Origin of the sequence: Aliihoeflea sp. 2WW, from assembly GCF_000497755.1 — a bacterium.
Taxonomy (GTDB): domain Bacteria; phylum Pseudomonadota; class Alphaproteobacteria; order Rhizobiales; family Rhizobiaceae; genus Aliihoeflea.
The window spans coordinates 112,155-226,170 of record NZ_AYOD01000015.1 but is presented as its reverse complement, the minus strand read 5'-3'; the positions used below and the strand labels follow the sequence as shown (position 1 = coordinate 226,170).

Genomic DNA, 114,016 nt, shown 5'->3' with positions numbered 1-114,016 from the left:
GGCCCAACAAGGCGGGCGCCTGTGGGCGTCCGCCGGTCGGGTGCTTCTGAAACGGTTCGACCTGCGATTGCGTTCGAGAAGCGAAGGCTATCTACACGTTAGCTGTTATTCAGGAACTTTTTGTTACCAGACTCATTCTTGCAAGAATGTCATGGCCGCGTCATCCCGTTCGGCGATGAAGGCGCGTGACGGAGTGCATAGAATGAATCTTCGGCAGGCGCCGTTAAGTCTCACCTCGATCATCAGCTACCTGATGCCTTCGGCCAAGCCGCGCGACCATGTGGTCGACCAGCTCATCGCCGAACGTGCGACGCATCTGTCTCGCAACCCGGCCTGGCCGGCGCTGCGGCCCTTGATCTACCGCTATTTCGACTATGATCTGGCCGTCTCGATGGCCAACGACATGGCGCCGCTGCCGGGCATCGCGGCCTTCGACTATCTGTCGAAGCTGCTGGCGCTGGACGTGACGGTGACCGGGCTTGACAACATTCCGAAGACCGGCGGCTTCGTGCTCGCGCCGAGCCATCCGACGGGCATCGCCGACGGCATCGCCGTCTACGACCTGATGAAGCCGGTGCGCGACGACCTGTCGATCTTCGCCAATCGCGACGCGCTTCGCGTCTCGGCAGGTCTGCGCGACCTGATCATCCCCGTCGAGTGGCGGCAGGGCGAGAAGAGCCATTCGAAGAGCCGCGACACGCTGGAAATGACGGCCAAGGCCTTCGCCAACGACCGCGCCGTGGTGCTGTTTCCGTCCGGCCGCATCGCGTACTGGAACCAGAACAAGCTGACGGAGCGGCCCTGGCAGCCTTCCTTCGTGGCGCTCGCGCGGCGTTACAACGTGCCGGTCTTGCCGGCGCACATCACCGCGCGCAATTCTGGGCTGTTCTACTTCTTGTCGAAATATTCGACCGAGATGCGCGACATGACCGTGTTCCACGAACTGTTGAATAAGAAGAATCGACCTTTCGAGATCACCGTCGGCAAACCGATCGCACCGGATCTCCTGCAGGGGGACGCGGCCGAGGTGGCAGCGATGCTGCAGAAGCACACGGTCGAGGATCTGGCGCGGGATCCCGGCGCCGAGTTCCACAGGTAAGAAAAACCCCGCTCGAAGCGGGGTTTTTTGTGCTAGGGATTTGACCGATCAACCGATCTTCTGGCCGGTCTTGGCCCAGTCGGCGAGGAAGGCTTCGAGGCCCTTGTCGGTGAGGGGGTGCTTGACGAGCGCCTTGAGGGTTGCCGGCGGCACGGTCACGACGTCGGCGCCGATGAGGGCGGCGAGCTTGACGTGGTTTACCGTGCGGATCGAGGCGGCGAGGATTTCGGTGTTGAAGTCGTAATTGTCGTAGATGGTGCGGATTTCGGAAATCAGCTCCATCCCGTCCGTGCCCATGTCGTCGATGCGGCCGATGAAGGGCGAGATGAAGCTCGCGCCCGCCTTGGCGGCGAGCAGCGCCTGATTGGCCGAGAAGCAGAGCGTGACGTTGACGAGGCGGCCGTCGACGGTGATCGCCTTGCAGGCCTTGAGGCCATCGAGCGTCAGCGGCAGCTTGATGCAGATATTGTCGGCGATCTTCGACAGAACGTCGGCCTCGCGCATCATCTCGGCGTAGTCCGTGGCGGCAACTTCGGCCGACACCGGGCCGTCGACGATGTCGCAGATTTCCTTGGTGACTTCCTTGATGTCGCGGCCCGACTTCAGGATCAGCGACGGATTGGTCGTCACGCCGTCGAGCAGGCCGTATTCATTGAGTTCGCGGATGTCGGCGACGTCAGCCGTATCGACGAAGAATTTCATGTGCGTCTCCTTCAGGCTTCTGGGCGGGCGGCGGATGGGAAGTCCGCCAGCCGGCGGTTGGGACTTGCACTAGCGCAAGATCGGGGCAAGGTCACGTCCGATGAGCCAAGATTCGCCTTCCCTCTTCCCGCCAAGCAAGGTCGTGCCCGTTCTCGTGCCGATGCCGGCCGAGCGGGCCTATTCCTATGCGGTTCCGGACGGCATGCACGTCTTGCCGGGCTCGATCGTGCGCGTGCCGCTCGGGCCGCGGCTGGTTGCGGGGGTGGTGTGGGACGGCGACGGGGGATCGGTCGATCCGAAGAAATTGCGGCCGATCGACCATGTGTTCGACTGTCCGGCGATAAGCGCGGAGCTGCGCCGTTTCGTCGACTGGGTTGCGAGCTATACGCTCTCGCCGCCGGGCATGGTGGCGCGGATGCTGCTGCGAGCGCCGGCGGCGTTCGATCCCGAGCCGATGATCGACGGGCTGGTGCTTTCGGGCGCCGAGCCCGACCGGATGACGGATGCGCGCCGGCGCGTGCTCGAAATGGCGTCTGATGGGTTCGCCTGGACGCGCTCGGGGCTGGCGCGCGCGGCCGGAACGTCGCTGACGGTGATCGACGGGCTGAAGGCGCAGGGCGTTTTCGACGAGGCGCAGATCGCGCCGCGGCCGGTCGTCGCCGCACCCGATCCTGAGTACGCGCAGGCTGAGCTGATGCCGGAGCAGGCCGAGGCGGCGCAAAATTTGCGTGAGAAGGTCATCGATGGCGGGTTTTCGACGACGCTGATCGACGGTGTGACGGGGTCTGGCAAGACCGAGGTCTATTTCGAGGCGATCGCGGAGGCGGTGCGGGCGGGCCGGCAGGTGCTCGTGCTGGTGCCCGAGATCGCGCTGACGGCAGCGTTTCTGGAGCGCTTCCAGGACAGGTTCGGCGCCAAGCCGGCCGAATGGCATTCCGACCTTGCGCCGCGGACGCGCGAGCGGGTCTGGCGGCAGATGGCGGAGGGGCGCGTGCAGGTGGTGGCCGGCGCGCGCTCGGCGCTGTTCCTGCCGTTCAAGGAGCTCGGGTTGATCGTCGTCGACGAGGAGCACGATCCCGCCTACAAGCAGGAGGATCGCGTCTTCTACAATGCGCGCGACATGGCGGTGGTGCGCGGCCATATCGGTCAGTTTCCGGTGGTGCTTGCGTCTGCGACGCCATCGGTTGAAAGCCGCGTCAATGCGGGGCAGGGGCGCTATGCGCGGGAGGTGCTGTCAGGCCGGTATGCGGAGGCGGCGCTGCCCGATATCCGCGCGATCGACATGCGAAAACATCCGCCAGTGCGCGGCGGGTTCATCTCGCCGGTGCTCGTTTCGGCGGCGCGGGCGACGGTGGAGCGCGGCGAACAGGCGCTGTTCTTCCTCAACCGGCGCGGCTATGCGCCGCTGACGCTGTGCCGCGTCTGTGGGCACCGCTTCCAGTGCCCGTCCTGTTCGAGCTGGCTGGTCGAGCATCGCTTTCGCGGCCAGTTGATGTGCCACCATTGTGGGCATTCCGAAGCCCGTCCCGAAGCCTGCCCGTCGTGCGGGACACTCGACCATCTGGTGCCGTGCGGGCCGGGCGTCGAGCGGATCGCCGAGGAGATCGTCTCCCACTTTCCCGACAGCCGCGTGATCGTTCTCTCCTCCGACATGCTGGGCGGGGTGAAGCGGCTGCGGCTCGAGCTCGAGGCCATCGCCAAGGGCGAGGCCGACATCGTCATCGGCACGCAACTCGTCGCCAAGGGGCACAATTTTCCGAACATGACGCTGGTCGGCGTGGTCGATGCCGATCTGGGGCTTGCGAACGGCGATCCGCGCGCGGCTGAGCGGACGTTCCAGCTCCTGAGCCAGGTGACGGGCCGCGCCGGGCGCACCGGCAAGAAGAGCGTCGGGCTGCTCCAGACCTACCAGCCGGATCATCCGGTCATGCGCGCGCTCGTCTCCGGCGACGCGGAAGCGTTCTACGACCGCGAGGTCAGCGAGCGCGAGCGCGGCCGCCTGCCTCCCTTCGGCCGCCTCGCCGGCGTCATCGTCAGCGCCGCGACGCGGGCCGAGGCCGAGGGCCATGCGCGCGGGCTGCGGCAGGCTGCATTGCGCTCGAACGAGATCATGGTGCTCGGCCCGGCCGAAGCGCCGCTTTCGCTCGTCGCCGGCCGGCATCGATTTCGCTTGCTGGTGCACGCCGAGCGGAAGGCGGACATCCAGGGGTATATCCGCGCGATGCTCGGCGCCGGGCCGAAGGAACGCGGGTCGGTGCGGGTGAGCGTGGACATCGACCCGCAGAGCTTTTTGTAGACAGGTCGATGGGTGCCCGCGTATGCGGATGTCCAGATTTCGAGGGGATTTGACAGATGGAACTCGCATTTCCGTGGCCGTATACGCAGGGCGAGTGGCTGGCGTGGTCGTCGGCGGCGATCACGGTGCTGTTCGGACTGGTGACGCTGTTTGCGCCGCGGCTTTCGCTGAAGGCGCTGCGGCTGCAGACCGCGCCGAACCATCCCGAGGCGGTGGCCGAATCGCGGGCGACGATGTCGGGTTTTTATCTCGGCGCCGGGCTCTGCTGCATTCTGCTCGCCCAGCCGCTCCTCTACCTGACGCTGGGAGCGTCGTGGGCGCTGACGGCGTTCGGACGGGTCGTTTCGATGCTGTCTGACCGGGGCAACACGGCCTATAACTGGATCGTCCTGACGATCGAGATCGTGCTTGCCGGACTGCCGCTCGCCTTCGCGCTGGGCTTCGTCGGCTGATCCTTTCGAACTGCGACAAAACGGCCAAAAACCGCCCGGCAAGGCGTGTTGCGAGTCCTGAAAGCCTGTGCTAGACGGCAATCGACTTTTGACCGGGACGGCGGCTGGATCGCTTGTCCGGGGGAAATTTTCAACGAGGTCAGGGATTTAGCCGGTCATTTGCCCCGGTGCTCGAATTCGCTGCCTTCCAGATGAAGAGAAAACACACTTCGTGGCACAGTCTGGCTCGATGATCTCAGGTGTTTCGCAGCGCTACGCGCGCTCGCTGTTCGAACTGGCGCGGGATGAGAATTCCATCGCCGAAACCGAGAAAGAGCTCGGCCGCTTCGCCGCCATGCTCGAGGAGAGCGCCGATCTTCAGCGCCTCGTCACCAGCCCGGTCTTCTCGGCCGAGGACCAGTTCCGCGCGATCTCGGCGATTCTCGACAAGGCGGGCATCAAGGGTCTCGTCGGCAATTTCCTGCGCGTCGTCGCGCAGAACCGCCGGCTCTTCGCCGTGCCCGGCATCATCGCCTCGTTCCGCCAGATCGCGGCGGAAGCGCGTGGTGAGGTTTCGGCCGATGTGATCTCCGCCCATGCGCTCGATGCGGCGCAGGAGAAGGAACTCAAGGCGGCGCTGAAAAGCGTTGCCGGCAAGGACGTGACGGTCAATCTTTCCGTCGACCCCTCATTGCTCGGCGGTCTCGTCGTCAAGATGGGCTCGCGCCAGATCGACACGTCGCTCAAGACTAAACTCAATTCGCTCAAGCTTGCACTGAAAGAGGTCGGCTGATGGACATCCGCGCCGCGGAAATTTCCGCAATTCTCAAGGACCAGATCAAGAATTTCGGCCGTGAGGCCGAGGTCTCCGAGGTCGGTCAGGTTCTCTCCGTCGGCGACGGCATTGCACGCGTCTACGGCCTCGACAATGTCCAGGCCGGCGAGATGGTCGAGTTCCCTGGCGGCATCCGCGGCATGGCGCTCAACCTCGAAGCCGACAATGTCGGCGTCGTCATCTTCGGCGCCGACCGCGACATCAAGGAAGGCGACACCGTCAAGCGCACCGGCGCGATCGTGGACGTGCCCGTTGGTCCCGGCCTGCTCGGCCGCGTCGTCGACGCGCTCGGCAACCCGATCGACGGCAAGGGCCCGATCGAGGGCATCGAGCGCAAGCGCGTCGATGTCAAGGCGCCCGGCATCATCCCGCGCAAGTCGGTGCATGAGCCGATGTCGACCGGCCTCAAGGCCATCGACGCGCTGATCCCGGTCGGCCGCGGCCAGCGCGAGCTGATCATCGGCGATCGCCAGACCGGCAAGACCGCCATCATTCTCGACACGATCCTGAACCAGAAGTCGCTGAACCAGGGCGACGACGAGAGCCAGAAGCTCTATTGCGTCTATGTCGCCATCGGCCAGAAGCGCTCGACCGTCGCGCAGCTCGTCAAGGTCCTCGAAGAGCGCGGCGCGCTCGAATATTCGATCATCATCGCCGCGACCGCTTCCGACCCGGCCCCGATGCAGTATCTGGCACCGTTCGCCGGCTGCACGATGGCCGAATATTTCCGCGACAATGGCAAGCATGCGCTGATCGCCTATGACGATCTGTCGAAGCAGGCCGTCGCCTATCGCCAGATGTCGCTGCTGCTGCGCCGTCCGCCCGGCCGCGAAGCCTATCCTGGCGACGTCTTCTACCTGCACTCGCGTCTTCTCGAGCGCGCCGCGAAGATGAACGACGAACTGGGCTCGGGCTCGCTGACAGCGCTGCCGGTCATCGAGACGCAGGCCAACGACGTCTCGGCCTACATCCCGACCAACGTGATCTCGATCACCGACGGCCAGATCTTCCTCGAGACCAACCTCTTCTTCCAGGGCATCCGCCCGGCCGTGAACGTCGGCCTGTCGGTGTCGCGCGTCGGCTCGGCCGCGCAGATCAAGGCGATGAAGCAGGTTGCCGGCTCGATCAAGGGCGAACTCGCCCAGTATCGCGAGATGGCCGCCTTCGCGCAGTTCGGCTCCGACCTCGACGCTTCGACGCAGCGCCTGCTCAATCGCGGCGCTCGCCTGACCGAACTCCTGAAGCAGCCGCAGTTCTCGCCGCTGAAGACGGAAGAGCAGGTCGCGGTGATCTTCGCCGGCGTGCAGGGCTATCTCGACAAGATCGCGCTCGGCGATGTCGGCAAGTTCGAGCAGGGCCTGCTGTCGCACATGCGCACGGAAGGCAAGGACGTGCTCGACCAGATCCGCAAGGAGAAGGCGCTGTCCGACGACCTGCGCGGCAAGCTCAAGGCGGAAATCGACAAGTTCGCCAAGTCGTTCGCCTGAGGCCTTTGACGAGAAAGCAGAGATTGCCGCATGGCTTCACTGAAAGACCTTCGTAACCGCATCGCCTCGGTCAAGGCGACGCAGAAGATCACCAAGGCGATGCAGATGGTCGCCGCGGCGAAGCTGCGTCGTGCGCAGGAAGCCGCCGAAGCCGCGCGCCCCTATTCGGAGCGCATGGCGACGGTTCTGGCAAACATCTCGGCCGCGGTCGACGGTGCGGATGCCCCGCCGCTGATGACCGGAACCGGCAAGGACGACGTGCACCTGCTCGTCGTCTCCACCGCCGAGCGCGGACTTTGCGGCGGCTTCAACTCGCAGATCGCCCGCCTCGCACGCGAACACACCCGCCGGCTTCTGGCCGAGGGCAAGACGGTGAAGATCATCACCGTCGGCAAGAAGGGCTACGACATCCTTCGCCGCGACTACGCGCACCTGATCATCGAGCGCATCGAACTGCGCGACGTGAAGCAGGTCGGTTTCGCCAATGCCGACCAGATCGCCCGCAAGGTGATTTCGCTGTTCAACCAGTGCGAGTTCGACGTCGCGACGCTGTTCTATTCGCAGTTCAAGTCGGTGATCAGCCAGATTCCGACCGCGCAGCAGATCATCCCCGCCTCGGCGCCGACCGCGCCCGACGCGTCGGCCGAACTTGCAGGCGGCAATGCCGTCTACGAATACGAGCCCGACGCGAGCGAGATTCTCGGCGACCTCATTCCGCGCAACATTTCGGTGCAGATCTTCCGGGCGCTGCTCGAGAATGCTGCCGGCGAAATGGGCGCCAAGATGACGGCGATGGACAACGCCACGCGCAATGCCGGCGACATGATCAACAAGCTTTCGATCACCTACAACCGTCAGCGCCAGGCGCAGATCACCAAGGAACTGATCGAAATCATTTCCGGCGCGGAAGCGCTGTAATCGACCGGGCGTCTTTTCAGGCGCCGTGAAGAAAGAGGCTCACAACGATGGCTAAAGCAGCTACCAACACCCCGGCGGCCACGCCTGCCGCATCCGGCTCGACCGGCACGGTCCGCCAGGTCATCGGCGCCGTCGTCGACGTTGCCTTCGACGATCACCTGCCGGCGATCCTGAACGCACTCGAGACCGACAATAACGGCCAGCGCCTGGTTCTCGAAGTCGCCCAGCATCTCGGCGAGAACACCGTCCGCACGATCGCGATGGACTCGACCGAAGGTCTCGTCCGCGGCCAGCCGGTCAAGGACACCGGCGCGCCGATTTCGGTGCCGGTCGGCCCCGAAATGCTCGGACGCATCATCAACGTCATCGGCGAGGCGATCGACGAGGAAGGCCCGCTTGGCGCGACCACGACCCGCGCGATCCACCAGCCGGCTCCCGAATATATCGAGCAGTCGACCGAGTCCGAGATCCTGGTCACCGGCATCAAGGTCATCGACCTTCTGGCGCCCTACGCCAAGGGCGGCAAGATCGGCCTGTTCGGCGGCGCCGGCGTCGGCAAGACCGTTCTGATCCAGGAACTGATCAACAACGTCGCCAAGGCCCATGGCGGCTACTCGGTGTTCGCCGGCGTCGGCGAGCGCACCCGCGAAGGCAACGATCTCTATCACGAGTTCATCGAATCGGGCGTCAACAAGAAGGGTGGCGGCGAAGGCTCCAAGGCCGCGCTTGTCTACGGCCAGATGAACGAGCCGCCCGGTGCCCGCGCCCGCGTCGGCCTGACGGGCCTGACCGTCGCCGAATATTTCCGCGACCAGGGCCAGGACGTTCTGTTCTTCGTCGACAACATCTTCCGCTTCACGCAGGCGGGTTCGGAAGTGTCGGCGCTGCTCGGCCGCATTCCTTCGGCCGTGGGCTACCAGCCGACGCTCGCGACCGACATGGGCGCGCTGCAGGAACGCATCACCACGACGACCAAGGGCTCGATTACTTCGGTTCAGGCGATTTACGTCCCCGCCGACGATTTGACCGATCCGGCTCCGGCGACCTCGTTCGCGCATCTTGACGCGACGACGACGCTGAACCGCTCGATCGCCGAAAAGGGCATCTACCCGGCCGTCGATCCGCTGGACTCGACCTCGCGCATGCTCGACCCGCAGATCGTCGGCGAAGAGCACTATTCGGTGGCCCGTTCGGTGCAGCAGACGCTGCAACGCTACAAGTCGCTGCAGGATATCATCGCGATCCTGGGCATGGACGAGCTGTCCGAAGAGGACAAGCTGACCGTCGCCCGCGCCCGCAAGATCGAGCGCTTCCTGTCGCAGCCCTTCTTCGTCGCCGAAGTGTTCACGGGCGCGCCTGGCAAGCTGGTCGACCTCGCCGACACCATCAAGAGCTTCAAGGGCCTCGTCGCCGGCGAATACGACTACCTGCCGGAAGCGGCCTTCTACATGGTCGGCTCCATCGAGGAAGCCGTCGAGAAGGGCAAGAAGCTCGCCGCCGAAGCTGCCTGATCGCAGTGAATGGTGAATAGTGAATGGAGCGTAGGGGATAGTGAGTGTCGGAATAGTCGAATGGCGATGACCATTCACCATTCACCATTCACTATTCACTCGGTTTGACATGGCACAAACTTTCAAGTTCGAACTCGTCTCGCCGGAGCGCCTGCTCGTCTCCGAAGAGGTCGAGGCTGTCGTCATCCCCGGCACCGAGGGTGAGCTGACCGTCATGGCCAACCACGCGCCGTTGATGACGACGATCAAGCCGGGTGTGGTGCGCGTCCAGTTCGGCGGCGGCCGCGAGGATCGCTATGTCGTGTTCGGCGGCTTCGCCGACGTGGTGCCGGAAGGCTGCACGCTGCTCGCCGAATCCGCGATCGCCGTGGCGGATGTCGACAAGGACGACATCTCCCGACGCATCCAGGAGGCGCGCGAGGATCTCGACGACGCCAAGGACGACGACCAGCGCTCCAAAGCCGAGCAGCTCATCGCGCAGCTTGCTACCCTGCAGGACGCCGTCTAGAGCGTCACGGCTTCAGGTCTGACCGGGCTGATCCGTACTTTGCTTAACGCGAAATTGACCACGGCGGGCGAAAGCCCGCCGTTTTCGCATCCGCCATCGGTAATTCAGCGTTCCTTAAAGCATCGCTGGCTTGCTCTGTTCGATGCCTGCTCACAAAGAAGCAGCACGACAGCTTCATTCCGGCCGGGGCGCCGGACCGGAGAACCGATATGGCACTGGCTACCGTCGACCTCGACCAGGGGTCTGGCACGGCACGACCGCGGCGGCTGAACGCCGCCTATGCGATGCTTGCGGTGCTGGCGCTCGTCAACCTCATGAACTTCATGGACCGGGTCCTGTTCTCGGTCATGCTGGAGGCGATCAAGGTCGATCTGGCCCTGTCTGACACCCAGATGGGGATCGTCAGCGGCGTCGCCTTCGCGGTTCTCTATGGCGTGTTCGGGCTGGTGATGGGGCGGCTTGCCGACACGCGCAACCGGGTGCGATTGCTCTCGGGCGCACTTGCGTTCTGGAGTACGGCGTCGGCGCTTTGCGGCGCGGCGGGCGGGTTCGGGCAGATGTTCGCGGCCCGCGCGATGGTCGGCGTCGGCGTCTCGGGATGCGCGCCCTGCGGCCAGTCGATCATCGCCGACTACTTTCCGCCGGAGCGGCGCGCGCTCGCCCTGTCGATCTTCGCCGGGGTCGGGACGCTCGGGACCTTCATCGGGCTGGTCGCAGGCGGACACCTTGCCGAAGCCTTCGGGTGGCGGACGACCTTCATTCTCTTCGCCATTCCCGGCCTGATCGTCGCGCCGCTGGTGTTCGCATTCGGACGCGAGCCGACGCGCGGCGCTTTCGACAAGCTCGTTTCGAAGCAGGTTCCGTGGTCGCGTGCGATCCGGCACCTGCTCGGCCTGCGAACCGCCCGCAATCTTCTCGTCGGGACACCTTTGGTGCTGGTCACGGTCGGCGTCGCCAACTGGGTGCCCGCCTTCCTTCAGCGCGCGCATGGCGCGACCGCAGCGGAAGTGGGGACCTATGGCGGCGCCAGCCTCGGCGTCGGGCTGGTGATCGGCACGCTCGCCGGTGGGCTGATCGTCAACGCATTGCGCAAGCGCAACCGGCTCTGGGAGTTCTGGTGGCCGGCGCTTGCGACCGCGCTTTCGGTGCCGCTGCTCGCCGCCTTCTACCTCGCCGGCAGCGCGTCGGCCGCCTACACGATCCTGTTCTTCGCCTTCCTGATCGCCGGCACCAGCCTTGGACCGTCGCTCGCCTGCATCATGGTCGTCGCCGACGCCTCGCTGCGCGGAACGATGGTCGCGCTGGCAGTGCTGGCTTCGTCACTCGTCGCCTACGGCCTGGCGCCGGCGCTTGTGGGGATCATCAGCGATGCGCTGATCGGGCAGGGCTTCGGAGAAGCAGACGGCGAATCGCTGCGCTACGCGCTGATGACGGCGCTCGTCTTCCCGCTGTTCGGTGCATATTTCTTCCATCGCGCGGCATCGAGCGTCGCCGCCGACGCGGTCGACTGACCGGCGTCAGCCAAGGCTCGATGCGGGCGGCGTGGTGTGGGGCGAATCGGGCGGCACCTGCGTCGCCACCGGTTCGGTGAATTCCAGTTCACGCACCCATTCGCGCCAGATGGCGACCAGCAGGGCCATCAGGACGGGGCCGATGAAGAGGCCGACAAATCCCATCGTCTTCACGCCGCCGATGAGGCCGAAGAAGGTCGGCAGGAAGGGCAGCTTGATCGGACCGCCGACGAGCTTGGGACGCAGCGTCTTGTCGACGATGAAGAGCTCAACGGAACCCCACACCCACAGCGCGACGCCGGCAAAGGGCGAGCCGCTCGCGATCAGGTAGATCGAGACCAGGCTGAAGGACAGCGGTGCGCCGCCGGGGATGAGCGCCATCACGCCGGTGATGACGCCGAGCGTGACGGGCGAGGGCGCGCCGGCGATCCAGTAGGCGATGCCGAGCACGATGCCCTCACCGATGGCGATCAGCGTCATGCCGGTGACGGTTGAGGAGATGGTGGCCGGGACGACGCGGGAGATGCGGCTCCAACGCGTCGGCAGGATGCGCTCGCCGATGCGGTCGACCTGCCCGACGAAACGCTCGCCGTCCTTGTAGATGAAGAACAGCGCGATCAGCATGAAGAGCAGGTTCAGGAACAGCTCGAACAGGCCGCCGCCGGCCGCCAGGACCGCGCGGTAGATGTTGCCGATATTCGCGCCCGAGACGAGCTGCACGAGTTCGCCGATCGCGCCGGGATGGCCGATATAGCGCACCCATTGCTCGTCGATCCAGGAGCCGACGGCCGGCAGAGCGGCCATCCAGTCCGGTGTCGGGCTGCCGGTCCGGTTGGTCTCGACGGCCCAGAAGAACCATTCGCGCATCTCGTTGGCCGCATAGCTGACGGCCATGATGATGGGCACGACGAGGAAGGTAACGATCAGGACGATCGCGAGCGTTGCCGACAGGATGTTGGAGCCGCCCATGCGGTCGCGCAGGCGGCTGTAGAGCGGCCAGCTCGCAAAGCCGATGACAAGCGCCGCCAGGACGGGAACGAGGAAGCCGTGGAAGAAGTAGATGCCGGCGGCAACGACAAGGACCAGGAGCCAGCGTGCGGCCGACAGCGGCGGCACGAGCGCAATCCTGCCCGAACTGGTCGGGCCGAGCCAGCGTGGTTCGTTTGAGGGGCGCTGCGGTTGATGTTCGTTCACTGGGTTTCCGTCGATCTGCCTGCAATCGAACCGTCGCTGCCATTGTCGGCGTCAGCAAGGCACTGTTTTGGCGAGGCGGTCAAGGCTGGCTTGCGGCCTTGTCGCAGGGCGACAGCCTGACGACATTGCCGGCGGTCGCCACGATCTGCGAAAGCTGCCGGCAGCGGCCGTCGCCGTCGCAAAGGGTCCAGTCGGCGCCTCGGCCGGCATCCGACAGGACGAGTTCGGGCAGGGGCGGCAGGTCCGGGCGATAATGCCAGGCTCCGTTCTTCAGGACCGCGCCTTGCGGGATCTCCATGCCGGCTCCGGTTCCCCTGACGACGGCTTCCTCCAGGACGAGGCCCTGCGGGCTCAGACGCCAGCGTTCGGACCATTCGATCTTCTCGACCGAATGATCCCAGGACAGCGTGAAGGTCTGGATCGCCAGGGCGACGAGCGTTCCCGCCGCCTCGACGCACAGGTTCATTCGGCCGGCGCCGCATTGCGGGCGGCGCGCGTGCGCCACCAGTGGAACGCGATCAGGGCGAAGCCGAGCGCGAAACCGACTTCGTCGGTGATAGGCAGGGCTAGCACCATGGTGAAGGCGGCGACCATCGCCCAGATACGCTCGAACCAGTTGAGCGGCGCGAGCAGGAAGCCGATCGCGGCCGCGCCCCACAAGGTGATGGAGAAGACGGTCTTCAAGGTGATGTAGGCGACCGCCGGCCAGAAGCCGATGGTGGCTTCCAGCGGCCCGCCGGACTGCATCATCAGCGCCGGCGAATAGACCGCCATGAACGGGATAACGAAGCCGGCCAGCGCGATCTTCACCGCCTGCATGCCGATCTTCATACCCGATTCCTTGGCGATCGGCGCGGCGGCGAAGGCAGCGAGCGCCACCGGCGGCGTCAGGTCGGCGAGGATGCCGAAATAGAACACGAACATGTGGCTGACGAGCAGCGGCACGCCGAGTTCGAGGAGGGCCGGCCCGGCGATCGATGAGGTGATGATGTAGTTCGGGATCGTCGGGATGCCCATGCCGAGGACGAGGCAGGTGAGCATGGTCAGGACGAGCGAGGCGAAGAGGCTCTGCTCGCCGATGCGCACGATGAAGGAGGCGAAGGTGGAGGCCGAGCCGGTCAGGCTGAGGACGCCGATGATGACGCCGACCATGGCGCAAGCGATGGCCACTGGGAGCGCATTCTTCGCGCCGTCGGCAAGGGCGTTGCGCGAGACGATGAGCGTTTCGCGCCCGCCCTTGACGAAGAAGTTGACGAGGATGAGCGCCGCGATCGTCCAGATAATGACGTTGACGCCATAGCGGAAGAAGGATGCGCAGACGAGGCCGAGCAGCACCCAGTAGAGATAGCGGATCGTCTGGTTCGGCAGGCCGCGCGCGATGGCGCCGCCGAGAATCAGGACCGCGGTCAGCGCAAGGCCCATCGTGCCGGCGAAGAGCGGGGTAAAGCCGGTGAAGAGCAGGTAGACGAGGACGCCGAGCGGGATGAGGAGATACCAACCGGCCTTGAGCGCTCCGAGCGCGCTCGGGGTCTGGTCCTTGCGCATTCCCAGAAGGTTGCGCTTGCCGGCCTCGAGATGGACCATCCAGAAGGCGGAGAAGAAATAGAGGCAGGCCGGGATGATCGCCGCGATGACGACCTGCGAATAGGGAATGTTCAGCGTCTCGGCCATGATGAAGGCGACGGCGCCCATGACGGGCGGCATGATCTGCCCGCCCATCGACGACACCGCCTCGACGCCGCCGGCGAAGGCGGGCTTGTAGCCAAAGCGCTTCATCAGCGGGATGGTGAACTGGCCGGTCGTCACGACATTCGCGACGCCGGAGCCGGAGATCGTGCCCATGAAGGCGGACGAGACGACCGCGACCTTGGCCGGGCCGCCCTTGGTGTGACCGACCATGCCGAGCGAGACGTCGGTGAAGAGCTTGATCATGCCCGCACGTTCCAGGAACGAGCCGAACAGGATGAACAGGAAGATGTAGCTCGACGACACGTAGACGGGCGTTCCGTAGATGCCCTCGGTGCCGAAGCCGAGCTGTCCGATCACCTGATCCCAGTCATAGCCGCGATGGGCGAGGACGCCCGGTGCGTATTCGCCGAACAGGCCGTAGAGCAGGAAGATGCCGGCGATGATCGGCAGGGCCGGGCCCATCAGGCGGCGCGTCGCCTCGAAGACGAGCACGATCAAGAGACCGCCGACGATCAGGTCCTGCGTCAGAAGGAAGCCGCCCTCGCGAAGGATCAGGTCGTTGTAGAACACCCAGTAATAGGCGCCGATGCCGAAGCCGACGATACCCATGGCCCAAAGGGTCGCCTTCTTGACGATGCCGCCGCCGGTGAGATTGGCGATCAGCGTGAAGCCGAGCAGCAGGACGAAGCCGACATGCATCGAGCGCACGACCTGGCTGGGGATGGCGTGGAAGGCCGCAACCCAGAGCTGGAAGACGGAAAAGGCGATCGCGATGCCGAAGACGATCGTGCCGGCACGACCGATGCCGAAGCCTGCGGGGAGGCCGTGCTCGGGATCGACGGGCGCGGCGGCCGTCGTCTCTGCGGCGGCGGCCATCGGCGCGTCGCCAAGCCTCTTTTCGGCCTCGCTGCCTGCCAGTTCGGTGTTCTTTGTCATCTTGGGTGACCTCTCCCCGTTGCAGGCAGCATGCCTGCTCCATCGAAAAATCCGCCGGCGGGCCGGTGCCCGCCAACGGATGTATCAAGTCCGGTTGTTATCGCGAGAGCGCGATCCTTACTGGATCAGGCCCTGCTCGCGGTAATAACGCTCGGCGCCCGGGTGCAGCGGCACCGGATTCTCGTCGACCGCGTTTTCCAGCGCGATGGCCGATGCGGCCGAGTGCGAGGAGACCATGCGGTCGAGGTTTTCGTAGAGAAGCTTCGTCATCTGGTAGGCGGTCTCTTCGGAGACGTCCTCGTGGGTCACGAGGTAGTTGATGACGGTCGCCGTCTGCACGTCTTCTTCCTGGCCGTTATAGGTGCCCGCCGGGATGATGCCGGGCGCATAGGGAGCGCCGATCGACTCGACCAGCTCTGCCGGGATTTCCACCACCGTCGTCGGGTTGGTCGTCGCAAGATCCTGGATCGAGGCGACGCCGAGGCCGGCGGACTGCAGCGTGGCGTTGAGCTGGCGATTCTTCATCAGCTCGACCGATTCGGCGAAGGGCAGGTACTGGACCTGGCCGAGATCCTCGTAGGTCATGTCGGCGGCTTCGAGAATGGCGCGGGTGTTGAGCTCGGTGCCGGATGCCGGGGCGCCGACCGAGAGCGTCTTGCCGCGCAGATCCTCGAGCGTGGTGATGCCGCTATCGGCGGTCGCGACGAGCTGGATGTAGTTGGGATAGATCGCGGCGATGCGGCGCAGCTTGGTCAGCGGCTCGCGGAAGCCGGCTTCCTCGTCGCCTTCCCAGCCCATGACGAGCGAGTCGCCCAGCGAGAAGCCGATCTCGCCGCGGCCCTGCTGCAGGAGGTTCAGGTTCTCGACCGACGCCTTGGTCGCCTGGACCTGCGTGCGCGAGCCTTCGATGCCCTCGCCATAGATCTCGGACAGCGCGACGCCGAGCGGATAATAGACGCCGGACGTGCCGCCGGTGAGGACGTTGATGAATTCCTGCGCCTTGGCGCCGGTCATGGCAACGCCGATGACGAGCGAAGCACCGACGAGGCGTGCGAGGGTCTTGGACGGACGATTGAGCATGGGCATTCCTCCCTGGAAAGTGTCTGTTCTTGTCGAAGTGTTATCTCAAGTGACGAGACCTGTTCGATAACCCCCCGGTGCGACAAGTCAAGCCGCAAGGGCGCCGATCTCGCCTATCGGCTGCCAGAGCAGGGCATTTTACAACCCGCGCGCGCAAGTCTCGCCCTTGCCAAAACCGGCTTCGGCTGGAAGGAAAGACAGCGATGACTGATGCCGCCCCGACTACCCGTCGCCCCCGCGCCCCGCTGCTCGCTCCGTTCTGCGGCGAGGCACCGCCCGCGCCGGAATGGTTCGTCGACGCGCTGGCGCAGGCGCCCGAACGTCGCGTCGTCACGGTCGACGGGGCGGCGATCGAGAACTTGGTCTGGGGCGTGCGGGGCCGTCGCGGGCTCGTCTTCCTTCATGGCAATGGCGCGCATGCCGACTGGTGGGATTTCGTCGCGCCGTTCTTTGCCGACCGCTTCCGCGTCGCTGCGCCTTCCTGGTCCGGAATGGGCCGGTCGGACTGGCGCGACGACTATTCCATCGACCAGCATGTCGACGAGGCGATGGCCGCGGCCGAGGATGCGGGCGTGTTCGAGCCTGCGGAAAAGCCCTTCATCGTCGCGCATTCCTTCGGCTCCCTGCCGGCGCTGCGCCTGGACGACCGGATGCCGGAACACTTTGCAGGCATGATCATCGTCGACCCGCCGCTTTTTTCCGAGGCGACGCGGGCGGCGCGCAAGCCCGCCGATCCAGATGCCTATCGCATCCACCGGGTCTATCCCCGCCTTGCCGAAGCTCTGGCGCGCTTTCGCTTCGCGCCCGAGCAGGCTTGCGAAAATCTCTTCATCGCCGATCACATCGCCCGGCATGGGCTCAAACAGGTCGAGGGCGGCTGGACGTGGCGCTTCGATCCGCGCCACTGGCGCCGTGGCCATCGCAAGCATGATTTCGACGCGATGTTCGCCGGTTCGCGGGTGCCGCTGGCATTGGTGCTCGGCGCCAATTCGGTGCTCTACAATTCTGACGATCTGGCACATCTCGACGCGCTGTGCGCGGCGACGTCGGGGCCGAAGACCGTGATCGCGAATGCCGCGCATCATGTGATGGTCGATCAGCCGCTGGCCTTCGTCGATGTGATGCGGGAGCAACTCGAAGCATTCGCCGCTGCGCCATAGTGCCGCCCGCCCTTTCGCGTGGCGCGCACATCGCGTATCAGCCGCGCTTGCACGCGCGCGAGGTTGCCCCCGGAATGATACGTCTCGAAAATATCAGCAAGCAGAACGGCAAGCAGATCGTCTTCATCGAGGCGTCGGCTGCGCTGCAGAAGGGTGAGAAGATCGGCCTCGTCGGCCCGAACGGGGCGGGCAAGACGACGCTCTTTCGCATGATCACCGGAGAGGAACAGGCCGATGAAGGCCAGGTCGCGATCGATCGCGGCGTCACGATCGGCTATTTCAGTCAGGATGTCGGCGACATGGCCGGCAAGAGCGCGGTGGCGGAGGTGATCGACGGCGTCGGACCGGTGAGCGCGCTCGCCGCCGAGATGGCCGAACTCGAAGCCGCGATGGGCGACCCCGACCGGGCCGACGAGATGGATGAGATCATCACCCGCTATGGCGAGGTGCAGGGAAGGTTCGACGAGTTGGATGGTTACGCGCTCGATGGGCGCGCGCGCGAAGTGCTGGGTGGGCTCGGCTTTTCGTCGGAGATGATGGACGGCGACGTCGGCAAGCTTTCGGGCGGCTGGAAGATGCGCGTCGCGCTCGCGAAAATTCTTCTCATGCGGCCCGACGTGATGCTGCTCGACGAACCGAGCAACCATCTCGACCTCGAAAGCCTGATCTGGCTCGAAGCCTTCCTGCAGGGCTTCGACGGCGCGCTGTTGATGACGTCGCACGACCGCGAGTTCATGAACCGCATCGTCAACAAGATCGTCGAGATCGATGCCGGCTCGCTGACTTCCTATTCCGGCGACTACGCGTTCTACCAGGAGCAGCGCGCGCTGACAGACTTGCAGCAGCAGGCGCAGTTCGAGCGGCAGCAGGCGATGCTGGCGAAGGAGATCGCCTTCATCGAGCGCTTCAAGGCGCGCGCCAGCCATGCCGCGCAGGTGCAGAGCCGGGTCAAGAAGCTCGACAAGATCGACAAGGTCGAGCCGCCGAAGCGCCGCCAGACGGTGCGCTTCGAATTCCAGCCGGCGCCGCGCTCGGGCGAGGACGTCGCGACGCTGAAGAACGTTTCCAAGAGCTATGGCAGCCGGACAATCTATGACGGGCTCGACTTCCAGGTGCGCCGGCGTGAGCGCTGGTGCGTGATGGGCATAAACGGGGCGGGAAAGTCCACGCTCCTGAAGCTCGTCACCGGCACGGCCGATCCGGACAATGGTTCGGTGGCGCGCGGACCGAGCGTGAAGATGGGCTATTTCGCGCAGCACGCGATGGAAGTGCTCGACGGCGAGCGCACCGTGCTGCAATCGCTGGAGGATTCGTTCCCGCAGGCGGGGCAGGCGCCGCTGCGCGCGCTTGCCGGCTGTTTCGGTTTTTCCGGCGACGAGATCGAGAAGAAGTGCCGCGTGCTTTCGGGCGGCGAGAAGGCGCGGCTGGTGATGGCGAAGATGCTCTTCGATCCGCCGAATTTCCTCGTTCTCGACGAGCCGACCAACCATCTCGACATCGCGACCAAGGAGATGCTGATCGCCGCGCTCCAGCAGTACGAAGGCACGATGCTGTTCGTCAGCCACGATCGGCATTTCCTCGCGGCGCTGTCGAACCGGGTTCTGGAACTGACCGAGGATGGCATCCGCACCTATGGCGGTGGCTACACCGAATACGTCGCCAGCACCGGGCAGGAAGCGCCCGGCTTGCGCAGCTAAAGCGACTTTGCGGCGACGCGTAGGGCGTCGAGGAGTTCGGCCTGCAAAGTGGTCGGCTTCCAGCCCTGCCGGGTGGCAATGCCGATCGGGCGCGCGGTGGCTGGCAAAGCGAGTTGCAGCGGCACCAGAAGGCCGGAGTTCTCCTCGTAGGCGATCTGGCGGCGCGACATCAGCGTCAGCCGGTCGGAATTGACGAGGAGACCGCGCAGCGCGACCAGCGAGCCGGTCTCGACCAAGCCGCTGCCGCATTGCGCGAGGCCGTGCCGCGCCGACAATTCGTCGAAGATCGCGCGGGTGGGCGTGCCCTTGCGCGGCAATATCCATGGATAGGCGCGAAGGTCTTCGAATTTGAGTTCGGGCCGCGTGGCGAGCGGGTGACCGGCGCGGACCACGACCGACAGCGGATCGTCGAAGAGCGCCTCCTGCGCGATGCCCTTTGCTTCGGAAGCCGGGCGCAGGGCGCCGACCAGCATGTCGATCTCGCCGATGGCGAGCGCATGGGCGAGCGTGTCGTAGGAACCATCGACGATTTCGATGGACGCGGCGGGGCGGCGGTTGGTCCATGCGACGATCGCCTCCGGCACGATGCGCGTGCGGGCGAAGGGCAGGGTGCCGATGACGACGCGGCCGGTGAAGCGGCCGTCGAGTTCGCGGGCGTCTTCCAATGCGTTTTCGAGTTCGCGCAGCACGAGGCTGGCCGCGCGTGCGAGCATGGTGCCGGTGGCAGTCAGGCGGATCGAGTTCTGCCGACCTTCGAAGAGCGGGACCGTGCCGATGCGTTCCAGCTCGCGCGCGGCGCGCTGGACCGAGGGCTCGGCCTGTTCCAGGCGGCGGGCGGCGGCGGTGAAGCTGCTGGTCGAGGCGAAGGCGGCGACGGCACGCAGATGTGCGATGGTTGCGTGGGTTTCCAGGAGGTCGATCGCCAAGGCGCGGCCGATGGAGGCGTGGCGCGCAAGGCGCTCGTTGGCTTCGCGCAACAGCGACAGGGCGCGCGCGGCGCGCTCGGTCAGAAGCCGGCCGCGCTCGGTGACGAACACGCCGGAGCCTCGCCGCTCGAAAAGCGCACCGCCGAACTGGCCTTCGAGCTTGGCGATGGCCTGCGAGGCGGCGGGTTGCGACACGCGAACGGCTTCGGCCGCGCGGGTCAGCGAGTTGGTTTCGGCGGCGAACTGGAAAAGCCGGACATGGCGCAGGTTTGGGTAGGACGACATGGCGCGGATTTAGGCAGGTGCCGTGCCGTTTGGGAAGTGGCTCAGTCGTAGACCAATCCGTCGAAGAGCTTGCGCGCGGTTCGAAGGACGCCCGCTTCGGCCAGATTGCCGTCGTCGTCGAGGCTCGCCGTGACGGTGAATTCGCCGGTTGGGTGCTCGATGGAAATGAGCATGTCGCGCGCGCGCTGGAGCTTCGCGATCCTCGCCGCCGGGCCGGCTTCGAGCAGGCAGGCGGTGGCGACGCTGACGGCACCCAGGACGCCGATCGCCTGATGGCAGACATGGGGGATGAAGGTGCGGGTGGAGACGGCGCCGCCGGCCTGCGCGGCGCTGACGAGCGTCATCTTTGGCACGGATTTTTCCGTGACGTCGTCGAGATTCATCAATGGCCCGGCCTTCAGCCGGATCGCTTCGATGCGCGCCTTCAGTTCGGCATCGGCGTTGAGATCGGCCGGTGTTTCCGTGCCGGTGAGGCCGAAATCGGCGGCCGCCATGACGACGCAGGGCATGCCGTTGTCGATCAAGGTGACGTCAACGCCGTCGATCGTGTCGACATCGTTGCCGGTCGGCAGGAGCGCGCCACAGGATGAACCGGCGGTGTCCTTGAAGACGATGGGAATGGGCGCCGCCGTGCCGGGGACGCCGTCGATGCGGGCGTCGCCGGCATAAGTGACGTGGCCATCCGGCGTCCAGACGGTCGCGACGGCGATCTGGCCGGTGTTTTCCATGAAGATGCGCACCCGCGTCTCGCCGTCTCCGGCCGCGACGAGGCCGCGCTCGATGGCGAAGGGGCCGATGCCGGCGAGGATGTTGCCGCAGTTCTGCGCGTCGGTGACGATGGGTTTGTCGACAAAAACCTGCAGGAAGAGATAGTCGACATCGACATCCGGCCGATCGGATTTCGAGACGATTGCGACCTTGGAGGTGAGCGGGTCGGCACCGCCGAGACCGTCGATCTGGCGCGGGTCGGGCGAGCCCATGACGCGCAGGAGAAACGCATCGCGTGCGGCTGCGTCAGGAGGCAGGTCGTCCTTGAGGAAATAGCCGCCCTTCGACGTGCCGCCGCGCATCCACATGGCGCGAATACCGTTCGTCATCACAACGCGTCCACGGTACGCGGGAAGATCGACTGGAAGCCTTCGGCATATTTCGCCTCGCGTCCGCCGGCCTGGCCGCCGGAGTTGCGCCGGAACTGGTTGGCGCGGTTTTCGGCGACGTTTGTGTAGTAGTCCCAAAGGTGCTGCTGGCCTTCCATGCACTCGATGGCGGCCTTCTTCTTTTCCCAGACCGGCGTGATGTCGAGGATCGTGTCGGGCTTCCAGGCGCATTGCTCGGTCTGGTGCGGCTCGAACAGATAAAGCTGCGGCGCGCCGAGCACCTTCTCGCCGGGATTATGGCCCCAGGCCTGCGCGATCATCCGGCATTCGAGCGCGACGCGCGTCGCGTAGGGATGGTCGGTGTTGTAGGGATCGTCCATCGAGTGCGACAGCATGAAGTCCGGCTGGACCTTGCGGATGACGTCCACGAGGCGGAATTTCGCATCGCGGTCGAGTTCGAGCGGATAGTCGCCGCAATCGAAGAACTGGATGTCGGCTGCGCCGAGCGCGCCGGCGGCGGCTTCGGCCTCCTTGCGCCGGGCGGCCTTGACGCCTTCGAGCGTGGCACCGGCGTTCTTCCAGAGTTTCGCACTTTCGCCGCGCTCGCCATAGGAGAGGCAGACGATGGTGACGTCGATGCCCTTTTCGGCGTGGAGCGCGATCGCGCCGCCGCAGCGCCAGACGAAATCGGCCGAGTGGGCGCTGATGACGAGGGCGGTGCTCATGGGTTCGTGCCTCCTTTGGCGACGGGCGGCGTGCCGTGGGTGTGGAAGGATTCGATCGTCTTCAGGCCCCAGGCCTGGCCCTTCTTCCGCTCGGCCTCGGTCCACACGATCGTCTGCCAGTCGGGGTCGAGGACGAGCCGGGCTCCGGCATTGGCGATCTCGATGCGGTTGCCGGCCGGCTCGTAGACATAGAGGAAATAGGTGCCCTGGATGGCGTGGCGGTGCGGGCCGGTCTCGATGAAGACGCCGTTTTCGAGGAAGATGTCGGCGGCCCGCAAGATGTCGTCGCGGTGGTCGGCGGCATAGGTCAGGTGGTGGAAGCGGCCGCGCGTGCCGGAATGATCTTCCGTGCAGGCCATGTCGTAGCCCTTGTTGTTGACCGTGAACCAGCAGCCGCCAATGCGGCCATTGTCGAGCTGGATCATCTCGGTCACGCGGCTGCCGAGCGCCTCGACCATGAAGTCGCGGATCTTCGACACGTCGGTCGCCAGAAGATTGAAATGGTCGATGCGGCGCGGCGCGGCGCCGCGGCCATGGAAGCGTTGCGCGACGTTCTTGAGGGCGGGACGTTCGGCTTCAGGCGCCTGGTATTTGTGCGTGTCCCAGTAGAGTTCGAAGACGTGTCCGTCGGGACTGTTGAAGCGGTAGGAGCGGCCGTGGCCGAGGTCGCCGTCGGTCCAGCCGATGCCGAGGCCCATCTTCTCGATGACGGCGACCCGTCGCTCGAGCGCGGCCTGTGACGAGGTGCGGTAGGCGCAGTGGGCCATACCGGTGGTGTTCGACGCCGTCAGCTTGAGGGAATGGAACTCGTAGTCGTCCCAAGCGCGCAGATAGACGGAGTCGCCTTCGCGGCCGGCTTCCGTCAGGCCGTAGACATTGACGAAGAAATCGAGGCTTTCCTCGAATTTGTCGGTCAGGAGTTCGACATGGCCGAGATGGGCGACGTCGAAGCAGGGTTCACTCATGTTCATGCCTTTCGGGATGCCGCGTCGTCGACATCGAGATTCATGCCGACATAGCGGTCGAGCGTCGCGCGGTCGGCGAGGAGCGCCTGCGACTTCGCGCGATGGGCGACCGTGCCGCGTTCGATGACGAGGGCGTCCTCCGTCAGCGCGAGCGCGACGTCGGCGTGCTGTTCGACGAGGACGAGCGCCATGCCCTCATTCTGCGCCATGGCGCGGATGGCGGCGGTGAGTTCCTCGACGATGATCGGCGCGAGGCCCTCCAGTGGTTCGTCGAGCAGGAGAACGGCGGGGTTTGTCATCAGTGTGCGGCCGATGGTGAGCATCTGCTGCTCGCCGCCGGAGAGCTGGTTGCCCATGTTGGCGCGCCGTTCCTTGAGGCGGGGGAAGAGTTCCCAGATGGCGTCGAGCGTCCAGCGGCCGGAGCGGGCGGCGACGGTCAGGTTCTCCTCGACGGAGAGCGAGGGGAAGATGTCACGCTCCTGCGGCACCCAGCCGAGACCGAGCCGGGCGCGCTTGTGCGAGGGCAGGCGCGAGACGTCCTGGCCGCGGAAATGGATGCTGCCGCGGGCAAGCGGCAGGAAACCCATTGCGGTCAGGATCATCGTCGTCTTGCCGACGCCGTTGCGCCCGAGAAGCGCAAGGCTGCCGCCCTCCGGCACCGCGAAGGAGACATGGTCGAGCACGATGCCGGACCCATAGCCGGCACTGACGTCCCGGAATTCGAGAATCGGCTCAGCCATGGGCGCCGTGCCCCAGATAGACGTCGCGCACGCGCGCATCGGTGCGGATGTTCGCCGTCGTGTTGTCGACGAGCACGCCGCCGCTGACCAGGACGATGATGCGGGTGGCGAAGCGGAAGACGATATTCATGTCGTGCTCGATGAAGAGCACCGAAATGTCCTCCGGCAGGCCGGCGATGACCGAAAAGAGCATCGCGCTCTCGTCCTTCGGGACGCCGGCGGCAGGCTCGTCGAGGAGCAGGACCTTGGGGCGCGTGGCGAGCGCGAGCGCGATTTCCAGCAGGCGCTGCTGGCCATAGGCCAGGGTGCGCGTCGGCTGGGTCGCGACGTCGGCGAGGCGAAGGCGCGTCAGGATTTCGAACGCCTCGTCGATCGCCTCGGTCTGTGTCGACAGGCGGCGCCAGAACTGGCCCGCGACGGCCTCGCGTTCGCTGACAGCGAGCGTGACTGCCTCGATCGGCGTCAGCTCGGGAAAGAGGGTGTTGATCTGGAAGGTGCGGGCGAGGCCCTTGCGCACCCGGGCTGCGGCGGGCGTGGCCGTGACGTCGTCGCCGGCAAGCTCGATGGTGCCCGCATCCGGCTTGAGGCGGCCGGTGATGAGATTGATCAGCGTCGTCTTGCCGGCACCGTTGGGGCCGATCAACGCATAGCGGCAGCCGCGCGGCAGCGTCAGCGAGACGTCGCGTGCGACCTGCAATGCGCCGAAATTCTTACGCAGCGCATTTGTCCGCAGCATGATCGGCTGTTGGTCCGCCATCAGTCGCGCCTTCCCGTCAGCTTCGCCAGGAAGCCCAAAATGCCCTTCGGCATGAAGAGCACGACGACCATCAAGAGGAGGCCGATCCAGAAGTACCAGTATTGCGGATTGACGCCGGCAAGCTGGTCGCGGGCGACGAGGAAGATGATCGCACCGAGAATGGCGCCGTAGAGCCGGCCGGTGCCGCCGAGAATAAGCATGACCACCACGTCGGCCGAGCGCTGGAAGCTCAGGACGTCGAGGCCGACCGTGTTGGTCGTCTGCGTCAGCAGCCCGCCGGCGACGCCCGCCAGCGCGGCCGAGATCGTGTAGATCTTGCGCAGGTGCCAGGAATGATCCGAGCCGATCGCCGGCATGCGGGTGACGTTCTCGCGGATGCCGCGCAGCGCGAGGCCGAAGGAGGAGTTGACGATGGTGCGGCTGACGAGGAAGCCGAGGAAGAGCACGATCAGCGAGTAGGTATAGGCGGTGTAGCCCCAAAGATCGAATCGGAAAGTGCCGACGATCTGCCACATGCTGACACCGCGCAGGCCGTCCGTCCCGCCGGTCAACCATGTCATCGCGTTTGCCAGTTCGTAGGCGAGGAAGCCGAGGCCGAGCGTGACCATGATCAGGGCGAGGTGCTGGACACGTACGATCAGGTAACTCGCCACGAAGCCGACGAGGCCCGCGACCGCGCCGGCCAACAGCAGGCCGGAGATCGGCTCACCCCAGCCGAGCCGGGCGCTGAGAAGCCCGACCGTATAGGCGCCGAGACCGAAGAACAGCGCATGGCCGAGCGTCACGATGCCGGCATAGCCGAGGATCAGGTCGACGGAGATCGCGAACAGGGCGGCGATGGCGACCTGGCTCGCCAGGGTCAGGTAGGTGGGGAACAGGAAGAAGGGCAGGAGCGTCGCCAGCCAGAAGACGACTTCGAACCAGGACCAGCGGCTCTGGCGGGCGAGCCAGGCATGCGGGGCGGCGGTAGGGGCGAGGGGCGTCATGGGTGGCTGCCTGTGGGAGAAGGAAGCCGGCAGCGTCGAGCCTTACGAGTACCCCCACCCCATACCCCTCCCCACAAGTGGGAGGGGGGCGTCATCGTCTCAGAATCCCCCTCCCCCTTGTGGGGAGGGGTATGGGGTGGGGATATGAAGCGCGCTGACGATGCCATCTCCCTCACCGCCTCCCGAACAGGCCAAGTGGCCGCCACAAGAGGACGGCGACGAGGATCAGGTAGATCAGGAAGGAGCCGATCTCGGGGACGAAATACTTGCCGGCGACGTCGCCGATGCCGAGCAATGCGGCGCCGACGAAGGAGCCGGTGATGGAGCCGAGGCCGCCGACCGAGACCACGATCAGGACGTAGACGAGGTAGTGGAAGGCGAAGGACGGGTCGAGGCCGACGATCTCGATCGCCAGCGCGCCCCCGAGGCCGGCGAGGCCGCTGCCGAGCGCGAAGGTGATGCCGAAGATCTGCTCGACATTGAGGCCGAGGCCCTGCGCCACGCGCTGGTTGTCGACGGCGGCGCGGATCTGTGCGCCGAGGCGCGTGCGCTCGATGCCGAAGACGAGGAGCGCGGTGATGGCGAGCGCGATTGCGATGAGGAAGAGACGATAGGTGCCGAAGCGGATGCCGCCGATCTCGACCGTGCCGCGCAGCCAGGCGGGCAGGCGGATCGGCTGCTGCACCGTGCCGAAGAAATAGGTCGCGACCGCCGTCGCCACGAAGACGATGCCGATGGTGAACAGGACCTGGTTGAGTTCGCCGGCCCGGTAGAGCCGGCGAAAAAGCGTGCGTTCGATGACGATGCTCAACGCCGCGGCCGCCAGAAAGGCTGCGGGGAGAGCGACGATGAAGGGAAGGCCGAGTTGGCGCATGACGAGCACGGTGACGTAGCCGCCGAGCATGCCGAACGCGCCGTGCGCCAGGTTGATGAAATTCATCATGCCCAGCGTCACCGACAGGCCCACCGACAGGACGAACAAAAGCATCCCGAAGGCGAACCCGTCGAAGAGGACGATGACGAGGTTGCTCATCTACGCGCCGGCCCGGTCCGTGATCGCTTTACTGCGTGCCGTGCAGCGGGTCCTTCACGTCCGGGATTTCGTGGATGATCACGTTCTGCAATTCGCCATCGACCTCCTGCACTTCGCGAATATAGACCGTCTGAACGACGTCGCGCGTCTCGGGATCGATCGACATGGGCCCGCGCGGGCTGTCCCACGCCATGCCCTTCGCGGCCTCGATCAGCGCATCGCCGGAGGTGTCGCCTTCGGTCTTCTTCAGCGCCTCGTAGATCAGGTGCATGCCATCATAGCCGCCGATCGAGAACAGGTCGGGCGAGCGACCGCCATTGGCTTCACGATAGGCCTCGCGGAACTCGTTGTTCAGCGGATCGTCGCGCTCGAGCGAGTAGTGGTAGGTCGTGATGATGCCCTTGGCGGTGTCGCCCATGCTTTCGAGCGCCTCGGGGTGGGTGAGTTCGCCCTGCGCGAAGATCTTGGTGTCCGGCGGAGCAAGACCACGGTCCGACAGAGCCTTGCCGATTGCGGCCGGCTGCGCGCCGCCCGGAACGAAGATGTAGACGGCTTCGGGATTGGCGTCACGCACGCGCTGGACGAACGCCGAAAAGTCGGGATTCGCGACCGGGGTGCGGTCGGCGCCGACGATCGTGCCGCCCGCTTCCGTGAAGCCTGCGGCGAAGGCCTTTTCGGCATCATGGCCCGGGCCGTAATCGGCGACGAGCGTATAGGCTTCCTTGACGCCGGATTCGAACGCCCACTGGCCGAACGCGGTGTTCAACTGCGGGATCGTCACGCCGGTGCGCACGATGTAGTCCGACTGTTCGACGACGATCGAGGTGGCCGCGTTCATGACGACCATCAGCTTCTGCGCTTCGGTCGCGATCGGGGCGGCGCCGAGGGCCTCCGGCGTCAGCGCGAAGCCGGCGATGATGTCGACGCCGTCACGCACGACCAGTTCCTGTGCCAGGCGCTGGGCGACATCCGGGGCCGGGCCGCCGGTGTCCTTCTTGACCAGTTCGATGGTCTTTCCGGCGACCTCGCTGCCGTGCTTGGCGATGTAGAGGTCGATGCCGGCCTGCAACTGGTTGGCGGCGTCCGCGAACGGGCCCGAATAGGGCAGGATGACGCCGATCTTGACGGTTTCCTGCGCTCCGGCGTGCACCGACCACGACAGGCCGGCGGCCAGAATCGTGGCGAACATCATCTTCGTCTTCATTCTTTTTTCCTCCCTTGGGCCGGCCGCGAGGCGCGGCCACCGGACCCCAGTTTCGGCGTATCGGGGAAGGTCTGCAACCGCCAATCGAAAGGCAGGCCGGCGGCATAAGCTTTGCCTACAGGACGTTGTGTGCCCGCGATCAGCTCGCCCGCGTGCGCCAGCTATCGACGTAGTTTTCGCGCGCCTCGCGGGCATAGGGGACGGGCGAGACGCGGACACGGATTTCAGCCTGTTTATGGCGCTCCGTCGAGGTCTTGCCGGTGCCGCCATCGGGCTCGCCCCAGACGAGCGTCAGCACGTCGCCGACATTCACGCTCTGGTCGACCATGCCGAGCGAAAGCATGGCGCGCTCATTGAAGGAATAGCCGTTGAACATGGACAGGCCGACGAGCTTGCCGTCCTTTTCAACCCTGTCGAAGGAGGAGGAGGCGTAGTTCGGCTGCGGCAGGTCGATCCACTTGTAGTTCTCCTCGCCGTTGCGGAAGCTCGAATGGATGATCTTCATCACATCCTCATCGTTCCACTCGAAGGTGACCTTCTTGCGCTGCGCCTTGGCGTCCATCTTCTCCAGCGCCGCGCGACCGACGAAGTCGTGGTCGAACTTCACGTAGAAGCCGTAACCGAGCTCGTATGGCGTGGTGTAGTAGTCTTCGATATCGTCAGAGACGTAGGAGCCGCCGATCGATCCGGTCGCCTCGTAGCCATTGGCGGGCAGCCATTCGCGATAGGCGCGCATCTCGTCGCCGGAATAGATGGCGGGCAGGGGCGAGGGAATCCAGCCGGATTCGAGCGTGTTGGTCGAATAGGCGCGGCTGCCGACCTGGTAGAGGTCATGGCCCTTGCCGGCCTCGATGATGGCGGCCTGGATCTCGTCCTTCTCTTCGTACGGCCCCCAGATTTCCAGCCCCGGCGCGCCGGCCATGCCGTGGCGCAGCGCACGCACCTTGCGGCCGGCGATGGTGATGCGGTCCATGTTGAAGAACTTGATCTCGGGGATCGGCCCTCCATTCAGCTTTTCGAGGATCGCGGTGGCGTTCGGGCCCTGGATCTGGAAACGGTAGTGGCGCCGGTCGACTTTCTTGCCATCGGGGCGCGAGGGCGAGCGGTCGTCGCGGGTGACCGTGACGTCGTGCTTGCCGAGCGAGGCATTGTACTCGACCCAGTTGACGGTCGGCGCGCGGCCGACGAGCAGATACTGATTCTCGTCGAGGTGGAAGAGGATGACGTCGCCGATGACGTGACCGGACGGACCGACCGGCACGTAGTGCTTCGCCTTGTCGACGGAGAAGCCCTTGAAGGAGTTGATCGACAGGCTTTCGAGGAAGGCGCCGGCATCCGGGCCTTCCACCATCAGCTCGGCCATGTGGTGCGACTGGTCGAAGAGCACCGCGCTGTCGCGCCAGGCGCGCTGTTCGTCGCGCCAGTTGGTGAACTCGGCGGCGACGACCGGATAGACATACATGCCGATCTTCGAATTGCGCAGAAGGCCGACCGTGTCGCCGCTCTGCCGCAGCACGTCTTCGAGATTGCGCGCGCCCATTGGTCTTTCCTCCCTAACCAAAACGTCGGAGAGGTATCCCTTGCGAAGGGTGTGGCTGTCACATTCGAAACGGGCCTGCCGGCATAACGCGCTAGACGAGCGCGCCCTGTTCGGCGAGGCGCGCCTGGACGCTGCGGGCATCGTTGCGGTGATCGCCATCGACATGGTCGGCCGCCGCGACGCCGGCCGCCTGGCCGGTGGCGAAGGCCGTGCCCATGACGCGGATCGAGCCATAGGCATGCGGGTCGGCGCCGATGACGCGGCCGCCATACCAAAGGTTGTCGAGGCCCTTGGCGCGGATCGAATCGTAGGGGACGTGGCAATAACCCTTGCCGCCGATCGACGTGTAGCTCGGCTTGCCCGCTTCGCCGTGAAGTTCGATCGGCCAGGCCGCGCGGGCGATGCCGTCCTCGCGCAGGCGACCGGAGACCACGTCTTCGCCGGTCATTTCGTAGCGCGCGGCGGGATGGCGCGTTTCGCGCACGCCGATCTGGGGGCCGGTGGCGACGAGATAAGCGCGCTCGAAGCCTGGCATGTCGCGCTTCAGCATTGCGACATAGTCGTTGGCGCGGGCGCGCGCTTCCATCTCGGCCCTGGTGAAGCTTTCGGAGGAGAGGTCCGGCAGGGCGACGTCTACGGTCATCCACCACATGTCGTGCGACAGCGGCAGGCGGATGATGATGCCGCCGTCCGTTCGCTGGATGGGATGCGCGCCATCCTGATTGTAGCGCGCGATGGTCGCCTGCAGCGCCTTGCGGTCGATGTCGAGATCGGGCGCGATGCCGCCGACGCGGATCGGCATGGTGAGCGCCTGCAGCTTGCCTTCGGCGTCGCCGGTGCGGAACGGAATGCCGGCGAGCATGGCGAGATTGGCGTCGCCCGAAGCGTCGACGAAGGCCTCGGCGACGACGCGGCTGCGCCCGCCCATGCCGGCGAGCGTAACGGCCTCGAGCCGGTCCGCCGTGCGGGCGACCGAGGCGACACGCGTGTGGAGCCTGACGTCGATGCCGTATCGGCGGACGAGATTGTCGAGCGCGAATTTGAGGACTTCGCCGTCGAGGAGGACGATCCAATTTCCGGTCGTCTCCGAGCGGAAGGCTTCGCCGTCGAGCCCGTGCCTGCGCAACTCGTCGACGACTTCCTCGCCAACACCGCCGACGGCTTTCACCGGCTCGCGGCCCTGCTGGAAGAGGCCGCAATAGGCGTAGACCTGCGAGGTCGTCGCCGCGCCGCCCAGAAAGCCGTATTTCTCGACGAGGCACACCTTCGCGCCCGCCTTCGCCGCGCCGATGGCGGCGGCAACGCCCGCCGCCCCGCCGCCGCACACGACGACGTCGTAATCGGCTTCCACTCGCTTGGTCATGTCAGGTCCGTCAGGTGCGCCAGTTGAGAAAATACTGCTCGGCCTTGCCGATCAGCCAGCCGATGGTGAGGCCGAGGATAGAAAGCATCGCGACGCCGGCGATGAGCTGGTCGGTCGCGAAGATCGCGCCGGCCATCAGGATGTAGGCGCCGATGCCGTATTGCGCGCCGATCATCTCGGCCGCGACGAGCAGCACGATCGCGATCGAGGCGGAGATGCGGAAGCCCGACAGGATCGCCGGCAGCGCGCCGGGGATGATGATCTTGCGCACGATCGACAACCAGGACAGGCCGAAGGACTGGCCCATGCGGATCAAATTGCGGTCGACATTGTCGACGCCGCCATAGGTGGCGATGACCGTCGGGAAGAAGGTGCCGAACAGGATGGTCGCGACCTTGGAGCCTTCGCCGATGCCGAACCAGACGATGAAGAGCGGCAGGAGCGCGATCTTCGGAATCGGGAAGAGCGCCGAGACGATGGGCGAGAGGCCGGCGCGGGCGACCGAGAAGAGGCCGATCGCAAGCCCAACCGTCACGCCCAGCATCGAGCCGAAGAACCAGCCGACCGACAAGCGGTAGAGGCTCGCCTGGAGATGGGTCCAGATCTGGCCGGTGCGGAACAGGTCCTGGATGGCGCCGAAGGCCTCCGACGGGGCGGGCAGCGCGATCGGGCTGATGATGCCGGACTGCGAGCCGAACTCCCAGATCGCGATGATGACGATGAAGACCAGCGGTCCGACATAGCCGAACTTGCGGGTCTTGAAGCCGCCGCCGCGGAACGGGACGGGCTTGGCGCCTTCCGGCGCGATGACCTTCTTCTGCGGGACTTCGGCAGGGTGGATCGTGTCTATGGTGTCAAGCGACATCGGCCAACTCCATGTCGGCGGCGCGCGCTTCGTCGCGCATCAGGTTCCACAGGTGACGCTGGGTCTCTTCCAGCTCGGCGAGGCGCCCCGCCCTTTCGGCGAGCGGCATGTCGATCTCGACGACCTGTCGGATGCGGCCGGGACGGCGCGACAGGACGATGATCTTGTGGCCGAGCCGGACGGCCTCGGCGAGGTTGTGGGTGACGTAGCAGGCGGAGAATTTTTCGCGCGACCACAGCTCGACGAGGTCGTCGAGGAGGAGTTCGCGGGTCTGGCTGTCGAGCGCGGAAAGCGGCTCGTCCATCAGCATGACGGCCGGGTTGACCGAGAGCGCGCGGGCGATGGCCACGCGCTGCTTCATGCCGCCCGAAAGCTGGCGCGGCAACGCCTTGCGGAAATCCGACAGCTTGGTACGGCGAAGCACGTCTTCGATGATGGCTTCGGCCTTGCCGCCGCGAATGCCGTGATCCTCGAGCACGAGGCTGACATTGCCTTCGACCGTGCGCCAGGGAAGGAGCGCGAAATCCTGGAAGATGTAAGTCAGCGGATTGAGTGAGCCGGCCGGTGGCTCGCCGGCGATCAGGACACGGCCGGAGGTCGGCCGCTCCAGCCCGCCGATGAAGCGCAGGAGCGTGGACTTGCCGCAGCCCGACGGGCCGATGATGCAGACGATCTCACCGCTCTTGAGCTCGAAATTGATGTTTTCGAGCACGTCGGTCTGGCCGTAGCGATGCGTGATGTTGTCGATCACAAGATCCATGATCGGCTCCTCGGGTTGGGCAGAACGCCTCCTCGGGTCGAGCCGGCTCCGGGCACGGACGCCCGGAGCCGGCAGCCTTGGGAGGTCAGAAGGTCTCGACGAAGCTCGTGTCGACCAGGTTTTCGATCGAAGCATCCTGCGGAACGAGGTTCTCGGACTTGAACCATTCGAGCTGGTCCTCGATGCTGGCGAGGTTCAGCTTGGCGCCCTCGTTCATGCGCATCGCGCCGGCGCGGATCGCCGCGTCCGCGTCCTCGAGCGGACGGTCCGTGTAGACCCACTCGTGGATCATCGCGACCATCTCGCCGCTCTCGTCTTCGGACATGGTCTTGTCGACGAAGGCTGCATTGTAGTCCGCGACGCCCTTCGAGAAGGCGGCGACGAAGCTCTCGACGAGCTCGCGATTGTTGGCGATGAGCTCGTTCGAGGTGAACAGGGTCGTGACCTGATAGGTATCGACATAGTCGTCGATGCGGCCGACCTCGAAGACGTCGCCGCTGGCGATGAGGCCGTCTGCGATGTTCGGCTGGATCGACCAGGCGTCGATCTGGCCCGAACGCAGCGAGGCGATGACCGCGGGCACGCCGTTGAGCGGCACCATCTCCATCGACGAACGCTCGAAGCCTTCGCCGTCGGCGATCTTGTGCGCCATGTAGTGGAAGGACGAACCGGCCGTGGTGATGCCGAAGCGCTTGCCTTCGAGGCCGGCAGGGGTTGTCACGCCGGCTTCATGGGCGGCCTTGGAGACGAGGATCTTGTGGCCCTCGACGCCCTCGGCCTCGGCCATGGCGCCGCCGATGATCTTGACCGCACCGCGCTCGGCGAGGCTGACGAGGCCGGCGGTCATGGCGGTGAGGCCGAAATCGACGTCACCCGACGCAATCGCCACGGCCATGGGCTGGGCGGCCTGGAACGGCACGAACTCGACCTCGAGGCCTGCTTCCTCGTAATAGCCCTTGCCCTCGGCGATGATCGACGGCGAATGCGAGGTCAAGGACAGGATGCCGATCTTGACCGGCTCGGCGCTGGCGGCGCCGGCGCCCATCAGCATGGTGGCGGCGGCAAGTGCGCCGAAGGTCCTGCGGGTTATCGAAAGCATGTTATTCCTCCCTGAGACAGTTGCTTTCTTCGAATGGCCGAGACGGCCGGATTTCAGCGCCCGAGGACGCCGAGAATGTGTTGCGAGAGTGCCTCGCGGGCCCCGTCTGCATTGCGGGCGATGGCCGCTTCGACCACATTGCGCAGGGCGTGCGTTTCGGCCGAAAGGTCGATCCGGCCCTCGATGAGCGCGGCGTAGCGGAAGCGGCGGCTTTGTGTATGGAGGCGGTCCTGGAACTCGATCAGGCGCGGCGAGCGGCAGGCGGAAACGAGCGACGCATGAAACTGGCGGCCGGCCTCGTCCCATTCAATGGCGAGCGCGGAACGGTCTGTATCGGCCTGAGCGCAGAGGCGGGCATAGGTATGGAAGGCGGCGAGCACCTCGCCTTCCCAGCGCAGGTCGCCATGCCGGATGGCCCAGCCGAGTCCGAGCGTCTCGATCTCGGCGCGCAGGCGGGTGATGTCCTCGAGATCGGTCTGCGTGGCGGAGGCGACGCGAAAACCGCGCTGTGCGCTGGCCTCGACGAGACCTTCGCTGGTGAGCTGGGTCAGCGCTTCGCGGAAGGAATGGGCCGAGCCGCCATAGCGCTGGCGCAGTTCGTCGATCTTGAGCTTGGCGTCGGGAGCGAGCACGCCGATCGAGATGTCGCGGCGCACCTGCGCGGCGAGCAGTCGAACGACCGTATCGGAATCCGAGTTTTTCCTCCCGAACACGCAAACTCCTCCAACGCGTCGAAAAATCTTCAATATTTTGCCTGTTATGGATTATGGCTGGCGCCGTCAAGTCGGGAGAGGAGAATTCATTCATGAGCCAACGCATCGTCACGGCCGCCACGCGGGTCGTCTTCATGATCGGAACGCCGATCGCGCAGGTGCGCTCACCGTTGCTGTTCAACACCTATTTCGCCGAACATGGCATTGACCGCGTGATGGTGCCGCTCGAGGTCAGCGTCGCCGCGCTCGATGGTTTCGTGGCGATGGTGCGGGAGGCGGAAAACTGCGACGGCTTCGTCGCCACGCTGCCGCACAAACGCGCCTTGCTCAAGCTGGTCGACGAAGCCGGGCCGACCGCGCGTGCGCTCGAAAGCGTCAACGCGGTGCGCCGCAACCCGGACGGGCGCCTATTCGGTGACATGGCGGACGGCGCGGGTTTCTGGAATGGCGCGCGGGGTGCGGGATTCGAGCCGTTCGGCAAGGCGGCGGTGCTGGCGGGCGCGGGCGCGGCGGGGACGGCGATCGCGTTCGAATTCGCACAACGCGGTGGGCGCAAGCTCGCGATCTGGTCGCGCTCGGGCGACGAGGTTGATGCGCTGGTGAGCCGTCTGGCGGGAACCGGGATCGAGGTGAGCAGCGGCATGCCCGACGATCTGGGCGGCTACGACATGGCGATCAACGCAACGCCGCTCGGCATGGACTATGCGCCGGGCACGGCATTCTCACCTGAACAGGTCGCTTCGCTGCCCGCCGGCGCAATCGCGGCCGACGCCATTACCGAGCCGGCGGAGACGATATTTCTGGGCGCTGCCCGTGCGCGCGGCCTGCGGACCATCGACGGGCGGGCGATGGCGCGGGGCCAGTTCGAGTTGCTGCGGGCGTTCGTGGCGCCTGACGAATAGGTCAGGCCAGTTGGCGGCGAATGAGGTCGGCGAAGGCGCGTCCCGCCTCCTCGAGACGGCCGCCATTGTCGATGACGATCGTGCCAGGAAAGGGCGCGGCCGCGACCTTGCGGGCGAGGCGGTGCGCGATTTCCGCCTCGCTCTCGCGTCCGCGCGCGGCGATGCGGCGGGCGAGGATTTCCGGGGCGGCGGTGATCTCGACGACGAGCGGGCGTCGGTATCGGCGCGGAAGTTCGGCGAGCACCGTGCGGGAGAGGTTGGCGATCACGACATGGCCTTGCGCCACCATCGCGTCGGCCTCGACGGGGATGCCATAGCTGTTGCCGTGCGCCTGCCATTGGAGCGCAAAGCGTCCATCGTCGCGCATCGCGTCGAAGGTTGCGTCGTCGGCGGGCTGATGGTCCTCGCCGATCTCGTCATGCGGGCGCGTGATGACGCGGCGGATGAAATGGACGCGCAGGTCATCCGCCAGCGAATCGCGCGCGAAGCGCATGACGGAATCCTTGCCGGCGCCGCTGGGGCCGACGACGGCGATGAAAGAGCCGCCCCCGATCGGGTCTGCGGGCGTCATGCGACGCGCCTGCCCTCGCGCCAGACGGAGCGGACGACCGGCAGCCCAGCCATGTTGTCGACGCGGATCAGGTCGGCGCGGCGGCCGGTCTCGATCTGGCCGCGATCGTCCATGCCGACGGTGCGGGCGGGCGTGGCTGAAACGAGCGCGACGGCCTGTGGCAGCGAAATCGCCTCGACCTCCTCGGCCAGACGGAACGCGGCCTGCAAAAGGCTCGACGGCACGTAGTCCGACGACAGAACGTCCAGGATACCGGCCTCGGCGAGATCGCGCGCGGCGATGTTGCCGGAATGCGAGCCGCCGCGCACCACGTTGGGCGCGCCCATCAGGACGCTCATGCCGGCCTCGTGCGAGGCGCGGGCCGCTTCGACGGAGGTCGGGAACTCGGCCAGCCGCACGCCGTCCTCCACGGCCTCGTCGACATGGGCGAGCGTGGCGTCGTCATGGCTGGCGAGCGTGACGCCGGCGGCGCGGCAATGCTCGCCGATCGCGCGGCGGTGCGGCGCCGAATAGCGTGCGGACTGCTCTTGCCTCTGCGCCACGAAACGCTCGAACTGGTCGTCGGTGAGGCCGCGTTTGGTCTTGTAGTAGAGCGTGTACTGACCCATCGTCTGGAACTGGCGCTGGCCGGGTGCGTGGTCCATCAGCGAGGCGAGGCGCACGCGCGTGTCGGCGCGGAAGCCCTCGAACGCGGCGAGCACGTCGGGCGAGGAAACCTCGCAGCGCAGATGCAGGAAATGGTCGGCGCGCAGGCGCCCGTCGGCCTGCGCGGTCTCGATCGCGTCGGCCAGGAGCCGCATCTCGCCGGGCGCGAAGCCGCCATCCTCGTCGGAGCCCATGCGCAGGCAGTCGAAGACGGTGGTGATGCCCGAGGTCGCGATCTGCGCGTCATGCGCCTGGACGGCGGCGACGGCGTTCCAGCGCACGCCGGGCCGCGGGGCGAAGTGGCCTTCGAGATGATCGGTGTGGAGCTCGACGAGGCCCGGCAGCAGATAGTCGCCGCCGAAATCCTCGCCGATCCGGCTGGCGCCCGTGTCGATGTCGGCGATGCGGCCGTCGACGATGCGCACCGAGCCTTCGACGATGCGGTCGGCAAGGACAATGCGGGCATTGGAGAATATGGTTTCGGTCGGCATGTCAGGCGGTCTTTCGTGCAAGGTTTCGGCCGAGCAGGCGGAAGGCCCGGACCGTGAAGGGAGCGCCCGGCTCGGGCTCGACGAAGAGCGCGAGCGAGGCGAAGGCGACGGGCGCATCGAGAAGTGCGCCGAAATGGGCTTCGAGCCGGCGGCGAAGCTGCGCGGCCTCCTCGCCTCCGACGCGGCCGGTCAGCGTCATGTGGAAGCGGAAATCCTCCATCACATAGGGATAGCCCCATTCGTGCAGATGGCGGACCTGGCGGGTGGTCAGGCTTTCAGGGTTGCGACGCGCGATCTCGGCCTCGCCGGCAGGTGCGCGGAAGGCGTCGAAATCGATGGTCAAATCGCGCGCGAGAGTGTCGAGATCGGCACTGCGGCTTTCCGGCACAAGGGCGAAGAAACCGTCGATCTGGCCGATGACGAGGCGCGGACCGACAAAGGGCGCGCGGGCCGCGGTCCAGCGGTCGAAGGCATCGACGAGTTCGGCTTCGCTGCGGCCCTCAGTGAGGCGGAAGGGCGCCTTCAGCGTCGCGTGGAAGCCATAGCGGCGCGCCGAGGCGGTGTGGAAAGCGAGGTCGGCGTCGAGCGGCGCGGGCACCGCATCGGAAAATGCGCTCCGGCCGATCCAGCGCTCGGCCGCACGCGTCAGCGGGTCGGCCTCGCCGGGTGTGAAGTAAATGGCGTAGCGCATCCAAAAGCTCCGAAAGTGCATCGCCTAGACGATTCGCATGACAAGAATGCGAAGCGTCCGCGACAATCTCAATGCGCCGTCCCGCCTATGAAGCGCTCGCGGATTTTCCGCGACACCCAGTCGATGACGAAGATGCACACGAGCACGTTGAGCACGACGAACGCAACCTGGTCGAAGAGGTTCGCACGAAACCGCTCGATGATGATCATGCCGATGCCGCCCGCGCCGACGATGCCGAGCACGGTTGCGCTGCGGGTCGAGGATTCGAAGAAATAGAGCGATTGCGAGATGAAGACCGGGAGCACCTGCGGCAGGTAGCCGTAGCGCACGACCTTGAGCGGCGAGGCGCCGGTTGCGCGCACGCCTTCCACCTGCTTGCGGTCGATGTTCTCGATCGCCTCGGAATAGAGCTTCGACAAGGTGCCCATGTCGGAAACGAAGATGGCGAGGACGCCGGCGAGCGGACCGAGGCCGACGGCGCGCACGAAGACGAGGCCCCAGACGAGTTGGTCGACGCCGCGCAGGACATCGAGGAAGCGGCGCACGAGTTGCCGGAAGAAGGTCACCCGCATCGTGTTGCGGGCGGCAAGGAAGCCGATGCCGAGGGCTGCGACGGAACCGAGCAGCGTGCCGAGGAACGCCATGGCCAGCGTCTGCGCGATGCCGGTATAGATGTTGGCGAACTGCCAGGTGGAAAAGTCCTTCCAGACGAACAGCGCGCGGATGAGGCGCAGGGCCCGGTCGGACGCGTAGCCGAGTTTCCAGACCTCGAAATACCAGAGCGAGCCGGCGACATAGGCGAGGATCACGAGCGTGATGGTCCAGCCAATGGCACGACGGGCGGGCGAACCGAAGGCGCCGGGATGAGCCGCGCGGGCCTCGGCGACGAGACGCGCGTCGAAGGCGGACAGCGTGTGCGCGCTCATGCGAGATTCTCCCTGCCGATGAAGTGTGTGCGAAGGCGTTCCGAGAAGAGATCGATCAGCGTCACGGTCATCACGACAAGCAGCAGCACGGCGACGACCCGGTCGTCGGAATAAAGGCTGATGACGCGGTTGAGTTCGGAGCCAATGCCGCCGGCGCCGACGAAGCCGACAATGGAGGAGGCGCGTACGTTGATCTCGAAGCGCAGCAATGCGTAGGAAATGAAGTTCGGCAGAACTTGCGGCAGGACACCGTAGCGCATCTCCTCGAACCAGTTGCCGCCGACGCCGCGAATGCCCTCGACGGGCCGCATCGAGGCGTTCTCGTTGACCTCGGAAAAGAGCTTCCCCAGTGCGCCGGCCGTGTGGATCGCGATGGCGATGACGCCGGCGAGCGGGCCGACGCCAACGGCGAAGACCAGGATCAGCGCGATCAGGATTTCGGGGATGCCGCGGCAGATTTCGAGGAAGCGGCGGGCTGCCCAGAAGACCGTGCGCGTCGGCGCGAGGCTGCGGGCCGCGGGAAAGCTGAGGACCAGGGCCGCGGTCGCGCCGATGATCGTCGCGGTCAATGCCATGAGGATCGTCTCGCCGATCAGGCGGACATAAAGCCAGAAGTCCGAATACCAGTAGGTGATGGAGCCGGGCACTGCACGCCCGTCGCCGCCGCGCGGGAGGAAGAGCTTGTCGAGTTCGAGGTTCGGCATGATCGTGCCGAAATAGTCGAAGATGCGCGGCAGGCCCGAGGCGAGGCGTTCGGGGTAGAAGCGCGAGATGTAGATGGAGGCTGCGAGCACGGCGAGGAAGCCGGCAATGAAGACGAAGTTCATCGTGCGGCGCTGGCGGATGAGGTCGGCGCGATGGCGCTCGAAGGTGGCGACGGCGGAGGTCATTGGGTGGGGTCCTTCGCTTGGAGAGGACCGTTCTCCGTCACACCCCCCTCTGCCCTGCCGGGCATCTCCCCCTCAAGGGGGGAGATCACGCGCGCAATCGGCTGCGCCAATACATTTGTATGTCGAGTGGGACGATGACGAGACTGATCTCCCCCCTTGAGGGGGAGATGGCCGGCAGGCCAGAGGGGGGTGACCGGCGAATACGTCCAACGATCGATGCGGATCATCATCTCACCCCGCCATCGCGCGGGCATTTGCCTGCGATTTCTTCAAGTCCGCTTCGGACAACCTCGCCTTGGCCGGCTCGCCGCCGAGGGTGGTGGAGGTCATGCCTTCGTGGAAGGCTTCCTCGGCTTCGGCGCCGTAGATCTCGCGGGCCATGCGCTGGGTGAGTTGTCCTGGATTGCCGTCGAAGACGACCCTGCCTTCGGCCAGACCGATGATGCGGTCGCAGTAGTTGCGGGCGGTGTCGAGGGTGTGGAGGTTGCAGATGACGGTGATGCCGTCCTCGCGGTTGATGGTGCGCAGCGCGTCCATCACCACCTTGGCGTTGAGCGGGTCGAGCGAGGCGATGGGTTCGTCGGCCAGCACGATCTTCGGCTCCTGCACGAGCGCGCGGGCGATCGCCACGCGCTGCATCTGGCCGCCGGACAAAGTGTCGGCCTGCTGGAGCGCGGTATGCGCCATGCCGAGGCGGTCGAGCGCGCGGATCGCGAAGGCGCGCTCGGCGGCGGTGAAGTGCTGGAGGAGGCTCGCCACGAGGCCATGGTGATAGAGGCGGCCCGTGAGGACGTTGGTGATGACGTCGAGACGGCCGACGAGGTTGAACTGCTGGAACACCATGGCGCAGGTCGCGCGCCAGCGGAGAAGTTCGCGGCCCTTGAGTGCCGTGATCTCGCGGCCGTCGAACTCGATGCGGCCCTCGCTCGGCTCGGCGAGGCGGTTGACCATGCGCAGGAGCGTCGACTTGCCAGCGCCCGAGCGGCCGATGATGCCGACCATCTGCCCGTCGGGAATGGCGAGCGAGATGCCGTCGACCGCCTTGCGATCCTTGAAGGCTTTGGTGAGGCTGTCGATCTTCAGCATGGGTTGCTCCTGCCGGCGCGGTGGGCGCGCTTTCGTTTCAAGCGAAAGAGGCCCGCACCTTGCGATGCGGACCTCTGCGATCGGGAGGATTAGCGGGAGCCTTCGAGCTCGCGCTGGCGCATGGCGACGACGCCTTCGAAGAAGGAATGGTCGACGCGCTTGAAGCCCTGGCCTTCGCCCTGGGAAACGTTGACGTAGCACTCGTAGTCGGTCTCGTGCAGCGTCTCCATCCAGTCGATGGCGATCTGCTTCGGCTCGTCGGCCAGCGATTTGCGCACGACCCACGGGCCGTTCGGGATGAGGTTCGATTTCCAGATGATCTTGAGGTCCGCCATGTCGAGGAGGTCCTTGTCGACCATGGAGCGCAGCGCCCCGCGCGAGAAGCCATCGGCTTCCTCGCCGACGCCCGATGTCCAGGTGACGCCGGCGTCATACTGGCCGTTGAGGACCGCAACCACCGCCTGCTCGTGGCCGCCGCCGAAACCGGTCGAGGAGAAGTAGCTGTCGATGTCGATCTCGGCCGCTTCCATCTCGGCCTTAGGCACGAGGTAGCCCGAGGTCGAGTTCGGGTCGGCGAAGGCGAGCGACCTGCCTTCCATCTGCTCGATGTTCTCGATGCCGGAATCCGACTTCGTGTACATCATGGCGTAGTAGCCGTCCGAGCCGTCGTTCTCGAGCGCGACGAAGACCGGCTCGACCGCCTCGGGGTCCTGCAGGTAGATGCCGGCATAGCCCGACGCGCCGAGCGAGGCGGCGTCGAGCTGGCCCGAGACGAGGCCCTGCATGACGCCTGCATAGTCGGAAGCGGGGTAGAGCTCGACCGGCACGCCGAGCTTTTCTCCGAGCTGTTCGACCATGCACTCGTTCTTGCGCAGGCGGTCGGCTTCGTTCTCGCCGCCGAGAAGGCCGATGCGGAAGGCCGGCAGGTCGGACTTCCAGTCCTGAGCGAGAGCGGGGGGCGTCAGGGCGGCAACGGCGATCGCCGCAGCGCAGGTGGTACGGGTCAAAAGAGCGAACATGCCAAAGCTCCCAGGCTTGAGGTTCGAAGTGAATTCTGGACCGCGCGGACGGGACGTCCCCGATCGGTCGAGGGGAGGTTTAGGCAGGCAAAGCAACAGCGCGATTACGCTTTTCTGACGGTTCGATGACGTTGCAAAGGTGCGGTCGCTAGGCGGCCTGCCGCGGCGCGAATGACGTCACGTCGATCAGCCGGTCGGCGACGGCGTCGCGCACGTCCGTATCGTGGAAGATGCCGAGCATCGCGACGCCCTGCCGCTTCTTCTGCGCGATCATGTCGATGACCACGGTGCGGTTGGCGGCGTCGAGCGAGGCGGTCGGCTCGTCGAGCAGGAGCACCGGATGGTCGGTGATGAAGCCGCGCGCGATGTTGACGCGCTGCTGCTCGCCACCGGAGAAGGTCGCAGGCGGGAGGTGCCAGAGGCGCTCGGGCAGGTTGAGCCGGGCGAGGAGCGCGGCGGCCTTTTCGCGCGCTTCGTCGTTTGACACGCCGCGCGCGGTCAGCGGCTCGGCGACGACGTCGAGCGCCGCGACGCGCGGCACGACCCGCAGGAACTGGCTGACATAGCCGAGCGTGTCGCGCCGGACGGCGAGAATTTCACGCGGAGTGGCCGTGGCGAGGTCGATCGTGGCGCCCTGATGGGCGAGGCGGATGGAGCCGGCGTCGACGGCGTAGTTGCCGTAGAGCATCTTCAGGATCGAGCTCTTGCCGACGCCCGACGGCCCGGCGAGAACGGCGCATTCGCCGGATTCGAGGGTGAAGGAGACGTTTTCGACGACGGGCAGGCCAGAGGGGGGTGAGGCGACAGCAGAGGGGAGTCGAGAAAATCCATCATCACACCTGCAAAATCGAGGAGACGAGGAGCTGCGTGTAGGGCGCGCGGGGGTCGTCGAGGACGCGGTCGGTGAGGCCGTGCTCGATGACGCGGCCGTCCTTCATCACCATCATGCGGTGCGACAGGAGGCGCGCGACGGCGAGGTCGTGGGTGACGACGATGGCGGCGAGGCCCATGTCGGAAACGAGGCCGCGCAACAGGTCGAGCAGCCGCGCCTGGACCGAGACGTCGAGGCCGCCGGTCGGCTCGTCCATGAAGATCAGGCGCGGGCGCGTGACGAGGTTGCGCGCGATCTGGAGGCGCTGGCGCATGCCGCCGGAAAAGGCGCGCGGCTGGTCGTCGATGCGGTCCTCCGCAATCTCGACGCGGCCGAGCCAGTCGATGGCGGAGGCGCGGATGTTGCCATAGTGCCGATCGCCGACGGCCATCAGGCGCTCGCCGACATTGGCGCCGGCGGAGACCGACATGCGCAGCCCGTCGGCCGGGTTCTGGTGGACGAAGCCCCAGTCCGTGCGCATCAGGAAGCGGCGCTCGGCCTCGCTCATGGCGAACACGTCGCGCCACGCGCCGTCGCGCATGCGGTAGGAGACGGTGCCGGCGGTCGGTTCGAGCCGGGTCGAGACGGCGTTGAGCATCGTGGTCTTGCCGGAGCCGGATTCGCCGACGACCGCCAGAACCTCGCCGGGCCACAGATCGAAGGAGACGTCGGCGCAGCCAACGCGGGGGCCGTAGGATTTGGAGAGGTGGGCGACGCGGAGGAGGGGTTCATCCATGGCGGGGTGCTCCCGAATGGGAGCCGAAGCGCCCTACGTTGCCCCCCTCTGTCCTGCCGGACATCTCCCCCGCAAGGGGGGAGATCAGTCTCGTCATTGCCGCGCGTGATCTCCCCCCTTGCGGGGGAGATGGGCGGCAGCCCAGAGGGGGGCGCGAAGGTATGCAATCGTTCATCGAAATGTCCCTTCCTGCTGGCCGCGATGGCCGTCGCCCTGTCGGCTCTCGCAATGATCCGTATCCGAGCAGACGAACATGTGTCCGCCGCGGTCATCCAGAATAACCTCGTCGAGATAGACGCCTTCCGCGCCGCAAAGCGCGCAGGGCTTGTCGAAGGTCTGGACCGTGAAGGGATGGTCGTCGAAGTCGAGGCTTTCGACCCGGGTGAAGGGCGGGAGGGCGTAGATGCGCTTTTCGCGGCCGGCGCCGAAAAGCTGGAGCGCGGGCGACATGTGCATCTTGGGATTGTCGAATTTCGGCGTCGGCGAGGGGTCCATCACGTAGCGGCCTTCGACCTTGACCGGATAGGCGTAGGTCGTGGCAATGCGGCCGTGGGTGGCAATGTCCTCGTAGAGCTTGACGTGCATCAAGCCGTATTCCTCCAGCGCGTGCATCTTGCGCGTTTCGGTCTCGCGCGGCTCAAGAAAGCGCAGCGGCTCGGGGATCGGCACCTGGTAGACGAGGGTCTGGCCGGCCTTGAGTGGCTGTTCGGGAATGCGATGGCGGGTCTGGATGATCGTCGCCTCGTCCGTGCGCGTCGTCACGGCGACATTGGCGACCTTCTGGAAGAAGGCGCGGATCGAGACGGCGTTGGTGGTGTCGTCGGCGCCCTGGTCGATGACCTTGAGCACATCGTGCGGACCGATGATCGCCGCCGTCACCTGCACACCTCCGGTGCCCCAGCCATAGGGCATCGGCATCTCGCGGCTGGCGAACGGCACCTGATAGCCGGGGATGGCGATGGCTTTCAGGATCGCGCGGCGGATCATGCGCTTGGTCTGTTCATCGAGGTAGGCGAAGTTGTAGCTCGCAATCGAGCCCGTCGGCGCGTTCATTCGGCCGCCTCCTTGATGTCGGTCGCTTCCTGCTGTTCGGCACGCATGCGACGCACGAGGTCGAGTTCGGCCTGGAAGTCGACATAGTGCGGCAGCTTCAGATGCTCGACGAAGCCGGTCGCCTGGACGTTGTCGGAATGCGAGATGACGAACTCCTCGTCCTGCGCGGGGGCGACGATATCCTCGCCGAATTCGCCCGCGCGCAGGGCGCGGTCGCAGAGCGCCATCGCCATCGCCTTGCGCTCCGACTGGCCGAAGACGAGACCGTAGCCGCGGGTGAACTGCGGGGGCGCCTTGGCCGAGCCCTTGAACTGGTTGACCATCTGGCACTCGGTCAGCCGAACCCGGCCGAGCGGGGCGGGGAAGGGCAGTTCGGGAACGTCGAGCTCGATCTCGACCTCGCCGATGCGGATTTCGCCGACAAAGGGGTGGGAACGGGCGTAGCCGCGCTGGGTCGAATAGGCGAGGGCGAGGAGGAAGCCTTCGTCGCCGCGCGCGAGCGCTTGAAGCCGGCCGTCGCGCGGCAGGGGAAACTCCATCGGCGTGCGGGTGATGTCGGTGACCTCACCATCGCCGTTCCCGTCCGGCTCGATCAGGCCGTCATGGCCGAGGAGATCGGTGACGCGCGGCGAGGCTTCGGCCGCGACCTCTCGTCGCTCGGGCGCGGGCGGTTCGCCGCCTTCGGCGAGTTCGGGTTCGAGCAGGCGGTGGGTGTAGTCGAAGGTCGGGCCGAGCACCTGGCCACCGGGAAGGTCCTTGAAGGTCGCGGAGATGCGGCGCTCGATCTGCATCGCCCCGGTGTCGACGGGAAGCGAATAGCCGAAGCGCGGCAGGGTCGTGCGGTAGGCGCGCACTAGGAAGATGGCCTCGATCATGTCGCCGCGCGCCTGCATCAGCGCCAGGCCGGCGAGGTCGCGGTCGTAGAGCGCTCCCTCGGCCATGACGCGGTCGACGCCGAGCGCAAGCTGCTCGACGATCTGCGACGGATGGAGCGCAGGGACGGCAGGATCGCCGCGGCGCCGGTCGGCGAGCAGGCGATGGGCGTTGCGGATGGCGGCCTCACCGCCCTTGACGGCAACATACATGGCTCACGCCTCCGCCGGTTCGAGGATGCGCGTGGTGCGCGGCAGGCAGGCAATTTCGTGCCGCGCGGCGAAGACGAGGTCGACGCCGCGCGGGAAACGGACGCCGTTATCGCGCCACTGCGACCGGAAATCACCCGGCAAGGCGGTCGGCGCGAGGCTCGAACGCCGCTCGATGCCGGGACCTTCGAGGAGAAGCGGCTCGCCGCTATCGAGCGCGTCGACGATCAGGACGAGGGTCGTCGAGCGGTCCGGATAGTCCTGGCTGCCCTCGGCGAACGCGTCGAGGCGCGGCATGGACGATGCGTCGGCGACGAAGGCGAACTGGGCTTGCGCTGGGTTGTCGACGATGGTCGCGCCGGTCTGGTAGCGCAGCCAGGCGATGACGGCTTCGGAGGTAAGCGACGCTTCGAGCCAGATGCACGTGTCCTGGTCGCACAGTGTCAGCGCGAGCGCGCCGGCGGTCGGCGAGAGGGGTGCGGGCGGTGTCGCCGTTGCGTGGACGGGCTGGCGGGTTCCGAGCTCGGCCATTGCGTTCATCACGGCGCGGAACGTCGCCTGTGCGTCGAAGACCGGATCGGGAAAGCCGCCTTCGAGGGCGACCATCTGGGCATTCATCAGTCTTCTCCCCGGACCATGGTGAAAAAGTCGACCTTGGTGGCAGCGGTCTCTTCTGTCTTGCGCCGCTCGCCCTCCGCCTCTGCCTGCAAGAGCGGCTCGAAGACTGCGGCGATGACGCTGTCGTGGAGTGACGGGTTCTGGAAGGCGGCGTCGATCAGAGCTGCGAGTCTTGCCTTGGTGGCGTCGCGGCCGAGCGCATAGGCATGGCCGACTTCGCCTGTCTCGAGCCGGACTGATGCGCGAGTGACCGTCGCCTCGCCCATGTTGAAGGCGTCGCCGCCGCCGCCGATCCTGCCGCGCAGGGTGACGAGGCCGGTCTCGGGCTTGCGCATCTCCCGGTGTGGGGGGAGCGGACCGAAGGTGGCGAGCACGGTTTCGATCGCCGCGCGTGGCGCGCGGGCCAGAACGCCCATCAGGCGCTGCCGTTCGCTCGAATCGGGTGAGGCTGGTGGCAAGATCATCTCCACTTGTCCGGTTTTCTAGACAACCGTATGATGAGGTCAATTACGGGCGTTTCGTGACGGCCCGATGACAGGAGACGCATTCGATGGACGGCACGATCCGGCGGGCGGGCGGTGTGGCCCTGTGGCGGCAAGCGGCCGACCGGCTGCGCGACATGATCGACGGCGGGGAGTTTGCGCAGACGCAGCGGCTGCCGTCCGAGGCCGAACTCGCGCTGCGCTTCGGGATCAACCGCCACACGCTGCGCGCGGCGATCGCCGGCCTGGTGCGCGAGGGGCTGTTGCGCAGCGAGCAGGGGCGGGGAACCTTCGTCGCCGCGCAGGACCGGCTGTCCTATCCGATCGGGCAGCGCACGCGCTTTTCAGAAGGGCTGGACGGGCAGGCGAGCGACCTAAAGACGCTCGTTCTCGACGAGACGCGCGAAGCGGCCGGGCAGAAACTGGCTGGTTCGCTTGACGTCGAGCAAGGGGTCGAACTCGTGCGGCTCGACACGATCGGCTTCGCCGACCAGGTTCCGGTATCGGTCGCCACGCACTGGTTCGAGGCTGCACGCGTTCCCGATATCGGCGCGCTGTTGCGCGCGACGGGGTCGATCTCGAAGTCGCTGACGGCGGTCGGGATGGGCGACTATGTCCGCGCGTCGACGCGGATCACCGCGCGCCGGGCGTCGTCGCGCGATGCCGAGGCGCTGCGGCTCGCGGAAGGCGCGCCAGTGCTGATGGTCGAGGCGGTGAACGCGCATGTCGGGCGCCCGATCCAGGTTTCACGCAGCCGTTTCGCCGCCGACCGGATCGAACTGACCGTTGGAAGATAGAAGTCGCTTATGCGGATCGGCCGATTATTTCATTGAGCGCGTGTGCCCTGCGGCGCATCTCTAGGCCCGGATCGAACGGGACGGGTGTGATGGGCGTCGTCGTACAGAATATCGAGCGGGCGCAAGCTGGCGTCATCGAGCGGCTGGCCGCCTGCGGCGTCGCCACGGTGCACGAGGCGCAGGGGCGGACGGGACTTCTCGCCAGCCACATGCGGCCGATCTATCGCGGCGCGCGGATCGCGGGAAGCGCGGTGACGATTTCGGCGCCGCCCGGGGACAACTGGATGATCCACGTGGCGATCGAGCAGTTGCACGCTGGCGACATTTTGCTCCTGGCCCCGACGAGCCCCTGCGAGGACGGATATTTCGGTGATCTTCTCGCCACCTCGGCGATGGCGCGGGGCTGCAAGGGGCTCGTGATCGATGCCGGCGTGCGCGACGTGGCCGACCTGACGCAAATGCAGTTCCCGGTCTGGTCGAAGGCGATCTTCGCGCAAGGGACGGTCAAGGAAACGCTCGGCTCGGTCAACGTGCCTGTCGTCTGCGCCGGTGCGCTGGTCCATGCGGGCGACGTGATCGTCGCGGATGATGACGGGGTCTGCGTCGTCAGGCGCGAGACGGCCGCCGAGATCGCCGACAAGGCGGAGGCGCGCGTTGCAGCGGAGGACGAGAAGCGCACGCGCATGGCCGCCGGCGAACTTGGCCTCGACATCTACAAGATGCGCGAGCGGCTGGCAGCCAAGGGTCTCAAATACATCTGACATCCCGCGCGCGCCGCTGCCGCATGCCTTCGATGACGCGGCGGCAAATATTTTGCATAGGGCCGGCCTATTTGTGGTGATCAACGATCGGGCGTACTCATTCGCTGCCTAATTGATGAGCGAGGAACCCCATCATGAACATGCCCTTCAAGGCCAACAAGATTCTCGGCAGCGCAATTGCAGCCGCTCTCCTTTCCACCGCAACCGTCCACGCCGCAGACGTCGAGATCCGCCTCGGCCACGTGCTTGCCGAAAGCCATAGCTGGCACCAGGCCGCGCTCGGCTTTGCCGAACAGGTCGCCGCAGAGACCGACGGCCGCGTCGAAGTGCGCGTCTTCCCGTCCGGCCAGCTCGGCACCGAAACCGAAGTGATCGAAGGCTTGCAGTTCGGCTCGGTCCAGGCCGCGATCATCGGTAGCGGATCGTTCCAGTCGATCGAGCCCAAGCTCGGCATCATCGAGATGCCCTATGCCTGGTCCTCGCGCGAAGTCGCGTTCGAAGCGCTCGACGGCGAATTCGGCGACCAGCTTGCCGCGCTTCTCGCCGACAAGGGCATCGTCAACCTCGCCTGGTGGGAAAACGGCTACCGCAACATCACCAACAATCGCGGCCCGATCGAAACGCCGGGAGACCTCGCCGGTCTCAAGATCCGCGTGACGCCCGATCCGATCCGCCTCGCGACGTTCCAGAGCTTCGGCGCCGAGCCCGCGCCGCTTGCCTTCGGCGAGCTTTACTCCGCGCTCCAGCAGGGCGTGTTCGATGCCCAGGAGAACCCGGTCTCGATCATTCTCGGCTCGTCCTTCTACGAAGTGCAGGACTATCTGTCCTTGTCCGAGCATGTGTGGGGCGCAGCTTCGCTCGTCATCTCGCAGTCCGTCTGGGACAAGATTTCAACGGAAGACCAGCCGATCGTGAAGGCGGCCGCCGAAGCCTGGCGCGACAAGCAGCGCGAGATGGTCGGCTCGGCCAACGCCGAAGTCATCGCCGAGCTCGAGGAAAAGGGCATGGAAGTCAACGAGGTCGACAAGGCAGCCTTCATCGAAGCCGCGCAGCCGATCTGGGACGCGCAGGCCGAGACGTTCGGTCCCGAGCTGATGTCGGCCATCCAGGCCTACCGCCAGTGAGCGAGCTCGTCTGCGAGGTCATCGAACTGGACGGGATCGAACCCGTCCAGCTCTTCGATTTCCAGCAAAAGGTGCTGTTCTCGCCTAAAGAACGCGGCGAAGGCTTCATCAAGTTCGCGGTCACGACAGGAAAGCGCGGCGCAAAAAGCGTTGCGCATTCCCATCCCCGCGACGAGGTCACGCTGACGCTGAAAGGCGAGGCGATCCTCAGGGCGAACGGCAAGGAATATCACCTGCGCGAAGGCTCGGCCGTGCGGCTGCCGCCGGGCCTCGACCACACGGTCGAGGTGGTCTCGGACGAGTGGGTCGTGGTCGCCGCCTATTGCGACGAGTGCTCGCTTTGCCGCGCCGACATCAAGATACCTCCAACCGCCAGGACGGAACGCGAGGATGGTGGAAAAGTCTGAAACCAAATCGGGGGTCTCGCGCGCAGTCGGGATGCTCGACAGCGCGGCGCTCATCGCAGGATCGGTGGGCGTCGTCGCATTCACCACGATCGTCACCTATGTCGTCGGCGCGCGCTACGTGCTAGGACAGACGCCGTTCTGGGCCGAGGAACTGCCAAGGCTGCTTCTGATCTGGGTGACGTTCATCGGCGCGATCGCCGCCTTTGCGCGTGGCACGCATTTCGAGGCGGGCATCCTGCCGTTGATCGTGAAAAGCGAGAGCGTGCAGCGCGTCGCACGGCTGGTCGCGGCGCTCGCTTCGGTCGTCTTCCTCGTCATCCTCGCCAAGACCGGCTTCGACATCACCAAGCACACCTGGGGCAACATGACGACGGCGCTGCGCTGGCCGGTGGGGCTGACCTATCTCGCGCTGCCGATCTGCTGCTCGCTTTCCGCACTCGCCGTTCTCGGCCGCATCCTGGCCAGGGATTGACGACATGACATTCGAACTCGTTCTCCTTCTCGGCGTCTTCGTAGCGCTCGTCCTGATCGACGCGCCCATCGCGGTCGCGCTCGGGCTCGCCTCGGTCGTCTACATCCTCGTGGCCGACCTCGCGCCGATGATCGTCGTCGCGCAGCGCGCCGTGGCGGGCATCGACTCGTTCACGCTGCTTGCGATCCCACTCTTCCTTCTCGCCGGGCTCCTGATGGTCCATGGCGGTCTGGCGCCGCGCATCGTGCGGCTATGTTCGGCCATCGTCGGGCGCACGACCGGCGGCCTTGCCATCGTCATGGTGGCGGCGTGCATGCTGTTCGGCTCGCTGTCGGGGTCGGGCGTCGCGGATGTCGTCGCCATCGGCACGATGATGCTGCCGGCAATGAAAGCGCGCGGCTATGACGAGGGCTTTTCCGCGTCGCTGCTCGGCACCGCCGGCTCGCTCGGCACGGTCATCCCGCCTTCGATCGTTCTGATCGTTTACGGCACGGCGACCAATTCATCGATCGGCCAGCTCTTCATCGCCTCGATCATTCCGGGCATCCTGCTCGGCGCCGGCCTGATGGTCGTCGCCTATTTCATCTCGCGCAAAAATGGCTGGAAGGGCGGCGACGCCTTTTCGTGGCCGGAGTTCTGGAGCGCGCTGCGTGGCTCCGTCCTGGCATTGCTGGCGCCGATCATCATCGTCGGCGGCATTCGCGGCGGTTTCTTCACCCCGACCGAGGCGGCGGGTATCGGCGTCCTTTATGCCATCATCGTCGGCGGCCTGATCTATCGCGAGCTGACCTTCCCGCTGATCGGAAACCTCCTTCGCCAGACGACGGAAATGACCGGGGCGATCCTGATCGTCATCGCCAGTGCCTCGATCTTCGGCTGGATTCTCGCGGCCGAACAGGTGCCGCAGATCGCCGTCGACGCGATCTCGGGCTTCACCAACAGCGCGACGATCGCGCTGTTGCTGATGATGGCGGTGGTGCTGGTGCTCGGCACCTTCATGGAATCGATCGCCATCATCCTCGTGCTGGCGCCGGTTTTCCTGCCGATCCTGCGGCTCTACGGCATCGACCCCGTCTATTTCGGCATCCTCCTGACGATCAACCTCGCCATCGGCGCCAACACGCCGCCGCTGGGCATCGATCTGATGGCGGCCTGTCGGGTTGGCGGCATCCCGATGTCGCGCGCCTTCGGATATTTGATGCCGTTCCTCGGCGTGATGACCGCGGTGCTGGTCTTCCTGGTGTTCGTGCCGTGGATCGTGACGGACCTGCCGCATTTGATCTTCTGACGGCCAAGCCGTTTCCAAACCCAAGCTTTTCAAGAGGATGAAGATGACCTTCACGCCTGATGCCCGCATGTCGCTCGAACGCTTCTGGACCACCATCGAACGCTCCGCCGAAATCGGCGTCGGCCGCCCTGGCGGACTGGCGCGGCTGACATTGTCGGATGCCGACCGCCAGATGCGCGACCAGTTCGTCGCCTGGTGCGAGAAGGCGGGGCTCAACGTCACGATTGACGAGGTCGGCTCGATTTTCGCGCGGCGCGAGGGGACGGACCCGACGGCGGACCCGATCCTCATCGGCAGCCATCTCGACACGCAGATCAATGGCGGGCGCTATGACGGCATCGCCGGCGTGCTCGCCGGGCTCGAACTTTGCCGCACGCTCGACGATCTTGGTCATGTGACGCGCCGGCCGATCGAGATCGTCAATTGGACGAACGAGGAAGGCTGCCGCTATTCGCCGCCTATGGTGGCCTCGGGATGCTTCGTCGGTGCCTATGCGCCCGACTGGGTTCGCGACCGGATCGGCGATGATGGCTCGCGCTTCGGCGACGAACTTGAGAAGATCGGTTATCGCGGCGCCGCTACCTGCGGCCCGCGCCCGGTCGACGCCTATTTCGAACTGCATATCGAGCAGGGGCCTATCCTTGACGCCGAGGGCTATGAGGTCGGCGTCGTCACGAACGGGTTTCCGAGCCATGGCATGCTCGCGCGCTTTTCAGGCGAGACGGCCCATACGGGCCCCTGGCCGATGGAGCTTCGCCGCAATGCGCTCGCAGCGGGCGCGCGCTGGCTGGTCGCGATCGACGATCTCGGCATGGAGTTCGCCGGGACCGGGGGCAAGGCGACGGCGGCGCGGCTCGCCGCTTGGCCGAACAAGCCGGGCATCCTGTCCGATACGGCCGACGCCGTCTGCGATGTGCGCCATGAGAACTCGGCGACGGCGAAGGTGATGGCCGAGCGTATGCGGCGCTCGCTTCACGAAGCCGCGGCGCGCAATGGCTGCGGCGTCGAGGTGCTCGACGAATGGCTGTGGGGTGGCGACATCTTCGATGCCGGTCTTGTCGGCTCCGTGCGGGACCATGCCGATCGGCTCGGCTATCGCTGGCGCGACATCGCCAGCCAGGCCGGGCACGATGCCTATTTCATGGCCCGCCACTGCCCGACCGCGATGGTGTTCACGCCCTGCCGGGGCGGCATCACCCACAACAATGGCGAGCACTGCGAGCCGTCCGATTTCCGCGCTGGGCTTGACGTGCTTCTCCATGCCGTCGTTCAACGGGCGGACAGGAACTGAGGGAGACTGGCATGCAGATGATCGGCGAACACGAGCTTGCGGAACGGCTCGGCTGGCCCGAACTGATCGGCGCGATCGAAACCGAGCTCAAGGCGGGACGCGTGACGTCGCCGGAGCGCTCGAACATCGCGATCCCGATGCCGGGCGGGGGTACGTCGAACCTTCTCGTCATGCCGGCCTGGGTCGAAGGCGAATCGCTCGGTGTAAAACTCGTCACGTTCTTTCCCGAGAACGGGGAGAAGGGCCTGTCGACGATCAATGCGAGCTACGCTCTGTTCTCCGGGGCGGACGGCCGCCTGCAGGCCGTCATCGAGGGCGACGAGCTGACGGCGCGTCGCACGGCCGCCGCTTCGGCGCTCGCCGCGCGATTCCTTGCGAGGAAGGATGCCAGGCGGCTTCTGGTCGTCGGCACCGGGCAGCTTTCCGCCAAGGTCGCTGCTGCGCATGCGAGCGTGCGCTCCTATGAGCGGATCGAAATCTACGGGCGCAGTTCGGAGAAGGCAGAAGCAGTCGTCGCGGCGCTCGCCGGCGAAGGCGTTACGGCACATGTCGCGCGCGACCTGGATGCGGCCGTGGCGGCGGCGGATGTGATCTCGTCGGTGACGAGTTCGACCGCGCCCCTGATCCGCGGAGCGCTTGTGAAGCCGGGAACCCATGTCGACCTGATTGGCGCATTCAAGGACGACATGCGCGAGAGCGATGACGCGCTGGTGACGAAGGCCAGCCTGTTCGTCGATTTCCGGCCCGGTGCGATGAAAGCCGGCGACCTCGCGCAGCCGCTGGCGGCGGGGCTGATTTCGGAAGCCGACATCAGGGCCGACCTTGGAGAACTTGCGACCGGAAAGCATTCCGGCCGGGCGTCGGACGAGGAGATCACCTTCTTCAAGTCGGCCGGTTTTTCCCTGCTCGATCTCGCCGCGGCGCGGCTCGCCGTCGGTCAGGGCTGAGCGAGCGCCAGCAATTCGTCGACGATGCCGAGATAGACGCGCTCGACCGGGCGCAGTTCGACATTGGGATTGGTGACCATGTAGACGTCGGCGCCGATCATCCCCTCCAGCGTCGGGAGGGCGTGGATCGTGCCGGCGGCGACGTCCTGCTCGACGGCGGCGACCGGCAGGACGCCGATACCGAGGCCCGACATGATCATGCGGCGCACCTCCTCGAGGTTCGAGCTGGAGCCGACGACGCGCTGGCCAAGGCCCGAGCCGCTGCGCAGCATCGCCATAGGCTCGAAGCCGCCGCCATCGGTCGCGCAGGTAAAGGCGACGAAGGGTTCCTGCTGAAGGGAGGCGACCGAGACGTCGCCGGCACCGAAGAGCGGGTGTTCGCGACCGCAGAAGATGGCGAATTCCTCGCGGCACAGGAGCCTGCAGTCGAGGCCGACGACCGGTTTCATCAGCAGGCAAACGCCGATCGGCAGCACTTCCTGCGCGACCTGCCGGACGATGTCGCTGCTGTTGGCGACGTCGATGCGCCAGGTCACCGAGGGATGCCGCTCATGGGCGAGACGGATGGATTCGTCGACGAGAGCCGACTGGAGGTGGCTGACGATCGAAAGCCTCAGAAGGCCGATCGTCACGTCCTCGTCAGCGGCGATCTGGTCGCTCAGCCGCGTGACGCTCTGGAAGATTTCGGCGCAATGCTTGGCGACGAGTTCGCCATTCGTGGTCAAGAGGAAATTGCGGCTGTTGCGCTCGACGAGCTGAACGCCCAGGGTTTCCTCCAGCCGCTGCAGCGATTGGGAGACGGATGGCTGGCGAAGGGCGAGGCGCTGCGCGGCCCGCGTGATGCTCTTTTCCTCGGCGATGACGTGAAACGTCCGCAGAAGGTTCCAGTTCATGCTGGCGACCAGCGTGGGGAGTTCGTTCATGCCTGCCTCCGGAATGGAGGCCCATTAGCATGAATACCGCCGTATGCGACAGCAAGGCGCACGAAACGGGAAAGCCACCAGGCGGTGCTCGACGGCCGGGTGGCTTTCGGATTGCGATGGACCTGGAATTCAGGCCCTGAGGCTTGTGCCGGCCGATCCCGTCTGCGGCCGACCGCCGGTCATCGGCGGCGCACCGGCTGCGATTTCGCACAGCTCGACATGCCGCGTGAGGGCTTCGGTGGAGAGCATGGCGCTGACCGTGGTGATGTCGCGCTTCGTATGCGGCGGCATCTGTTGCAGCGTCTTCAGCCGTTCGAGGAGTTGCAGTCGGGTCATGCTCTTCTCTCCTGTCCTTCGAGGCGTGGTATTCGGTCAACGGCCGTCAGGCCGCCTTCTTCTTCTTTTTCACCGCGTCGAACGGGATCTCGACATCGACGGCGAGCGTGGACATCTGCAGACCGCGTTCCATGGTGACGTTCACCTTGTCGCTGTCGATCTGCATGTGCTTGGCGATGACGGCGAGGATTTCGTCGCGGAGCACGGTGACGAGTTCCGAATCGCCCGCCGAAGCACGTTCATGGGCGAGCAGGACCTGGAGCCGCTCGCGGGCGGCGGGTGCGGAAGTAGGCTTGGAAAAGAAACGGAAAATGCTCATGCCGCCTTCCTTCCGAAGAACTTGCCGAAAAAGCCGCGCTTTTCGCCCGGAACGGTGACGGGGATGGTCTCGCCGTTCAGCCGGCGCGCGGCATCGAAATAGGCGAGCGCCGGGGCGCTGCGATCGTCCGAGAGCGTGACCGGCGCACCGACATTCGAGGCGCGCAGCACGTCCATGCTCTCGGGGATGATGCCGAGCAGCGGGATCGACAGAATCTCGAGCACGTCGTCGACCTTGAGCATGTCGCCGCGCTCGGCGCGTGCCGGATCGTAGCGGGTCAGAAGCAAGTGCTTTTCCATCTGCTCGCCGCGCTCGGCCTTGACCGTCTTGGAATCGAGCAGGCCGATGATGCGGTCCGAATCGCGCACCGACGACACTTCGGGATTTGTGACGACGATGGCGATGTCGGCATGGCGCATGGCGAGGGTCGCGCCGCGCTCGATGCCGGCCGGGCTGTCGCAGATGACCCAATCAAAATTCTTGCGCAACGCGGTGATGACCTTCTCGACGCCCTCGGGCGTCAGATTGTCCTTGTCGCGCGTCTGCGAGGCGGGAAGCAGATAGAGCGTCTGCAGCCGCTTGTCGCGGATCAGCGCCTGCGTCAGCTTCGCGTCGCCCTGGATGACGTTGACCAGATCGTAGACGACGCGCCGTTCGGCACCCATCACCAGATCCAGATTGCGCAGGCCGACGTCGAAATCGACGACCACCACCTTGGCGCCGCCCTGTGCCAGCGCCGCGCCGAGAGCTGCGGTCGACGTGGTCTTGCCGACGCCTCCCTTGCCCGATGTCACCACGATTACCTTGCCCATTGACCTCTCCTGTTCCATCGCCTCAGCCCAGTGTTCCCGCCACGATCTTGTCCCCTTCAAGCCAGATCTGCACGGCTCGTCCGCGCAGGCCCGGCTCCATGTCTTCCGCCGTCTTGTAGAAACCGTCGATAGCGATCAGCTCGGCTTCGAGCTTGCGGCAGAAGATGCGCGCCGTCGCATTGCCCATCGTCCCGGCCATCGCCCTGCCGCGCAGTGTGCCGTAGACGTGGATCGATCCACCGGCGACGATTTCCGCCCCCGATGCGACCGAGCCGACGATCGTCACGTCGCCTTCCGGAAAGATGACCGATTGGCCCGAGCGCACCGGCTGGGTGACCATCAGCGATGGCGCGCCCCTGACCTCATGCGCAGTCTGATCGACTGCCGGCGCGTCCGCTTCGTCCTCGGCCGGCGTCTCGTCGGCCTTTGCCGCCGGCGCCTCGATATCGGCGGCCGCACGTCCATCGGTGAGAGCGGGCGGCAGGGCCGAATCAAGCCAGGACGGGCGGGCGCCCTCGATGCCCATGATCCGCACGTTGCGTGTCGCCAGCATCTCGACCATTTCGCGCAATTGCGCGCGGTCGATCGCAAGGCCGTTGACGTCGAGGACGATGGGGCGGCGAAGGAAGAAACCCGCCGAGCGCGCGGCCAGATCGTCGAGACGAACCACCCAATCCTCGAAGGGAAGTTCGGGGGTCAGTACCAGCGCAAGAAAGGAGCGACCCTTGAGGCGGATCGGCCGGGCTTGGGTTAACACGTTGGTCATCTTGGTTAATTTTCGGTTGTTTCGGTGTAGGCAAGAATGGTTAACAACTGGTTAATTTCATGGCCGCGCGGGGCGCGGACCTCAGTGTTCCAGACCATTCTTCGCTTCGAAGCTGGTGCGAGGCATGCGTGCCGGAGCGCGGTGCCGCAAGCACGTCCACGCGCCGAAGCGGGGCTCTTCGGTCGAACCAATTGGGTGTGAACGTCAGGAAGCGACGACGGCCAGCTCGCCCTGTGCGTGAACCATGGATCGGCGACGCGCGAAAACGGCGCCGACGCCGATGATGACCGGGCTGGCGAGATCCGTCTGCCGCATCGTCGTCGCCAGGTGTTCGAGGCTCGTCAGGCGCAGGGTTTGTTCCGGCCGGGAGATGCAGGTGGCGATTGCGACGGGCGTCGAGAGCGGCAGTCCCCCGTCCATCAGGCGCGAGGCGATCTGGCCTGCCGTGCGGCCACCCATGTAGAAGATGGTGGTCGCGGCCGGGTCGGCGACCGCCTTCCAGTCGATGTCCTCGGGAAGCGCACCGCTACGCGAATGGCCGGTGACGAAGCGCACCGAGCGCGCGCAGTCGCGATGCGTGAGCGAGACGCCGAGGGCCGACGCCATGGCGAGCGCCGATGTGATGCCCGGCACGATGTCGACGCGAATTCCCTCCGCGTCCAGCCGTTCGATCTCCTCGCCGGCGCGGCCGAAGATCATCGGGTCGCCCGATTTCAGACGCACCACATGCTTGCCTGCCTTCGCCAGCTTCACCATCAGATCGTTGATGTCCTCCTGGCGGCAGCTTTCGCGCCCGCCGCGCTTGCCGACCAGCATGCGCTTCGCCTCGCGCCGAGCCAGCTCCAGAACGTCGTCGGAGACGAGGTCGTCGAACAGGATCACGTCTGCCGCCTGAAGCGCGCGCACGGCCTTGAGGGTCAGGAGTTCGGCATCGCCGGGGCCGGCGCCGACGAGCGTCACGCGGCCAGTCGCATTCGTGCCTTTCGCGACGCGATCGATGCTGGATGCGAGTTCATGAGCGTCGCTCGATGTCGGGGCAGGGCCGAAGGCGCGGTCGACGAAGCGCTCCCAGAAGCGGCGCCGTTCGGCGCCTGGCCCAAGCTTTGTCATCACGGTTTGGCGCATGCCGTCGGCCAGCGCCGCCCATGCACCGAGCGAGGCCGGAAGCAGCGTCTCGATGCGGCGACGGACGGCCTGCCCGAGGATCGGCGCTGCCCCCGCGGTGGAAATGCCGACGACGACGGGCGAGCGGTTGACGATGGTGCCGAACTGGAACTGGCAGAATTCGGGCTGGTCGATGACGTTTGCCGGCACGCCGGCTGCCCGCGCGGCACAGACGAATGCCTGCGCTTCGCTTCGATGCGCAGTGTCGAGGACGGCGAGTGCTGCACCCTGAATCACGTTTATCGACCAGTGTCGGTCGTGATGCAGGATCGACCCTTGTGCGATCAGGTCGCGGCAGAGATCGGAGAGCTCTTCCGCCGGTGCATAGAGATGGACGCTTGCACCGGCAGCGGCCAGAAGCTCGGCCTTCCATGCGGCGGGTTCAGACCCGCCGGCGACGAGTGCGTGCTCGCCGTGCAGCGACAGGAAGACCGGCAGGACGGACAGCGCTCCGATCCGTGCGGGCTTGCGTTCACTCGGCCGCCTGGAGACGTCCTGCATCGAGAATTCCCCTGATTTCGGAGCGGCACGAGCCGCAGTTCGTTCCGGCCTTGATGGTCTGCCCGATCGCGTCGACGCTGGCGCAGCCCGAGGCCGCTGCATCGACGATCTGGTTGAAGCCGACATTGAAGCAGGAGCAGACGATGCGCCCGACGCTGGGCATCGCGACGGCGGAACGACCCGACAGGAGCGCGCGCCGTGCATCGGCAGGCAGTGGCGTGTCGTCGGCGAAGAGCGCCAGCAGCCAGTCGCGTTGCGGGGAGGCGCCGACGAAAAGCAGGTCGGTGAGGATGCCTGCCGCATCGAGCGCGGCGGCCCGATATTGCGCGCTCTTGCGGTCGCGATAGTCGGTGATGGCATTGTGCGGGACGGAATCGAGCAGGCGCTGGCAGAGCAGGATGCCCTGATCGGCGGGCTCCGGACCGGTCAGTTCGTAGAGCCAGCCACCGGCAACAGAACGCCGGCTCCAGTGGACGAAGCCGGTCGGCCGGAGGTCACGCCGCGTGATCAGAAAGCCTGCCCAGCCCATCGCCTCGCGCGTGACGGCAATCGGCACATGCTTGAGCTCGGGCTGGCCTGAAAAGGCGTCCGTCCTGGGGTTCGATACCGGGCCGGCAGCGGCATTGGCGGCGAAATGGCCGCTCCAGTGCATTGGCAGAAAGGCCTCGCCGGGACGCTGGTCGGGCGTGATCCGGGCGCGGGCACGCGCGTTGCCGAACGGGCTGTCGAGGCGCACCATGTCGCCATCGGCGATGCCGGACGCCTGCGCATCCTGCGGGTGGATATCGACCATGGGCTCGGGCGCATGCGCCATGAGGCGTGGCACCGCGCCGGTGCGGGTCATGGTGTGCCACTGGTCGCGCAGGCGGCCGGTGTTGAGCACCAGCGGATGCGCAGCGGAAACAGGCAGTGCCGGGCTTTCCTGCCGCACGGCGACGAAGCGCGCGCGGCCGTCTTGCGTCGGAAAATGTCCGTCGCCAAGCAGGCGCCCGTCGCTCGGCTTGTCGCCGGCGCGCACCGGCCATGTCACCGGCTGCATGGAATCGTAGTTTTCATCCGACATGTCGGCCATGCCGCCGAGATCGAACAGCCGCGCGCCCTCGTTCTCGAAGGCCGACAGCGTGGCGTGCTCGCGAAAGATCGCAGCCGGCGTTTCATAGGCGAAGGCCTCACTGAGGCCCATGCGACGCGCCACCTGCGAGACGATCCACCAGTCTGGCCTACTGGCGCCGGGCAAAGGCATGAAGCTGCGTTGGCGCGAGATGCGGCGTTCCGAATTGGTGACCGTACCGTCCTTTTCGCCCCAGGCCGCGGCCGGCAACAGAACGTCGGCAAGTCGCGTCGTGTCGGTGCGCGTAACGTCGGAAACGACGACGAAGTCGCAGGCTTTCAGGCCGGCCCGCACGCGTGCGGCATCGGGCATCGAGACCACCGGATTGGTGCCCATGATCCAGATCGCCTTGATCTTCCCCGCCGCGACGGCGTCGAACATGTCGACCGCCTTGAGGCCCTGTCTGGTCGCCATCCGCGCGGCGTTCCAGAACCGCGCGACGTGGTCGACCGCGCCAGCATCTTCGAACGCCATATGGGCGGCGAGCTGGTTGGCGAGCCCGCCGACCTCGCGCCCGCCCATCGCATTGGGCTGGCCCGTTACCGAGAACGGCCCCGCGCCTCGCTTGCCGATGCGGCCCGTCCCGAGATGGCAGTTCAGGATCGCATTGACCTTGTCTGTGCCATGCGCGGACTGGTTGACGCCCTGGCTGTAGACGGTGACCGTGCGTTCGGTCGCCGCGAAAAGGTCGAAAAATGTGCGCAGATCGCCTTCATCCACATCGCAGCCGAGGGCGACCTTGGCGATGCTCGATGCATCCGCTTGGGCGAGTGCCAAAGCAGCATCGAAGCCGTTTGTGTGGGCGGCGATATAGGCGCCGTCGAGCGCATTCGCGCGCGCGAGATGTGCCAACACACCGTTGAAGAGCAGCACGTCCGTGCCAGGCTTCACCGCCAGATGCAGGTCGGCATCGGCGGCCGTCGCGGTGCGTCGCGGATCGATTACCACGATCTTCGTACCGCGCTCGCGGCGGGCAGCGAGCAGGCGCTGGAACAGGATCGGGTGGCACCATGCCGTGTTGGAGCCGACCAGAACGACGAGGTCTGCCTCCTCGAAATCCGCATAGATCCCCGGAACGATGTCCTCGCCGAAAGCGCGACGGTGGCCGGCGACGGATGCCGCCATGCAGAGCCGCGAATTGGTGTCGATATTGCCCGAGCCGATGAAGCCCTTCATCAGCTTGTTGGCGACGTAGTAATCCTCGGTCAGCAACTGGCCGGAGACGTAGAACGCGACGGAATCGGGGCCATGCTTGGCGATGGTGTCGGTAAAGCGCTGCGCAACATGGTCGAGTGCCGCGTCCCAGCCGACCGGGCGGCCGTTCATCTCCGGCTCGAGAACCCGGGCATCGAGGCCGAGCGTCTCGCCGAGCGCCGAGCCCTTGGAACAGAGCCTGCCGAAATTCGCCGGATGCTCGGGGTCACCCCTTACGCTCGTCGTGCCGTCGAGAGCCGTTTCGGCGACCACGCCGCAGCCCACCCCGCAATAGGGACAGGTCGTTTTCACCGTCGTCATTCGGCGGCCTGGAGCTGCGCGTCGAGCGCGATCAGAAGCGCGCCGTTTTCGACCCGAATAGGGATCGTGCGGACCGAACCCTCGTCCGCACCGAGCGCCTTGCCGGTTTCGAGCGAGATGACCCAATTGTGCAGCGGACAGGTAACCGCCGCGCCATGCACGATGCCCTGGCTCAACGGCCCGCCCTTGTGCGGGCAGTGGTCGTCGATGGCATAGAATTGATCGTCCGCAGTGCGGAATACCGCGATCTTGCCCTGCGGCGTCGCCACGCAGCGCGCTCCACGGCGGGGAATGTCGTCGGTCGAGCCGATTGTCGTCCAGATCATCATGTCACTCCGCCGCCTGCGCATAACCGACCGTCGCCATCGGACGGAATTCGTGCTTGTCCTTGCCCGAGACGCGCTCCTCCCACGGATCGACCTGCGCGAATTTCTGGGAGAAGACGAAGCGCTCGTAATAGGCTTGCCGCTTGTCGGCATCGTCCATGATCTGGCGACGGATCTCGGCCACCCCGATGCGCTTCGCCCATTTGTAGATGCGTTCGAGATAGCGCCCCTGCTCGCGATACATCTGCGTCAGGGCGACGATGTGGACGAGCGCGTCGTCCTCGGTCTTCACCTGGCCGAGGATTTCGGTGCCTTTGATGTCGAGCCCGGCGGCGCCTGCGAAATGGATTTCGAAGCCGGAATCGACGCAGATCACGCCGATGTCCTTGCATGTCGCCTCGGCGCAGTTTCGCGGGCAGCCGGATACGCCCATCTTGAGCTTCGCCGGCGTCCACGATCCCCACATGAACTTTTCGATGCGGATGCCAAGGCCGGTCGAATCCTGCGTTCCGAAGCGGCACCAGTCGGTGCCGACGCAGGTCTTCACCGTGCGCAGACCCTTGGCATAGGCATGGCCCGAGACGAAGCCGGCCTGACCCAGATCGGCCCAGACGGCGGGCAAATCTTCCTTGGCGATGCCCAGCATGTCGATGCGCTGCCCGCCGGTCACCTTCACCGCCGGGATACTGAACTTGTCGACCACGTCGGCGATGGCGCGCAGTTCTTTCGACGACGTCATCCCGCCCCACATGCGGGGCACGACGGAATAGGTGCCGTCCTTCTGGATGTTGGCGTGGGCACGCTCGTTGATGAAGCGCGACTGGTAGTCGTCGGCGTAGTCGGCCGGCCAGTCGCAGACGAGGTAGTAGTTCAGCGCCGGCCGGCATTTCGCGCAGCCGCACGAGGTCTTCCACTCCAGTTCCTGCATGACGGCCGGAATGGTCTTCAGCCCCTTGGCGACGATCAGGCGGCGCACATCGTCATGGCCGAGATCGGTGCAGCCGCACATCGGCGTGACGGCGGCGGGGTTGTAGGCGTCGCCCAGCGTCAGCACCATCAGCTTTTCGACGAGCCCGGTGCAGGTGCCGCACGAGGCGGATGCCTTGGTGTGCGCACGCACTCCATCGAGCGTGGTCAGCGATTTCGACGTGATCGTGCTGGTGATCTGGCCCTTGCAAATGCCGTTGCAGCCGCAAATCTCGGCATCATCCGAGAGCGCCGCAACGGCTGCCAGAGGGTCCGCGGAGGGGCCTCCCTGGAAGGATTGCCCGAAGATCAGCGTGTCGCGCATCTGCGAGATGTCGGTCTGCTTCTTCTGCAGGTCGGCGAACCAGCCGCCATCCGCCGTGTCGCCGAAAAGGACGGTGCCGATGATGCGGTCGTCGCGCAGGATGACGCGCTTGTAGACGCCCGCCGATGCGTCGCGAAGCACGATCTCCTCGCGGTCCTTGCCATCGGCGAAATCGCCGACCGAATAGAGATCGATGCCCGTCACCTTCAACTTCGTCGGCGTTTCGGAATGGACGAACCGGTCTTGGCCTGTGCCGGCAAGACCGACCGCGGCTATCCGCGCCATCTGATAGAGCGGCGCGACGAGGCCGTAGACATTGCCGCCGACCTCGGCGCATTCGCCAAGCGCGAAAATGTCCGGGTCCGACGTCAGCATCTTGTCATCGGTGACGATGCCTCGCCCGACTTCCAGTCCGGCATCCTTCGCGAGCGCCGTGTTCGGACGGATGCCGACCGCCATGACGACGAGCGTCGCCGGAATGATCGTGCCGTCGGCCAGTTCCACACCTTCGACCTTGCCGTCCCCGATGATGGCCTTGGTGTTCGCCCTGGTCAGCACTTCGATGCCGCGCGCTTCCAGCGCCTTCTGCAGGAGATACCCGGCCGCCGGATCGAGCTGGCGTTCCATCAGCGTCGGCATGACATGGAGCACGGTCACGTCCATGCCGCGCGCCTTGAGGCCGGCGGCGGCTTCGAGGCCGAGCAGGCCGCCGCCGATGACGACGGCCTTGTCGCGCGACTGCGCGGCAAGCATCATCGCATGGACGTCGTCGAGGTCGCGATAGGTGAGGACGCCGGGCAGGTCCTTGCCGGGCACCGGGATGATGAAGGGCACCGAGCCGGTGGCGATGACGAGCTTGTCGTAGTTCTCGGTTACACCCTTGTCGGAGGTCACGGTCTTGGCCGCACGGTCGATCGCGACGATGCGGTGGCCCTTGTAGAGCGTCACGCCATTGTCGATGTACCAGCCGTCGCCATGGATGACGATGTCGTCATAGCTCTTCTCGCCGGAAAGGACCGGGGAAAGCATGATGCGGTCGTAATTGACGCGCGGCTCGGCATTGAAGATCGTCACTTCGTAGGCGCCGGGTGCCGTCTCTAACAGATTTTCCAGCATTCGGCCGGGTGCCATGCCATTGCCGATGACGACGAGTTTCTGTGTCATGGGAAATCCTATTCCGCGGCTTCGACGAAGCGGTGGCGTTCGTAGAGGAACTTCAACACCGCCTCGCGGCATTTGAGGTAGGTGCGGTCGCTCGCAAGGCCGATCCGCGCACGCGGGCGGTCCAGCGGTACGTCGAGCACTTCGCCGATGGTTGCGGCGGGGCCGTTGGTCATCATCACGATGCGGTCGGACAGAAGCACCGCCTCGTCCACGTCATGCGTGATCATGATGACGGTGTTGCCGAGCCGAGCATGGATCTCCATCATCTGGTCCTGCAGATGCGCGCGGGTGAGGGCATCCAGCGCGCCGAACGGCTCGTCCAGAAGCAGGATCTTGGGCTCCATCGAAAGCGCTCGCGCAATGCCGACGCGCTGCTTCATGCCGCCCGAAATCTCGGACGGGCGCTTGTCGGCTGCATGGGCCATCTGGACGAGGTTCAGATTGTCCATGATCCATTCGTGGCGCTCGGCCCTCGATTTCCTGCCCGCGAAGACCTTGGAGACGGCCAGATTGACGTTCTCGTAGACGCTCAGCCAGGGCAGCAGAGAATGGTTCTGGAACACCACCGCACGGTCCGGGCCCGGCGAATTCACTTCCTGGTTTTCCAGGAGGACCGCGCCGGTGGTCACCGGCGTCAGGCCGGCGACGAGGTTGAGCAAGGTCGACTTGCCGCAGCCCGAATGGCCGATGATCGAGACGAACTCGCCTTTTTCGATGGTCAGGCGGATGTCGCGCAGCACTTCGGTCGACTGCGCGCCGCGGGTGAAACTCTTGCCGATATAGTCGAGCTTGAGATAGGCGGACATGGGCCGGTGCTCCTTCAGTTGACCGCCGCGCCGCGCGTGACGAGGGTGCCGACGAAGCTGACCAGCTTGTCGAGCATGAAGCCGACGAGGCCGATATAGACCAGCGCGACGATGATGTCGGTGAGGCGAGACGAGTTCCACGCATCCCAGATGAAGAAGCCGATGCCGACGCCGCCGGTGAGCATTTCGGCCGCGACGATGGCCAGCCAGGACAGGCCGACGCCGATCCGCAGGCCAGAGAAGATGTAGGGCGCGGCGGCCGGCACCATGATCTTGAAGAAGAACTCGACCTGGTTGAGCTGCAGCACGCGCGCGACGTTGCGATAGTCCTGCGGAATGTTGCGGATGCCCACGGCGGTGTTGATGATGACCGGCCAGATCGAGGTGATGAAGATCACGAAGATCGCGGACGGCCCGGAATCAAGGAACGCGGCCAGCGACAGCGGCAGCCACGCCAGAGGCGGTACGGTGCGCAGAACCTGGAAGATCGGATCGAGGCCGCGCATCGCCCAGACCGACTGGCCGATCAGCGCGCCGACGAGGATGCCGATGATGGCAGCCAGCCCGAAGCCGTAGGCGACGCGCTCCATCGAGACGAGAACGCGCCAGCCGAGCCCGATATCCTGCGAGCCGTAGACGAAGAACGGCTCGACGATGAGGTCCCTGCTCTGCGCCCACACCTCCGAGGGTGGCGGCAGCGAGGCGCCCGGGTCGGAAAACGCGACCTGCCAGATGGCTAGCAGGATCGCCACCACGATCATCGGCGGCACGATGTTCTGGATGGCGCTCGCGGCGATCGCCGCGACGTCGAAGCGCTTTTGCGGCGCGACGGCCAAAGGCACGACGGTCGCGGGGCGGGTCTTGAATTCGCCGGCGACGACGACGTCGCTCTTGGCGGCTGGCATGGACATGGGCTGGCCTTTCAAACGAGGGGAGGCGGGCCGGCGCGGCTGGGCGCCGGCCGCGGGATCAGGCGATCGCCTTGATGTCGAGGCTGTCGAGATAGGCGGTGGGATTGGCCGGATCGAAGACCTTGCCGTCGAAGAAGGTCTCGACGCCCCGGCTGTCGCCAGATGGCAGGTCCGTCAGGCCGATGCCCTTGGCCGCCTCGAGCCAAAGGTCGGAGCGGTTGGTATTGTCGACCATCGCCTTGATGTCGGTCGATTCCGGGAAATAGCCCCAGCGCATGTTTTCGGTCATGAACCAGGTGTCGAGGCTCTTCCAGGGATAGGACGTTTCGCCCTTCTCGCCCCAGAACTTCATCAGGAGATCGGTGCCCTCGGCGGTGCGGCCATTGCCGTAATTGATGTCGCCCTTGATGCGGCCGATGATGTCGTCGACGGGCACGTTGTACCACTGTCGACGCCCGACGATCTCGGCCATCTCCTGCTTGTTCTTCATCTGGTCGCACCATTGCTGGGCTTCCATCGTCGCCATCATGATCGCGAGCGTGGCGTTCGGGTTGGCGTCGACGAAGGAGGCGCGCATGCCGAGAATTTTTTCGGGATGCCGGTGCCACAATTCGCCGGTCGTCAGCGCGGTGAAGCCGATCTTCTGGTGAACGAGCTGCTCGTTCCACGGCTCGCCGACGCAGAACACGTCCATGTTGCCGACCTTCATGTTGGCGACCATTTGCGGCGGCGGCACCACGATCACGTCGACATCGGTATTCGGGTTGATGCCGCCGGCGGCCAGCCAATAGCGCAGCCACAGATCGTGCGTGCCTCCGGGGAACGTCATGGCGGCGCTGACCGGCTTGCCCGCTGCCTTCTTGGCGGCGAAAGCGTCCTTCAACGCACCCGAATCGAGTTGGACGCCGGTGTCCGCATATTCCTGCGCGACCGATATGCCCTGGCAGTCCTCGTTGAGGTTCAGAAGCGTGTACATCGGCAGCTTTTGGTTGTTCTGGATCACAGAACCGGACGAATAGAGATGCACCTTGGGGCGCAGGATGTGGCCGCCATCGATGCCGCCACTTTCGCCGCCGAGCGCCATGTTGTCGCGCGTCGCGCCCCAGGAGGCCTGCTTCAGCACCTCGACATCCGGCACGCCATATTTCTCGAACAGGCCCTTTTCCTTGGCGATGATCAGCGGCGCGGAATCGGTGAGCGCGATGTAGCCGAGCTTGGCGCCGGTGACTTCCGGCCCGGATGCGGCCGCATAGGCGCCGGAGGGAAAGAGCTGCCGTGCCGCCGTCAGCAATGCTGCGGTGGCCGTCGCGCCCTTGATGAAGCCGCGGCGGTCGATGCCGGTCTCGAAGCGCCTGGTCTCGATGGTCATTGCGTCAGTTCCCCTGTTCTTCGTTGCGGCCGGAGCCCCGGAAACGAAAAACGCCGCCAACTGGAAGAATGAGCGCCGGTGCTGAGACCGGATCATTTCCTGTTGGCGGCGTTGCCATTATGGAGCGCCCGTCATTGGACGCGGATTGGTCGGTCCTGCAGGACCTCGTTTTTATAAAAGCAGGATGCGTGCCAATCGGATGGTTGGCGGGTTTGCCTGTCAGTTCAGGCACTTATCGCTCTAGTGCCCGCAGGTCGGAATGGGCTCAGGCGAAATCATGGTCATGGCGACGAGGCAAACGCACACGAATTGTGCAATGCAGTATGAGTCAAACCGACGTGGCGGCCTGCTGGCTGGCCATATAATCCTCGATGCGGTCGGGGTCGAACATCTGGCCGTCGAAGAAGCCGTCCGGTCCGAGCACGAGGCTCGCGCCCGCGGACCCGACGGGCGTTGCCGTCTTCAACGCGCCCTCGACCTTGGCGTTCGCGCCCGGGAGCGCGACGCCGAGCGGCTTCAGTGCCGCGCGATAGAGATCGGGGCGATAGCATTCGCGGACGATCTGTGCATGGGCGGCGCTGTGCTCGATCTGCCCCCAGCGGACCATCTGAGTGTAGAACCACAATGCGTGGCTCTTCCAAGGAAAATTGGCTGCCTTGTCGAACGGGACGAAAAGGTCTTCGACCCGGCGCAGCATGCCGTCTCCGACATTCAACTGGCCGCTCAGCACCGGCATCTGCATGTCGGGCGGCAGTCCGAGAAATTCGGGCCGCGCCATCAGGCCCGCCAAATCTGCGTGATTTCGTGGGTCCTGACACCAGCGCGCCGCCAGATGAAGCGCGCGCAAAAGCGCGGCGAGACCGGCGTCGTTATCTTCCGCCCAGGATTTGCGAACGCCCAGCACCTTTTCGGGGCTGTTCCTCCAGATCGCCGCCTTGACGGTCGCGATGTGACCGGTGCCGCGCGCGACGGACGCGCTGTTCCAAGGCTCTCCGACGCAGTAACCGTCGATGCGGCCGGCCGCCAGCGCATCGGCCATGAAGGGAGGCGGGACGATGACGATGTCGACGTCGCGTCGCGGGTCGATGCCGCAGGCCGCAAGCCAGTAGCCGAGTTCGTAATGGTGCCCCGAATGGGGATGCGTGACCGCAAAGCGCAGGGGGTCGCGACCCGCAGCGGATCGCTCTGCGATGAAGCCGCGCAGTGCCGCGCCGGCCTTCATCGGGTCGAGGTCGGGCTCGGCGCCCAGCGCTTGCATACCTTCCCAGACCGCATTCGATACGGTGATGCAGTTGCCGCCGAGCCCGAGCGCGAATGGCACGATCGTATCCGAAGACAGCGGCGTCAGGCCGAGATTGCACGCGATCGGCATCGGCCCGAGCATGTGCGCGACGTCGAAATGCCCGATCGCGATCCGGTCGCGTATGTTGGCCCATGACGTCTCGCGATGAAGCGTCAGATCGACGCCCTCGCGCTCGGCAAAGCCGATTTCGCGCGCGGCGATCAGCACGGCACTGTCGAAGAGCGGCATGAACCCGGCATCGACGTGGAATTGCCCTGCCATCGTCAATTCCCTTCCTGCGGCCCGAGCAGACTGGCGGCCGTGATCAGGCTGTCGGCAATCTCGCTGATCTTGCGGTTCTGGTTCATCGCGGTCTTGCGCAGCAGCGCATACGCCTCGTCCTCGGACAGGCCGCGCGATTGCATGAGGATGCGCTTGGCCTTGTCGACCAGCTTGCGGCCCTGCAACTCGCCGCGCATCTCTTCCAGTTCGCGCGACATTCTGGAAAAGGCATTGAAGCGGCTCACCGCCATGTCCAGTATCGGCTTCACCCGCTCCTGGCGCAGCCCATCGACCACATAGGCCGAGACGCCCGCTTCCACCGCCGCTTCGATCGCGGCCTGGTCGGAGCGATCGACGAACATGGCGATCGGGCGCTTCACCGCGCGCGAAAGCTGGAACATGTTTTCCAGCATGTCACGATTGGGATTCTCGAGATCGATGACGATGACGTCCGGCTCGATTTCGGCGATGCGCCGCGCGATGCCGGCGACGTCGTGAATCACCGTGATCCGCTCGTGACCCGCCTCGCGAAGGCCGGCCTCGATGACGGCCGCGCGGATGCGGTTCTCATCGATGACGAGGATGGAAAGGGACGGTGCGGCCATGGCCCATTTTGCGCACGCACCGTCAATGTGCAATGCAATATCGCAATCAAGAACGCCCGAATTGGCGGTGCGTCGTCAGCTTGTGATCACCTCCGCGACCACTCGTCTTGCATCGAGCAGTCCCGCGCCGAAATAATAGGGCAAACCTTTCGAGGGTTCGTCGTCGGCGTTCATCGGGTCCGGCGCAAGCTGTGCGGTGCCGGGGCGGACGGCAGTCGCCAGTCGGCTCGATTTGACGAGCAAGTCCTTGGCCGCAACCCCTGGGAGCGATGCCCCCGGACCATGCCTTGCCCTGTTGGCCCTTGCCGCGAGGGCCGCAACCCCCGCGACAAGGGCCGAGGCACCCGACGTTCCCCCGAACGTCGTGTAGTACCCCCCGCCCGTACCGGGGTCCGCGAAGGGCGGGACGCGCGCCGAGCGGGGCGGCGATCCGGCCTCGTAGCCGTAGATGCCCGGAAGATCCGTCGTCACCAGCGCCAAGGGGCTGTAGGGCACGATCCTGCCGCGCCCGGCGTCGAAATAGTCAGTGCTTGCCGCGGGATGCGTCGTGTCGCGCCGCAACTGGTGGCGATTGAAGACTTCGCTGTCGTCGGTAGGTGCGACGAGTGTCAGCCCCTCGCCGTAATTGCTGAAGCCGGAACGCAGGCCGCGCGGCGTGACGGCACCGACGGCGACCACGCCATTGTCCGGCGCGGCCAGTTTCGCCGGATAGATGATCTGGCTTTCACCGTCATTTCCGGCCGCGCAGATCACCGGAATCTTGCGGCTGATCGCGACGATCAGCTTTTCCAGGATCGTCCATTCCCGGTCGCTCGCAGGTGCGGTCGCGTAGGGGTCGATCTCCTCCCCGTTGGCATCGGCAAGGCGGGCGAAAAGGCCGGCCCTTTCACGGTTCGCGCGCAGGTCGCCGTCTTGTGCGAGTTCCGGCTTCGGTGCGACGCGGCTGCGGACGGGGTCGGGCAGTCCGCGCGGCAGGAGGATGACATCGACGCCGCAATGCCACGCGTAGAGGAAGGCGGCGATGAACTGTTCTGCGTCGGTGTCGAAGGAGGTGCGGATGGACAGCAGCCGCGAAAACGGGTCGACGCCGAAATAGGGCAGGATGCCCTGATTGGGATTGATGCCCAGCGTTTCTCCGTCCGCTGTGGCGAGCGAGGCCGGCTCGATCGCGGCGGGGCCGGAGCCGTCTTCGGATGCGACGGATGCGGCGGGTTCGCCCACGACAAGCCCCGCTGCTGCCGTGCCGTGCGACCCGAACGTTTCGTCGCCGTCGGCGAGCTGGCGCACGACGCCTTTCGACGCCGCGAGTTCGCCGACCAACGCCGAAAGGAAAGCGGCGTCTCCGGCGCCAAGATCGATGGCGCCGAGACCCGAAATGTCGAGCCCGGCGAAGAAGGGCGCTTCCTGTTCGCGCTCATGCGGGTTGGCGGGGTCGGCGGGCTGCGTGGCCGCGCCATAGCGATGGCTCGCCAGATCGATCGAGCGATCATCGATGCGCGTGCGCAGGTTCGGATGCAGCCTGCTGACGCCAACATCGATGAGCGCGACGACGGCGGGCTCGAATGCCTGCGGGAACGCCGCGCCGATCTCGTCCCAGACGGTGCCGGTGATGGTCGGCGCCGCGCTTGCGGATAACTCGTCCTCAGGATCGCTCGGCGGACCGAACTCGGCATCGATGACGCCGAGCGCGACAAGGTGCCAGAGGTAGTAATAGGACTGAGGACGGCCGCCGCCGTCTCTTCCGCTCATCTTCTCGGTGAAATCGAACTGGCTCATGGGACATCCTCCGATAGATCAGATCCATTCCCGCTGCGCGGCGTTGAAGGTTTGGCGGAACGCTTCTCTCAGATAGGGTGCGAAGCGCCGGGCGAGTTCCTTGCCGCCATCCGTATCGCTTGGATAATGCAGGCCCGCCCATTCGCGGTTCTCGGCCACCTTTCGCGCGACGCGGGCAAGTTCGTCGGTCGCCGGATGCTCCGGCAGAATCGTCGCGAAGGCGAACGCGATCGAATGGCACTGGAAGGAATGGTTGCTCGGATAGGCATCGTGGGCCGGGTTCGCCAGGAGCGGGCGCAGGCGCGGCTCGAACTGGTTCGGGCGTATGCGGCCATAGCGCGCCTTGTAGAGAAGCCCGACATACTCGCACATGGCCAGGATCGCCAGAAACAGCGCCTCCGTCTGCTCGTAGCCGCCCAGACCGTCGATGCCGAGCGGGCGGGTGAAGTCGGTGAGGTCGAGCGTCGCCTCTCGTTCGATGTCGTTCATGCGGCGGACACGCTCCTTGTCGCGTCGCTGCATGGAAAGAAGAACCTCCGTCTCGAGCCGGGTCAGGTCGGGTCCGGGCGGTCCCGCGATGTCGAGCGTTTCCCAGGCGAAACGCTTCGCAGGTGCGAAGGGATCGGCGGCGGGGTCGAGGTGGAGCCGTCGAAGTTCCAGTGCCGGGAGAAGCGCGGCGTCCGTGCCCGCGGCCGACGCGCCCGCGAGTTTGTTCTTGTTCTTGTTTTTATTCTTGTTTTTGTTCTTGTTGAGCGACGCCTTGTTCTGGACCGCGGACAGGCTGCGAAAGACGCTGAGGGTACTCGAGAGAACCGAGGCTTCCACTGCGCGGGGGAACTGGCGATGCGCAAACGGCGGCGGCGGTTGCAGGGCACCCGGCCGGATCGCTTCGGTCACGGGCAATCCAGCCATCGCCGGCTCCGCCGCCGCGATTGCAGGCGCGGGAACCGGACGGTCCTCCTGCGCGCAGGGCACGACGTCGTCATGTTCGACCTTGAACCGGAACCGGTCGAGGAAGTCGGCCAGTTGCTTGGGCTGGTATCGAGGAGCATGGCTGTCAGTCATCATTGCCTCCTTGATGTGCGGCGGTCAGTTTTTCTTGACGCCGGCCTTCAGCAATCCGGCGATGAGGTCGCTGCCGCCTTTGGTCTGGATGATCGGATAGCGCGCATCGATCAGGGCGCCGATCGAGAAGTCGGGCTCCACCACCGTGAGCCGGTCGAGCAGCCGGCGCGCGGTCGCCATGTCGTCCTTGTGGGCATAACTCGAGACGAGATAGCGCAGCAGGCTGTTGAAGTCCGGCCTTTCGAACAGCGCCTGTTCGCCGGCTGCGATCGCCACGTCGTGCTGTCCCGCCAGCGCCGCGTTGATGCATAGCGAGGTGTCGAAATAGTAGCGGTGCGGGCTGTAGGCGCCGAGATGCCGGCCCCAGTTTGCCAGTGCGAGGCCCTTTTCGGGCTGGCCTGCATAGGCGTGCAGCATCGAATAGAGGTCCCAGCCGAGAACCTGCGCCGGATTGATCTTGATCGCGCGCTCGAACAGCCGCGAGGCCGTGTCATATTCGCCGAACAGATAGGAATGGACATGGCCGACCAGCGCCAGCGTCACGGCATTGTTGCCGTCGATCTCGACCGCGCGGCGTGCCAGAAGCTGGGCTTCCTCGATGGTGGCCAGCGTATCGGGCGAAAAGCGCTGGCCGACCCGGAAGGTCAGCAGGAAGGCCAGCCAGGCATAGGCCTGCGGCGCCTCGTTGCGGGCGATCAGCGTGCGCAGCGTGCGTTCCGCCGCATCGAGGTCCGGGCGCGACAGGCGAAACATGGCGTTGACCGCGCCGAACATGGTTTCGCGCGTGGTGTCCGGCTTGAAAGCCGGCTGAAGCGTGAACCAGCGCCGGATTTCCTCGATCGCCTGGTTCGTGAGGGCAAAGGCCTGCGAGGCGTCGCCGCCCTCCACCGCTCGCCGATCGAGCGTCGCGCTGTCGATCCAGACGAGGCTCTGATCGGCGACCCGGTGCAGATTGATCGTGGCGTGGATTTCGTGCGGCGAGAACGTATAGCTCGTGCTGACGGCAAGATGGACGGCGCCCATCGTTCCGCTGTCGCCGCCAGCGGTTGCGGTTTGAGCCGCCCGGTAGCCAAGGTCGGAGACGCTGATATCGCCGCCCTCGAGCAGCAGCTTGGCCAGAAGCTCGTTGAGGCGTTGCGGCAGATAGCCGGCATTGTCGGGCGTCCCGAGGACGAGAGGCGGCGTCAGCGCGACCGTCCACCCCGGACGGCTCGGCTGCGTCCCCGCACCATTGGATGCGTCGGCGGGTTTGGCTGCAACCCCCTGCACCGGCTGCGAGGGAGCGGGGCGCAGCGGCTCTCTTGCGGGCGTCAGGTCGCGGGGCGCCGCGGCATTTTCGAAGCGCGAGCGCCAGAGCTGCCTTTCGAGCGTCAGCCAGTCCTCGAATTCGGGATCGCCGATGTCGAGGCCTTCGAGAATTTCGCCATCGACCTCGCGCGCATCGAACGTCGCCTGTGTGGTCCGGTCCGACATCTGATGGAGCAGGTCGAGCGCGTCGACCTGCATCCGGCTGAGGTCAAGCGTCACCGTATGCTTGTCGGCGACGAGCAGTTTGTCGGCCAGGGGTCCAAGCGATTTGCGCACGTCGAGGAGGGCCTGGCGCAGGCTGGCGGAAGCCTGCTCCTCGCCGCGGTCGCTCCACAGCTTGTCGCGCAGCCAGACCCTCGACCGGGAACCCCGCGGTGCAAGCGCAAGCAACGCAAGCAGAGCGCGCGACTTCTGGGCCTTGGGCGTACGGTTGACTCCGCGCGCGTCCAGTACCGTCAGCGGTCCGAACAGAAACATCTCGCAAAGATGTTCGGCAGCATCGCTTTGCATCGCGATTGCCTTCAATACATCTGGCGCCCCTTCCTCAAAATACCACGATCGCGCGTTCTCGGGAGGGAAAACATGCGCGTCGCCGAAGCCCGTCGGCAATGACGCGATCGTCGCGGAAAAGTCGTGCGCCTGTACGTCGAACATCCGGCAGTCTTTCCTATGGCGGATTGATCCAGCGGCGCCGGTTTAGAACGCGGCCGTCATGGCGTCGTGAAAGTTGCGTGAAAGGCCTGGTGCACGCAAAAAAAAGCGCCACCCGGAAACGCGACGGGTGGCGCATAGGGGCGCGGTTCGGCTATCCGGTCTGCCGCCGGATTCGCCATCCCCCGACCGCGGGGTCAGCGCAAATCGTGCGCGCGCACGTTTGCCGAATAGTTGCCGAAGACCGGGTCTTCCACGAAGCGCGGACGCGGGAAGCGCAGCACTTCATCGTCATAGGCGAAGGTCGTCGTCTCGTTTTCGGACGTGGTCGGCTCGACCGGTGTCGCCTGAGCCGGTTCCATCCCGAGATCCCACAGGCGCTCGGTGTTGGCCGAGTACTTGCCTGCGACGTACGGTGCTTCCTGGCTCATCGCCGATCCGAAAAAGGCGAAGCCGGCGAGCGAGGCTGCGACGAACTTCAATGCGGTGTGGTGTCTGGACATTTTCATCTCCCTCGTTTGTTGGCCTGCTTGTGCAAGCCAGGGGAGAATGAACCCCGGGGAGTGATCCCAGCGTGAAATGGACGTGAAGACAGTGTCAAAAGATACGTCGTCTATCGATTGACGTTCCTCATCGCGCGGAATGGAAATGAAGATGGCGCTTGGCGCCTGTCAGTCGCCGTCCTCTTGCGCTTCCGGCCCGGAGATCTCGGCGGTTGGCGACAGGGGAGGGATGCCGGGATTGTTCTGCGACCTGTCGCGGTAGATCGCGGCGCGGCCGAGCATCATCAAGGTGACGGGCGTCGTCACGGTGACGAAGACACCGATCAGGATCTCGTGGATGACGGGACGTGCCGCGGCGGCGGTGAAGAAGATCATCGATCCCATCACCATGCCGCCCGCGCCCCAGCTCGTCGCGAGCGTCGGTGCGTGGATGCGGTCGTAGAACGAGCCGAGCCGGGCCAGCCCGAAGGCGCCGATCAGCGCCAAAGTGGCGCCAAGCAGGATGAAGGCCGCACTGAGGATCGCCGCCCAGAGCGGCACTTCTGCATAGGCGACGCTCATTCGATCACCTCGCCGCGCATGAGAAACTTGGCAAGCGCCACGGTTGCGACGAAGCCCATGACGCCGATGATCAGCGCGGCCTCGAAATAGAGCGTGTTGCCGGTGCGCACGCCGAAGGCGAGTAACTGGAGCATGGCGCAGACATAGAGTCCGTCGAGCGCCAGCACCCGATCCTGCGCGCGCGGGCCGATGGCCATCCGGTAAGTGCAGAGCAGCATCGCGACGGCGATGAAGGACTGGGCGACGAACAGCGCCACCTGCATGATGAGGACGTTCATTCGAATATCTCCAGCAACAGGCGCTCGTAACGATTGGCGATGAGGTCGACCCAGGTCGCCTCGTCGACGAGGTCGAAGACGTGGATCAGGAGCGTGCCGCGCGCCGAATTGTAGTCGAGCCAGGCGGTGCCGGGCGTGCTCGTCAGGACGATGGACAGGATGGCGAGCGCGGATGGATTGGTGAGCCGGATCGGCACGAGGATGAAGCCGGAGGTGCGCTGGCGGCGCTTGCCCGACAGGATGATGCGCGCGACCGCGAAATTGGAGCGGACGATGTCGTAGAGGACGATGCCCAACAGTTCGGGGATGGCGGCGTAGCGACGGATGCGCGGGCTCGTCTCGCCGAGCGCCTGCAAGGCGTAGCTCGCGCCAAGCGCAACCAGCACGGCGAGGATCGCATGGCCGGGCGTGAAGCCGGACAGCGCCAGCCACATGAAGGCGAGGCCAGCGGCGAGAAGCGGGTAGGGCAGGACGGCTCTCACTGGCTCTCCTCCGCGAAGGGCGGCACGCGCTCGGCGCCGAGGACGGCGTCGAGATAGCGTTCCGCGTCGTGCAGGTCGCCGGCGGTGGCCGTGACGACATCCATGACGAGCCCGGCCTGCAGCGCGAGCGCGACGAGGACCGCGAGCAGGAAGAGGATCGGCGCGGTTTCGACGATCGTCACCCGCGGCGCGAAGCTTTCCACCGGCGCCCAGAAGGTGCGGATGCCCATGCGCGCGAGCGCGATCAGTGCGGTGAGGCCCGAGACGATGAGCAGCGTCGCAAGGATGACCCGCATCGTGCCTCCGCCGGCGATCTCGACCGATGGCGGGCCGATGATGGCATGGAGGATGGCGAATTTCGAAAGGAAGCCGGAAAGCGGCGGCAGGCCGATCAGGACGAGCGCGAGAAGGGCGAAACCGATGCCCAGGATGGCGAGCGCGCCGGGCATCATCTGGCCGATCTCGGCGTCGTCCTCGTCTTCCGGGTTGGCCTCGCCATAGGCTTCCATCGTGACCGCGAGAACGTCGGCGGCCGCGTCCTGCTCGCGCTCCAGAAGTTCGACGACCATGAAGAGCGCGCTGACGGCGAGTGTCGAGGAGATGAGGTAGAAGAGCGCGCCGGCGGTGCTGCCAGGTTCGGAAATGCCGAAGGTGGCCAAGAGCGTTCCGGACGACATGAGGACGAAATAGGCGCTCGCGCGCTGCATCGACTGCGACGCGAGCACGCCGATCGAGGCGAAGACGAGCGTGAACGAACCGCCGATGAAGATCAGCATCGCGCCGAACGCCTCGCCGCTGGCAGGCACCAGGAGCGCGAGGCGCAGGAGCGCATAGATGCCGACCTTACTCAGCATCGCGAAAGTGGCGGCGACGGGCGCGGCGGCGGCCGAATAGGCGGGCACCAGCCAGAAACCGAGCGGCCACATGCCGGCCTTGACCAGGAAGGCGAGGCTGAGCATGGCGAGGCCGACATGGAGCGCCGGCTCGGCGAAGCCTTCGAGCGTCGCGGCGCGCAGCGCGATCTCGGCCATGTTCAGGCTGCCGGTCGCGCCGAAGACGAGTGCGATGCCGATCAGGAAGATCAGCGAGGCGACGAGGTTGACCGCGATGTAATGGAGCCCCGATTTCACCCGCGCCGAGCCGGAGCCATGCAGGACGAGGCCGTAGGAGGCAGCGAGCATCACCTCGAAGAAGACGAAGAGGTTGAAGAGGTCGCCGGTCAGGAACGCGCCGTTGAGCCCGACCAGCAGGAACTGGAAGAGGCTGTGGAAGTGCGGGCCGGCCTTCGCCCATCGCTCGACGGCGAAGACGAGGGCCGGAATGGCGAGGATCGCCGTCAGCACCAGCATCAGCGCCGAAAGCCGGTCGGCGACGAGATTGATCGAGATCGGCGCCGGCCAGTTGCCGAGGAGATAGACGAGCGCCACGGCGTCGTTGCCGACATGGACGCGTTGCAGGAGCACGACGGCAACGGCGAAGAGCGCGAGGCTCGACAGGAGCGCGATGGTCGTCTTCAAACGCCGCTCGCGGTCGTCGAAGAACAGCATCAGCGCCCCCGCGACGAGCGGGATCAGGATGGGCGCGATGACGAGGTGGTGCGGGTCGAAATTCATCGATCGCTCTCCCGCCCGTCGACATGGTCGGTGCCGGTGAGGCCGCGCGAGACGATGAGCACGACGAGGAAGAGCGCGGTCGTGGCGAAGCCGATGACGATCGCGGTCAGCACCAGCGCCTGCGGCAGCGGGTCGGTATAGGCGGCGGGGTCGACGGGCATGGAGCCGTCGAGCACCGGCGGGGCGTTCACGCGCAGGCGTCCCATCGAGAAGATGAAGAGGTTCACCGCATAGGAGAGCAGGGCGAGGCCGATGACGACCTGATAGGTGCGCGGGCGAAGCAGGAGCCAGACGCCCGAACCTGTCAGCGTGCCAATGGCGAGTGCGATCAGGAGTTCCATCAGCTCTGCCCTCCGTCGGTCGAGGGTTTGGCCGTCTTGGGCTTGGCCGAGCGGATCGACTGGTGGGCGATGGCGATGAGCATCAGAACCGTCGCGCCGACGACGAGACTGAAGACGCCGAGGTCGAAGAGCAGCGCCGAGGCGGTCGGCATGTCGCCGATAAACGGAATCTCGGTGTACTGGAAATAGGACGTCAGGAACGGATAGCCGAAAAGCCACGAGCCGAGACCGGTCACCGTCGCCATCAGGAGGCCGAATCCGATCCAGCGCACGGGCAGGATGCGCAGCCGTTCCTCCACCCAGCGCGTGCCGCCGGCGAGATATTGCAGGAGGAAGCCGATCGACATGGTGATGCCGGCCGCGAACCCGCCGCCGGGCAGGTCGTGCCCGCGCAGGAAGAGATAGGCGGCGAGAAGCACGATGACGGGGAACATCCAGCGCATGATGACCGACGGGACGAGCAGATAGTCCTTCACCGTCTCGCCGACCTCACGGTCGCGCTGGACGTCGTCAAATTCGTTCTGCTCGCGCTGCTGGTAGGGGATTTCGCTGGTGTCCTCGGCCGGGCGGAAGCGGCGAAGCAGCGCGAAGACCGTGAGCGCGACGATGCCGAGCACGACGATCTCGCCGAACGTGTCGAAGCCGCGGAAGTCGACGAGGATGACGTTGACGACGTTGGTGCCGCCGCCTTCCGAATAGGCGTGCTCGAGATAGTAGTCACCGACGGAGGGGGGCAGCGGCGTGCGCATGGTCAAATAGGCGAGCGTCGCGGTGCCGAGCCCGGCGGCGACGGCGAGTGCGAAATCGCGCGAGCGGCGCAACCGCGTTTTCGGGTCGATGGATTCGTAGATTTCCTCGTCGCGCTTGGGCAGCCAGCGCAGGCCGAGCAGGATCAGCACGGTGGTGACGATCTCGACCAGCAATTGCGTGACGGCGAGGTCAGGCGCCGAAAGCCAGACGAAGGTGATGCAGGTGACGAGACCCGCGCCGCCCATCAGGATCAGGGCGGCGAGGCGGTGGAACTTCGCCTGATAGGCCGCGCCGACCGCGCACAGGCCGCCGATGACCCAGAGCATCGCCAGGATCGGATCGATGCCGCGCACGGAAAGGTCAGGCAACTGGTCGCCCGCGCCCCACATTGCCCAGATGCCGGCGAGGATGGCGACGAGCAGGAGCATGCGAAGCTGCGGTTGAAGCTTGCGCGTGGCGAGGACTCCTTCGAGATAGCGCGCGCCGCGCCAGCTTACCGTGACGAGGATGCGCTCGAAGATGCGCTGGCCCTTGAGGCGGCGGAAGAAGGGCGGGCCCTCCTCGGAATCACGCAGATAGGGTTGCAGGAGCAGGTAGAGAACAACGCCGGCGACCAGCGCGATGACGCTCATCAGTAGCGGCAGGTTGAAGCCGTGCCAGACCGCGAGGCTGTATTCGGGCGTATCCTCGCGCAGCACCGCGACGACCGCCGTGTCGAGGAGGCTTCCGACGCTGAGCGCGGGGATGATGCCGACGATGAGACAGGCGAGGACGAGCAGCTCGATCGGCACGCGCATCCAGTGCGGCGGCTCGTGCGGCTCGCGCGGCAGGTCGACCGGCTTCGGGCCGAAGAAGACCTTGTGGATGAAGCGGATCGAGTAGGTGACCGCGAAGGCGCCGGCGATGGTCGCCACATAGGGCGCGACGCCATCGAGAAGCGAGGCGCGGTGCTGCTCGATGGTCTCGGCGAAGAACATCTCCTTCGACAGGAACCCGTTGAGGAGCGGCACGCCCGCCATCGCTGCGCTCGCCACCATGGCGAGCGTCGCGGTGATCGGCAGGAAGGTGAACAGGCCAGACAATCGCCGCATGTCGCGCGTGCCGGCTTCATGGTCGATGATGCCGGCGGCCATGAAGAGCGAGGCCTTGAACGTCGCGTGATTGAGCATGTGGAAAATCGCGGCGACCGCGGCGAGCGGACTTCCAAGGCTCAGAAGCAGCGTGATGAGGCCGAGATGGCTGATCGTCGAATAGGCGAGGAGCCCTTTCAGGTCCTGCTGGAAGATGGCGAAGGCGGCGCCGAGGAGAAGCGTCGACATGCCGGCCAGCCCGACGATGAAGAACCATTCGTCCGTTCCGGCCAGCACCGGCCAGAAGCGGGCGAGCAGGAAGACGCCCGCCTTCACCATGGTCGCCGAATGGAGGTAGGCCGAGACCGGCGTCGGCGCAGCCATGGCGTTCGGCAGCCAGAAATGGAACGGGAATTGCGCGCTCTTGGTCAAGGCGCCGGCGAGGATCAGCAGCAGGGCGGGAACGTAGAGATCATGATTGCGGATTTCGTTGCCGGCGGCGAGCACCGCGTCGAGATCGTAGCTGCCCGCCATCTGGCCGAGCAGGACCATGCCCGCAAGGAGGCATAGCCCGCCGGTGCCAGTGATCGTCAGCGCCATGCGCGCGCCGTCGCGCGCGGCCTGGGTGTGGTTCCAGTAGCCGATCAGCAGGAAGGAGAAGATGCTCGTCAGTTCCCAGAAGACGGCGAGCAGGATGATGTTACCGGAGAGAACCACGCCCTGCATCGCGCCCATGAAGGCGAGGAGGAAAGCGTAGAAACGCGCGACCGGGTCCTTCGGCGACATGTAGTAGCGGGCATAGATGACGACGAGGAGGCCGATGCCGGTGATCAGCATCGAGAACATCCAGGCAAAGCCGTCGATGCGCAGCGTGACGGACAGGCCGAGCGCCGGCACCCACTGGATGACGTGCTTGACGACGCCGCCATCGGCGACCTGCGGATAGGCGAGCGCAGTGACGGCAAGCCCTCCGAGGGCCACGAACCCGGCGAGCCAGGCCTCGGCATTGCGGGCGTTCGACGACAACAGCGCGGCGAACAGGCTGCCGACGAAGGGAAGCCCGACCAGAAGCACCAGAAAGCCGCTATGCCAGATCGTTGTCATCAATACGCGTCCGTTACCAAGCTCGAAGCGAAACGAGCGTCAGGGCGGCGATGACGGGTGCGAACTCGAAATGCGGGGCGGATCACCCGCAGGAGGTTCGCAGCGCGATGCGGCGCAGGACGCTCAGACCGGGGTCGAAGCGGGCGGTGCGCGCGCGTGCGCGATGTGACGGACGGTGCGGACCACGCCGGCGGCCGGGGGCGGCGCGCGCGGGGGGCCGATCGTTGCCAGTTCGGGGACCGGCAGGGGAGCAGGCAAGGCCGCGTCGCCATCGAACCCGACCGGGCCGGCGACAGCCTCTACGTCGCGCTCGCGATATTCCTGTTCCTGCTGGGGGGCGCTGAACTTGTGCGGCGGGGCCGGATCGGCCTTCAGCTCTTCCGACAGCGCAGCCGCGATGTGGATGCCGTTGGCCGGAACGGAGGGCAGACCGGCATAGCCGAGAAGGGCGAGGAAGAGGAGCGTGAACGGCAACGCGCGCCACGTCATGACGCGACGTCCTGCCGGGGCCAGATTTTGCTCCGCTCCTGCCAATGAACCACCATTTGCCTGTGTTTCAAATGGACTTAAAGCACAGGTTGCGCCCTGTCCAGATACGGGTTCCGGACAGGGCCAGTTTGTCGCGACTGCCTACTCGGCCGGCGCCGGCTCGGGTTGTTGCGCCTTGCGGCCCGGCCGTCCGCCGGCCCAGTCGCCGAGGATGAGCAAGATCGGCGCCGCGATGAAGATCGACGAGGTCGTGGCGACGACGACGCCGAACACCATCGGCCACGCGAAGTTCTCCACCGCGCTGCCGCCCCAGATCGCCATCGGCAGGATGGCGAGGAAGGTGGTCAGGGAGGTGAAGACGCAGCGCACCAGCACCTGGTTGATGCTCATGTCGATGATCTCGCGCAGAGACTTCTGCCTGTAGAGCCGCATGTTCTCGCGCATGCGGTCGTAGACCACCACCTTGTCGTTCACCGAATAGCCGATGATCGTCAACAATGCCGCGATTGCGGTCAGATTGAAGTCGAGCCCGGTGAGCGCGAAGAAGCCGACCGTCTTGGTGGTGTCAAGGACGAGCGTGGCGATAGCGCCGACCGCGAAATACCACTCGAAGCGCCACCAGATGTAGATGAGCATGGCAAGGCTGGCGAGCACCACGGCGATGACGCCGTTGCGCGCGAGTTCGCCGCTGACCTTCGGCCCGACCACTTCCGTCCGCTCCACGCTCGCGCCGGGGTCGACGGTTGCGACGGTGCTGCGCAGGAGGTCGATGGCCCGCGTCTGAGCCGCCTCGCCACCTTCCTGGCGCTGCAGGCGCACGAGTACGTTGTTGTCGCCGCCGATGCCCTGCAGCGTGACCTCGCCGAGACCGAGTTCGCTGAGGTTCGAGCGCAGGGTCGCCAGGTCGACATCGCCGGTGGTGACGATCTCGGCCTGGATGCCGCCGGTGAAGTCGATGCCGTAGTTCAGCCCCGGCTTCATGAAGAGGCCGATCGAGGCGAGCGACAGGAAGATCGACATGCCAATGCCCAGATACCGCGCCTTCATGAAGGCGAAGCGCGTTTCGCCGGGCGCGATGCGCAGCGGCGAGCGCAGCACGAGCGTCTTCATGTGCCGGCGGCGCACGATCTCGGTCATCGCGATCCGCACCACGGCGACCGCGGTGAACATCGAGATGACGATGCCGATCATCATTGTTATGGCGAAGCCGCGGACCGGACCGGAGCCGAACATGAAGAGAAGCGCGGTGGCGATCAGCGACGTCACGTTGGCGTCGACGATGGTGGAATAGGCGCGGCTGAAGCCATGATCGAGCGCGGCGAACGCGCTTCGCCCGCGCGCGGTCTCCTCCTTGATGCGTTCATTGATGAGGATGTTGGCGTCGACCGCGATGCCGATGCCGAGGATGATGCCGGCGATGCCGGGCAGCGTCAGGGTCGCGCCGAGGAAGCTCAGCGCGCCGAGCGTCAGGACGACGTTGAGGAAGAGCGCGCCACTGGCGATCATGCCCCAGCCGCCATAGAGCGCGACCATCAGGCCCATGACGAGGCCGAAGCCGGCAAGGCCGGTGACAATGCCCATCTCGATGACGTCGGCGCCGAGGTCGGGACCGACAGTCCGCTCCTCGATGACGGTCAGCGGCGCCGGCAGGGCGCCGGCGCGCAGCAGGGCGGAAAGAACGACGCTGTTCTCGACCGTGAACGAGCCGCTGATCTGGCCCGAGCCGCCGGTAATCGGCTCGCGGATGACGGGCGCGCTCAAGACCTTGCCGTCGAGCACGATGGCGAAGGGGTGGCCCACATTCTGCCGGGTGATCTCGGCAAAGCGCTGCGTGCCGACGCTGTCGAACCGGAACGAGACGATGGGCTCGTTGGTGCGCTGGTCGAAACCGGCGCGCGCGTCGGTCAATCGTTCACCGCTGAGCGCGACACGATCCTCGATCGGATATTGATGGCCTTCCTCGTCCGACATTACGGTGATGCCGGGGCCGGTCGCCTCGCGGGCGACCATGTGGAACGACATCTGCGCGGTCGAGCCGAGCAGTTCGCGCAGGCGCGTCGGGTCCTGAAGGCCGGGAAGCTGGACGAGGATGCGGTCGGAGCCGACGCGCTGAATCGTCGGTTCGGCGACGCCGACCTGGTCGACGCGCTGGCGCACGATTTCGAGGCTCTGGTCGATCGCCTGGTCGACGCGTTCGGCGATGCCGGCGTCGCTCAGGGTGAGCGTGAACCGGTTGCCTTCGCGCCTGACAAGAATGTCCGTCGTCGGCGCGAACGTCGCCGCCTGGACGGGTGATATCAACCCGTCGAGAAGCGGGGCGATCCTGTCGGACGTCGCCGCATCGCCCGCATCGACGACGATGGCGTCGCCCTGGCGGCGAGGCGCTGCGCCGGTGACGCGCTCGCCGCGAAGCACGGTGCGAATCTCGTCCTGAAGCCAGGTCAGGCGATCCTGCTTCAGCGCGGCGGCATCGACCTCGAGCACGAGGTGGGAGCCGCCTTGAAGGTCGAGGCCGAGCGTCACCTGCTGGCCGGCGATCCAGTCGGGCAGGGCGGCGAGGCGATGTTGCGGGATGATGTTTGGAAGCGCGGCGATGAGGCCGCACAGAATGATCAGGGAATAGATGGCGAGTTGCCATTTCGGGGTACGCATGAAGTCGATCCTTGCATGCACGACATCCCGCACGCGGGCGAGGCCGCGGCGGACGAAAATCGTGCAGTTCCGTCAGAGGGTGGCGGAGGGAAGGATCGATGCTGGAGGGGCACGTGCGTCGGCATGGCGCGTTGCCGCCGCTGCAATCGGACCTGCGAGGAGACTGCCGGCCGGCACGCGCCGGAGGGCGAATATTGCGAATTCGGCGTGCGGCGTCGACCCGGCATCCGCAAACCCGTCCGGATCGAGCTTGTGCGTCCGGTTCTGGATCGCATGGCGCGGTCCGGGGGCGGCGGGGTCGAATTCGAGCGGATTGCCGTCGAAGGAGCCGGGGTCGGCAGCGATCGCAGCGCGATCGACGAGGCCGGCGAGCGAACCGTGCCTGGGCCCGGCCGCCTGCGCCGCGAAGAGCGCCACGACGAGCGCCATCGTCGCGGCAAGCACTGCTGCGAAGGCCGGTCTGCGGTCGTGGTTCGTTCGTTTCGACACTGGCTGTCCAGGCTGGCGGGCTGAGCGCCCGGGCACGATCTATCACGCGCTTCGAATTTGACCAAACGATGCGCGAGGATCGATCGATTCAGACTTAGATGTAGCCTCGTGTGCCCAATGGCAATGCTTTGGTCTGTTCTATCGTCTCGGCATTCCGGCGGGGCGCATCAGGCGCTTCTGGGCCGCGATCCTGAACGGCGCGTTGGGTGCGCCGTAGCCCTTGTAGCCGCCGCGCCGTTCGACGATCTCGAAGAAGAAGCCCTCGCCGAACGTGGCGCTGTAGAGCTGGAAATATTCGCCTTCGCCGTCGCGGTCGTAGAGGATGTTCGCGGCGCGAAGCCGGTCCGCGAAATCGGGATCGAGACCGAAGCGGGCTTCGAGATCGTCATAGTAGTTCGGCGAAATCTGCAGCGTCGCAAAGCCGCTTTCGACGAGACTGGCGGCGGTGGCGAAGATGTCGTCCGACGCGAATGCCAAATGCTGGACGCTCGAGCCGAAGCTTTCGGCAATGAAATGCCCGGCAAGCGTTCGCCGGTTCTCGGCACCGTTCAGCGTCAGCCGCAGCGCACCGTCCTCGCTCTCGACCACCTGACTGCGCACGAGGCCGGCCGGATCGACGACGTCGACCATCGGCAGCTTCCGCGTCTTCAGGATCGACGTGTAGAAGAGCAGCCAGGTCAGCATCTCCTCATGTGCCATGGTCTGCGCGACATGATCGATGCGTGTCAGTCCCGCGCCGCCCCGGTCGTCGCCGGTCGCATCGAATTCGACGTCCCAGACCCGGGCGAGTTCGGAGCGCTCGTCGAGGAAATAGATGACGCCGCCGCCGACGCCGCGAATGGCTGGAATGGCGAGTTCGCCAGGCCCGGGGCGCTGTTCAAAGATTTCCGCGCCGAGCGCCCTTGCCCGCGCCACCGTGGCCGCCGCGTCCTCGACCTTCAGGCCGATTGCATAGGCCGAGACGCCGTGGACGAGGTAGGATGAATGCGCGAAGCCGCCCTTGTCCGTATTGACGACGATGTTGATGCCGCCCTGCCGCCAGAGCGCGACGTCCTTCGACTTGTGCCGCGCGGTCTGCGCGAAGCCGATCGTCGACAAAAGCGTGCCCAGTTCCTCCGCTTCGCCCGGTCCGGCCGCGAATTCCACGAATTCGACGCCCTCGACCGCGATCCGGTCGGGCATTTTCGGAACGCTGATCGCGATGCCCGACTCCTTGCGCGCGACCTGGTCCATGAGATGGACGAGCGAGCGCCTGCCGTCGACGGCGATCGATTTCGGCGAGCCGCCGCGGAACTGGTCGTTGAAAATCTCGAGCGAAAGCGGCCCGTCATAGCCGGTGGCGGCAACGGCACGCATGAAGTCGGTGACCGGCAGATCGCCCTCGCCGGGCATGTTGCGGAAGTGCCGGCTCCAGTAGAGAAGGTCCATGTCGATCTTGGGCGCATCGGCAAGCTGGACGATGAAGATGCGGTCGCCGGGAATGGCGCGGATCGTCTCGACGTCGATCCTTCGCGCCAGCGTGTGGAAGGAATCGAGGATCAGGCCGATGTTCGGATGATCGGCACGGCGAACGATCTCCCAGGCGTCGCGGTGGTCGTTGATGTGGCGACCCCAGGCGAGCGCCTCATAGCCGATGCGGATGCCGCGCCGTGCCGCCCGTTCGCCAAGTTCACGAAAATCGTCGGCAGCGCGGTCGATGCCGCCCAGCGCGACCGGTGAGACGTTCGAGCAGACGAGCATCAGATCGGTGCCGAGTTCTCCCATCAGATCGAACTTGCGATCGGCCCTGTCGAACCCCCGCTTGCGCTGCGGCTCGGGCATGCCCTCGAAGTCGCGGAATGGCTGGAACAGCGTGATGGTCAGCCCATGGTCGCGCACCATGCGCCCGACTTCGGCAGGCGATCCGTCGAAGGCGAGGAAATCGTTCTCGAAGATCTCGACACCGTCGAACCCTGCGGCCGCGATGGCGGCGAGCTTTTCCTTCAGGTCGCCGCTGATCGAGACGGTCGCGATCGAGGTCTTCATGCCGATTGGTCCTTTCTGGTCAACGTGCCATTCGACATGGCCACCGGTGTGCCGCAAGCGTCCCTCCATATAGCGCGGCGCAAGCGAAATCGATCACGCATTGCGTCTGCGCGGGCACCGCGATCATTGTTTCGGCTGGTTTTCCCCGGCGGCCACATCGTCGAAAATTGCAAGCGATCGTTCGCTCGCGCCGCCAAGGTGCCAGATCATGACGCCGGCCAGCGAATGCTGGCGAGCATAGGCCGCTTTCGCCGCCAAGGATTGCTCGTCCTCATGGCTGATCCAGATTCCTTCGTTTCGATTGAAGAGAAAGGGAACCTTGGCCTCCTCGCTCCAGTGACGGGTGAAGCCCTTGGCTTCCAGTTCCATTTGTCCAAGCGTCCGCAAGTCGAGCCCGTCCGCCGCCCAGTCGGGCGCCGCCGCGGCGTCGGCAGGGCGTAGAAAGCCGTCATTGGTCGTGTTCACGCCTCCATATGCGCGTGCGTAAAGCGGGATGCCCATGACGATCTTCGATGCCGGAACGCCGGCCAGGCGCAGGGAGGTGATGCTTGCATCGACCGTTGCCAGTGGCGTGGGATCATCCTTGACCGGGTATAGCGGCGCGTTGAAATGGGTGTAGGGCGATCCGACGTGATAATCGTATGTCATGATGTTCAGCGTATCGACGAGGCCGGTCATCCTCTTGAGCTCGACATTGCCGGTGATGGCGACATTGGCGGAGAGTGCGGCCATCAGGCCATATCGCCGATTGTTGAACTGGCCGAGCTTGTCGAGCTGCTCTCGAAATTCCTGCATGAGCAAGGTGAAGTTCGCCCGGTCTTCGGGCGAGCGGCCGTTGTCGGGCAAGCCGCCGTCGACCGGATACTCCCAATCGATGTCAACGCCATCGAAAAGGTCGGGATACGCCTCAAGGAAAACCCGGAGCGTCGAGCGCACGAAGCGCTGCCGGCCTTGCTCGCTCGAAGCGATGCGGGAAAAATGGGCGGAGCCGTTCCAGCCACCAAGGGAGATCAAGACTTGCAGGTGGGGATGACGCGCCTTGAGCGCTTCCAGCGCGGCGAAATTTCCACCCTCGTCCGACCCGGAATCGCAAAGGCCGATATCCGCGCACGGATCGCCAAGTTCGGCCTTGCCCTCGGCGGTCACCGCGCCGAATGCATAGAGAATGTGCGTCAGCCGACTGGCGTCGATATCGGCGATCTCGGTGCCGTCGCCATAAGCGGTCCACGACGCGAAATAGCCGATGACCGAGAATTCGCGCGCGTGCCGGCTTTCGGTGCCGGACGCCTGCGCCATCGATGCCGCGGCGACAAGCAGCAGCAGCGCGCGGAGGAAGCCCCTAATGCACAAGGCGGGCACTTTCCCCTGATGATGACGGGTCGCGACGCTGTATGTTCAGCACATCTCCCGGTCGAAGCGGCGACAGAAGGTCTCCTTCCGTATTCATGATGCCGTCCGTGGTGCGCCGGACGATCTCGACGCGCAGCTCCGCTGCCGCTCGATCCTCGTCTCCGACGGGCAGACTGCGCAGTGCCTTGACCACGTTCTCCATCAAGGACCGCGTCGTTTCCTCCTCGGTGATCGACTGCCTGGTCGCAAGGAACGCCCGTTCGGTCGCGATGCGATAGTCGGTCAGGGCCCGCGCGTCACGGTGGCGGGTTTCGACCAGCGTGCGCTCCACCCGCGCCAGCATTCCGCGCAAGTCGTTCCATGTGCTGCGTGCCAGCACATACTCGTCGCGCACGATGTTGACGTTCTGGTCGGTGGTCGTGCCGCGGGCGCGCAGGTCCTGCATGAAACTCAGCCGTTCCGCTTTGTCCTGAAGCGCCGTCTCGGCATCGGCGAGGCTTTCCGCCAGGATGGCCCGTTCGTTATTGAGCGACACGACGACGCCGGCGGCAGCCGCGCTTTGCGAAACGAGCTGCTCTTCTTCGAGGTCGCGAACAGCCCGCTCCTCTGCGATCAGGCGATCGGCGGCAGGCCTGCCGGACAGTTCGACCAGACGCTGCATGGCTCCCTCATTCGAACTGCCCTTTTCCTCTGCCAGAACCGTCAGTCGCGCCAGAAGGCGGGCGAGGCGATTTTCCGCCTGGGCGATACGCTCTCGCTCGCGGGCAAGGTCGACCATGCGCCATTTGTCGGCGCCGCCCTGCACGGCCGCCCCGCCGGCCAGAGCCAGTGCGTGCAGCGCCGTCATTCCCGGACTGTAGCGGAAAACGCCGGATTGAGGCAGGTCGCCCGTTACGTAGATCGGCTCGCGCTCCAGGAGTTGGATCGCCACGGCGACCCTGGCGCCCAGCCTGCTTGCAAAACTCGTCTGAATGGCCGTTTCGAGTTGCGTGACCGTCGCGCCGAACGTCGCTATGCCGCCCACCAGAGGCAAAAAGATACTGCCGTCTTCCTGGACGACATAGCTCCCGGTTATCTCGGAGCGCTCGACGAGCGACATCAGTGCCGGATCGCCAGGTTTGCTGCTCGCCGCCGCGAAGTTTTCGTAGACGGTGATTTTCAGTTGGTCGCCCAGGACGAAGGTATCGCCTTGGAGCCGCTGGCTCGTCTCGCTCGTTGCCAGGACGGTGGCCGTATTGCCATACGCATCGGTCGCAGTCGCTTCGGCCGGGATCGCGAAGAGCGCGATCGACAGCGACAAGGCCAAGGGCGCCGGCATCGTCCTGGCGAAGAATCCGCATCCAGTCTTCATATCGTCTCTCCTCCTCGATAGCGTCAGCGTTAAGTTGCGGGCCTCAAGATGCGACCTGTACGCGCGAGCTTGCCCCACCCGACGAACGTGCCCTTCAAGGCAGCGAGCAGTGCGCGGATCGCAACGACGTAAAGGAGTTGCCGGTAGGACACGCGCTGCAGGACGACGAGCGGCAACAGCCGCCACGCGCGCAGATCGCCATTCAGCGCCAGACCGACACCGGCGGTGAAGAGTTCGACCGCCTGGAAGAGCGCCCAATAGGCGGCGAGAAGCTGAAGCGTCTGGCTATCGATGGGAGACATCGCGCCCGTCAGCGACAGCGCCATCGCGAGGATGATCCAAACGGTCAGGATGTCCATCAGCGGTGCGATCAGCGTGAAGGCGAACTGAAGCGCGATGTTCGGCAGGATGATGAGGGAAACGCCGCTGGGGCGAGCCGCGATGGCGCCGATATGCTTGAATGCCACCTGCAATGTCCCGAACATCCAGCGAAAGCGCTGCTTGAGGAAGGCGCGCAGCGTCTCGGGGGCTTCGGTCAGTGCGATCGCACGAGGCGCATTCACGACCTTCCACCCGGCGCGCTCGATCGCGACCGTCAGGTCCGCATCTTCGGCGAGCGTGTCGGTCGCGTAGCCCTGGACTTCCTCGACTGCGGTCCGCCGCCAGGCACCGATTGCGCCGGGCACCACACCGATCGCGTTGAACAAGGCAAAGGCGGTGCGTTCGAGATTCTGCCCGATGATGTATTCCAGGGACTGGAAACGGGTGAGCAGGTTGACGGCGTTGCCGACGATTACGCGCCCGGCGACGGCACCGATGGCGGGATCGCCGAAAGGCGCGACCAGATGTTCGATCGCATCGGGCTCGAGCACGGTGTCGCCGTCGATGGCGACGACCACGTCCGCCCTCGTCTGCGCAAAGCCATAGTTGAGCGCGCTTGCCTTGCCGCCATTTTCCTTGCGCAGCACCCGGACGCGCGGGTCGGCGGGGAAGGTCTCGCGAACGATGTCGCTCGTCCGATCCGTGGAGCCATCATCGATCACGGTGACGACGATCCGGTCGGCGATCGTCGCCGTCAACAGGCCGCGTACCGTGTTGCAGACGACCTTTTCTTCATTGAACGCCGGCACCAGTACGACAATGGACCCTTTGAACGCCGGCACGGCCGCGCGTGACTGGCGGCGCGTTTGAACGAGCGCGGCCACGATGATGAGGAAGAGGCGGGCGGTTCCGATGATGACCGCCGCAATCGCAATCGTGGGCAGGATGTCGACGACGCTCAGGAAACCGCCGACGAAGGCCGAGCGTATCGCCGACTGGGCGCTAACCGTAAACGTTTCAGGCATGTAGGGCGTCATCATGACGTCACGGGGCACGCCGACCAGTTCATGCGTGGCGACGAAGCGGTAGCCGTCCTTGCGCAATTCCTCGAGGATCAGCGGCAGCGCCTCGACGGTGGCGCTGCGATCGCCACCGGCATCGTGCAGCAACACCGCATTTCCTTCGCCTGCACGCACGGCGCGGATCACCCGATCGGCGATCTGCCGCGGCGTCCAGATCATGTAGTCGAACGCGTCCACGTCGATACCGCCGAACAGGTAGCCCATGGACGAGGCTGTGACCGAGAGGTTCGGCGCCGTTTCCAGGTAGCCGTATCCGGTCATCGCGAAGGGTGGGCGGAAGAGTGCCGAGCGAATGCCCAGAACGTCCTCGAAGACCCGCTGGGTCGCCGTCAGTTCCGCGGAGATGCGATCCGTGCCGGCCAGGTTGAGGTCGGGATGCGAGAAGGAGTGGTTGCCGATGTCATGCCCGTCATCGAGTATCCGGCGGGAAATGGCCGGGTGCTTCACGACGCGCTGACCGATCAGGTAGAAGGTGGCCTTGGCGTCGTGCTCCTCGAGAATGTCGAGAATGCGCGACGTCCAGACCGGGTCGGGGCCATCGTCGAATGTCAGAGCTACCGCAGTCGCGTCGGTCGCCGGCCAAAGCGCAAGCGCGGCCTGTCTGGGTTTTTCCTCGATGGTTTGCGCCACGATGAGCCCGAGCGCGGGCTGGTAGGAGATCGCGCGCGTTCCTGAGCTTGCCTGGCGGCCGGACAACAGGACGCCCTTCGCATTTTCGAACGCGCCGAAACCGGGTTCGATCGACCGCAGGCTTTCGAGCGCCTGATCGTCCGGCAGCTTTCCCTTTCCCATGATTTCGTAGACGCCCTGGTCTTCCCAACCCAGCCGCCACAAGGCCAAACCGCCGACCGACGCCGCCAGTGCACTTCGCGCCTGATTGAAAAAGCTGACCGCGTCGTTCATCCAGACGCGATGAAAATCACCGTCCGCGCCGCGGTAGTCGAAGACGAGGTTCAAGGTGGGCGTGTCGAAGACAATCGGCGCATTCGCCCGGCTGGCGATCTCCCAGGCCTGCTGGACCGACAGCTCCGTCTTGCGGGCACGAGGTCCCCAGTCGATCGCCATCGAGCCAAGGACAGGAATGAGCTTGCTTGGGGGCGCATGGGCCGTATAGGCCCGCAATTGCTGTTCGAACCAGCCCTGACTGGCTATGGGGCCTGCAATGGCCGAACTGGCGTCGCGGTGATACAGGGGCAAAAGAACGTATTCCACCTGATGGACGATCCGCGCCAGTTCGGCTGGCGTCTCGTTGCTCTCGGCCATGTAGAGCAGTCCGCGCCCGTCAGGTTCGAGTGCGCGGCGAAGGTCCTCCAGAAAAGCCGCCATCGCCCTCGGGTCGCGGACGCTCGCGGATAAGCCGACGGTTATGCCGTCGAATCCTTGTTCCTGGACGGTCTCCAAGACCTGCGCCACCAACGTGGCTCGAAGGGTCGGCATCGCCATCGCCATCGCAGTTTCGCGCGGCGACAAGGTGCTCAGCAGGAGTGGGTACAGCTTGACGCCCCGCGCCTCACGCTTGAGCCAGTCATAGGCCTTGCCGCGTCGCGCAGTGCTGGTCACCATCTCGCCAGTTGCGGAGCGCAGTTCCAGCCATTCGGGGATCAAGCCGTCGAGGTGCGCCGCGTTCCGCTTCAACGAGTTCAGGGCGCCGGTATCCTCGTCCCGGAACATGGCCAGCCGCATCGTTTCGCGGGCACGTTCAGGCACCATGCGGTTGTTGCTGGGCTGGATCGCCGGCTCGCCGATCGCGCGCAAAGCCTGGATCGGCCCGGTCGAGGTCGGCGACGCCGTCGGGCGCTCCGCTATGGTCATCGTCGGGGCGAACAGGACGCTCAACGCCACGGTTATGACTGCAAAAACAAGGGCTATGAGGATTGTTAGGAGGGCGAGATTGACCGCGGTCCCCCTTAGACCTGTCGAATCCGAAAATACAGGCGCGGTTCTTGCCATCGAATACAGGTCCCCGGCACGAATTCAAACATTCTGCGCCACAAATCCTGTTAATCCATAGACAAAAGTATCTAATCTAATTCGGTCAAATGAGTAGTTCAAACAAGTGATGTTCGCGAAGGAAATAAACAATCGGCTGGCGAACATGTAATCAATGTTGCGTGATCAATTCCAAGGAATGCCGCATCTACGCGCTTGTTTGTTTTTGGATCAAGCGGAGATTTCGGAGCGGGTACATCAGTTTATCGTCAAACTCGCGCACTCTCGGGCGACTGCGCGCGGGCGACGCGGGCGGCGATGTCGACGACGAGTTCGACGGCGAGCGTGTCGGGCGATTCCAGCCAGCTTGCGCAGAACGAAAGCTGAGGCATCCGCACATCGGACTGGATCAGCTCCAATCGTCCCGAGTCGAGCTCTTCCTTGACCAGTTGATAGGGGATGACGGCGACGCCGATCCCTTCGAGCGCGAGATGGACGACCGTCGCCATCGATGCGCTGGCATGCAGCTTGATCGCCGGCAGATCGGGGCGATTGAAGAGCGATTTCACCAGCTCATAGGGCTGGGTCTTGCGTGCGAAGGTGATGATGGGAAACGTCGCGAGCTGACGGATGTCGGCCGGGTTGGGAACCTTCATCGCCGGGCTCGCAATGAAACCGACCGCATATTCGCACAGGAGACGGTTGCGCAGGAGCGGCGCGGTCAGAGGACCGAGCAGGAACGCGATATCGATTTCCTGCGCCAAAAGGCGCGCGCGCAAAGAGGGGGAGATATCGACCTCGATCTCGACCGACAGATGCGGATAGCACCGGTTCACCTCCTTGATGAAGTCCGGCAGCCATGTGTGCACGATCGTCTCGGCGACGCCCAGCCTGATGATGCCGCGGATCGCCGCGGTGTCGCGCAGCGCTGCCAGCATCTCGGCCCGCATGCCGATCATCTTTTCCGCATAGCCGAGCACCTGCCGGCCGCGCGCGGTGGGCGTGATGTTGCGTGCTTCACGCGTCAGGAGCTTGAAGCCGAGTTCGTCTTCGAGCTGCGCGATCCGGTGCGAAATCGCCGGCTGGGTGGTGTTGAGCTTTTGCGCAGCGCCGCGAAAGCTGCCGAGCGCCACGACCCAGACGAAGGTTTCCAGCCCCTTGAAATCAACCATCCAGCCTCAGCCCTGCGCTATGCTCAACCCAGCGTACAATGGTCATCGCCAATGCGGGAACGCAAGCAATCCATCATGTGGGCCGACGCCGGGCGATGACGGTCAAGGCAATGGTGATTGCAAGAGATGCCAGGAGAGCCGCGCCGAAGGCCTGCCATTGCCCGATCGTTTCGCTCGTCACTGCCAGCGCGAGGCAAAAGCCCGCCAGGCTGACGACGCCGACAAGACCGGCATGGGCGGTCTGGCCGGCGATTTCGGCGCCGTGGTCGAGACGCAGCGACAAGAGGATGACGCAAAAGCCGATGGGGAACGCCAGCAGCGTTCCGGCAAGCGACGCGCCGAGGCGCGACGCGGCGAATGTCACGCATCCCACCAGCATGCCTGCCGCGATGCCGCGCAGGATCAGGAGGCTCCAGCGTGCGGGCGAGGGCGCGCGCCTGTCGGGATCGACGAAGCGGAGGCCGACCAGACGTGCAAGGAATGTGGTGAGCGCGAACAAAGCAGTACCGGCCAACGGGTCGTGCGGCACGAAGGCCAGCGGAATGGCCAGGACGCACCAGGCCGCGATGGCGGCGGCCGTGGCGCCCGCTGCTCCAAGGCGCGTCGAGGCGACGACGAACGCGCCGAGGAATATCTGCGTCGCGGCGAGCGAATAGATCGCTCCCGATGCGCTGGCGGCGACGAAGTCGGCGGAATGTTCGCGCAGCATGAAGAAGAAGCCGGGCGCGAGCACGATCGGCAGGCCGATGACGACGCCGCCGATCGTCGGGCCGAGCCGGGCGGCGATCCAGGCGACGAAGACGACGACGAAGGCCGTGGACGCGGCCCTGATCGCGAATTCGGTCCACTGGCCGGCATCGCTCATGCGTCGAGGATGGCTTGCGCCTTCTCCGCGAGGTCCAGAACGCGCCAGTCGGCTCCGCCGGGCGCAAAGAGCGTCAATCCCGTCGCGAGCTTCTGGTCGCCATGCATCGGCAGCGTCGCCGCGCAGCCGTCGAGGAAATTCACGGCCGACGGATTGCGCAGCATCGATGCGTTGAGCCTGTCGAAGTCGGCTTCGACGTCTGCGATCAGCGGCGCGACCGTGGGTACGGTCGGCGCAACGAAGGCATCGAAATCCCGAGCCAGAATCTCGAACGCGGCAACGGCGTCCTTGCGCTTGGCGTGGGCATCTTCCACGTCGGACGCGCCAAACCCTTCGGCTGCGCGAATCCGGCTCAGGACGCGCGCATCGCCGACCGTTTCCAATGCGCCGAGCCTGTCCTTGTGGATCGCATGCGCCTCGGTCGCGACGAGGATGCGGTTGACGCTGCCGAAACCTTCGAGCATCGGCAGGTCCACGTCGACGAGTTCGAACCCGCTAGCCGCAAGGCGCGCGAGGGCCAGGTCGAAATCACGGGCAACCTGCTCATCGAGCCCTTCGGTCAGAAGGCCGCGCGCAACACCGATGCGCGGGCTGCGGACGGTGTCGGCGTCCGGGCGCTGCGTCTGCGACAGAACCGCGTAGACGGCTGCGCACTCCGCAATCGTGCGGGCAAGCGGTCCGATGCTGTCATAGGTCTGCGACAGCGGAAATGCGCCGTCGAGCGGCACCGATGCCTGCGTCGGCTTGAAGCCGGAAAGGCCGTTGAGCGCGGCCGGAATGCGCACCGAGCCGCCCGTGTCCGAACCGAGCGCAACGTCGGCCAATCCGAGCGCGACGGTGACGGAACCGCCCGACGTCGATCCACCGGTGATACGCGCGGGGTCTAGCGCATTGGAGGGGTTGCCGAAATGCGGGTTCAGCCCCACGCCCGAATAGGCGAATTCGGACATGGTGGTGCGCCCGAAGGCAACCGCGCCCGCAGCTTTCAGCCGCCGGACGGCTTCGGCATCGCGCGCCGCTGCCGGTTCGCTGCCGAGAATGGTCGAGCCTGCCGTCGTGGTGATGCCAGCCTCGTCGAACAGATCCTTGATCGAGACGAGCAGGCCGGCCAGAGGTTTGCGGCCTCGCCCCGCATCTGCATCGAGCGCGCGGGCCTCACCGATGATGCGCGCGGCGTCGAAGCTGGTGAAGATCGACGCCCGCATATCGGGCGCCAGCGCCATTGCGCGATCGATGGCAGCGCGCGCGCGATCCTCGGCGCGAAGGGGCGAATTGTCGTTCATGCGGGCCTCACGAAATGACGGGCAGGGGGGTCATCTCGTAGCAGTGCTCGATCGTTCGGCCCAGCCTCTCGTCGATCATTTCCATGCGGAAGAACCGCGACGGGCGCACGCCGCCCGACAGGACGGCGAAGGTGCCGCACATCATCGCGGTGCCCGCGTCGAGGCGCAGCGCGCCGGATGCGGCAGGCGACGAAGCCACCAGCTCGCCCAGCGGACGGATCGAGGCGAGCTTGCCGTCCTGATAGGGCGTCCATTCGGCGTTCTCGTCGTCGCGGACGAAGGAACGGATGCGGATGTCGTCGAGATGACCTTCGACCTCGTCGAACGGCCACAGGACGGGCGCGACCGGCTTGGCGCAGATCTGCTTCGACAGTGCGACGGAATGGGTTTCCAGTTTGCGGTCGGTGTGGTCCGAGCCAAGACCGAGATAAAGCCGCGTCCCGTCGTCGACCAGCACCGGCTCGGCCTCGCCCGACGACGTGCCGTCGACGGTTTCGATCGTTTCCTGCGTGGTCAGGAGGCTGGCCGAGACGCGGTAGAAGAGCGGCACGGTGCTCGGCGGCGGAACGCCGATTTCCTGCAGTTCTGCGATGTGGTGGTTGACGGCATCGGCATTGCGTCCGGTCCAGCCGGCGATGATGCCCCGGCTGATGTCGATGGATGCCTTGCCGTGGCCGGCGATGTCGAATTCAAGTCTGTTGGTCATGTGTTTTCCGTGACTTTCGAATGAGTGCGATCAGGCCGGCGCGAAGAACAGGGCGATGCTCGGGAATGCGACGAGCAGGACCACCATCAGCAGCATGACGAAGACGAAGGGGATGACGCCGATCATGACGTCGCTCAGCCGGCCGCTCTTTCGCGCGCCCTGCACGACATAGAGGTTCAGCCCGACGGGCGGCGTGATCAGCGCCATTTCGATCAGGACGATCAGCAGGATGCCGAACCAGACCTTGTCGAAGCCGAGACCGGCGATGATCGGGACGACGATCGGAATGGTCGCGATCATCAGGGCCAGCGTCTCGATGAAGAAGCCGAGCACGATGTACATCAGGATGATGACGAGCAGCATGCCGTAAGGCCCGAGGCCGAGGTCGTTGAGGAAGGTGGTCAATTGACGCCCGAGCCCGGTCGCTCCGAGCGCGTAGTTGAGGAAGTAGGCGCCGACGATGACGAACATCACCATCGACGTGGTGCGGATGGTGCCGAGAAGGGCGGCGCGCATGTTGGCGAGCGTGACCGCGCCGTGGAAGGCGGCGATGACGAGCGCCATGGCGACGCCGATGGCGGCCGCTTCGGTAGGCGTCGCCCAGCCCCGATAGATCGAGCCGATGATCACGGCGAAGACGAGGAAGACGGGGATCAGATGCGGCAGACCGGCCAGCCGCTCGCGCCAGGTGAAGGAGCGGCTCGGGCCACCCAGTTCCGGCTTGATCTTGCAGATGATGGCCGTGATCAGCATGAAGCCGAGAGCCATCAGGAGACCGGGAATGATGCCTGCCATGAAGAGTTGCGGCACCGAGGTCTGGGTCAGGAAGCCATAGACGATCAGGTTGATCGAGGGCGGCAGCATGATGCCGAGCGTGCCGCCGGCCGCGATGGCGCCGGCGAAGAGCTTGGGATCGTAACCCTGTTTTTCGGCCTGCGGCATGGCGACGGTCGCAACCGTTGCCGCCGTTGCGACCGACGAGCCCGAAGTTGCCGAAAACATCGTCGCCGTGCCGATATTGGCGTGGACGAGGCCGCCCGGCAGCCAGGAGAACCAGGTGTCGAGCGTCGCATAGGTGCGTTCGGCAATGCCCGCCCGCACCAGGATTTCGCCCAGAAGGACGAAGAGCGGAATGGCGATCAGGAGAAAGCTGTCCGAGGACGAATAGACCATCTGGCCGAGGCCCCGCATCAGCGGCAGCGGCGAGAAGAATGCGTCGAGACCAAATCCGAGGATGAAAAGTGCGGCACCTACCGGGATGGAAAGCGCCAGCAGAACGGCGAGACCGATCGCGACATAGGTGATCATGAAACTTCTCCCGTTTCCAGCGGAATGCCCGAGAGGTCGGTGACGAGGTTCCACTGCCGCGCGAAGGCGAGGATCACCGTGCAGACCAGCATGACGGACGCCGTCAGCGTCATCCACGCCCATCCGGCAAACCAGATCACCTGCGGAATCCACAACTGGATCGCCAGGGGCGTGTTGGATCGCGAGCCGCGCTCGACCGACTTGGCGAGAACGTCATAGGCATAGTAGGCGACGAGCACCGCCACGCAGAGCACGCTCGCAAGCGCGATCACATCGAACAGCGCGCGGCCGGGCGCAGGCAGTTTCGCGTGGACGATGTCGATGCGCACATGGGCACGCTCGACCAGCGCGTAGGAAAAGCCCCAGGTCGCGATGCCGGCCATGACGTAGCCGGCAAGTTCGTCCGCGCCGCCGACGCGAAAGAACGGAATGCGGCGGCCGACAACCTCGGAAAGGATGAGGGCGACGGTGATCATCAGAACCACGCCGCAGATGAGCGCGATCCAGCGGTTGAGTGTTTTCACGAGATCGGCGATACGCATCGCCGACCCCGCAAGTGACCTTTGTCCAGACATCGCGTCGCCCTCGGTTCCTCGCCTTTACTGGGCGATCGTCACGTCGAATTCCGCGCCGATGCTCTCGTTCCACCGCGCGGCCCAGTCGCCACCGGCGCGTTCGGCCCAATCGGGCAGGATCGTTTCTTCAAGAACCTGCACGGCACGTGCCTTGTCTTCTTCGGAAAGCTCGACCAGCGTCATCGAAGCCGCCGCGCCCGCCGCGCATTCGCCGCCGGTCAGGCAGGCGATGTCACGTTCCAGCGCGCCGCCCGCATCCGCCCATGCCTTCGCCTCGAACTCGGTCGCGACCTGTTCGGTGAGGAAGGTCTGGACGGCCGGATCGAGGGCCTCCCAGGCGTCGAGATTAACGGCGGTGATGACCGGGTCCCAGCCGCCGAGCGGCAGGTTGACGAGATGGGTCGAGGATTCGAACCAGCCCGACGCATAGCCCGAGCCGGCGCCCGTGACCGCACAGTCGATGACGCCGCGCTCGAGCGCGCCCGGCACTTCCGAGAACGCCATCGTCACGCCTTCGGCGCCAAGCGCTTCGAGGAAGAGCGAGGTCATGCGGCCCGAACCGCGGATCTTCTTGCCCTCGAGGTCGGCCAGACTGGCGATTTCCGCGTTGCAGAAGACGATCTGCGGCGGATAGGGCGCGATGGCGAGGGCGTGGGCATTGAAGCGGTCGCGCATGATGTCCGCCACCATCGGCTTGGCGGCTTGGGTCATGCGCTGCGCGGAATCGGCGTCGGTGGCGATCAGCGGCACGTCGAGGCCTTCGAGTTCGGGCGCGTCGCCGACCGTGTAGTCGCCGACCGTCATGCCGACGTCGAACACGCCGTCACCGAGCATGCGGAAGACGTCGCCGCCGGTCACGCCCATCTGGTCGAACGTGGTCATGTTGACCGTGATCTTGCCGTTGGAGGCAGTCGGAACCGTCTCTTCCCAGAATCCGCGCTCGAATTCCTGGTAAAGCGGAAGATTGCTCCAGCTTCCAACGACGTTGAGCGTCGTCTCGGGCAGGTCCTGGGCGGATGCGGCGAAGGTGAGCGGAGCGATTGCGGCGCCGGCAAGAAGCGTGCGGATGATGGCTTTCATTTTCAGTTCCCCTTGTTTTGTTGATCTTCATCGACCGGCATCTGGAGCCGGGTATGCGGTTATGCGATCTCCGCTCGAAGGTCGGTCACCAGCATGTGGCCCGGCGCATGCGTGATCGCGATTTCCGGCCTGGCGTGCCGGATGGCGGTTTGCGGCGTGACGCCGCATGCCCAGAAGACGGGAACGTCGCCGGGGCCAATGTCGGGTGCATCACCGAAATCCGGTTTTGCGATATCGTGGATGCCGATCTGCGCGGGATCACCGATATGGACCGGCGCGCCATGCGCCTGCGGCAGGTGCGAGGACAGGATGATCGCGCGGATCGCGTCCTGCGGCGAAAACGAGCGCATCGAGACCACCAGCGGACCGGCGAACGGGCCGGCCGCAACGGTCGGGATATTGGTCTCGTACATCGCGACGTTGCGATCGGCCTCGATATGGCGGACCGGAATGCCGGCACGCAGCAATGCGGTCTCGAACGAGAAGGAACAGCCGAGGACGAAGGTCACGAAATCGTCGCGCCAGAGCGCTTCGATGTCCGTCGCCATGTCCGTCGGCTCGCCGTTCCGGAAAATGCGGTAGCGCGGCGCGTCGTGGCGTATATCGAGATCGGCGCCGAGCGAGGGCAATTTCGGATCGCCGACTTCCGACACGCCCAAAATCGGCGCGGGCTTGGGATTGCGAACGCAAAAGCGAAGGAAGTCGTCGGCATAGGTGGCCGGCAGGATCACCAGATTGCCTTGCTGAAATCCCTGGGCGAGGCCGCTCGTCGGTGCAGCGTGCTGCCCGGTTCGGCAGGCTCTGCGCACCTGTTCGGCGGTCTCGAAACGAACGCTATCCATTCTGGCGGGTCTCGCATCTGGTAATGCGTCCGGCCTCGAAGATGATCTCGTGCCGGCTACTGAGCGCAATTAAGTCGCGAGAATGGCGATGAGTCGAATTTTTAGTTTTCATCGGCTTCGATCAATTTCATTCATCGCGACGTCGGCACTAGAAAATGTTCGAGCGCTCATACTGCACCGGCCAGGAAACGTCGGCTGCGCGCAGGGAATTCGCCGCGCGCAGCGGCCAGTGAGGGTCCGCCATCAGACCGCGACCCAGCAGAACGAGATCGGCCGAGCCGTTGGCGATGATGGATTCGGCGAGGTCCGGCGCGTTGAGAAGGCCAACCGCCGCAGTCGCCATGCCCGTCGCCTCGCGCACCTTTTGGGCGAGCGGAACCTGATAGCCGGGATGGATCGGGATCGACTGGCGCGGATCATTGCCGCCTGACGAGCAATCGACGAGATCGACATCGCCGCGTTCCTTCAAGATGCGAACGAGCCGGATCGTGTCGTCGACATTCCAGCCGTCCTCCACCCAGTCCGTCACCGACAGGCGCAGGAACAGTGGCAGGTCGTCGGGCCATTCGCGCCGCACGGCGTCGAGCGATTGCAGCAGGAAGCGGATGCGGTTTTCGAAGCTGCCGCCATAGGCGTCGTCGCGAGAATTGCTGACCGGCGAATAGAACTGGTGGATCAGGTAGCCGTGGGCCGCATGGATTTCGAGTATCCGGAAACCGGCTTCGCGGGCGCGGCGGGTCGCCTGCGCCAGTGCCTCGATTTCCGTGCGGATGCCGTCCTCGTCGAGCGTCCGCGGCGCGGGCCATGCGGCGGCATAGGGCAGGTCGGAACACGATACGGTTTCCCATCCGCCATCTTCCGGCGCCACCGGCCCGCTTCCCTCCCACGGCCTGCCGACCGACGCCTTGCGTCCGGCATGGCCAAGCTGGATGGCAGGCACGGCCCCTTGCGCGGAGACGAACCGCGCGATGCGCGCCAGCGCATCGCGCTGGTCGTCGTTCCACAGGCCAAGATCGTGCTGCGTGATCCGGCCATGCGGCGCAACGTGCACCGCTTCCGTGCAGACGATGCCCGCACCGCCAACGGCGCGCGCACCCAGATGAACGAGGTGCCAGTCATTCGCCATCCCGTCGACGGCGGAATACTGGCACATCGGCGACAGCATGATGCGGTTGCGCGTCTCGACGGACCGGAAACTGATCGGCCGGAACAGATGGGGCCGCGGATCGCGGCGCAAAATGCGGCGGCCATCTTCGCCCGAAACCCGCGAATCCGTGCTCGACTTCTGGCTGGCCGGTTTGGTCATGCGCTGCTCCTGTCCGCTCGATCCCATGGGGGCTGGGGCCCATCCATCTGCCGCAGATTGGTGCATGGCGGATGGGCCGAGTCGAATGGTCAGTTTTGATCGCCGCCGATCAATCGCGCTTATCGCGCGAGGACGAGCGAGACGGGCTGAAACGCGCTTTCGTCAAGCACGCCGCCGGTGTTGAGATGGCGCGCGAGATCGAGCGTCGTGGACCGGCGCGTCAGCATCGCGCAGGTGACTTCGTCGTCCTCGATACGCGTGGCATGCCAACAGCCTGGCCGCATGCAAACGCCCTGTCCAGGCGGAATCTGGAACGCCCTGACGCTCGCCTCGTCCAGCGACCCGTCCGGAAGTCCGAGGCCAACGATCTGGATGATCGCGCCGTTCAGAGGGATGATGGCCTGTTGCGTCAGGAAATGGGCCTCCAGCCGGGCGATCGCGACATCGCGGCTGCGATAGACGACCCACAGTATCTCGGTCTGCCCGCCCGCGGTGTCGAAGACATGCTCGCTCCAGAAATCGCTGGCCGGGCTGACGAAGCTCGCCGCATCCGCCGGGTCGCAGGGCTTGCCCAGCATCCAGCCATAAGGCGCAATGGCCTCAGCCGTCAGCGGCTCGATTGCAACTGAATGGGCCATCCTCGTCTCCTTCGGATCATCACCCCTGCAATGCGCAATTCAACGCCGAATGTCGAATTGTCGTTGCTGATCGCGAGCGATCGAGCGCGTCTATCATATGTCGATTTATTTATCGATTTTGATCCAAAACGATAATTCGACTTATCGAACGGGATCGACAAGATTGCCGTCATCTTCAAACCGGGATGACGAAGCGATGGCACAGTGGGATTTCTGGATTGACCGGGGCGGCACCTTCACCGACGTGATCGGGCGCGATCCGGGCGGCATCTTCCACCCGATCAAGGTCCTGTCGGAAAATCCGTCGGCCTACCGCGACGCGGCCGTCCACGGCATTCGCAAGCTGCTCGGCCTGCAACCGGGCGAACCCGTCCCCGCCGGTCTGATCGGCGAAGTGCGCATGGGCACCACCGTCGCCACCAACGCGCTTCTGGAGCGCAAGGGCGAACGGCTCGCGCTGGTGACGACGCGCGGTTTCCGCGATGCGCTGAAGATCGGCTATCAGGAGCGCAAGCACATCTTCGCCACCGAGATCGTCAAGCCTGAAGCGCTATATGACAGGGTCGTCGAGGTTGGCGAGCGCGTGCTTTCCGATGGCACGGTCGAGACGTCGCTCGACGCGGACGCGCTTCGCTTCGAACTCTTGGCGTTGCGACAGGAAGGCCACGACGCCATCGCGATCGTGTTCATGCACGCCTACAAATATCCCGCCCATGAGATCGAGGCGGCGCGGATCGCGCGCGAGATCGGCTTTGGCCAGGTCTCCGTCAGCCACGAGGTTTCGCCGCTCATCAAGCTGGTCGGGCGCGGCGACACGACCGTCGTCGACGCCTATCTCTCACCCGTTCTTCGCCGCTATGTCGCGCAGGTCTCCGACGAACTCGACGTCGCGCGGACCGGTGCGCGGGTGATGTTCATGATGTCGTCGGGCGGCCTCACCGCTGCCGACCTTTTCCAGGGCAAGGATGCGATCCTGTCCGGTCCGGCGGGCGGTGTGGTCGGGCTAGCCCGCACCGGCGATGCCGCCGGGTTCGACAAGGTCATCGGCTTCGACATGGGCGGCACGTCGACCGACGTCGCGCATTTCGACGGCACGTTCGAACGCGCCTTCGAAACCGAGGTCGCAGGCGTTCGCGTCCGCGCGCCGATGATGCTCATCCACACCGTCGCAGCCGGCGGCGGGTCGATCCTGCATTATGACGCCGGGCGGTTTCGCGTCGGGCCGGATTCGGCCGGCGCCAATCCCGGCCCGGCCTGCTATCGCAATGGCGGCCCGCTGACCGTCACGGATGCCAACGTCATGCTCGGCAAACTCCTGCCGGAGCGCTTTCCGGCGATCTTCGGGCCCGCGCAAAACCAGCCGCTCGACGTCGCGATCGTGCGCGAAAAGTTCGAGGAGATGGCGCGGCAGATCGGCGATGGTCGCAGTGCCGAGGACGTCGCCGACGGCTTCATCCGCATCGCGGTCGCCAACATGGTCGAGGCAATCAAGAAGATTTCGGTCCAGCGCGGCTATGACGTGACGCGCTATGCGCTGAACTGTTTCGGCGGCGCGGGTGGTCAGCATGCCTGTCTGGTGGCCGATGCGCTCGGGATGAAAAGCGTTCTCCTGCACCCGATGTCCGGCCTGCTTTCGGCCTATGGCATGGGTCTGGCCGACATTCGTGCGACGCGGCAAAAAGCGCTCGGCGTTGCGCTCGACGACGAAGCGCCGGCCGCACTCGCCGGCCTTGGCAGCGAACTCGATGCAGAATGCAGCGCCGAACTTTCCGCGCAGGGCATCGGCGAGACGTCGATCACGCGCCACCTTCGCGCCCATATCCGCTATGCCGGAACCGACACACTCCTCGCCGTCGAGGCGAGCTATCCGCAGATCGACGACGCCGCGCGTCTGCGCGCCGGCTTCGAGGACGTCCACCGTCGCCGGTTCGGCTTCATCGCGGAAAACAAGGCGCTCGTGATCGAGGCGGTCGAATTGGAAGCTGTCGGCGGCGGCGCGGTCGAGGCCGAGCTTGCGGGTGCGGTTGAAGCGCCATCTGCAGCCGTTCCGGCCGGACGGGCACGCTTCCATTCGCAAGGTGCGGATCACGATGCGGGCGTGGTTCTGCGCTCCGGCATGATCCCCGGCCAGTTCGTGGCCGGCCCGGCAATCATCATCGAGGCCAACCAGACGATCGTGATCGAGGAGGGCTGGCAGGGCCGACTGACCGCGCGCGACCACATCGTCCTCGAGCGCATAAAGCCTTTGCCCGCGCGGCTGGCGATCGGGTCGCAGGCCGATCCGGTCATGCTGGAGATTTTCAACAATCTCTTCATGTCGATCGCCGAGCAGATGGGCGTGACGTTGCAGAACACGGCCTATTCGGTCAACATCAAGGAGCGGCTCGACTTCTCCTGCGCCGTCTTCGACGCCGCGGGCAATCTGGTGGCCAACGCGCCGCACATGCCTGTCCATCTGGGCTCGATGGACGCATCCATCGCCACCGCGATCCGCGAGAACCCGGTCGTCAATCCGGGTGACGTCTTCCTCATCAACGCGCCCTATAATGGCGGCACGCACCTGCCGGATCTGACGGTCTGCACGCCCGTCTTCGACGCCGACGCGCGCACCATCCGTTTCTGGGTCGCAAGTCGCGGGCATCATGCCGATATCGGCGGCCTCGCGCCTGGCTCGATGTCGCCGCTCGCCACTACGATCGAGGAGGAAGGCGTCTATATCGACAATTTCAAGCTCGTCGACAAAGGTCGGTTCTGCGAGGACGAGCTGTCGCAACTGTTGACCGGCGCACGCTATCCGGTGCGCAATCTCGTCCAGAACGTCAACGACCTGAAGGCCCAGATCGCGGCCAATGAAAAGGGCGTGTCGGAACTTTCCCGCATGATCGACCTCTTCGGCCGCGACGTCGTCGAGGCCTATATGGGCCATGTCCAGGACAATGCTGAGGAAAGCGTGCGGCGCGTGCTCGACCGGCTTCCCGATGGCGAATTCACCTATCCGATGGATCAGGGATGCCAGATCAAGGTGCGCGTGACGGTCGACCGTGCGAAGCGGGAAGCGACGGTTGATTTCACCGGCACGTCAGCCCAGCGTCCCGATAATTTCAACGCGCCGGCGCCCGTCACGCGGGCGGCTGTCCTTTACGTCTTCCGCCTGCTGGTGCAGGGCGACATCCCGATGAATGCCGGCTGCCTGCGACCGATCCGCATCGTCGTGCCTGAAAATTCGATGCTGTCGCCAAGCTATCCGGCCGCCGTCGTCGCCGGCAATGTCGAGGTCAGTCAGGCGGTGACGAACTGCCTGTTCGGCGCTACCGGCGCGATGGCGGCCGCGCAGGGGACGATGAACAACCTGACCTTCGGCAATGAGGAATACCAGTACTACGAGACCATCTGCTCGGGCGCGCCTGCCGGGCCGGGTTTCCACGGAGCGGACGCCATTCACACCCACATGACCAATTCCCGCCTCACCGATCCCGAAATCCTGGAGACGCGGTTTCCGGTCGTCCTCGAGGATTTCCATATCCGGCAGGGATCGGGCGGTCGTGGCAAGTGGAATGCGGGCGACGGCACAAGGCGCACCATCCGAGCCCGCGAGACGCTGGAGTTCGCCATCCTTTCAGGCCACCGAAAAGTCCAGCCTTTCGGTCTCGAAGGAGGGCAGTCAGGCCAAGTGGGAACCAACCACGTCCGCCGCGCATCCGGCGCCGTTGAAACGCTGAGCGGCTGCGATCAAACGGTTCTCCAGCCAGGAGACGCCTTCATCCTCACCACCCCGACGGGCGGCGGATATGGAACGTCCGAGGGCTGATACGTGCTCGCTGGCTACGGCGTGGCACTCTGTGCGAGCATCCTGTTCGCGCGCAGATAATAGTCCTTCGGGCGCTGAATGTGCGCCACGCAAAGCTTTGCGAGAGCATCGGCGTCGCCGCCCGCGAGCGCGTCGAGAATCTGCCTGTGCTCCTCGACCGCCAGACGCCGAAGTTCGGCGTCGGGAAAGCCTCTGCTCCTGATCGGGTGGCTGGCGAATGTGTATGACTTGATGGCTTCGGCCAGAAGCCCGTTACCGCAATGCCCGTAGAGCTTCTCGTGAAACTCGTTGTTGAGCAGGAAGATGTCGAGATACCGCTCTTCCCTTGAAGCGCGCGCATGCGCCTCGGCGATCGAGCCAAGTTCTTCGAGGAGCCTTTTGGGGGCCGGCAGAGACATGCGCCTTGCTGCTCGTGCCTCGAGAATTTCGCGGATTTCGTAAAGCTCCTCGACCTCGACGAGCGTGTAGTCGCGCACCTGAACGCCGCGATTCGGCATGCGTATGACGAGACCGACGCGTTCCAGTTCCGCAAAGGCCCTGCGCACGGCATGCCGCGTCGCGTCGAGGCGCGCGATGATTTCGTCTTCAACGAGCCGTTCTCGGGGCCGCAGGGTGCCGAAGATGATCTCGCGCTGCAGTTCCTTGAAAAGAGCTTCCCATCGGCCGGGATCGCGCTTGTGTTCGGATAATGCGTAGTCAGTCATTTGAGCCCCTGTGTACCGGCTCCACCTTACCTCGCAGCGGCTCGACAATCCAAGCGTTGACATTATCGATAATCATTCCGATAAAGACGACGGGAGGATTTTCATTGACGTATAGGATCGGAAGCGGTTCGGGTTTTTCAGGCGATCGCGTCGATGCGGCCATCCCTGTCGTGCGGCAGATGATCGCCGATGGCGGCGGCGGCGCATTGATCTTCGAGACGATCGGCGAGCGGACGCTGGCGCTGGGTCACCTGGCTCGCCGATCGAATCCGCGCCATGGCTACGATCCGCTACTGTCTGAGCTTCTAACGCCGGTCCTCGCCGACTGCATCCGTTCCCGCATCGTCGTGGTGGGCAATTTCGGCGTTGCCAATCCACGTGCGGCGGCCGATCGCATCGCCCGGCTGGCAGGCGAGCTGGGCCTCGACGGCATCCAGATCGCCGTCGTCGAAGGCGACGATATTCGCGAGGGGCTGGACCTGTCGGGCCTTGAGCGATGGGAGGGTGATACCGAACTTCGCGCCGGTCCGTCCGACATCATTTCCGCCAATGCCTATATCGGCGCGCGGCACATCGCAGAAGCTATTCAAAACGGTGCGCAAGTGGTCGTCACGGGGAGAGTGGCCGATCCTTCGCTGGTGCTCGGTCCGCTGGTCGCGCATTTCGGATGGGACTGGACCGACTGGGACAGGCTGGCGGCGGGAACGCTGGCCGGCCATCTCCTCGAATGCGGCAGCCAGGTAACCGGCGGCTATTTTGCCGACCCCGGCTTCAAGGACGTCGCCGATCTTGCCGATGTCGGGTTTCCGATCGCCGAGGTCGAGGCGGACGGCTCGTTCACCATCACGAAGCCCCATGGCACCGGCGGTGTGGTTGATCTGCGCACCGTCAAGGAGCAGATCCTTTACGAAATTCATGATCCGGCGGCCTATCTGACGCCGGACGTCATACTCGACATGACGCAGGTGGCGATCGCTCAAGTCGGCAAGGATCGCGTCGCCGTCAGTGGGGCGCGCGGCAGGCCGGCGCCCGATCGCCTCAAGGCCACGATCGGCGTTTCGGGAGACTGGCTCGGCGAGGCCGAGATATCCTATGCGGGACCGAACGCGCTCGCGCGTGCCCGTCTGGCGGCGGATGTGGTGGAAACGCGCCTCAGGTCGCAGACGTCGCGCGTGCGCCGGCGCTACGACTTCATCGGCGCGCTGAGCGTCTTCGGAGGCGACGACGCCAGTCCTCCGGGTCAGGTTCTGCCTGAAGGCCCCGACATCCGGATGCGCCTTGCCGTCAGCGCTTCGGACAAGGCCGAGGCCGAGCTGGCCCTGCGCGAAGTCGGTGCACTCTACTGTACCGGCCCGGCCGGCGGCGGCGGCATCCGGACACGCCTTCAGTCGCGCATCAACACGGCTTCATATCTCGTGCCCCGATCGATGGTCGAGGAGCGCCATACGTTCTGGGAGGGCGAGGCATGAGCGAGATGTTGACCGTGCCGCTGCACGACATTGCGCATGGCCGATCGGGCGACAAGGGCAATCGACTGAACATCAGTGTCATCGCCTATCGTCCCGAAGCATGGCCGATCCTCGTTCGGGAGGTGACCGAGGCGCGCGTGCTCGCCATGTTCGCCCATCGCAGCGCGTCCAAGGTGAAGCGCTACGTCCTCGAAAACATCCAGGCGCTGAATTTCGTCATCGATGACGCACTGGAGGGGGGCGTCAACTCGGCGCTCAACCTCGATACGCACGGCAAGACCACCGCGTTCCATCTGCTGTCGATGGACGTGACCGTACCCGCCGCACTTGTCGGTAATCGCAATTCGGAAAATGCGACCGGGTGACACCAAAAAAAATCCAAGGGAGGAGAACTAAAATGAACAACTCGGGAAAGATCTTGGCCGCCACGGCGATCGCATTCTTGGCCGGCAGCGCGACGCATGCGCAGGAGCGTATCCTCATAGGGTCGTCTTCGTCGTCGTCGAGCCATTACGGCTATTATGTCGCCGTCTCGCAGCTCATCAATGACGGTGTCGAGGGCGTTTCGGCGACGGTCGTCGAAACGGGCGCGACCATGGACAATATGCGCCGGCTGCAGCGCAACCAGATCGACATGGGCCTGGTCACGACGAACGTCGCATATGACGCCTGGGCCGGACAGGGGGACTTCGAGGGTCAGCCCTACAAGATGCTGACCTTGTGGGTCTATTCGTCCGCACCCCAGAACGTCGTCGTGCGTCAGGATGCCGGGCTCGAGACGATTGCGGATCTTGCAGGCCAGCGCATCAATCCCGGCATCACCGGATCTGCGACGGAGAAGACCACGGAGGCGGTTTTCGCCCATCTCGGCGTCGAGCCGGACTGGGTTCGCGGCTCGACCGGCGACGTCGTCGATTCCATCAAGGACGACCGTGCGGTCGGCTATGTGAAAAGCGGCGCCGGCGAGAGGCTGGATGCGTCGAGCCTGGACATCGCCACGCTCACCCCCGTGTCCCTGATCAGCCTCGACGACGAGCAGGCCCAATCCGTCACCGATGCCTTTCCGAATCTCGCGGTGATCGAGATCGGCGAAAACGCCGCCGGTGATGGCTATCCCGCCTATCGCACCTGGGCGTTCGGCACCGCCACGGTCGCCCATCCCGAAATGAGCGACGACATGGCCTACGCCATTACGAAGGCAGCGGTGGAAGACGAAACCGTCCAGTCTGCCGCCTTCGCGAATCTGAAAGGCTCGCAACTCCCCGACATGACGATGGCACTGGCGACCTCGCCTCTCCATCCCGGCGCGATCCGCTATTTTGAGGAGGTCGGCGTCGAGATTCCCGAGCGCCTGCGTCCCTGAGCACGGCCCTGCGCCGCAAGGGGGATCGGATTTGGCCGATCCCCGTCTTTCCAGCCGCGAGCCCCACAATGCTTGAAAACTCCCGCCGACTGGTCGCCGCGACGATCGGTGCTTTCGTGTTGTGGACGGCCTTTGCGGGTCAGTTCGAATCCCTCGTCCAGCGGTCCGTCATGGTCGCGCTGCTTCTTCTTCTCGGTTTCCTGACCTACCCGCTACGGCCCGGCGGGCGGACGCGGGGATGGTCGATCGCGCTCGACGTCGTGCTTGCGGGAATCGGCATCGCCGCCGCGGTCTACGTCACCTTCAACGCCAATCGCATCATGACGACCTTGCCGATGGCGTCTCCCCTCGAGCTTGGCCTGACACTGGGTCTCGTCGTCGTGCTGCTCGAATTGGCCCGCCGCACGGTCGGCCTCGCCTTTCCGATCCTCGTGATCGTCGGCCTCTCCTACGTCTTCCTCGGCCACCTCATTCCGGGACGACTCGGCCACCGCGGCTTCGACGTCTACTTCATTGCCGAGACGATCTACCTCTCCGATATCGGCGTGTGGGGATCGCTGACCGGCCTTGCCTCGACCTTGATCGCCGCCTTCGTGTTGTTCGGAGCCGTCCTCCTGCATACTGGCGGCGGCAAGACGTTCATGGACATCGCGCTCCTCGTCTCGGGTCGTTCGATCGGCGGAGCGGCCAAGATGGCGACGATCGCTTCAGCCTCGTTCGGCACGGTCAACGGCAGTGCCGTCGCCAATGTCGCGACGACCGGAACCTTGACGATCCCGCTGATGAAGCGGCTGAACTATCCGCCGCAGTTCGCTGCCGCGGTCGAGGCGGTGGCGTCGACCGGCGGGCAGGTGACGCCGCCGATCCTCGGTGCTGCTGCGTTCATCATGGCTGAAATGATCGGCGTCGAGTATCTGCGCATCGCGCTCGCCGCCGTCATTCCGGCCGCGATGTTCTACATCGCCGTGCTTTTGACCATTCACCTGGTCGCGCTGCGCAGCAATGTCGGCCTGGTGCCGCGCGAGGAAATTCCCTCCGCCCGCCAGGCGCTCGATCCCCTGCGGTTGATCCCGGTACTCGGCGGTCTCGGCGGCCTGATCTTCATGTTGGTCTCCGGCCGTTCGGTCGCCTATTCCGCGGCGATCGGCATTGCGTGCATGCTGATCCCGTTCGTCATCGGCGATCTGTGGCGACGGCGAAACGTTGCCGCGACCTCGCGAACCTTGTTCGACGCGCTCGTCGAGGGTGGTGCCGGCATCGTCATCATCGGCGTGATGCTGGCTGGCGCTCAGATCCTCGTATCGCTGCTGAACCTCACGGGCATCGGCGTGACGCTGTCTTCGCTGGTCGTTGCCATCGGCGGCCAGAACATCGTGTTGATCGGCCTTATCGTCGCCGGCTCCTGTCTGATCCTGGGCATGGGCATCCCGACGACGGCCGCCTATGTGCTCGTCGCATCGGTCATGGCGCCGGCGCTGATCGCCGTTCAGGTCGAGCCGCTGGTCGCCCACATGTTCGTGTTCTACTACGCGACGATCTCCGTCATAACGCCGCCCGTTTGCATCGCGGTCTTCGTCGCGGCGAGCATCGCAAATGTTGGGTGGTGGCCTGTGGCCCTCAACGCGGTTCGGCTCGGCGCCGTGACCTATGTCGTGCCGTTCATGTTCCTGGCCTATCCCGGCATGCTCTGGTCCGGCAGCGGGCTGGGCATCGCGGAGGCCGCTCTTTCAGGCTTGGTGCTCGTCATATCGACGGCAATGCTGACGTCCGGCGTCAGTCTGCGCGGCAGCAGAATGCTCGCAGGAGCTATCTTCGCTCCATCAGCACTTCTTGCTCTCTATCCCAACGAGCTGGCGCTCGGTGCCGCCATTATTCTGTTGTGCATCGGAATCCATCTCGCAAAACCGTTTCATCAGTCGCAGATGAAGTTGGTGCCGGGACAATAGGCGGGATTTTCGGCGGGCGGATTGTGTATGGCCCTGATGTTCCTGGCCTTCCGGGATACATCCCTGCCGCCGATCGTTCGACCCGGTGCACATTGGCTGAATCTGATTTGCAATGTTGGCAGCTCGAAGAGGCCGGCCAAGGCGACCTAGCGGCATGACCGGCTCGATTGCGCCTCCCGGCTAACTGAACTGAAACAACGCCAGGTCGGTCCGCCGCGTCAGCGGGGAATCATCTGCAAAAACAATTGCTTGACATTCGAAATGGCGGAGAGGGAGGGATTCGAACCCCCGATGGGCTTGCACCCATGCCGCATTTCGAGTGCGGTGCATTCGACCACTCTGCCACCTCTCCGCGGGTCGTGGTTCGCTCTTTCGAACGCGGCGCACACATAGCCATTGTGATGGAGCGGCACAAGGGGTTTTGTCGACGAAATGGCGGCGCTCGGACGGAGCGACGCGAAAGCGCCGCAGCGGGCCGGTTCGCGTTGACTTCAGGGCCGCGCTGACGTATGAGCAGCCTCGAAAATCCGGTGTGGCGTCTCGCCGCGCCGGTTCTTTGCTGGAAAATTCGCCCGCAGGGACAGTTTCAACCGACTGAACAAGAAGCCGGCCGGGTGCTCGCGCATCCAGAGCCGGAACCGAACAGAAAGGACAAAAAATGTTCGCAGTCATCAAGACCGGTGGCAAGCAGTATCGCGTCGCCGCCGACCAGGTTCTGGAAATCGGCCGCGTCGCCGGCGAGATCGGCGACATCGTCGAGATCGGCCACGTGCTCGCGCATGGCAATGGCGACGACGTGACGATCGGTGCGCCGCTCGTGTCGGGCGCTTCGGTCTCCGCCGAGATCATCGACCAGAACCGCGCCGAGAAGGTCATCGCGTTCAAGAAGCGCCGCCGCCAGAATTCGCGCCGCAAGCGCGGCCACCGTCAGCTTCTGACGACGGTCCGCATCTCGGAGATCCTGCTCGACGGCGCCAAGCCCTCGAAGAAGGCTTCCCAGAAGAAGGCTGCGAAGGCAGAGGCCGGCGACGAGACGCCGAAGGCCGCCAAGAAGGCAGCGCCGAAGAAGGCCGCCGCCAAGACCGAAGCTGCCGAAGCCGGCGAATAAGAACAAGGCATAAAGGAGAACTCCCATGGCACATAAGAAAGCTGGCGGTTCCTCGCGCAACGGTCGCGATTCCGAATCCAAGCGCCTTGGCGTGAAGAAGTTCGGTGGCGAAGCCGTCATTCCGGGCAACATCATCATTCGCCAGCGCGGCACCAAGTGGCATCCGGGCACCAATGTCGGCCTCGGCAAGGACCACACGATTTTTGCGATGCAAGAAGGCGTCGTGTCGTTTGCGCGCAAAGCCAACGGCCGAACCTACGTATCCGTGGATGCGGTCAAGGAAGCAGCGGAGTAGTCGGTTCCGCACCACAACACCGGCGCCCCATCTCGGGTCCGGTGTCTGGTCGACAATCCAGAACAAAGCACAGGGGAGATGGGTCGCCATCTCCCCTTTTGCCGTTTTGATCTGGAGGAAGACCCATGGTTCTGGAAAAGGAAGACCTCGAAGAGGAATGTTGGCGGATCGACTGCCCCGTCCTCGTCACCGAACGGCTGGTCCTGCGCCCGCCGCATGAAGACGACCTCGAGGAGTTGGCGGAACTTGCCAACAACCGCCGCGTCGCCGAAATGCTCGGCCGCATGCCGCATCCGTACGGTTCGGCCGAGGCTCGTCAATTTCTCGACTCCACGCGTCAGGATCGCGAAGCGGGCTGCGTCTACGCCATCGCGCTCGGCGCCAATGGCGCGTTCATCGGCTGCGCGGGGCTGAATGCGACCTCGCGCGGGCTGGAGCTCGGCTACTGGATCGGCGAGCCCTATTGGGGCCGCGGCTATGCGACGGAAGCCGCGCACGCGCTGGTCGATCTCGCCTTCCGGGCTACGCCGATCGACGTGCTGCACGTCTCGTGCCGCGTCATCAACGCCGGCTCGCGCGGCGTCATCCACAAATGCGGATTCCAGTATTCGGGTCAGGGAATGCTGGATTCGCGCGTCGTCGGGCGCGTTCCCGTCGAACGCTACCGGCTCGACCGCAAGACGTGGGTGAGCCTTAGAAGCTGGGGCATGGCTTGACCGGCAAATCCGGCGGCGAGACGTGTGCGTAGACTGGTGAAATCCGGACTGGAGATCACTGTCATGCGCCGTCTCGCCGCTTTCGCATCGATCATGCTGGCCGCCTGCCTTTCGCTTGGGCATGCCGAGGCCAAGAATTTCCTGCTCGAAGAATACTTCGCCGGCAAGACCGTCGCCGAAGGATCGTTTCGGGCGATCAATTTCACGAGCCGCAAATTCACCGTCGATCTGACGGGGACGTGGGACGGGCGCACGCTGACCTTGCGTGAAGACTTCGTCTATGACGATGGCGAGCGCGACACCAAGACGTGGCGGTTCACGAAGACCTCGCCTACGACCTATACCGGAACACGCGAGGACGTCGTCGGGCAGACGCTGGTGACGAGCGACGGCAATGTCGCGACGTTCTCCTATCAGGTCTATCTGACGCCTGAAACGCAGGAAAACCTGGTCACCTTCTTCGACCGAATGGTCCTCAATGAGGACGGCACTGTTTTGAACAAGGCCACGGTGATGAAATACGGCTTTCCCGTAGCGTGGACACGCGTCGATTTCCGTCGCGACTAGAGCGCAAGTTCCCAGTCTTCGCCGACCATTTCCTGTCCGAAGGAAGAGTGCGGCTTACGCGCGACGCATGTGAAACCCGCTGCCTGATAGATGTGCAGCGCCGACGACAGGATGTCGTTCGTCCAGAGCACTAGACGTGAATAGCCGGCCTCTCGCGCGCCTTCGATGCAGGCATCGACGAGCCTTCGTCCCAGTTTCTGCCCACGCAATGCGGGTTCGACGTAGAGAAGCCGCAGGCGTCCGACGTCTGCGCTGTCGCGCATCAGGAAGACCGAACCGACCGTTGCGCCGCCGCGATCGGCGATCCAGGCGCGCTCCCCAAGTTCGCGT

Annotated in this window: 104 protein-coding genes, 1 tRNA gene and 1 pseudogene (1 of these 106 running past the window's edge); 29 read left to right on the top strand and 77 right to left on the bottom strand. The window is 65.3% G+C overall.

The window, feature by feature from the left end:
- Positions 1-202 precede the first annotated feature (202 nt).
- A complete protein-coding gene (locus tag ALII_RS0110060; protein WP_024587195.1) occupies positions 203-1,099 on the top strand; it encodes a 1-acyl-sn-glycerol-3-phosphate acyltransferase in 897 nt (298 codons plus the stop codon).
- Between the two features lie 48 nt (positions 1,100-1,147).
- Here the strand turns inward: ALII_RS0110060 and fsa are convergent, their stop codons facing one another.
- Positions 1,148-1,801 (bottom strand): fructose-6-phosphate aldolase, encoded by a 654-nt coding sequence (gene fsa / locus ALII_RS0110055; RefSeq protein ID WP_024587194.1) that lies wholly within the window; start codon positions 1,799-1,801, stop codon positions 1,148-1,150.
- A gap of 100 nt (positions 1,802-1,901) precedes the next feature.
- On the opposite strand from fsa, the gene ALII_RS0110050 reads away from it, so the two are divergent.
- The 8 genes from ALII_RS0110050 (at position 1,902) to ALII_RS0110015 (ending at position 11,298) form a co-directional block, all read left to right on the top strand.
- Complete coding sequence (locus tag ALII_RS0110050; protein ID WP_024587193.1) at positions 1,902-4,097, top strand: primosomal protein N'; 2,196 nt, start codon at positions 1,902-1,904, stop codon at positions 4,095-4,097.
- 56 nt (positions 4,098-4,153) lie between these two features.
- On the top strand, positions 4,154-4,549 hold the full coding sequence (locus ALII_RS0110045) for a DUF4345 family protein (protein WP_024587192.1): 396 nt from the start codon (positions 4,154-4,156) through the stop codon (positions 4,547-4,549).
- A gap of 211 nt (positions 4,550-4,760) precedes the next feature.
- Positions 4,761-5,321, top strand: coding sequence for a F0F1 ATP synthase subunit delta (locus ALII_RS0110040; RefSeq protein WP_024587191.1), 561 nt, complete (start codon positions 4,761-4,763; stop codon positions 5,319-5,321).
- Positions 5,321-6,850, top strand: a complete 1,530-nt coding sequence (gene atpA / locus ALII_RS0110035) for a F0F1 ATP synthase subunit alpha (protein WP_024587190.1) — start codon at positions 5,321-5,323, stop codon at positions 6,848-6,850. Before ALII_RS0110040 ends, atpA begins: the two co-directional genes overlap by 1 nt.
- Before the next feature lie 30 nt (positions 6,851-6,880).
- Positions 6,881-7,768, top strand: a complete 888-nt coding sequence (locus ALII_RS0110030; protein ID WP_024587189.1) for a F0F1 ATP synthase subunit gamma — start codon at positions 6,881-6,883, stop codon at positions 7,766-7,768.
- A 47-nt stretch (positions 7,769-7,815) separates the two neighbouring features.
- Positions 7,816-9,279, top strand: coding sequence for a F0F1 ATP synthase subunit beta (gene atpD, locus ALII_RS0110025; RefSeq protein WP_029660397.1), 1,464 nt, complete (start codon positions 7,816-7,818; stop codon positions 9,277-9,279).
- 109 nt (positions 9,280-9,388) lie between these two features.
- Complete coding sequence (locus ALII_RS0110020) at positions 9,389-9,787, top strand: F0F1 ATP synthase subunit epsilon (protein ID WP_024587188.1); 399 nt, start codon at positions 9,389-9,391, stop codon at positions 9,785-9,787.
- 209 nt (positions 9,788-9,996) lie between these two features.
- On the top strand, positions 9,997-11,298 hold the full coding sequence (locus ALII_RS0110015) for an MFS transporter (protein ID WP_024587187.1): 1,302 nt from the start codon (positions 9,997-9,999) through the stop codon (positions 11,296-11,298).
- 6 nt (positions 11,299-11,304) lie between these two features.
- Here ALII_RS0110015 and ALII_RS0110010 read toward each other — a convergent pair whose 3' ends face one another.
- The 4 genes from ALII_RS0110010 to ALII_RS0109995 form a co-directional block, all read right to left on the bottom strand.
- Positions 11,305-12,492 carry an AI-2E family transporter gene (locus ALII_RS0110010; RefSeq protein ID WP_024587186.1) on the bottom strand — a complete coding sequence of 396 codons (1,188 nt, stop codon included), beginning with the start codon at positions 12,490-12,492 and terminating at the stop codon, positions 11,305-11,307.
- Positions 12,493-12,571: 79 nt separating this feature from the next.
- Complete coding sequence (locus ALII_RS0110005; RefSeq protein WP_024587185.1) at positions 12,572-12,958, bottom strand: DUF1850 domain-containing protein; 387 nt, start codon at positions 12,956-12,958, stop codon at positions 12,572-12,574.
- A complete protein-coding gene (locus ALII_RS0110000) occupies positions 12,955-15,057 on the bottom strand; it encodes a TRAP transporter permease (protein ID WP_024587184.1) in 2,103 nt (700 codons plus the stop codon). Before ALII_RS0110000 ends, ALII_RS0110005 begins: the two co-directional genes overlap by 4 nt.
- A gap of 177 nt (positions 15,058-15,234) precedes the next feature.
- Positions 15,235-16,197, bottom strand: a complete 963-nt coding sequence (locus ALII_RS0109995; protein WP_024587183.1) for a TAXI family TRAP transporter solute-binding subunit — start codon at positions 16,195-16,197, stop codon at positions 15,235-15,237.
- 203 nt (positions 16,198-16,400) lie between these two features.
- Between ALII_RS0109995 and ALII_RS0109990 the strand changes: the two genes are divergently transcribed.
- Complete coding sequence (locus ALII_RS0109990) at positions 16,401-17,357, top strand: alpha/beta hydrolase (protein ID WP_024587182.1); 957 nt, start codon at positions 16,401-16,403, stop codon at positions 17,355-17,357.
- 74 nt (positions 17,358-17,431) lie between these two features.
- Positions 17,432-19,054 carry an ABC-F family ATP-binding cassette domain-containing protein gene (locus ALII_RS0109985; RefSeq protein ID WP_024587181.1) on the top strand — a complete coding sequence of 541 codons (1,623 nt, stop codon included), beginning with the start codon at positions 17,432-17,434 and terminating at the stop codon, positions 19,052-19,054.
- On the opposite strand, the gene ALII_RS0109980 is transcribed toward ALII_RS0109985, so the two are convergent.
- The 15 genes from ALII_RS0109980 to ALII_RS0109910 all read right to left on the bottom strand — a co-directional run bounded on the left by ALII_RS0109980 (position 19,051) and on the right by ALII_RS0109910 (position 34,112).
- A complete protein-coding gene (locus ALII_RS0109980) occupies positions 19,051-20,265 on the bottom strand; it encodes a LysR family transcriptional regulator (protein WP_024587180.1) in 1,215 nt (404 codons plus the stop codon). The two genes, ALII_RS0109985 and ALII_RS0109980, sit on opposite strands and share 4 nt — an antisense overlap.
- 41 nt (positions 20,266-20,306) lie before the next feature.
- Positions 20,307-21,365: a 4-oxalomesaconate tautomerase gene (locus ALII_RS0109975; protein WP_201767716.1), complete on the bottom strand. Its 1,059-nt coding sequence runs from the start codon at positions 21,363-21,365 to the stop codon at positions 20,307-20,309.
- Positions 21,362-22,087: a PIG-L deacetylase family protein gene (locus tag ALII_RS0109970; RefSeq protein WP_024587178.1), complete on the bottom strand. Its 726-nt coding sequence runs from the start codon at positions 22,085-22,087 to the stop codon at positions 21,362-21,364. Before ALII_RS0109970 ends, ALII_RS0109975 begins: the two co-directional genes overlap by 4 nt.
- Entirely contained in the window at positions 22,084-23,052 is a 969-nt protein-coding gene (locus tag ALII_RS0109965; protein WP_024587177.1) for a catechol 2,3-dioxygenase, read from the bottom strand. Before ALII_RS0109965 ends, ALII_RS0109970 begins: the two co-directional genes overlap by 4 nt.
- A 2-nt stretch (positions 23,053-23,054) precedes the next feature.
- Entirely contained in the window at positions 23,055-23,792 is a 738-nt protein-coding gene (locus tag ALII_RS0109960) for an ABC transporter ATP-binding protein (RefSeq protein ID WP_024587176.1), read from the bottom strand.
- On the bottom strand, positions 23,785-24,549 hold the full coding sequence (locus ALII_RS0109955) for an ABC transporter ATP-binding protein (protein ID WP_024587175.1): 765 nt from the start codon (positions 24,547-24,549) through the stop codon (positions 23,785-23,787). The genes ALII_RS0109960 and ALII_RS0109955 overlap by 8 nt, the downstream gene beginning before the upstream one ends.
- Positions 24,549-25,535, bottom strand: a complete 987-nt coding sequence (locus ALII_RS0109950) for a branched-chain amino acid ABC transporter permease (protein ID WP_024587174.1) — start codon at positions 25,533-25,535, stop codon at positions 24,549-24,551. Before ALII_RS0109950 ends, ALII_RS0109955 begins: the two co-directional genes overlap by 1 nt.
- Before the next feature lie 172 nt (positions 25,536-25,707).
- Complete coding sequence (locus tag ALII_RS0109945) at positions 25,708-26,568, bottom strand: branched-chain amino acid ABC transporter permease (protein WP_024587173.1); 861 nt, start codon at positions 26,566-26,568, stop codon at positions 25,708-25,710.
- A gap of 28 nt (positions 26,569-26,596) precedes the next feature.
- Positions 26,597-27,772 carry an ABC transporter substrate-binding protein gene (locus ALII_RS0109940; RefSeq protein WP_024587172.1) on the bottom strand — a complete coding sequence of 392 codons (1,176 nt, stop codon included), beginning with the start codon at positions 27,770-27,772 and terminating at the stop codon, positions 26,597-26,599.
- A gap of 139 nt (positions 27,773-27,911) precedes the next feature.
- Entirely contained in the window at positions 27,912-29,312 is a 1,401-nt protein-coding gene (locus tag ALII_RS0109935; protein ID WP_024587171.1) for an aminomethyltransferase family protein, read from the bottom strand.
- 91 nt (positions 29,313-29,403) lie between these two features.
- A complete protein-coding gene (locus tag ALII_RS0109930) occupies positions 29,404-30,675 on the bottom strand; it encodes an FAD-dependent oxidoreductase (RefSeq protein WP_024587170.1) in 1,272 nt (423 codons plus the stop codon).
- Between the two features lie 10 nt (positions 30,676-30,685).
- Positions 30,686-31,540 (bottom strand): ABC transporter permease, encoded by an 855-nt coding sequence (locus tag ALII_RS0109925; protein ID WP_024587169.1) that lies wholly within the window; start codon positions 31,538-31,540, stop codon positions 30,686-30,688.
- The gene (locus tag ALII_RS0109920) at positions 31,530-32,300 is read right to left on the bottom strand and encodes an ABC transporter ATP-binding protein (protein ID WP_024587168.1); all 771 of its coding nucleotides are present in this window, start codon (positions 32,298-32,300) and stop codon (positions 31,530-31,532) included. Before ALII_RS0109920 ends, ALII_RS0109925 begins: the two co-directional genes overlap by 11 nt.
- 85 nt (positions 32,301-32,385) lie before the next feature.
- Positions 32,386-33,399: an ABC transporter substrate-binding protein gene (locus tag ALII_RS0109915; protein ID WP_024587167.1), complete on the bottom strand. Its 1,014-nt coding sequence runs from the start codon at positions 33,397-33,399 to the stop codon at positions 32,386-32,388.
- Between the two features lie 53 nt (positions 33,400-33,452).
- Positions 33,453-34,112 carry an FCD domain-containing protein gene (locus ALII_RS0109910; RefSeq protein WP_024587166.1) on the bottom strand — a complete coding sequence of 220 codons (660 nt, stop codon included), beginning with the start codon at positions 34,110-34,112 and terminating at the stop codon, positions 33,453-33,455.
- A gap of 92 nt (positions 34,113-34,204) precedes the next feature.
- On the opposite strand from ALII_RS0109910, the gene ALII_RS0109905 reads away from it, so the two are divergent.
- The gene (locus ALII_RS0109905) at positions 34,205-35,014 is read left to right on the top strand and encodes a hypothetical protein (RefSeq protein WP_029660392.1); all 810 of its coding nucleotides are present in this window, start codon (positions 34,205-34,207) and stop codon (positions 35,012-35,014) included.
- Position 35,015: 1 nt separating this feature from the next.
- Here ALII_RS0109905 and phnN read toward each other — a convergent pair whose 3' ends face one another.
- From phnN to phnG, 13 genes and pseudogenes are all read right to left on the bottom strand, one after another.
- Positions 35,016-35,585 (bottom strand): phosphonate metabolism protein/1,5-bisphosphokinase (PRPP-forming) PhnN, encoded by a 570-nt coding sequence (gene phnN, locus ALII_RS0109900; protein ID WP_024587164.1) that lies wholly within the window; start codon positions 35,583-35,585, stop codon positions 35,016-35,018.
- Positions 35,582-36,721: an alpha-D-ribose 1-methylphosphonate 5-triphosphate diphosphatase gene (locus ALII_RS0109895; RefSeq protein ID WP_029660391.1), complete on the bottom strand. Its 1,140-nt coding sequence runs from the start codon at positions 36,719-36,721 to the stop codon at positions 35,582-35,584. The genes phnN and ALII_RS0109895 overlap by 4 nt, the downstream gene beginning before the upstream one ends.
- Position 36,722: 1 nt before the next feature.
- On the bottom strand, positions 36,723-37,412 hold the full coding sequence (locus ALII_RS0109890) for a DUF1045 domain-containing protein (RefSeq protein ID WP_024587160.1): 690 nt from the start codon (positions 37,410-37,412) through the stop codon (positions 36,723-36,725).
- 68 nt (positions 37,413-37,480) lie between these two features.
- Entirely contained in the window at positions 37,481-38,338 is an 858-nt protein-coding gene (gene phnE / locus ALII_RS0109885) for a phosphonate ABC transporter, permease protein PhnE (protein ID WP_024587159.1), read from the bottom strand.
- Positions 38,335-39,228, bottom strand: a complete 894-nt coding sequence (phnE, locus tag ALII_RS0109880) for a phosphonate ABC transporter, permease protein PhnE (protein ID WP_024587158.1) — start codon at positions 39,226-39,228, stop codon at positions 38,335-38,337. The genes phnE (ALII_RS0109885) and phnE (ALII_RS0109880) overlap by 4 nt, the downstream gene beginning before the upstream one ends.
- Positions 39,229-39,459: 231 nt before the next feature.
- Positions 39,460-40,314: a phosphonate ABC transporter ATP-binding protein gene (gene phnC, locus ALII_RS0109875; RefSeq protein ID WP_024587157.1), complete on the bottom strand. Its 855-nt coding sequence runs from the start codon at positions 40,312-40,314 to the stop codon at positions 39,460-39,462.
- Positions 40,315-40,403: 89 nt separating this feature from the next.
- Positions 40,404-41,333 (bottom strand): phosphonate ABC transporter substrate-binding protein, encoded by a 930-nt coding sequence (gene phnD, locus ALII_RS0109870; protein ID WP_024587156.1) that lies wholly within the window; start codon positions 41,331-41,333, stop codon positions 40,404-40,406.
- 148 nt (positions 41,334-41,481) lie between these two features.
- Positions 41,482-42,117 (bottom strand): annotated as a pseudogene (gene phnL / locus ALII_RS0109865) (phosphonate C-P lyase system protein PhnL); the annotation flags it as partial.
- A 49-nt stretch (positions 42,118-42,166) separates the two neighbouring features.
- Positions 42,167-42,940 (bottom strand): phosphonate C-P lyase system protein PhnK, encoded by a 774-nt coding sequence (gene phnK / locus ALII_RS0109860; protein ID WP_024587154.1) that lies wholly within the window; start codon positions 42,938-42,940, stop codon positions 42,167-42,169.
- Positions 42,941-43,111: 171 nt separating this feature from the next.
- Entirely contained in the window at positions 43,112-43,993 is an 882-nt protein-coding gene (locus ALII_RS0109855; RefSeq protein WP_024587153.1) for an alpha-D-ribose 1-methylphosphonate 5-phosphate C-P-lyase PhnJ, read from the bottom strand.
- Positions 43,990-45,078 carry a carbon-phosphorus lyase complex subunit PhnI gene (locus ALII_RS0109850; RefSeq protein WP_024587152.1) on the bottom strand — a complete coding sequence of 363 codons (1,089 nt, stop codon included), beginning with the start codon at positions 45,076-45,078 and terminating at the stop codon, positions 43,990-43,992. Before ALII_RS0109850 ends, ALII_RS0109855 begins: the two co-directional genes overlap by 4 nt.
- A gap of 3 nt (positions 45,079-45,081) precedes the next feature.
- Positions 45,082-45,693 (bottom strand): phosphonate C-P lyase system protein PhnH, encoded by a 612-nt coding sequence (gene phnH, locus ALII_RS0109845; RefSeq protein ID WP_024587151.1) that lies wholly within the window; start codon positions 45,691-45,693, stop codon positions 45,082-45,084.
- Entirely contained in the window at positions 45,693-46,157 is a 465-nt protein-coding gene (gene phnG / locus ALII_RS0109840) for a phosphonate C-P lyase system protein PhnG (protein WP_024587150.1), read from the bottom strand. Before phnG ends, phnH begins: the two co-directional genes overlap by 1 nt.
- An 86-nt stretch (positions 46,158-46,243) precedes the next feature.
- Here phnG and phnF point away from each other — a divergent pair, with 86 nt between their 5' ends.
- The 8 genes from phnF (at position 46,244) to ALII_RS0109800 (ending at position 53,262) form a co-directional block, all read left to right on the top strand.
- Positions 46,244-46,972 (top strand): phosphonate metabolism transcriptional regulator PhnF, encoded by a 729-nt coding sequence (gene phnF / locus ALII_RS0109835; RefSeq protein ID WP_024587149.1) that lies wholly within the window; start codon positions 46,244-46,246, stop codon positions 46,970-46,972.
- Positions 46,973-47,061: 89 nt separating this feature from the next.
- Positions 47,062-47,733: a 4-carboxy-4-hydroxy-2-oxoadipate aldolase/oxaloacetate decarboxylase gene (locus ALII_RS0109830; protein ID WP_024587148.1), complete on the top strand. Its 672-nt coding sequence runs from the start codon at positions 47,062-47,064 to the stop codon at positions 47,731-47,733.
- 134 nt (positions 47,734-47,867) lie between these two features.
- Positions 47,868-48,857, top strand: coding sequence for a DctP family TRAP transporter solute-binding subunit (locus tag ALII_RS0109825; protein WP_244437396.1), 990 nt, complete (start codon positions 47,868-47,870; stop codon positions 48,855-48,857).
- Entirely contained in the window at positions 48,854-49,264 is a 411-nt protein-coding gene (locus tag ALII_RS0109820; protein ID WP_024587146.1) for a cupin domain-containing protein, read from the top strand. The genes ALII_RS0109825 and ALII_RS0109820 overlap by 4 nt, the downstream gene beginning before the upstream one ends.
- On the top strand, positions 49,251-49,736 hold the full coding sequence (locus ALII_RS0109815; RefSeq protein ID WP_161632255.1) for a TRAP transporter small permease: 486 nt from the start codon (positions 49,251-49,253) through the stop codon (positions 49,734-49,736). Before ALII_RS0109820 ends, ALII_RS0109815 begins: the two co-directional genes overlap by 14 nt.
- Before the next feature lie 4 nt (positions 49,737-49,740).
- Positions 49,741-51,024, top strand: a complete 1,284-nt coding sequence (locus tag ALII_RS0109810; protein WP_024587144.1) for a TRAP transporter large permease — start codon at positions 49,741-49,743, stop codon at positions 51,022-51,024.
- A gap of 43 nt (positions 51,025-51,067) precedes the next feature.
- Positions 51,068-52,315 carry a Zn-dependent hydrolase gene (locus tag ALII_RS0109805; protein ID WP_024587143.1) on the top strand — a complete coding sequence of 416 codons (1,248 nt, stop codon included), beginning with the start codon at positions 51,068-51,070 and terminating at the stop codon, positions 52,313-52,315.
- Between the two features lie 11 nt (positions 52,316-52,326).
- Positions 52,327-53,262: an ornithine cyclodeaminase family protein gene (locus ALII_RS0109800; RefSeq protein WP_024587142.1), complete on the top strand. Its 936-nt coding sequence runs from the start codon at positions 52,327-52,329 to the stop codon at positions 53,260-53,262.
- On the opposite strand, the gene ALII_RS0109795 is transcribed toward ALII_RS0109800, so the two are convergent.
- From ALII_RS0109795 to ALII_RS0109595, 41 genes are all read right to left on the bottom strand, one after another.
- Positions 53,253-54,185: a LysR family transcriptional regulator gene (locus ALII_RS0109795; RefSeq protein ID WP_029660387.1), complete on the bottom strand. Its 933-nt coding sequence runs from the start codon at positions 54,183-54,185 to the stop codon at positions 53,253-53,255. The genes ALII_RS0109800 and ALII_RS0109795 overlap by 10 nt on opposite strands.
- Before the next feature lie 129 nt (positions 54,186-54,314).
- Entirely contained in the window at positions 54,315-54,521 is a 207-nt protein-coding gene (locus tag ALII_RS22775; RefSeq protein WP_024587140.1) for a hypothetical protein, read from the bottom strand.
- A gap of 46 nt (positions 54,522-54,567) precedes the next feature.
- Positions 54,568-54,840, bottom strand: a complete 273-nt coding sequence (gene minE, locus ALII_RS0109785; RefSeq protein WP_024587139.1) for a cell division topological specificity factor MinE — start codon at positions 54,838-54,840, stop codon at positions 54,568-54,570.
- A complete protein-coding gene (minD, locus tag ALII_RS0109780; RefSeq protein WP_024587138.1) occupies positions 54,837-55,652 on the bottom strand; it encodes a septum site-determining protein MinD in 816 nt (271 codons plus the stop codon). The genes minE and minD overlap by 4 nt, the downstream gene beginning before the upstream one ends.
- A gap of 22 nt (positions 55,653-55,674) precedes the next feature.
- Positions 55,675-56,418, bottom strand: coding sequence for a septum site-determining protein MinC (gene minC / locus ALII_RS0109775; RefSeq protein ID WP_024587137.1), 744 nt, complete (start codon positions 56,416-56,418; stop codon positions 55,675-55,677).
- Between the two features lie 204 nt (positions 56,419-56,622).
- Positions 56,623-58,083, bottom strand: a complete 1,461-nt coding sequence (cysG, locus tag ALII_RS0109770; RefSeq protein WP_024587136.1) for a siroheme synthase CysG — start codon at positions 58,081-58,083, stop codon at positions 56,623-56,625.
- Entirely contained in the window at positions 58,055-60,709 is a 2,655-nt protein-coding gene (locus tag ALII_RS0109765) for a nitrate reductase (RefSeq protein WP_024587135.1), read from the bottom strand. The genes cysG and ALII_RS0109765 overlap by 29 nt, the downstream gene beginning before the upstream one ends.
- Positions 60,706-61,035: a nitrite reductase small subunit NirD gene (gene nirD / locus ALII_RS0109760; RefSeq protein ID WP_024587134.1), complete on the bottom strand. Its 330-nt coding sequence runs from the start codon at positions 61,033-61,035 to the stop codon at positions 60,706-60,708. Before nirD ends, ALII_RS0109765 begins: the two co-directional genes overlap by 4 nt.
- A gap of 4 nt (positions 61,036-61,039) precedes the next feature.
- Entirely contained in the window at positions 61,040-63,490 is a 2,451-nt protein-coding gene (gene nirB / locus ALII_RS0109755) for a nitrite reductase large subunit NirB (protein ID WP_024587133.1), read from the bottom strand.
- Between the two features lie 8 nt (positions 63,491-63,498).
- Positions 63,499-64,296: an ABC transporter ATP-binding protein gene (locus tag ALII_RS0109750; protein ID WP_024587132.1), complete on the bottom strand. Its 798-nt coding sequence runs from the start codon at positions 64,294-64,296 to the stop codon at positions 63,499-63,501.
- A gap of 14 nt (positions 64,297-64,310) precedes the next feature.
- Positions 64,311-65,207 (bottom strand): nitrate ABC transporter permease, encoded by an 897-nt coding sequence (ntrB, locus tag ALII_RS0109745; protein ID WP_024587131.1) that lies wholly within the window; start codon positions 65,205-65,207, stop codon positions 64,311-64,313.
- A 58-nt stretch (positions 65,208-65,265) separates the two neighbouring features.
- Entirely contained in the window at positions 65,266-66,576 is a 1,311-nt protein-coding gene (locus ALII_RS0109740; RefSeq protein WP_024587130.1) for a CmpA/NrtA family ABC transporter substrate-binding protein, read from the bottom strand.
- 328 nt (positions 66,577-66,904) lie between these two features.
- The gene (locus ALII_RS0109735) at positions 66,905-68,140 is read right to left on the bottom strand and encodes a CmpA/NrtA family ABC transporter substrate-binding protein (protein WP_024587129.1); all 1,236 of its coding nucleotides are present in this window, start codon (positions 68,138-68,140) and stop codon (positions 66,905-66,907) included.
- Positions 68,141-68,142: 2 nt separating this feature from the next.
- Positions 68,143-68,745 (bottom strand): ANTAR domain-containing response regulator, encoded by a 603-nt coding sequence (locus tag ALII_RS0109730; protein WP_024587128.1) that lies wholly within the window; start codon positions 68,743-68,745, stop codon positions 68,143-68,145.
- Positions 68,746-68,820: 75 nt separating this feature from the next.
- The gene (locus tag ALII_RS0109725) at positions 68,821-70,521 is read right to left on the bottom strand and encodes a S8 family serine peptidase (RefSeq protein WP_024587127.1); all 1,701 of its coding nucleotides are present in this window, start codon (positions 70,519-70,521) and stop codon (positions 68,821-68,823) included.
- A gap of 18 nt (positions 70,522-70,539) precedes the next feature.
- Entirely contained in the window at positions 70,540-71,586 is a 1,047-nt protein-coding gene (locus ALII_RS0109720; RefSeq protein ID WP_051375831.1) for a phospholipid phosphatase, read from the bottom strand.
- Between the two features lie 24 nt (positions 71,587-71,610).
- Positions 71,611-73,404 (bottom strand): SARP family transcriptional regulator, encoded by a 1,794-nt coding sequence (locus tag ALII_RS0109715; RefSeq protein ID WP_201767715.1) that lies wholly within the window; start codon positions 73,402-73,404, stop codon positions 71,611-71,613.
- Positions 73,405-73,742: 338 nt separating this feature from the next.
- On the bottom strand, positions 73,743-74,048 hold the full coding sequence (locus tag ALII_RS0109710; protein WP_152529578.1) for a hypothetical protein: 306 nt from the start codon (positions 74,046-74,048) through the stop codon (positions 73,743-73,745).
- 168 nt (positions 74,049-74,216) lie between these two features.
- Complete coding sequence (mnhG, locus tag ALII_RS0109705; protein WP_024587123.1) at positions 74,217-74,609, bottom strand: monovalent cation/H(+) antiporter subunit G; 393 nt, start codon at positions 74,607-74,609, stop codon at positions 74,217-74,219.
- Positions 74,606-74,887 (bottom strand): K+/H+ antiporter subunit F, encoded by a 282-nt coding sequence (locus tag ALII_RS0109700; protein WP_024587122.1) that lies wholly within the window; start codon positions 74,885-74,887, stop codon positions 74,606-74,608. The genes mnhG and ALII_RS0109700 overlap by 4 nt, the downstream gene beginning before the upstream one ends.
- A complete protein-coding gene (locus ALII_RS0109695) occupies positions 74,884-75,369 on the bottom strand; it encodes a Na+/H+ antiporter subunit E (RefSeq protein ID WP_024587121.1) in 486 nt (161 codons plus the stop codon). The genes ALII_RS0109700 and ALII_RS0109695 overlap by 4 nt, the downstream gene beginning before the upstream one ends.
- Positions 75,366-76,982 carry a monovalent cation/H+ antiporter subunit D gene (locus ALII_RS0109690; RefSeq protein WP_024587120.1) on the bottom strand — a complete coding sequence of 539 codons (1,617 nt, stop codon included), beginning with the start codon at positions 76,980-76,982 and terminating at the stop codon, positions 75,366-75,368. The genes ALII_RS0109695 and ALII_RS0109690 overlap by 4 nt, the downstream gene beginning before the upstream one ends.
- Positions 76,979-77,323: a Na+/H+ antiporter subunit C gene (locus ALII_RS0109685; protein ID WP_024587119.1), complete on the bottom strand. Its 345-nt coding sequence runs from the start codon at positions 77,321-77,323 to the stop codon at positions 76,979-76,981. The genes ALII_RS0109690 and ALII_RS0109685 overlap by 4 nt, the downstream gene beginning before the upstream one ends.
- Complete coding sequence (locus ALII_RS0109680; RefSeq protein WP_024587118.1) at positions 77,323-80,247, bottom strand: monovalent cation/H+ antiporter subunit A; 2,925 nt, start codon at positions 80,245-80,247, stop codon at positions 77,323-77,325. Before ALII_RS0109680 ends, ALII_RS0109685 begins: the two co-directional genes overlap by 1 nt.
- Before the next feature lie 123 nt (positions 80,248-80,370).
- Positions 80,371-80,736 carry a hypothetical protein gene (locus tag ALII_RS0109675; protein ID WP_024587117.1) on the bottom strand — a complete coding sequence of 122 codons (366 nt, stop codon included), beginning with the start codon at positions 80,734-80,736 and terminating at the stop codon, positions 80,371-80,373.
- Positions 80,737-80,877: 141 nt separating this feature from the next.
- Positions 80,878-83,388, bottom strand: coding sequence for a protein translocase subunit SecD (gene secD, locus ALII_RS0109670; RefSeq protein ID WP_024587116.1), 2,511 nt, complete (start codon positions 83,386-83,388; stop codon positions 80,878-80,880).
- A 72-nt stretch (positions 83,389-83,460) separates the two neighbouring features.
- Complete coding sequence (locus tag ALII_RS0109665) at positions 83,461-83,877, bottom strand: hypothetical protein (RefSeq protein WP_152529577.1); 417 nt, start codon at positions 83,875-83,877, stop codon at positions 83,461-83,463.
- 138 nt (positions 83,878-84,015) lie between these two features.
- Positions 84,016-85,902: a sugar phosphate isomerase/epimerase and 4-hydroxyphenylpyruvate domain-containing protein gene (locus ALII_RS0109660; protein WP_024587114.1), complete on the bottom strand. Its 1,887-nt coding sequence runs from the start codon at positions 85,900-85,902 to the stop codon at positions 84,016-84,018.
- A gap of 123 nt (positions 85,903-86,025) precedes the next feature.
- Positions 86,026-87,252, bottom strand: coding sequence for a glycoside hydrolase family 18 protein (locus ALII_RS0109655; protein ID WP_024587113.1), 1,227 nt, complete (start codon positions 87,250-87,252; stop codon positions 86,026-86,028).
- Entirely contained in the window at positions 87,242-88,603 is a 1,362-nt protein-coding gene (locus tag ALII_RS0109650; protein WP_081718955.1) for a polysaccharide biosynthesis/export family protein, read from the bottom strand. The genes ALII_RS0109655 and ALII_RS0109650 overlap by 11 nt, the downstream gene beginning before the upstream one ends.
- 29 nt (positions 88,604-88,632) lie before the next feature.
- Positions 88,633-91,848, bottom strand: coding sequence for a glycosyltransferase (locus ALII_RS0109645; RefSeq protein WP_035449625.1), 3,216 nt, complete (start codon positions 91,846-91,848; stop codon positions 88,633-88,635).
- Between the two features lie 356 nt (positions 91,849-92,204).
- Positions 92,205-93,107, bottom strand: a complete 903-nt coding sequence (locus ALII_RS0109640) for a LysR family transcriptional regulator (RefSeq protein ID WP_024587110.1) — start codon at positions 93,105-93,107, stop codon at positions 92,205-92,207.
- Positions 93,108-93,180: 73 nt separating this feature from the next.
- Complete coding sequence (locus tag ALII_RS0109635; protein WP_024587109.1) at positions 93,181-93,972, bottom strand: hypothetical protein; 792 nt, start codon at positions 93,970-93,972, stop codon at positions 93,181-93,183.
- Positions 93,969-95,255, bottom strand: coding sequence for an amidase family protein (locus ALII_RS0109630; RefSeq protein WP_024587108.1), 1,287 nt, complete (start codon positions 95,253-95,255; stop codon positions 93,969-93,971). Before ALII_RS0109630 ends, ALII_RS0109635 begins: the two co-directional genes overlap by 4 nt.
- 7 nt (positions 95,256-95,262) lie before the next feature.
- Positions 95,263-95,961, bottom strand: coding sequence for a DUF2848 domain-containing protein (locus ALII_RS0109625; protein ID WP_024587107.1), 699 nt, complete (start codon positions 95,959-95,961; stop codon positions 95,263-95,265).
- A 30-nt stretch (positions 95,962-95,991) separates the two neighbouring features.
- A complete protein-coding gene (locus tag ALII_RS0109620; RefSeq protein WP_024587106.1) occupies positions 95,992-97,269 on the bottom strand; it encodes a TRAP transporter large permease in 1,278 nt (425 codons plus the stop codon).
- Positions 97,266-97,811, bottom strand: a complete 546-nt coding sequence (locus ALII_RS0109615) for a TRAP transporter small permease (RefSeq protein WP_024587105.1) — start codon at positions 97,809-97,811, stop codon at positions 97,266-97,268. The genes ALII_RS0109620 and ALII_RS0109615 overlap by 4 nt, the downstream gene beginning before the upstream one ends.
- A 57-nt stretch (positions 97,812-97,868) precedes the next feature.
- Complete coding sequence (locus tag ALII_RS0109610) at positions 97,869-98,924, bottom strand: TRAP transporter substrate-binding protein (RefSeq protein WP_024587104.1); 1,056 nt, start codon at positions 98,922-98,924, stop codon at positions 97,869-97,871.
- A 59-nt stretch (positions 98,925-98,983) separates the two neighbouring features.
- The gene (locus ALII_RS0109605) at positions 98,984-99,766 is read right to left on the bottom strand and encodes a putative hydro-lyase (protein ID WP_024587103.1); all 783 of its coding nucleotides are present in this window, start codon (positions 99,764-99,766) and stop codon (positions 98,984-98,986) included.
- Between the two features lie 148 nt (positions 99,767-99,914).
- On the bottom strand, positions 99,915-101,072 hold the full coding sequence (locus ALII_RS0109600) for an NADH:flavin oxidoreductase/NADH oxidase (RefSeq protein WP_081718959.1): 1,158 nt from the start codon (positions 101,070-101,072) through the stop codon (positions 99,915-99,917).
- A 119-nt stretch (positions 101,073-101,191) separates the two neighbouring features.
- Entirely contained in the window at positions 101,192-101,710 is a 519-nt protein-coding gene (locus tag ALII_RS0109595; RefSeq protein ID WP_024587101.1) for an ureidoglycolate lyase, read from the bottom strand.
- A 196-nt stretch (positions 101,711-101,906) separates the two neighbouring features.
- On the opposite strand from ALII_RS0109595, the gene ALII_RS0109590 reads away from it, so the two are divergent.
- Entirely contained in the window at positions 101,907-105,518 is a 3,612-nt protein-coding gene (locus tag ALII_RS0109590; protein ID WP_024587100.1) for a hydantoinase B/oxoprolinase family protein, read from the top strand.
- 14 nt (positions 105,519-105,532) lie between these two features.
- On the opposite strand, the gene ALII_RS22345 is transcribed toward ALII_RS0109590, so the two are convergent.
- The gene (locus ALII_RS22345) at positions 105,533-106,222 is read right to left on the bottom strand and encodes a GntR family transcriptional regulator (RefSeq protein WP_024587099.1); all 690 of its coding nucleotides are present in this window, start codon (positions 106,220-106,222) and stop codon (positions 105,533-105,535) included.
- A gap of 104 nt (positions 106,223-106,326) precedes the next feature.
- Here ALII_RS22345 and ALII_RS0109580 point away from each other — a divergent pair, with 104 nt between their 5' ends.
- The 4 genes from ALII_RS0109580 to ALII_RS0109565 all read left to right on the top strand — a co-directional run bounded on the left by ALII_RS0109580 (position 106,327) and on the right by ALII_RS0109565 (position 111,000).
- Positions 106,327-107,691 (top strand): acyclic terpene utilization AtuA family protein, encoded by a 1,365-nt coding sequence (locus tag ALII_RS0109580; RefSeq protein WP_024587098.1) that lies wholly within the window; start codon positions 106,327-106,329, stop codon positions 107,689-107,691.
- Positions 107,688-108,056, top strand: a complete 369-nt coding sequence (locus tag ALII_RS0109575) for a hypothetical protein (RefSeq protein WP_024587097.1) — start codon at positions 107,688-107,690, stop codon at positions 108,054-108,056. The genes ALII_RS0109580 and ALII_RS0109575 overlap by 4 nt, the downstream gene beginning before the upstream one ends.
- Before the next feature lie 32 nt (positions 108,057-108,088).
- Positions 108,089-109,054, top strand: coding sequence for a TAXI family TRAP transporter solute-binding subunit (locus ALII_RS0109570; RefSeq protein ID WP_024587096.1), 966 nt, complete (start codon positions 108,089-108,091; stop codon positions 109,052-109,054).
- A gap of 68 nt (positions 109,055-109,122) precedes the next feature.
- Positions 109,123-111,000, top strand: a complete 1,878-nt coding sequence (locus ALII_RS0109565; protein WP_024587095.1) for a TRAP transporter fused permease subunit — start codon at positions 109,123-109,125, stop codon at positions 110,998-111,000.
- A gap of 262 nt (positions 111,001-111,262) precedes the next feature.
- Here ALII_RS0109565 and ALII_RS0109555 read toward each other — a convergent pair.
- A tRNA-Ser gene (locus ALII_RS0109555) sits at positions 111,263-111,352 on the bottom strand.
- A 306-nt stretch (positions 111,353-111,658) separates the two neighbouring features.
- Here ALII_RS0109555 and rplU point away from each other — a divergent pair.
- The 4 genes from rplU (at position 111,659) to ALII_RS0109535 (ending at position 113,686) form a co-directional block, all read left to right on the top strand.
- Entirely contained in the window at positions 111,659-112,108 is a 450-nt protein-coding gene (gene rplU / locus ALII_RS0109550; RefSeq protein WP_024587094.1) for a 50S ribosomal protein L21, read from the top strand.
- A gap of 25 nt (positions 112,109-112,133) precedes the next feature.
- Positions 112,134-112,403 (top strand): 50S ribosomal protein L27, encoded by a 270-nt coding sequence (gene rpmA, locus ALII_RS0109545; RefSeq protein ID WP_024587093.1) that lies wholly within the window; start codon positions 112,134-112,136, stop codon positions 112,401-112,403.
- Positions 112,404-112,528: 125 nt separating this feature from the next.
- A complete protein-coding gene (locus ALII_RS0109540) occupies positions 112,529-113,119 on the top strand; it encodes a GNAT family N-acetyltransferase (RefSeq protein WP_024587092.1) in 591 nt (196 codons plus the stop codon).
- A gap of 63 nt (positions 113,120-113,182) precedes the next feature.
- Positions 113,183-113,686, top strand: coding sequence for a DUF3833 family protein (locus ALII_RS0109535; RefSeq protein ID WP_024587091.1), 504 nt, complete (start codon positions 113,183-113,185; stop codon positions 113,684-113,686).
- Here ALII_RS0109535 and ALII_RS0109530 read toward each other — a convergent pair.
- Positions 113,683-114,016: the 3' end of a bifunctional helix-turn-helix transcriptional regulator/GNAT family N-acetyltransferase gene (locus ALII_RS0109530; RefSeq protein WP_024587090.1), read on the bottom strand. 602 nt of this gene lie beyond the right edge of the window; the window shows 334 of its 936 coding nt (coding positions 603-936); its start codon lies beyond the right edge, outside the window; it ends in the stop codon at positions 113,683-113,685. The two genes, ALII_RS0109535 and ALII_RS0109530, sit on opposite strands and share 4 nt — an antisense overlap.

Bases quoted from the DNA above. Each gene is read 5' to 3' on its own strand.
- ALII_RS0110060 (WP_024587195.1), top strand. From the start codon at position 203: ATGAATCTTCGGCAGGCGCCGTTAAGTCTCACCTCGATCATCAGCTAC.
- fsa (WP_024587194.1), bottom strand. From the start codon at position 1,801: ATGAAATTCTTCGTCGATACGGCTGACGTCGCCGACATCCGCGAACTC.
- ALII_RS0110050 (WP_024587193.1), top strand. From the start codon at position 1,902: ATGAGCCAAGATTCGCCTTCCCTCTTCCCGCCAAGCAAGGTCGTGCCC.
- ALII_RS0110045 (WP_024587192.1), top strand. From the start codon at position 4,154: ATGGAACTCGCATTTCCGTGGCCGTATACGCAGGGCGAGTGGCTGGCG.
- atpA (WP_024587190.1), top strand. From the start codon at position 5,321: ATGGACATCCGCGCCGCGGAAATTTCCGCAATTCTCAAGGACCAGATC.
- ALII_RS0110030 (WP_024587189.1), top strand. From the start codon at position 6,881: ATGGCTTCACTGAAAGACCTTCGTAACCGCATCGCCTCGGTCAAGGCG.
- atpD (WP_029660397.1), top strand. From the start codon at position 7,816: ATGGCTAAAGCAGCTACCAACACCCCGGCGGCCACGCCTGCCGCATCC.
- ALII_RS0110020 (WP_024587188.1), top strand. From the start codon at position 9,389: ATGGCACAAACTTTCAAGTTCGAACTCGTCTCGCCGGAGCGCCTGCTC.
- ALII_RS0110015 (WP_024587187.1), top strand. From the start codon at position 9,997: ATGGCACTGGCTACCGTCGACCTCGACCAGGGGTCTGGCACGGCACGA.
- ALII_RS0110005 (WP_024587185.1), bottom strand. From the start codon at position 12,958: ATGAACCTGTGCGTCGAGGCGGCGGGAACGCTCGTCGCCCTGGCGATC.
- ALII_RS0110000 (WP_024587184.1), bottom strand. From the start codon at position 15,057: ATGGCCGCCGCCGCAGAGACGACGGCCGCCGCGCCCGTCGATCCCGAG.
- ALII_RS0109995 (WP_024587183.1), bottom strand. From the start codon at position 16,197: ATGCTCAATCGTCCGTCCAAGACCCTCGCACGCCTCGTCGGTGCTTCG.
- ALII_RS0109990 (WP_024587182.1), top strand. From the start codon at position 16,401: ATGACTGATGCCGCCCCGACTACCCGTCGCCCCCGCGCCCCGCTGCTC.
- ALII_RS0109985 (WP_024587181.1), top strand. From the start codon at position 17,432: ATGATACGTCTCGAAAATATCAGCAAGCAGAACGGCAAGCAGATCGTC.
- ALII_RS0109980 (WP_024587180.1), bottom strand. From the start codon at position 20,265: ATGTCGTCCTACCCAAACCTGCGCCATGTCCGGCTTTTCCAGTTCGCC.
- ALII_RS0109970 (WP_024587178.1), bottom strand. From the start codon at position 22,087: ATGAGCACCGCCCTCGTCATCAGCGCCCACTCGGCCGATTTCGTCTGG.
- ALII_RS0109965 (WP_024587177.1), bottom strand. From the start codon at position 23,052: ATGAGTGAACCCTGCTTCGACGTCGCCCATCTCGGCCATGTCGAACTC.
- ALII_RS0109960 (WP_024587176.1), bottom strand. From the start codon at position 23,792: ATGGCTGAGCCGATTCTCGAATTCCGGGACGTCAGTGCCGGCTATGGG.
- ALII_RS0109955 (WP_024587175.1), bottom strand. From the start codon at position 24,549: ATGGCGGACCAACAGCCGATCATGCTGCGGACAAATGCGCTGCGTAAG.
- ALII_RS0109950 (WP_024587174.1), bottom strand. From the start codon at position 25,535: ATGACGCCCCTCGCCCCTACCGCCGCCCCGCATGCCTGGCTCGCCCGC.
- ALII_RS0109945 (WP_024587173.1), bottom strand. From the start codon at position 26,568: ATGAGCAACCTCGTCATCGTCCTCTTCGACGGGTTCGCCTTCGGGATG.
- ALII_RS0109940 (WP_024587172.1), bottom strand. From the start codon at position 27,772: ATGAAGACGAAGATGATGTTCGCCACGATTCTGGCCGCCGGCCTGTCG.
- ALII_RS0109935 (WP_024587171.1), bottom strand. From the start codon at position 29,312: ATGGGCGCGCGCAATCTCGAAGACGTGCTGCGGCAGAGCGGCGACACG.
- ALII_RS0109930 (WP_024587170.1), bottom strand. From the start codon at position 30,675: ATGACCAAGCGAGTGGAAGCCGATTACGACGTCGTCGTGTGCGGCGGC.
- ALII_RS0109925 (WP_024587169.1), bottom strand. From the start codon at position 31,540: ATGTCGCTTGACACCATAGACACGATCCACCCTGCCGAAGTCCCGCAG.
- ALII_RS0109920 (WP_024587168.1), bottom strand. From the start codon at position 32,300: ATGGATCTTGTGATCGACAACATCACGCATCGCTACGGCCAGACCGAC.
- ALII_RS0109915 (WP_024587167.1), bottom strand. From the start codon at position 33,399: ATGCTTTCGATAACCCGCAGGACCTTCGGCGCACTTGCCGCCGCCACC.
- ALII_RS0109905 (WP_029660392.1), top strand. From the start codon at position 34,205: ATGAGCCAACGCATCGTCACGGCCGCCACGCGGGTCGTCTTCATGATC.
- phnN (WP_024587164.1), bottom strand. From the start codon at position 35,585: ATGACGCCCGCAGACCCGATCGGGGGCGGCTCTTTCATCGCCGTCGTC.
- ALII_RS0109895 (WP_029660391.1), bottom strand. From the start codon at position 36,721: ATGCCGACCGAAACCATATTCTCCAATGCCCGCATTGTCCTTGCCGAC.
- ALII_RS0109890 (WP_024587160.1), bottom strand. From the start codon at position 37,412: ATGCGCTACGCCATTTACTTCACACCCGGCGAGGCCGACCCGCTGACG.
- phnE (WP_024587159.1), bottom strand. From the start codon at position 38,338: ATGAGCGCGCACACGCTGTCCGCCTTCGACGCGCGTCTCGTCGCCGAG.
- phnE (WP_024587158.1), bottom strand. From the start codon at position 39,228: ATGACCTCCGCCGTCGCCACCTTCGAGCGCCATCGCGCCGACCTCATC.
- phnC (WP_024587157.1), bottom strand. From the start codon at position 40,314: ATGCTGAAGATCGACAGCCTCACCAAAGCCTTCAAGGATCGCAAGGCG.
- phnD (WP_024587156.1), bottom strand. From the start codon at position 41,333: ATGTTCGCTCTTTTGACCCGTACCACCTGCGCTGCGGCGATCGCCGTT.
- phnK (WP_024587154.1), bottom strand. From the start codon at position 42,940: ATGGATGAACCCCTCCTCCGCGTCGCCCACCTCTCCAAATCCTACGGC.
- ALII_RS0109855 (WP_024587153.1), bottom strand. From the start codon at position 43,993: ATGAACGCGCCGACGGGCTCGATTGCGAGCTACAACTTCGCCTACCTC.
- ALII_RS0109850 (WP_024587152.1), bottom strand. From the start codon at position 45,078: ATGTATGTTGCCGTCAAGGGCGGTGAGGCCGCCATCCGCAACGCCCAT.
- phnH (WP_024587151.1), bottom strand. From the start codon at position 45,693: ATGAATGCCCAGATGGTCGCCCTCGAAGGCGGCTTTCCCGATCCGGTC.
- phnG (WP_024587150.1), bottom strand. From the start codon at position 46,157: ATGATCTTGCCACCAGCCTCACCCGATTCGAGCGAACGGCAGCGCCTG.
- phnF (WP_024587149.1), top strand. From the start codon at position 46,244: ATGGACGGCACGATCCGGCGGGCGGGCGGTGTGGCCCTGTGGCGGCAA.
- ALII_RS0109830 (WP_024587148.1), top strand. From the start codon at position 47,062: ATGGGCGTCGTCGTACAGAATATCGAGCGGGCGCAAGCTGGCGTCATC.
- ALII_RS0109825 (WP_244437396.1), top strand. From the start codon at position 47,868: ATGAACATGCCCTTCAAGGCCAACAAGATTCTCGGCAGCGCAATTGCA.
- ALII_RS0109810 (WP_024587144.1), top strand. From the start codon at position 49,741: ATGACATTCGAACTCGTTCTCCTTCTCGGCGTCTTCGTAGCGCTCGTC.
- ALII_RS0109805 (WP_024587143.1), top strand. From the start codon at position 51,068: ATGACCTTCACGCCTGATGCCCGCATGTCGCTCGAACGCTTCTGGACC.
- ALII_RS0109800 (WP_024587142.1), top strand. From the start codon at position 52,327: ATGCAGATGATCGGCGAACACGAGCTTGCGGAACGGCTCGGCTGGCCC.
- ALII_RS0109795 (WP_029660387.1), bottom strand. From the start codon at position 54,185: ATGAACGAACTCCCCACGCTGGTCGCCAGCATGAACTGGAACCTTCTG.
- ALII_RS22775 (WP_024587140.1), bottom strand. From the start codon at position 54,521: ATGACCCGACTGCAACTCCTCGAACGGCTGAAGACGCTGCAACAGATG.
- minE (WP_024587139.1), bottom strand. From the start codon at position 54,840: ATGAGCATTTTCCGTTTCTTTTCCAAGCCTACTTCCGCACCCGCCGCC.
- minD (WP_024587138.1), bottom strand. From the start codon at position 55,652: ATGGGCAAGGTAATCGTGGTGACATCGGGCAAGGGAGGCGTCGGCAAG.
- minC (WP_024587137.1), bottom strand. From the start codon at position 56,418: ATGACCAACGTGTTAACCCAAGCCCGGCCGATCCGCCTCAAGGGTCGC.
- cysG (WP_024587136.1), bottom strand. From the start codon at position 58,083: ATGCAGGACGTCTCCAGGCGGCCGAGTGAACGCAAGCCCGCACGGATC.
- ALII_RS0109765 (WP_024587135.1), bottom strand. From the start codon at position 60,709: ATGACGACGGTGAAAACGACCTGTCCCTATTGCGGGGTGGGCTGCGGC.
- nirD (WP_024587134.1), bottom strand. From the start codon at position 61,035: ATGATCTGGACGACAATCGGCTCGACCGACGACATTCCCCGCCGTGGA.
- nirB (WP_024587133.1), bottom strand. From the start codon at position 63,490: ATGACACAGAAACTCGTCGTCATCGGCAATGGCATGGCACCCGGCCGA.
- ALII_RS0109750 (WP_024587132.1), bottom strand. From the start codon at position 64,296: ATGTCCGCCTATCTCAAGCTCGACTATATCGGCAAGAGTTTCACCCGC.
- ntrB (WP_024587131.1), bottom strand. From the start codon at position 65,207: ATGTCCATGCCAGCCGCCAAGAGCGACGTCGTCGTCGCCGGCGAATTC.
- ALII_RS0109740 (WP_024587130.1), bottom strand. From the start codon at position 66,576: ATGACCATCGAGACCAGGCGCTTCGAGACCGGCATCGACCGCCGCGGC.
- ALII_RS0109735 (WP_024587129.1), bottom strand. From the start codon at position 68,140: ATGGCAGGGCAATTCCACGTCGATGCCGGGTTCATGCCGCTCTTCGAC.
- ALII_RS0109730 (WP_024587128.1), bottom strand. From the start codon at position 68,745: ATGGCCGCACCGTCCCTTTCCATCCTCGTCATCGATGAGAACCGCATC.
- ALII_RS0109725 (WP_024587127.1), bottom strand. From the start codon at position 70,521: ATGAGCCAGTTCGATTTCACCGAGAAGATGAGCGGAAGAGACGGCGGC.
- ALII_RS0109720 (WP_051375831.1), bottom strand. From the start codon at position 71,586: ATGACTGACAGCCATGCTCCTCGATACCAGCCCAAGCAACTGGCCGAC.
- ALII_RS0109715 (WP_201767715.1), bottom strand. From the start codon at position 73,404: ATGCAAAGCGATGCTGCCGAACATCTTTGCGAGATGTTTCTGTTCGGA.
- ALII_RS0109710 (WP_152529578.1), bottom strand. From the start codon at position 74,048: ATGTCCAGACACCACACCGCATTGAAGTTCGTCGCAGCCTCGCTCGCC.
- mnhG (WP_024587123.1), bottom strand. From the start codon at position 74,609: ATGAGCGTCGCCTATGCAGAAGTGCCGCTCTGGGCGGCGATCCTCAGT.
- ALII_RS0109700 (WP_024587122.1), bottom strand. From the start codon at position 74,887: ATGAACGTCCTCATCATGCAGGTGGCGCTGTTCGTCGCCCAGTCCTTC.
- ALII_RS0109690 (WP_024587120.1), bottom strand. From the start codon at position 76,982: ATGAATTTCGACCCGCACCACCTCGTCATCGCGCCCATCCTGATCCCG.
- ALII_RS0109685 (WP_024587119.1), bottom strand. From the start codon at position 77,323: ATGGAACTCCTGATCGCACTCGCCATTGGCACGCTGACAGGTTCGGGC.
- ALII_RS0109680 (WP_024587118.1), bottom strand. From the start codon at position 80,247: ATGACAACGATCTGGCATAGCGGCTTTCTGGTGCTTCTGGTCGGGCTT.
- ALII_RS0109675 (WP_024587117.1), bottom strand. From the start codon at position 80,736: ATGACGTGGCGCGCGTTGCCGTTCACGCTCCTCTTCCTCGCCCTTCTC.
- secD (WP_024587116.1), bottom strand. From the start codon at position 83,388: ATGCGTACCCCGAAATGGCAACTCGCCATCTATTCCCTGATCATTCTG.
- ALII_RS0109660 (WP_024587114.1), bottom strand. From the start codon at position 85,902: ATGAAGACCTCGATCGCGACCGTCTCGATCAGCGGCGACCTGAAGGAA.
- ALII_RS0109650 (WP_081718955.1), bottom strand. From the start codon at position 88,603: ATGAAGACTGGATGCGGATTCTTCGCCAGGACGATGCCGGCGCCCTTG.
- ALII_RS0109640 (WP_024587110.1), bottom strand. From the start codon at position 93,107: ATGGTTGATTTCAAGGGGCTGGAAACCTTCGTCTGGGTCGTGGCGCTC.
- ALII_RS0109635 (WP_024587109.1), bottom strand. From the start codon at position 93,972: ATGAGCGATGCCGGCCAGTGGACCGAATTCGCGATCAGGGCCGCGTCC.
- ALII_RS0109630 (WP_024587108.1), bottom strand. From the start codon at position 95,255: ATGAACGACAATTCGCCCCTTCGCGCCGAGGATCGCGCGCGCGCTGCC.
- ALII_RS0109625 (WP_024587107.1), bottom strand. From the start codon at position 95,961: ATGACCAACAGACTTGAATTCGACATCGCCGGCCACGGCAAGGCATCC.
- ALII_RS0109620 (WP_024587106.1), bottom strand. From the start codon at position 97,269: ATGATCACCTATGTCGCGATCGGTCTCGCCGTTCTGCTGGCGCTTTCC.
- ALII_RS0109615 (WP_024587105.1), bottom strand. From the start codon at position 97,811: ATGCGTATCGCCGATCTCGTGAAAACACTCAACCGCTGGATCGCGCTC.
- ALII_RS0109610 (WP_024587104.1), bottom strand. From the start codon at position 98,924: ATGAAAGCCATCATCCGCACGCTTCTTGCCGGCGCCGCAATCGCTCCG.
- ALII_RS0109605 (WP_024587103.1), bottom strand. From the start codon at position 99,766: ATGGATAGCGTTCGTTTCGAGACCGCCGAACAGGTGCGCAGAGCCTGC.
- ALII_RS0109600 (WP_081718959.1), bottom strand. From the start codon at position 101,072: ATGACCAAACCGGCCAGCCAGAAGTCGAGCACGGATTCGCGGGTTTCG.
- ALII_RS0109595 (WP_024587101.1), bottom strand. From the start codon at position 101,710: ATGGCCCATTCAGTTGCAATCGAGCCGCTGACGGCTGAGGCCATTGCG.
- ALII_RS0109590 (WP_024587100.1), top strand. From the start codon at position 101,907: ATGGCACAGTGGGATTTCTGGATTGACCGGGGCGGCACCTTCACCGAC.
- ALII_RS22345 (WP_024587099.1), bottom strand. From the start codon at position 106,222: ATGACTGACTACGCATTATCCGAACACAAGCGCGATCCCGGCCGATGG.
- ALII_RS0109575 (WP_024587097.1), top strand. From the start codon at position 107,688: ATGAGCGAGATGTTGACCGTGCCGCTGCACGACATTGCGCATGGCCGA.
- ALII_RS0109570 (WP_024587096.1), top strand. From the start codon at position 108,089: ATGAACAACTCGGGAAAGATCTTGGCCGCCACGGCGATCGCATTCTTG.
- ALII_RS0109565 (WP_024587095.1), top strand. From the start codon at position 109,123: ATGCTTGAAAACTCCCGCCGACTGGTCGCCGCGACGATCGGTGCTTTC.
- rplU (WP_024587094.1), top strand. From the start codon at position 111,659: ATGTTCGCAGTCATCAAGACCGGTGGCAAGCAGTATCGCGTCGCCGCC.
- rpmA (WP_024587093.1), top strand. From the start codon at position 112,134: ATGGCACATAAGAAAGCTGGCGGTTCCTCGCGCAACGGTCGCGATTCC.
- ALII_RS0109540 (WP_024587092.1), top strand. From the start codon at position 112,529: ATGGTTCTGGAAAAGGAAGACCTCGAAGAGGAATGTTGGCGGATCGAC.
- ALII_RS0109535 (WP_024587091.1), top strand. From the start codon at position 113,183: ATGCGCCGTCTCGCCGCTTTCGCATCGATCATGCTGGCCGCCTGCCTT.